The following is a 115,343-nucleotide window of genomic DNA, read 5'->3' as shown; positions in this document are numbered from 1 at the left end:
CCCCATCATCCCGGCGCGGCCCAGCGCGCATTGCGACGTATCGCCTGTGGCGGTTGTCCAAACGCTCGAGTGAACGCATCGCGCATGCGGCGCGGGTCGGAAAATCCGGTCTGCTGGGCGATCTGTTCGACCGTATGGCGGCTCCTTTCCAGCATGAGTCGCGCGGCTTCGAGACGCAGTCTCTCGACGGCCTTGGCGGGCGATTGCCCCGTCTCCGCCCGGAACGCGCGGCTGAACTGACGCGGGCTGAGCCGCGCCACTTCGGCCAGTTGTTCCACCAGCAGCGGTTGCGCGAGATTCTTCCGCGCGTACGTCAGCGCGGACTGAATGCGATCCGATTTCGCATCGAGTTCCAGCAACGCCGAATGCTGGGACTGACCACCGGCGCGTCGATGAGAAACGACGAGCGTTTGCGCGACCGATCTCGCAACGTCCACCCCCAGATCGGCCTCGACCAGCGCCAACGCGAGATCGATTCCCGCCGTCATGCCCGCCGACGTCCAAATCGAACCGTCGACCGCGTAAATCCGGTCTTCCTCCACACGGATGCGCGGAAACTGCTTCCGCAGCGCGGACGCATAGACCCAGTGCGTGGTGGCGCGCTTGCCGTCGAGAAGGCCCGCTTCGGCCAGCACGAAGGCGCCCGTGCAAATAGCGGCGACGCGCCGGGCCGTCGCCGCGCTGTGACGTGCGTAGGCGAGCAGCCCATGGGACGGCCGCGCCGCGCCCGGATCGCCGCCCGTGAAAAGGACCGTGTCGAACGTTCGCTCTTCGAAGGGTTCGGTCATCACCGTGGGACCACCGATCGGTCTGACCGGCGCGCCATGTTCCGACAGCGTGAGTACTTCGTAGAACGATTCACCGAATTTCTGATTGGCAAACGAAAACACCGGCTGCGCGGCGAGCGACATGGCGTGAAACCCGTCGAACACGACGAACGCGACTGACGGCACGGCGATTCCTTTGAGTGGTGTCCTGAAACCGTAGTTTCTACGTCCTTTGCGATCTCGGCGGCCGCCCATATAAATGCGCTATGGATGCGCGGATTTGATTGAACGCGAATAAGCGGCCCTCGACGATCCTTCCGCACCAGCGGTTCGTCCGCGACGATCCGCAACGCTCAGCAGTCGGTGCTCGCTGTCGACGTCATCGCGCTGATGGACGCGTTAAAGATCCAGCACGCGATTCTCGGCGGCTTCGACTGGGGAGCGCGCACGGCAAATATCGTCGCGGCGCTGTGGCCGCAACGGTGCACGGCGCTGGTGTCGGTGAGCGGGTATCTGATCGGCAGCCAGGGCGTCGGCACCCAGCCGTTGGCGCCGAAGGCGGAGCTCGCGTGGTGGTATCAGTTCTACTTCGCCACCGAGCGCGGCAGGAAAGGCTATGAAGCGAACCGGAATGACTTTGCGAAGCTGATCTGGCAACTCGCGTCGCCGAAATGGAGCTTCGACAATGCAACGTTCGAGCGCTCGGCGAGCGCGTTCGACAACCCGGACCACGTTGCCGTCGTGATCGACAATTACCGTTGGTGTCTAGGTCTGTCGAATGGGGAGCCCCAATACGAGGCGCTGGAGAAGCGTCTCGCGGCAGCGCCTGTCATCAATGTGCCGACGATCGCGCTGGAAGGCGACGCGAACGGCGCCCCTCATCCGGATCCCGCGTCGTATGCGAAGAAATTCGTCGGCAGATACACGCAACGTACGATCGGAAGCGGGATCGGTCACAATTTGCCGCAAGAAGCACCGCAGGCGTTTGCGGAGGCGATAATCGAAGTGGCGCGCTACTAGCGTCGAAGCCAATGTGCATGTTCGCGCACCTCAGTATGCGGCGCACGAACATGCACTCGATCGAACTCATTTTCCCAGGGACTTGCACCCGGCGACGCCGAGCGAGCATGAACAAGCAAAGCCCATTCGCCGCAAGGATGTCTACCGCCGGATAAAGCCGCAGCCACGCTCCATTTCGCCACCGCATGAAGCCAATGGCTCCCAGGGCGCGCTGCGTGGCGGGTGAGTCGTGCAGGGCAAGCAGATCTGCACCGCTTCCTGGTCGTTGTCGGCGTCAAGCGCGCGGGGCAATCCAACCGCAGCCCGCATGATTTTCGCCCGCCTCCTTTCGAAGTGCCGACATGCCTGATATGCACTAAGGTATCAGTTGAGCGGCGAGCTGGTGCCTGCGTGGCCCGAGCATGTGTGAGGCAGGCGTTTGAGCCTCGGCGGTAGCGCCGCGAGTCGCACGAACCGATGGAACTGCATTCCGACGCGCCGCTAACCGCCTTCTTGCACGTTACGGCTGGCCACAGCCCGGCTTGGCGGGTGCCGGCATTCCTTTTTCAGTGAGGAGTTGACCATGGCAAAGCAGACGATCGCTGAATATCTGGCAAAAACGCTCGAGGCCGCAGCGGTCGAGCGCATCTGGGGCGTGACGGGCGACAGTCTGAATGGACTGGCGTTTAGCCTGAGCCGACTCGGCTCGATCCGCTGGATGCACACACGTCATGAGGAGAGTGCCGCTTTTGCGGCCGGTGCCGATGCTGCATCGACAGGGCGGCTCGCCGTGTGCGCGGGCAGCTGCGGTCCGGGCAATCTTCACCTGATTAATGGACTGTTCGACTGTCATCGCAATCACCAGCCCGTGCTCGCGATTGCAGCGCATATTCCGTCGACGGAAATCGGCCTCGGCTACTTTCAGGAGACACATCCTCAGGAGTTGTTCAGGGAATGCAGCTATTTCGCCGAGTTGGTGTCGAACGCGCAGCAGTTTCCTCGCGTCCTCGCGCGCGCAATGCACACTGCCGTCGAGCAGCGCGGAGTCGCCGTCATCGTGTTACCGGGCGACGTAGCGTTGAGCGATGGGCCCGTGGAAACCGCGAGTTGGACCGAATCGGCTCCGCCGTCCATCGTTCCGGCAGATAACGACCTCGACCGACTGGCGGATCTTCTCAACACGTCCGCGGCTGTGACGTTGCTCTGCGGCAGCGGCACGCAAGGCGCCCATGACGAAGTCGTAGCATTGGCGGACACGCTGGCTGCGCCCGTGGTTCACGCTTTGCGCGGCAAGCAGTTTGTCGAATGGGACAATCCTTTCGACGTGGGCATGACGGGCCTGATTGGTTTCAGCTCGGGCTATCACGCGATGCAATCATGCGACACGCTGCTCATGTTGGGCACGGATTTTCCGTATCGCCCGTTTTATCCGAGCAACGCAAAGGTTGTCCAGATCGATTGGAAGGGCTCGCAACTCGGCCATCGTGCGCCGCTTGCACTTGGACTGGTGGGAACGGTCAAGGATACGATCAAGGCAGTACTGCCGCGTTTGCCCAGAAAGACCGATCGTGGGTTTCTCGAGAACGCGCGCAAGCACTACGCTTCGGCAAGAAAAGGGCTGGACGACCTCGCTGTCGCGTCCGCTCCAGGCAGGCCAATTCATCCGCAATACCTGACCAGGCTCATCGACGAAGCGGCCGACGAAGATGCCATTTTTACCGCGGATGTCGGCACGCCGACACTCTGGGCGGCCCGCTATCTGACGATGAACGGCAAGCGGCAGTTGCATGGCTCGTTCAATCACGGATCGATGGCGAATGCCATGCCGCAGGCGCTCGGCGCGCAGGGCGCGAATCCCGGGCGCCAGGTCGTCTCGCTTTCCGGAGACGGCGGATTGTCGATGCTACTCGGCGATCTTCTATCGGCGCGACAATTGGATCTGCCGATCAAGGTTGTCGTGTTCAACAACAGTCTGCTTGGCTTCGTTTCGATGGAGTTGAAGGCTGCCGGATTCGTGGATACCAACGTGGATCTGAGCAAGACCGATTTTGCGGCGATTGCGAAAGGCGCCGAGATTTTCAGTATCAGGGTTGAGGAGTCGGAAAGTCTTCCGGACGCGCTGAAAGCGGCTTTTTCACATTCGGGGCCGGCGCTCGTCGATGTGGTGACATCGAAGTACGAACTTGCGATGCCGCCCAAGGTCGAGCTCGCGCATGCGAAGGGGTTTAGCCTGTTCATGCTGCGCGCGATCCTCAGCGGGCGAGGCGATGAAATCATCGAGCTTGCCAAAACGAACTTGCGCTAGTGCACGCGCATCGCAGAAAGCACGCCGCGGAGATGACCGATCAGAGTGGTCGACCGTTTTTACGGGCAGGTCGAAGGCGCTGCGCGGCGATTCAACAGAATAGGCCAGTTTTGGTCCCTTCCTCGATCGCGCGAATGGCAGCCGACGCGGGACCAACGGCCTCGCGGCATCAGCTAGCGAGGGTCTCTTCACGATCGACATGAACCTGACTCATCCGGCAGCACGCGGCGGCTGGCGCTGCCGTACAGCGCCTCTTCACAGGCGAAGTCGGCCAGATTGAACCATTGCTGCACGAAGTGGATCCGCAGCATGCGCTCAAGACCAATAGGCGGGAGGCCATTGCCGCGCTTCGGATAATGCGGCTCGATCACCGCGCACAGTTGCGCCCATGGCACGATCGCGTTCATGGTGTCGAGAAACTCGTCGCGCCGCGTGCGTTTGCGGTGCGTCTCGAAACCCGTTCCTTGATCGGCTGCCATCGCCAGCGTCTGCTGCTTCATCCTGTTTCGCCTTCCTCGTTCGATCCGATCTCTGACGCCTGACGTACCGGTTCGGTGGACTTAATTAGCGTTGCCCTACACGGGTCTGGCTTGGGTAGTCCCACATAGCATCTCTGCCTTGGCCAACGGACGGACAGCAGCGCGAGGAAGTTCTCGTGCTGCTCGCAGTTACGATGAAGCGTCTGGATGGGCGGGCACCGTGAATTGAAAGATCGCGCCGTGCGGCACGTTCGCGCTTGCCCACAATCGGCCGCCGTGTGCCTCGACGATCGAACGGCAGATCGGCAGCCCCATCCCCAAACCGGTCGGCTTGGTGGTGTAGAAAGGAGCGAAAAGGCGCTCGGCACTGTCCGCGGCAAAGCCAGGCCCCGAATCGAGCACCGTCACGAGTACACAGCCCGAGTCGGCTCTTGCCGTGCTGATGAGCAATTCCCGCACGCCATCGCTGACACCGCTCATCACCTCCATCGCGTTGATGAGCAAGTTAAGGAGGACTTGTTGCAACTGGACTCGATCTCCTTCAACTAGCGGTAACCGGTCCGCGAGATGCGTCTGCACCGAGGCGCCGTGCTTCCACGCTTCGCCACGGGTGAGCTCAATCACCTCGCGGATTGCCTCGTTGATGTCCACCGGTTCCTTCCGTGGCGGCGTCTTCCTGATCAGTTCATGGATGCGGCCGATTACGTTCCCCGCTCGGTTACCGTCGTCGACGATCCGGCCGAGCGCCTGCCGGGCCTTCTCGACTTCGGGAGGCTGGCCGGCGAGCCATCGCAGCGCCGCCTGGGCGTTGGTGACCGTCGCGGCGATCGGCTGGTTGACTTCATGAGCGATCGAGGCCGTGAGTTGGCCCATGGTTGCGACACGATTCGCGTGCGCCAGCTCCCTTTGCACCTCCTGGTAACGCCGATCGCTCTCGTGGGCTTCGGTTTCGGCACGCTTGCGCTCGGTCAGATCCACGACGAATGCCACACCTTCCGTCCCGCTTGCGTCAAACGTGGCCAAACCGACCATAACGGGCACACGGCTACCGTCCCTCCTGATGTACTCCTTCTCGTAAGGCTGGGCGCGCCCCGTCTGCCCGGCCTCCACCAGGGCCCGTTCGCTGCGCGGGAGCCATTCCTGCGGCGTCAGATCCCTCCAGCCTACGCGACCTAAGCCTATATCTTCACGCTCGTATCCCACGATGCGCAGAAATGCGTCATTGGCCTCGAGAATCTCACCATCGAAATTCCAGACGATGATCCCGATGATGTTGGCATCCACGAGGCGCCGGATCTTCGACTCGCGTTCGAGCAGTGTTTGTTCGGTGCGTTTGCGCTCGGTGATATCCATTACCGCGCCCACGAAACGGAAGCGATCCGGACCACAGCCGCTCACGCCATGCGCCACAGCTCGAACATACTTGATAGAAGCATCAGCCATCAGCAGACGATGCTCGACCGTAAATGCCTTCCTTTCGCTTGCGGCGCGGTCAATGATTTGCTGCAGACGGACACGATCGTCTGGATGCGTCCGGTCGATGATGGCCTGCACGGTGGGCTTGATGGCAGCGTCGAGCTCGAATATTCGATAAGTCTCATCTGACCAATAGATCTCGCCGCTCGATAGGTACCAGCCAAAACTCCCTGTGTGGCTCAGTCGTTGGGCTTCCGCCAGATACATCTCGCTCCGGTGTAGCGCCTGCTCGACGTTCTTGCGTTCGGCTCGCTCACCTGCTTCGCGCAGCGCGCGCCGCACTGCGGGCACGAGCCTCGACAGCCGCGTCTTCAGAACAAAATCGGTAGCGCCACTCTTTAGTGTGAATGGCGGTCGGAATCCGACATTGGATGGCGGCGTCGGACAGCCGGGCGACGCGATTGCTGTTCAGCCCGGCGACTCTGGGACGTTTCATGAGGCTCACATTCGGGTGCGTCGGAGGGAGCCCGTAGGGCGAGCGCAGACGCACCGGGGATGTTCGGTTCGGCAGGGGGATGACGCGGGAATCGGGATGCGGTAGAAGAACGACTACAACTGACCGCCGAAGAAACAGGCCCGACACCGGTCCTAACCGCCAAGTTCATTCCAGTGTCGAGCCCCACACGCGCACAACGGGGTACGGGTGCCGGGCCAGTATGGCACGGCTGATCCGCCTCGTCGATTCCGCTTCGGCATTGACGGGGACTGCCGATGCCGGCCACTGGCCGCCTCTTTCTGTGCGCCCGCTGCCGGGCGCAGGTCGTCGTGTGCCGCCGTTGCGATCGCGGCCAGATTTACTGCGGTGGCGACTGCTCACAGGCCTCGCGCCGCGCCCGCCTGCGCGAGGCTGGCCAACGCTATCAACTCAGTCGTCGTGGCCGCTTTGCACATGCCGAACGGATGCGTCGCTATCGTCAGCGCCTCAATAAAGTGACGCATCAGCGTTCCCCGACACCCGTCGCCAATGCTCTACTGCCACTGACTTCGACGACGACGGCCACCGCATCGACATCCACTGTCGCCGCGCCCGGATCGACGCCTTGCTGCTTCTGTCGCCGCATCTGTTCGGGCCTTGTACGCATCGGGCCACTGCGCCGTCGGGTCTTCCGTGATGTTCGTACTACTACTGACAGAACAGGAAACGACCCATGACCATTGGAGCTGAACTCGAGGCGCAGATCCTGCGCTATTACCACGTGGAGAAGTGGCGTTGCGGCACCATCGCGCGCCAGTTGCGCGTGCACCGCGGCACCGTCCAGCGCGTGCTGGCCCAGGCCGGCCTGCCCAGGATTGGCGCCGTGCAGCGAGCCTCACAGATCGATGCTTACCTGCCGTTCATCCACGAGACGCTAAAGAAGTTTCCCTCGCTCACGGCCAGTCGCCTGTATGCGATGGTGTATGAGCGCGGCTACCGGGGCAGTCACCACCACTTCCGGCACCTGATCTCGCTGCACCGGCCACGCCCGGTACCTGAGGCTTACCTGCGCCTGCGCACGCTGCCCGGGGAACAGGCGCAGGTCGATTGGGCCAGCTTCGGTCACCTGCAGATCGGTCGGGCACGACGACCGCTGATGGCCTTCGTGATGGTGCTGTCGTGGTCACGGCAGATCTATCTGCGCTTCTTCCTCGATGCCCGTATGGACAGTTTCCTGGCAGGACATGCCGGCGCCTTCGAAGCATGGTCCGGGGTCCCCAGGGTTCTGCTTTACGATAACCTGCGTAGCGCCGTGCTTGAGCGTCAGGGCGATGCGATCCGCTTCCACCCGACATTGCTCGCGTTCGCCGCGCATCATCGTTATGAGCCTCGTCCGGTGGCTGTCGCACGGGGCAACGAGAAGGGGCGCGTTGAACGGGCAATCCGCTTTGTACGCGAGAGCTTCTTTGCCGCTCGCAGATTCACGGACCTCGACGATCTCAACGCCCAGGCGGCAATCTGGTGCGCGGGACCCGCTGCTGAGCGGCCCTGCCGCGAAGAACCCATGATCACCGTGCGCGAGGCCTTCGGGCGCGAACAGCCCAGCCTGCTCACGTTGCCGGAGAATCCGTACCCGTGTGAGCTGCTTCTCGCCGTGAAGGTCGGCAAGACGCCCTACGTGCGCTTCGACCTGAACGACTATACGATCCCGTATACCCATGTGCGACGCACGCTCACGGTACGAGCTGATCCCCGGCGCGTACGCATTCTCGACGGCGCCGATCTGCTCGCCACCCATGAACGCAGTTACGATCGCGGCGCGCAGATCGAGATTGCCGCACACATCGATGCGCTCGTCGCAAGGAAGCACGAGGCCCGTCACCATCGCGGTCTTGATCATCTGGCCCGGGCTGCGCCGGCCAGCCGGACCCTGATGCTGCACGCCGCTGAGCGTGGCGGCAATCTGGGCAATATCACCACGCACCTGCTGCGACTGCTCGACCGCTATGGCCCGGCCGAACTGCAGGCCGCGATCGAGGAAACCCTTGCCAGCGACGCGGCGCCTCATCCCAATCCGGTACGTCTGGCGCTTGAGCGCCGGCGCGAGGCACGGCAGGCCCCGCCGCCAGTCACCCTCATCCTGCCCGAACACGTGCGCAACAAGGACACGCTGGTGACACCACACCGGCTCGACATCTACGACCAGCTTGCGGGAGGCGCCGATGAACACGCCTGAGAACCTTCATGGGCGCGCGAACGCCCTGCGTCTGTACGGACTGCTCGCGCATTGGACCGATGTGGCCGCCGAACAGTGGGTCGCGCCGCTGTTGCAGTGGGAAGAGGATGAGCGCGCCCGCCGATCACTGGAGCGACGTATCCGCGATGCCCGCCTGGGCAACTTCAAGCCGCTGTGCGACTTCGACTGGAGCTGGCCCACGCGCTGCGACCGGCTTGCCGTTGAAGAGTTGATGTCGCTCGGGTTCGTCAGGGATACCGCCAACGTCGTGTTGATCGGCCCGAATGGTGTCGGCAAGTCAACCCTCGCGCTCAATCTCGCCTATCAGGCGCTCGTGCACGGTCACACCGCGCTGTTCACTACCGCCGGTCAGATGCTCGGCGAACTGGCCGCACTGGACAGCGATTCGGCGCTGCGTCGACGCCTGCGCCGCTATGCATCCCCTGACGTCCTGGTGATTGATGAGGTCGGTTACCTCTCGTACTCAAACCGCCACGCCGATCTGCTGTTCGAACTGGTCAGCCGCAGGTACGGATCGGCAAGTACCGTGGTCACAACCAACAGACCGTTCTCCGAATGGCACGAGGTGTTCCCGAACGCCGCCTGTGTCGTCTCGCTCGTTGACCGGCTGGTCCATCGCGCCGAAGTCATTGCCATCGAGGGCGAGTCCTACCGGGTCAAGGAAGCGCGCGAGAGGGCCGAGCAACGCGCCAGCAGACGCAGTAGCGCGCGTGCGGAGAAGAAATCATGAAGCGCCTGGCACACCTGCCTTCGGGCATCACCCGTGGGCTCGACTTCCTGATACCGGACAACTGGTCGCCGGAACAGGCGCTCGCCGTCGTCGAACTCATCGGGGATCTGCGTGCCCGGATCTGCATGCACTATGACCTCGCCCTGCATGACCTGCTGCACGAACAGCATTCCCCTCCCGAGGATCCCAATCTCAACGACATCGGCGATCCATTCTGATTGGGACCGGCCACCCCGACCGAGGCCGTCAACGGCGCTTCATTGTTGACGGTCCTGGTGAACCTTGTGCCGCCATTTATGTGCGGATTTACGCCGCCGTCAACATTTAGCGCCTCTACCGCCAGTTCTTCGCCAAGCGTGCCGGAAACCAGGATAAAGGGCACCTCGGGACGTTCGCGCAGAGTGACCTCCAATGCCGAGAGGCCGTCGAACGCCGGAAGTTTGTAATCCGCGAGAATCAGGTCGATTCCAACGGCTTTCAACGCGGCCTCGAACTCCGCACGCGATTGCACGCGAACGATTTCGCAGCAGAGATGATCGGCTTGAAGGAGCTCTTGAATGAGTTCGGCGTCATTCGCGTTATCTTCCAGCAACACAATGCGAAGCCCCGACATTATTGCCCCTTCCTCATGCTGCCTGGTGGCGGCTCATTGACCAGTGCCCAGAATACGCCTAGCTCCTTGATGGCATTTATAAATTCATGAAAGTCGATCGGTTTTACTACGTACGCGTTTACCCCGAGTTTATAGCTTCGCATCATATCTTTCTCTTCGTGCGACGATGTGAGCACCACCACGGGAATGAGCTTCAAACGTTCGTCCGACTTCACTGTGTCCAGGACTTCCAAGCCATCTACCTTGGGGAGTTTCAGATCCAGTAACATGACTGAAGGGTTCTCGTCGTAGCGATCGACAAATTCCTCCCTGCAATAGAGGTAATCCAAGGCTTGCTGTCCGTCTCTGGCAACCACTACCTCGTTTGCCAAGTTACAGTCTGACAGCGCGGCCAGAGTGAGTTCGACGTCTCTCGGGTCATCCTCGACGAGCAGAATACGTCCTAGTTGGTCCATGGTGTCCTCGGAGTCTTTGCCGTTGCACCGTGTGCCTTAGGCACTGAGAAATAGAAAGTAGCGCCCTGATCCACCCCCCCCTCTGCACGGACCTTGCCTCCGTGGCGGACGATGATGCGTTGAACGATAGCCAGTCCGATGCCGGTACCTTCAAACTGCTCCGGGAGATGCAGACGTTGAAAAACGCCGAACAGTTTATGCGCATACCGCATGTCAAAGCCTGCACCATTATCTTTCACAAACACCTCCACCACGTCTTTATTCGGGTCCACGCAACCAATCTCGATTTCGGCCCGCGTTCGCATGCGTGTGAATTTGACCGCATTGGCGACGAGGTTGGCGATAACCAGTCGGAGCATGGGACGATCCCCGTAGCAGACCGGAAGAGCGTTGATTGTCCATACAATGTCTCGCCCGCTCGTTTCTTGCCCGATCTCCGCGACGACCTCCTTGACGAGCTGATCGAGGCTCACCGGCGTCTTTGTGGTTTCCACCTGTCCGACCCTGGAAAAGGCCAGCAAATCGTCGATCAGGTTACTCATTCTTTTTGCCGCGTCGACAATCGTTTGTATGTAGCGACGACTTTTATCATCGAGCGAAGAAGCCGCCTGTTTTTGTAGTAGCTCGGAGTATCCGATCACATGGCGAAGTGGCGCGCGTAGATCGTGCGAGACGGAATAGGCGAAGGATTGCAGTTCCTTGTTACTCGTTTCAAGCTGCTCGGCCCGCGCGGTGACTTCCTGATTGAGCCTGTGAATCTCGCTTTCTTTATGCTGACTCTGTTGCAATTCGGCCTGAAGGCGATCGCTGGTGTGACGAAGCTCAGTTTCGATTCGCCGTCGAGCAGCGACGAAACCGGCAAAGATCAAGCCCCATGCCGTGAAAACTAAAAAACGCGGAAAATCTTTGCTTTGAAGACCGAGGGTGTACAGCGGCGCAGAAAGAAAATAATCGTAGGATGCCGCCGATAGCACGACTGCCAGCACGGAAGGTCCTACCCCTCCGTACCAGCAAGCAACCCCGATGGCGAAGTTAAAAGGGGACCCGTAGATGTCGTGGATCCCGAAAAACCGGAACACGAGCGCCAGCCCAAGTGCAGCCCCAACGCAGACGACGGATAAGCCGTAGCGCAGAATCGGTGAGCGACTTTGCAAGTCCAGGTGCAAGTGCGCCAAGCTTCGCCTCGTTGCCAATGGTGCGGATCCCCTGAACTAAAAATTATAGTCGTCCCAGTTCCGATCGTTGAGCAGGCGGGGACGCCCCAACGCGGATGCGTTGGCGAGCCGGCTCATGCTTGTGCCCGTTTGTCCGCCTCGATCATCGCGATGGTGCGGGTGTAGTCCACCAACGATTCGTCTGTCCAATAGACCGCCAGAAGTCTTCCGTTAAACCGATCAACACCGCTTGACAAACTTGGGTGAGCAAATCGGCGAACGGCAGGTCAGGGGTTCAATAGCTGCCGCAGATGGGATGCCGGGTTCAATGGGTCGGAGGTCCCCATTCGGCTCTCTGGAGAAGCGCTCATTGGCAGGCTCCCAGCCTGACTTCGGCGCCGAAGAGGCGTGGCAGGCAGGAAGCCTTGCACCCTGGGGGTACGGACGTCGCACGTCAAGACGGGCTGCAGACCACCGCGGTCAGCAACAACGGAATCACCACGCGCACGGTAGCGTTGCTGCCAGCATCGCGCACGCGCGATTCGACCGCGTCGCTGGGAGCGGACAGCACAGCGCCGTACAGCGGGCCCGCGAACGCATTGCCGCGGCCCTTCTTGAACGTCCCGTCGTCCTGCTCGTACCCAAGCACGGCGTAGACACGAAAGCCGAAGGCCGTTATGTCGCTGCCTTGCGCTGGGCGAAACGCGTTGACCGAATTCGCCTCAACGTGCATCGGATTCGGGTCGATGTACTGGTTGTTGATGAGCTGCCCGATAAACGCGTGTGGACTCGCCCTGCAGTCGAATTGCCCATCAAGCGCGTACGCGTGCGCCGCGACTGGGCAGAAGCCTGCGCCTGACACCAGCAGCATGACGAATACTTTTAGAAGACGGATTGCCATGGTGAACTTGCCCGAACCGCGAGGGTCGACAGGCAAAACACGAGCCAGCCTGTAGTCTCGCGGATTTTCGCCGTCCGCGTGTGCGTGTAGCAGCCCGGTGCCATGCATCCCTTTCAGGCTCGCACCGCAGCGCGAACAGCTGGCAACCTGCCCTTTCAGACGCGTAGGTTTGCGAAATAGCAGATCGCATTCGTGGCAGGCAATCAGTTTCTGATGCTCCATACGGACCGACCAGGATGAATTTTCTGGTGTCATTCGACGCGGCAGAAATGCCGGCTCATTTATGTTGTGGGTGCCTAACTAGCGCCTGGCACCACAGCTACTCTCGATGGATGGCGACCCGGTCAAGGGCCGCTCATCCCGAACTCATCGAGGGACGATCATTCTCTTGACGCGGCTACCGACTGACCGGCCGGCAGTTCGCCCATCGACTGGAACAGCGCCGCAGTATCGCTCATACGCTGGCTTGCTGCGCGAATCGAGGTGAGCTGTGCACTTAGAAACCGCTGCTCACTGGCATACTGTGCCGTAGAAGGCAGGGAGCCCATGCGATGGCGCGACGCCGTATCATCGAATGCCGCCCTCGCGGCCTCCGCCGCCGCTTCCGTCGACGCGAGTGTCTGTGCGTCGTTATCCATCGCGGCAAGCGAATCCGCGACATTCTGGAACGCCGACAGAACGGTGGACTTGTAGTTCAGCACGGCCGCATCGTAAGCATCGATCGACGCCTTGCGGTGCGCGAACAGCGCGCCGCCATGGAAAATCGGTTGCGTCAGGCTCGCACCAATGGCCCAGAGTCCGCCCGCTCCCGAGAGAAGCGCGGGCCAGCTAAAGCCGCCACGGCCCATCGAGCCCGTCAGTGACAGGCTCGGAAAGAGCTGCGCGGTCGCAGCGCCGACATCGGCGGCTGCGGCCTTCAGGGCGGCGTCGGCTGCCTGAACGTCGGGGCGCGAACGCAGCAGGACCGACGGCACCTCGACAGGCACGTGTTCGGGCAACACCAGGCTGTCGAGATCGGGAACGGCCGGGGCGTTGTCCGGCGTGCGGCCCATCAGCACCGCGAGCGCATGGATGGCTGTGGCGCGCTGCTGGCGCAATGCAGGAAGACTCGCCGCAGCCGTAGCCGCATCCTGCGTCGATGCGAGCGCCTGCGCACGGGAAACTGACCCGAGTGCGTACCGCTGCTGGTCCTCGTTCGCGACCGTCCTGGCCACGGCGACGAGCCGTTCGGTGAGCGCGATCTGGCGATCGAGTGCCGCCACGCTGATCGTCGTACCGACGATGTTTGCCGCCAGCGCGCGCCGCGCCGCCTCCAGTTGATACGCCTGCACGTCTACGCGAGCGGCGCTGGCCGCGTTCGCCGAACGCGTCGCACCGAACAGGTCAAAGGTGTAGGACGCGAGAACCTGTCCGGCAAAAAAGTTATAGCGAACCTCGCTGGGGCCAATGCCGGGCACAAGCGGTGAACGCCCGCGATCGACTTGTGCGGCAGCATCGATTGAAGGCAGCGTCGATGCGCCGACCTGGGCGCGCAGCTCCTGCTGCGCGGCTGCGAGCGTCCGCTGCGCAGCCCCGAGCGTGGGGCTGTTGCGCAAGCCTTCCTCGACCAGTGCACTCAGCGCGTCCGACCGATAAAGGTGCCACCATTGCGGAACGCCCACTGCGCCGATATCGAACTGCTGCGCCACGCCGCCCGCTGCGACGGTCTTCGCCGGCTGTGCCTCGGCACCGTAGTGCACGGGCGAAGGCATCGCCGGGGGTGCGCCGTTCGGGCCGAACGTGCAGGCCGTCAGTGCGATGGCCACAGCCACGGCCATCACGGATGTCTTGTAGGCGACGCTCATCATCAAACCTCCGTCTGCTCGTCCACGACCTGTTGCATCCCGCGGTCGTCGTGCCGGACCCTGAAGCACGCCGCGTACAGCGCGGGCAGGAAGAACACGGTCAGTACTGTGGCGATCGTGATGCCGCCCATCAGTGCGGTCGCCATCGGGCCGAAGAAGCCCGAGCGCAGCAGCGGAATCAGCGCAAGGACGGCGGCGGCGGCCGTCAGCATGATCGGCCTGAAACGCCTCACCGTTGCACCGATAATCGCGTCGAAGCGTCCATGCCCCGCCGCGATGTCCTGATCGATCTGGTCGACCAGAATCACGGAGTTGCGCATGATGATGCCGAACATGGCAATCACGCCCAGCAACGCGACGAAGCCGAAGGGCTTGCCGAACAGCAGCAGCGCGGCCACGACGCCAATCAGGCCGAGCGGCGCCGTCAGCACGACGATGAAGGTCCGCGCGAAGTTCTTGAGCTGGATCATCAACAACAGCAGCACGGCGATGATCATCAACGGCATTTCGGCATTGATCGAAGTCTGGCCTTTCACGCTTTCTTCGACCGCGCCGCCCACCTCAATGCGATAGCCGACCGGCAGCTTGGCGCGTTGCGTGGCAAGCGCATGTTCGATGTCGTGGGTCACGTCCATCCCCTGCGCGTCGCCGCGCACGTCCGCCTGCACCGTGATGGTCGGCTGACGGTCGCGTTGCCAGATGACGCCGTACTCTTGCGTATCGCGCACGTGTCCGAGCGAACCGAGCGGCACCGGGCCGTGGGGCGTCGGAATCGCGAGGCTCATAAGCTGCGCCGGATTGACACGTTCGCTCTTTGGCGCACGCAGATCGACGTTGATCAGCTTGTCGCGCTCGCGGTACTGCGTCACCGTGTAGCCCGATAGCGTCATCGCGAGGAAGTTCGACACGTCCTCCGAGGTGACACCAAGCTGGCGCGCCCTGTTTTGATCGATCTCGAACGAGATCGAGCGCTCCGCCGGCTCGTCCCAGTTGAACTGGACGTTGCGCGTGCGGGGATCGGCGCGGACCTTGTCCGACACTTCTTGAGCAAGCGATCGCACGGTCGCGATATCGTCGCCGCTCACGCGGAACTGGATCGGGAACCCGACAGGCGGACCATTCTCGAGCCGGGAGACACGCGTGCGCATGCCGGAGAAGTCCTTCTCGAGCATGCCGTCGAGCCAACGCATCAGTTCCTCGCGCTTCTCAACGCTTTTAGCCGCAATCACGAACTGCGCGAAATTCGGCTGTTGAAGCTGCTGGTCGAGCGTCAGGTAAAAACGCGGCGCGCCGGTGCCGACGAAGTCGACGAAGTGGTCGATCCCGGCTTTGCCGTCGAGCACCTTTTCAAGGCGCTTCGCTTCACGCAGCGTCGCTTCGAACGAGGCGCCTTCCGGCAACCGCAGATCGACCAGCAGTTCCGGCCGTTCCGAGTTCGGGAAGAACTGCTGCGGCACGCGCGTGAAGGCCAGCATGGAAATCGCGAAAAGCACGACGGTGACGCCGAGCACGACCCATCGACGCTCGACGCACCACGCAACCCATCCCGACAGGTGCCGGTAGAAGCCGGTGTTGCCGATTTCATGCGGATCATGGTGTGCACCGCCGGGTTGAGGCTTGCGTTCCGGCAGCAGGTGATAACCCAGCAACGGCACCAGCACGACGGCCGCGAACCACGAAACGATCAGCGCGATGGCCGACACTTCGAAGATCGAACGCGTGTATTCGCCCGTGCTCGATTTGGCGAGCGCAATCGGCAGGAAGCCGCATACGGTGACGAGCGTGCCCGTCAGCATCGGGAATGCCGTGCTGGTATACGCGAACGCTGCCGAGCGCGCCCGGCTCCAGCCTTGCTCCAGCTTCACCGCCATCATTTCGACGGCGATGATCGCGTCGTCGACGAGCAGACCCAGCGCGAGCACGAGTGTGCCGAGCGAGACCTTGTCCAGGCCGATATTGAAGATGTGCATGCACAGCGCGGTTGCCGCCAGCACGATCGGAATCGTGATCACGACGACCATGCCGGTGCGCAGACCGAGCGAGACGAGGCTCACGACCAGCACGATCGCCACCGCTTCGCCAACCGATTTCACGAACTCATCCACCGATTGCTTGACCGCGTGCGGCATGCTCAAAACCGGAGCGAGTTTCAGACCCGCCGGCAGCGTGGCCTGCAGTTCGGCGGCTTTTGCATCGAGCGCCTTGCCGAGGTCGATCACGTCGCCGCCCTTTTGCATCGTCACGCCGATGCCGAGCACCGCCTGGCCGCCGACGCGCATCTGGGTCACCGGTGGATCGTCATAACCGCGTGTGATCTTCGCGATGTCGCCCAGCCGGAACGTGCGCTTGTTGATGGTGATCATCATGTCCGCGAGTGCCTGCACGTCCTTGAACGCGCCGCTCGGACGCACGAACACGCGGTCGTCCGCGGTCGTGATGGTGCCGACGGGCGCCACGGCATTCTGTGCGTCGATCGCCTGAGCGAGCTGTTGCGGCGTGATCGAAAGCCGCGTGAGCTGCGCATTCGATATCTCGACGAAGATGTGCTGATCGGGGTCGCCAAAATAGTCGACCTTCGCCACACCGGGTATGCGCAGCAGGACTGTGCGCAGCTTGTCAGCGTAGTCGTGCAGTTGCGCCGGCGAAAAGCCGTCGCCTTCGAGCGCATAGATGTTGGTGTAGACGTCGCCGAATTCATCGTTGAAAAACGGGCCGACGGTGCCCTTCGGCAGCGTCGCGGCAATGTCGCCGACCTTCTTGCGCACCTGATACCAGGTTTCCGGCACTTCCTTGACGGGCGCGGAGTCCTTCATGGCGAAGAAGATCATCGACTCGCCGGGGCGCGAGTAGCTCTTGATGTAGTCGATATACGGCGCCGCTTGCAGCTGGCGGCCGATCCGGTCCGTGATCTGTTCCTGCACCTCGCGCGCAGTCGCACCAGGCCAGTAGGTCTTGATCACCATCGTCCGGAAGGTGAACGGCGGATCTTCCGACTGCGCGAGTTGCGTATAACCGATCACGCCGAAAAGCGTGGCGAGCCCGATCAGAAAGATCACGAGCTGCTGATGACGTAGCGCCCAGGCGGAAAGATTGAAGCCGCCTTCGCCAGATTTGTCTGCCCCGGAAGACGGGACGGGCGCGCTGTTGCCTGCGGATTCACTGTCGCGCGCCCTCATGACGGGAAGTCCTCGGGATGAAGCGGGGGCACCACCTGCACATGCTGGCCCGCGCTCACGGCGTGTGCGCCCTGGAGCATGACGCGGTCGCCGTCGCGTAGGCCCGATCTGATCGAGACGGTGCGCTCGTCATATCGCTGGATAGTGACCGGGCGCAGTTCGAGTGTGTCGCTGCCGGCGCGCACCACCCAGACAGCGGGGTGCTCACCCTCGTGAAAGAGCGCCGTCACAGGCAGCGTAAAAATCTGCCCCACGGGCGCGTCGCCGACGACATCGAACCCCACAATCGCCGTCATGCCGAGGCGCACGTCGCGGCTCGGGGCGGCCAGCGTCAGCTTGACGCGCCAGGTGCGGCTTTCTCGATCGGCAGCAGCCGATACCTCGCGCACGCGCGCCTCGAAGGTCTTGCCGGGTAGCGCCGGCAGCGTTACGCGCGCCATGCTGCCGACTGTCAGCGAGCTCAGCGTGCGCTCGGGCGCGTCGCAGACGATGTCTACGTCGCCCGTCCAGTCGAGGTGATAGATCGATTGGGTTCCCTGAACGTTCTGGCCCGTGTCGGCGTCCTCCGAGGCAATCACGCCGTCGTGGTCCGCTGTCAGCGTCGCATAGCGCAGATTGTCCGAGGCGAGCGCCATCTGGGCGAGCGCCGAGTCGCGCTGGGCGAGCGCGGAGGCGTAGGCGTCCTGCGTCTGTTCAAGTTGCGCCGGCGCGATCAGGTTCGCCTGCGCCTGCGCCTGATCGCGGTCGAGCTGCTGCTTCGCGTAGACAAGTCGATGTTCGGCGGCATCGAGCTGGGCTCGTGCGTTGGCCAGGTTATTGCGCAGGTCGGTCGGGTCGAGCAGTGCAACAACCTGTCCCGCCTTGACGGCATCGCCGAGATGAACCCGCCGTTCGATGATTTTGCCGCCCACCCGGAACGAAAGCACCGTCGAGTAGCGCGCCTGCACCTGAGCCGGCAGCGACGCACCTACCGCGCGCCCGTCGGCGTGAACGGCCAGGGCGACCACGGGCTTCGGCTCAGGAGCGGCGGCTTCGCGCGACTGGCATGCCGACAGCAGGATTGCGCTGCAAGCCGCGACCATCACGTGCGTCCGCTTGGGCGATCGTATGAACAAAGATAAGAAGATACGTGCAATTTTAGGCGCGACAGGAACGGAATGTTTCACGATGTTCACAAGGCAGAGGATTGATCCAGGTAAAAAATTTCCCGATGCTGTAGACCCGCCATGCAATGAAGCACGGTTCGCCGTCAGCATGGGTTCGCAAACAATCTCTATCAATACGCTGGACTCCTACGTATTGCCATGGCATGCCGGTGACATGTGCCCTCCCGATGGGACGCGCGCACTCAGCGTCTGATTCGCGCGCTTACATGCACACTTGCCTCACGGGTCTTTTGCTCTCACCCCGGCATCGACAAAACTACCGATAAATCGCCTGCGCCAGCGCGCAGGGCCCGGTCGAGTTCCTCCTCGGCTATCAGCTGCCGGTGCAGCACCGCCTCTCTTAGCATGCTGTATCTGGAATGCGCACCGGGTATGCGAGCACTCTTGCCGCCAATATAGGAATTTGCCGCAGGCGCCATCGCGCGACGACACTCGGGCATCTCCCGGATCTGTTCAGAATTGGCCGCGATCTCCCTGATGCAATGCTCGGCCAGCGTCTTGCATGGATGCACCTGAACCGATTCAGCCGCGAACGTGACCGCGACGTCGCTCGCCAAAATCCGGAGTGCCATCTGACGGACGACATCGGAAATCACCGCATTCGGTCTGCCAGGCGTGACAAAGGAGTCGGTCCGCATCCACGCGAGATCGATTTCGGGCACGTCGAATAGTGCCCGGATGGATATCAGATGGAGGTCACTGCACGCGTTTGAAAGCTCGACGGCGATGTCGGTCAAAATGCCGGAAATCCGCAAATACGCGGCACACTCTTGGGTTCTTTCAATCGGAGTTGACGCCATAGGCAAACCGAGCGCGGTCATTGCGTTTACCGCATCAACCGCTTCAACTTCAACCGCTTCGACTTCATATCCGGAATGGGCCGTAGCGCCCACGTCAATCGTCGCGCGAAGATAGATTTCACGAAGCTGCGCGGATGACTCTCGCAACCTGACCATCTGTTCGTCCAGCATAAGCGCATGCGTCAAAAACTTGAAACCCAGCGTGGAGTGAACTGCATCGTATAACTGGGTGGTTCGGTCGAGTTGCAGCAAATCGCGGAATTCCTCCGCCTTTCTGACGAAGGCGGACCGCAACGCATCGCACCCGTCACATAGGTGTTCAATCGCAACGCAGATCGAGATCCTAAGTGCGGTCGAATAGACATTGCCGCCTCCGGGACACATGCGCGCACCTGGATCCAGATGAACATAGTCGCCGCGCGGACGACCCAGAAGTTCAAGAGCGCGGTTGCATATCACCTCGTTGGCGTTCATGTCGTTCTCAGTGTCAGCGCGGCCCTGAGTCACATCGACGAAGCACTGGTCACACAAGCGTCCTTTCTGCGCCTCCACGCAAGAGGCGACGATTGCGTCACCAAGTGGGGGTTCGAGTCGATGCAACTCGGCATTCACTTCTGCGACAGCCTGCTTGACTGCCGCCAGCGCATTCCGCAGGTTTGGGTATGCGCCTACCGGCGTCCCCGATATGGGACAGTTCTCGACGGCGCCAGGCGTGTGAATGCCATATCGCGCTTCCTCGGGTATTTCCCGCTCGCCCAGCGAATCGTATTCGACCCGGAAACCTGGTCTGCCGATCTCCATATTCACTCCTGCCAAGGATGAGTGCTTGCATAACACACGCAATAGCCAATAGCGGCCGCTCTGCTTATCAAAGGCAGAGCTGGTTCGGACGGGGTTCGTCGGTATGCATTCCGGTCGAACGAGGCGAGAAGTTATGTTCGCGGTAGGCATTGGTGCCTACATGGAGCCCGTTACGCAAAATGTTTGACATGTCACTTCCTTAGCAGCCGTTGGTGAGACCACGATCTCGTGAAGCCGGTGTATAGCCGCATGTTGATTTCCGGCGCCCAATGCGGGTAATTTCTGACGGCTAATCGGAGTGCACCGACTCGGCGCAGAAACGGGCCGAGGAAATACCCCGGTTTCGCAGTCGATGACTATCGCGAAGCCAAGGCGCGCGGACGCTAAAGCGCCATTGGGGTCGATAGGGCAACGCAAAAAAGACTCATCGCGCACAGGAACGAGAAAACTTTAGCGGCATGGCGAGCGCCGAGTAGCGCTGCAATGCCTGGGCCAACAACACCGGTCTTGTCGACACCGCCGAGGTGAACGCAGCGTCACCGATGTTCAACAGGAAGTCAGATACTGTCTGGATGAGCGTTCGCCAGGAGACGACATGCGTCGCAGCGGTGACAGCGAATCCGGTATTTCGCCGTTTGACGTCCCGACGCCAAGGATGTGCTTGCGCAACTGCAATGCCTTCACTCGTGCTCGTTCGTCAAACATGGATTACTTCTCCAGGAGGGTGTGACGGGATCTCCATTATCAGTATGCGTATCGAGGTCTGGCTCGCACGCTACCGTGCATCCGAGCCGCGCGAATGCCACTGGACGATCACGTTTCGGACGCCGCCGGATGAATCAGACTCCGTCGATCGCCCCTGTGCAAAGGCGCTGTCCACATTTCCCACGATAGACGCTAGCGACCCAGGAAGATATCGTACCGTCGGTTATCGCGCTTCTACCTGCCCGTCTAAAGCCTATACGGCGGTATAGCGCAGGCGGCGACAGGGATAAGACCAATCCGCTCAGGTGTAGGGTCCAATACCGTCGTTCAGCAGCGTGCGGAAAGCCGGCGTGTACCCATGCGTGTTGTTCCGGTGGCCGCGATAAAGCGATTCGTTTTTTCGCCATCTCATCGCTCGCGCCTGCACCGCAGCAGCTATCGTTTTACCGAGATATCGGTGACGAGCCAAACGTTTGTCGCGTCCGTCGAGGTATCAACATATACCGTCACCAATACACTGGAGCGAAGCGGCCGCGACTGCCTCCTGGAAGTGCGCGACGACGGTCGTGGCGAAAACGGACGTCGGTTTTCCTCGCAAACGACGGAACCTGGTCGCGACGCACGCTTCACTATCCTGTGGCTGATCAATCAGCATGCCACCGGCCGCTACGACTCGCGAACCCTCGCATCAGACGAACCCGTACCGCTTACCGAGAGCGGCGAGAAGATCTGGCCACTGATCGACGCTGGCGCCGTCGTGAATCTCCTCAAGTTCGCACAGCAGATCGACAATGCCCGGATCGTAGGCATCGACGTTGGATGCATACAGCGCCTGCAGTAGCTTGCCGTCCCGGGCGTGCCGATAGTACGAAATGCCGATCCCTTCGATGTCCGGGTGATAAAACTCGTCGCTAACGAGCGATCCGACTGCGCACTCGCGGTCGTTGTCGCCGCGCAGCCGGCATGAGCCGTTCTCGTCCTCCGAGACGGCCCCCTGGTTAAGCAGATGAGCGCTGACGCGCTCGTATATCTTTCTTGCGCACTGCATCGCGACACCTGCGACCCTCAAGCAGCGGCTTTCAGAAACGTGGCCGACAGGGCAAATTGTCGAGCAATTGATGCCAGCCGCTCACTCCATTCCCATGTGCCAAATACATCGTGGACGTTCTGCAGACAACTAAGCAATTCGACAGTCACCGGATCGGACACATCGATGCGCGAGCGAAGCAGCGCGCGCTTGAGCGCCGCGACACCGATATCCATATAAGCCGGCACGTCCTTTGGCGGTTTTGCGACGTAGCGGATGGGCACGCCTTCCATTGCCGTCATATAGTCGCGCGGCTTAATGAAGCTGCCGACCGGACAGCTGCCGCAGTAGCCTCGATAGGCGCCGCCGCCGCGAGGCAGCAGGGAGGCTCGCGCCTGGCCGAATAAATGCTCTACAGCGTCGTTGAAAATCTCCTGACGTGTCAGGAAGCTCCGGCTTTTCATGTCCACCTCTTTGCGTCTTTCGCATCGGTCAGTCGTTGACAACGGGCAGCCTGCGCTCTAAGTATCAAACGTCGCCGCCGGGGCAAAGGGGCTGCTGCGAATACAAGCGACGCGAAGTTTTGACGAAACCTCGATTTGGCTCGAAGCTGCCTGCGCTAGTCAGACCGGAGGCCGTTGTAGGCGCAAAGCGCGGCTGCATCGGGCATGGGTTTACGGTACAGCCGCGACCGAAATTGGGCTATCACACGGAAGGAAGGAACGCCTCTACGTTGGGATGCACCGGCACAGTGCTCAGTGTTGCGTGAACATACGGGCGTATAGGCTCTGCCTCCGAGATTTCGATAACGATTGCGTACGCGACGCGAGTGGGCGACTGTGGGGCCGTAGCCGAATGCTGCTCGAGCAGCTCTTCCGGGTCACCGCGCCAAAGCGGGGGCTCTACGCCGCGATATGGTGAGCGTGATCGTTGCCCGCGAGCGCCGGATACCATCGCTCGAAGCATGAGACACCGGCGTGGGGCTGTGCGACGGAGAGCTGGAACACCTTTTTGAATCGTTTTATACGACGAAAGCGGGAGGCAAGGGCATGGGCCTTGCCATTTGCAGGTCCATTGCCGAGAGTCATGGCGAGCGCATCGACGCAGGCGCCGAACAAGCCTGGCAGTGCGGTGTTTCGCTTCGCCATCCCTGTCGAACGGCACGATTGTCCGCGTGCAGCAACTCAGCGCGCCTAAGACCGCAGGTTTAAAGCCCGCGGCGGCAGGGGCGGTTTGCGGCTGCGTTTGTGCTGCCGGGGCGTGCAGCGGCCAACAGCAGCTGTTTTCCGGTATCTCCTGCTTTTGTGCGGCCCCCGCGTCAAGCGGGGCCGGGTGGCTGCGCTTGCCAAGGCGCGCAGAGGTAAATCTGCAGCACGCCTCTGGCATCGACGACATAGTAAGCTCCGAACAGAGGGTGTATCCCTCGCCCCATGCCGCGGTTCATGTTCTAGCCGCTTCGTGCGACGCATTGCAGACGTAGATGCAAGGGTAGCGGGCCGCTTGGGCGGCGGCAAACCTCCATTCGGACATTTACCCTACTCCCGTTTTACCGTGTCATACTTGAAACGCGTCTTACGGGCGCAAAACGGCGCGGATGCGTCTCTGTCAAGCGGGCGAAATGTCTCGTCAGTCCGCCGCATTCTGGCGTGTTGAGGACTCGTTTATGGCTACCGATCGGCATGTACCGTCGTCTACGGGTGGAATCCGCGGCTCGACAGTCTTCGTCGTCGACGACGAAGAGTCCATCCGCCTCGCGCTGTGCGATCTACTGGAGTCCGTCGGGTATTCCGTCGAGACGTTCTGTTCCGTGCAGGAATTCGTGACGTTTCGCAAACCCGCCGGCCCGAGCTGTCTCATCCTCGATGTCAGGCTCAAAGGCGAAAGCGGTCTGGCGTTCCAGCAGGCGATGGCACGCGAGGGACTGCAAATGCCGGTTCTCTTCATGACGGGACACGGCGACATGGAAATGTCGGTGCGAGCAATGAGAGCTGGTGCATTCCATTTTTTCCCGAAGCCGTTTCGTGACCAGGATATGCTCGACGCGATTTCCGAGGCAATTTCGAAAGACTCGCAACGCCTCGAAAAGGAACACAGCCTCGCGGCTGTACGCGCCGCGTACGCCTCGCTGACGCCGCGCGAACGCGAGATCCTGGCGCTGGTGGTCAGCGGAATGCTGAACAAGCAGATCGCCGCGCAACTCAACCTGAGCGAAATCACGGTGAAAATCCATCGCGGCCAGTTGATGAAAAAAATGGGCGCGCGCTCACTCCCGGATCTCGTCTTCAAGGCCGCCGCACTCGAAATTGGGCGGCAACAAACAAAGCCGCGCCCTTAGGCTCGCGCCAGCCGCCATTGACGGAAAGAGGTCCGAACACGCTGTTTTGAGCGCCCCTGCCTAAATCCCGACGTTGCCGAGTGCTCGTTTCAGGAGCGCCGCATCCACGGGCTTGTCGAGCAGCGTGATGGCTGTGCTGGACTGCACCTGCATTCGCAGCGCGTCGCTGGGAAACGCGCTCACGAAGATCGTCGGCGGCGCGGCGCCCAGTGCGACAAGACGGTCAAGCAACTCCAGTCCTGACATGCCGGGCATGCGGACGTCGGAAAGCAGGACTCCGTTTTCGGTGCGAAGGTGCGACGCCCGCGCCGCCAGATAGTCGGAAGGCAGCGAGTAAGTTTCGGTCGAATAGCCAAGCGATTGCACCAGGCTTTCGAGCGCCAGGCGGGATGATTCGTCGTCGTCGACAATCCAGACGATCCCGGAAACGGAAGCCCGCGGCTGTCGTTGCGAGGGGCTTCGGGAGGACATAAGGTCGCTTGCCAATGATTGCTAATTCAATCTAGACCCTTGAGCGTCGACTTGTCCATCATACCGGCGTATGTCTGACTATCCCTTCCGGAATGATGAGACGCAGTGCGTCGGCCCCCGCATCGAGACTTGCCGGGCGCGCCCTCGCTCAAGGTTTCATCGTACGAACGCCGTCCAAGGAACCTTGAGTACGCCTCTCGTGGCTAATCTTACCGCCGCGGTGCTGCCTCGGAATGTTGCCCCCGAACCTCTTCTGACTGTCCCCATATCTTTTCCTTACGGTTGCTAGAGTCTTCTGCAGAGCGAGACGCGCAGTCCGGCAAGTTCCATTACCGATTATCGCGACTGAACTGCTCCACGGCGGCCCGCGTCGACGTTGTCTTCAAACGCAAAAACCTACGCTTCGGATCTTTCAGAGCGACGGTAAGCCGAGCCATACCGACGTATGAGCTCGACAAACAACGGTGGGCGAAAGTCCAAACGCTCGCAGAATGGATTCGATACCACCCGGCCGTCTATCTTGGCAATCATAGGCGGTGCTGCTTACAAGTCGACTCCCTTTAAAGGCACGACAGGTCCCGCCCCCGCCTATCGGTGAGCGTTGACCTGCAAGTCGTTCTGTGCGTCGACAGGCTCAGATGCGTTACGTGTTGGAGACACACGTTTTCGTCTCGGCATGCCCGTCAAAGGTTAACCATGTTTAGCAAACGCACAGGTCATCGCTGTTTTCCGCGGGCGGAAACAAAGGTGTCCAACGGCAACAGCATCGGCGGATCGGCCGGGCTCGCAGTCACCATTTCGGCGCTTGTTGTCTGCTGGTGGGAATTGATCAAGATATCTTTGGACTTCGCATTGACCGACAGCGACGCGGCACTCGGCGCGACAGTAGGCACAAGACTGATCGTGGTGGTGTCTGGACTCGCGGTCGTAGGCGACGCCCCCTTCGCGCGGCCCGTTTTCTGTTTTCTGTGCGCGATGAGCGTGCTTGCAGTCGGTCCGGCCATCCCGCTTGAGCTCACAGACTCGCTCCTGATACCAGCCGTCTCGTTCGTCGACTGCGTAACGAAAACATTGTTTCTCGCTTGCGCGTTCTCCTCGTCTGGCAGGAATGGTCGTGACAAGCGCAACCACAGTCACGTTTTTGAAGTAGCCGTACTGCCGCCACGCGACTGACGCGCCGACAACGCTTTTTCCCCAACCTTCATTTTGAGGTGACTTTCATGTCCAACTGTTTGCATAACTGGATCTACGTCGGCGCAAACGCTTACGACGAATACACCTATGTCCCGTGGCTTAAGCGGAACGTCTACCGGAGAACCGTCGACCTTTGCAGAGTTTGTATCCAATAGTAGTCAATACACTTCTATCCGACTTCCCTCATTTCACCGGTAGCACTCGACGTCAAGTCGGCGTTTCTGAGGTCCGAGGGCTCGTCTTGTTCAGTTTGCGCAGGAGTGTTTAGTTCCCAATAAACGACCTGGTGGGAACTAAAGTGGACGAGATATTGAGTCGTAGCCCGAAGAGCAAACAACCGAACTTTCCTGTCGAAACGACGCGGCACCTGGTCGAGCAGACCTTATAACGGGGAGCTTCGGTATCGCTGATTGCCCGCCCGAACAGCACAAATCTGCTATTCAGGTGACGACGCCCGCATCTTCAAGGCATATTCGACACACCACGTCCTGAGCATGGGGCTGCAGCCTCAAATCCCGAGACCGGTGCGCCGGTACTACTGCCGTTGAGCATTGTGGCCGAAGTGTAGACGTCTGAGCGCCCGGTCAATGTCCGCGGGAAGTGTTTTGCGGGGCGGTTTCTGCGTCGTGGCCATCGTGTCCGGCATCGGCGTCGGGCCGCAGAATTTACCGGAGCGCCTTATTGCGACACAGCATCGCCAAGGGGCAGATGAAAGACGCAGGCAAACCAAGCCATCGGTATGGCGGACGATTGTCGGCAAGCGCGAACCCGCCCCGCGGAGCCATGTGCTTCGATGATCGAACGGGAGATCGACAGCCCCATCCCCAAGCCGGTGGATTTCGTCGTGTAGAAGGGGGCGAAAAGGCGCTCGGCGCTTTCCGGGGAAAAGCCTGGCCCCGAATCGCACACTGCCACAAGCACGCAGCCAGCGTCGGCCTTCTCCGTGCTGACCAGCACTTCCCGCGCGCCGTCGCTAGCGCCGCTGATGGCCTCGATCGCGTTGATCACCAGGTGAAGGAGGACCTGTTGCAATTCGATACGGTTTCCCTCGATGAAGGGCAAGCCGTCGGCCAGTTGTGTCTTTACCAGAGCGATTCCTCGCCGTCGTGGTCAGTTGCGCGGCGCGTTGGTACTATCGACTCCAGTTAAGCCTGCGCGACATCGAGGAGTTGCGGTTCTGTTGCAATAGCAGAGGCCGGTATGCTACGGGACCCCGTTTTACCAAAGTTATCCCCCTTCATTGCCGGCCTGCGATAAGCATCATCGTTGCGTCACGTGTGTGGCAGACTTGTCTTCATGACTGGCGGCCTTTGCGCCGGACAGCGCCAGCGACTCGGCTATCCCGGCATCGGCAGATGGTCCGCGGTCGTCAATGCACTGCACAAGTGGTGATACGCCACCGCGCGGGGTCCTTGCGGCGATCCGCAAGTCCGCTGCCCCAGCGCGACGATGACTTGCGGCGGCTTGGGCTGTATCTTGTTTGGATGGCACTCCGAGCGGCATTTGGGTACGCCTCCAATTGGGTCGATCGACCCCGAGCGGACCGTTAGGGAGCAGCATGAGGGCGTTGATTCTGGCATGCGTATGCATACCGTCGGTTATCGCGGCGCAGGGTTTGTTGACTCCCCCCGTGTCCACCGCCTCTTCCGCCACGGTCACCGCGATTGTCGCCGCCGCGAGTAACTACCTGGCCGAAGCGAAGCGTGTGGTCGATGCCGCGGCGCAACCCGCTCCACCCTGGAACGGGCCGCGCAACGGGCCGCGCGCGCAACCCGGGAAACGCGTCGCCATCGTCGCCGAAGATTTGCGCAACGGCGGCATCGTCGGCGTGGTCGACGGTGTGCTGGAGGCGGCCAAGGTCATCGGCTGGAGCGTACAGATATTCGACTCCGGCGGCTCGCCGGACCTGCGGCTGAAGATGCTTGCGAATGCGCTGGCAAGTCGTCCAGACGGTCTGATCATCGTCGGAGGCGACGCACGCGCGCTGCTGCCCGGGCTGCGGCCGTTTGCCGAGCGGAGCATTCCGATCGTCGGCTGGCATGTCGCGGCCCGGGCCGGACCGGTGCCTGGCACGCCCGTGGCGATGAACGTAGCGACGGATCCGCTCGAGGTCGCGCGCGTGACCGCGCTGGCGGCCATCGTGCAGTCCGGCGGGCATGCGGGAGTCGTCATCTTCACCGACTCCAATTTCCGGATTGCGCAAGGCAAGGCGGATGAAATGGCTGCCGTCGTGCGCTCGTGCAGCGGCTGCACCTTGCTCGATGTGCGCGACGTGCCGATCTCGCGCAGCCAGGAACTGATGCCGGGCGTGACACGCGCCTTGCTCGCGCGGTATGGCAAGCGCTGGACGTATGCGCTGGCCGTCAACGACATCTACTTCGACTACGCCGCCCCGGTGCTGACCCAGGCCGGAATGCCGAACGCCGCGATGGCCATGCTGTCGGCTGGCGACGGCAGCGAGTCCGCCTTCCTGCGTATCCGGACGGGCACCTTCCAGACGGGCACTGTGGCCGAACCCTTGAATCTGCACGGCTGGCAGTTGGTCGACGAGATGAACCGGCTTTTCGCCGGCGGAGGCGTCACGGGTTACGTGTTTCCGGTGCATCTCGTGACGGCGGACAACATCGCCGCGGACGGCGGCGATCGTCTGATCTACGACCCCGCCAACGGCTACCGCGATATTTATCGCCGCATCTGGCAACGCCCATGAAACTACCGCTCCCCCAGTCGCTCACCGCGCAGTTTGCGCTCGTCGCTTCGTGCCTGGCCGCCCTGGTGGTCGCGGTCGGTGTCACGACCATTTACTCGTTGGCCGGTTCGGCCCACGCGATCCGCCAGTTGGCCGAAGAGCGGCTGGCGCGCCAGGAAGATGCACACGACCTGGCGCAGCGCACGCTGATGATCGAACGCCTGGCATTGCAGTTGTCCAGTGACGATACGGTGGACGCTGTGCGCGAGACGCATCGGCATGTCATCGAACAGCTGGCCTCCTTTGACCGCCTGGTAGACCGTCTGGCATCCGCGGCGAGCGACGCCGTCACTGTCGATGCGCTGGCGCTGCATCGGTCCAGCCAGCGCTTCCGCAACACGGTCAACATCGAGGCGCAGGTGCGCGAAACCGCGCTGCGCGCCGCAGCCGCGCCGGCGTCCGCGCCGCGGCCCGGCGCGTCATTGGCCAGCCTGGACGACGATCTGCGCCGCCAGGCCGACGCCTTGGCGGCCGCGGCGCGCCAGCAGTCGGATTATTTCACGCGCGACTACCGCAAAGCGGTCCAGTCTCTGGCCGAAGACTCGGACCGCACGCGCAGGTGGGTCATCGGCGAAGTTGCGGTGAGCCTGCTGCTTGCCTGGCTGATCGCCCGCGCATTCCTCGGTCGCCACGTCGTGGCACGGCTGCGCCGAGTCAGCCACTTCCTGCGGCACGGTGACGTCGACAGCGTGCAAGCCGGCGTCCCTGTTCACGGCGGCGACGAGATCGCCGATATGGCGCGCGCAGTCGAGCAGTTCCTCGAAGACCGGCGCCAGCGCAGCCGGGCCGAGGACGCGCTGAAGGAGCTCAACGCCGAACTGGAGACCCGCGTCACGCAGCGCACGGCCGAACTCAGCACGGCGCTTGCGGGCCAGACGGCCGAGATCGCCGAACGACAGCGCGCCGAAGAGACAGCGCGAGCGAGTGAACATTTCCTGGACAGCATCATCGAAAACATCCCGGATGTAGTCTTCGTCAAGGATGCAGTGACCCTGCAGTTCGTGCGCTTTAACAAGGCAGGAGAGCAACTGCTCGGCTACCGGCGCGAGGAACTCATCGGCAAATCCGTCCATGACCTGTTTCCGGTCCAGGAGGCCGATTTCTTTGCGCTGAAGGATCGTGCCGTGCTGGAGTCGCGGCGGATGGTCGAGGTGCCGGAGGAACGGGTTCTAACGCGTAATGGGCCGCGCCTTGTACACACGATGAAGATCCCGATCTTCGATGCGCGCGGCGAGCCGCAGTTCCTGCTCGGCATCTCACGCGACATCACGGAGCAAAAGCGCGCGGAAGCCGAGCTACGGGAGAGCGAGCGGCGCTACCGCGAAGTTCAGACGGCGCTGGCGCACGCGAATCGCGTGACGACGATGGAGCACCTCGCGGCCTCGATCAGCCATGAAATCAAGCAGCCGGTCGCGGCGACCGTCGCCAATGCTCAGGCCGGGCTGCTTTGGTTAGGTGCCAATCCGCCGGTTCTCGAGCAAGCCCGGCAAGCGTTCGATCGAATCATCAAGGACGCGAAGCGCGCCAGCGAGGTCACGAACCGGGTTCACGGTCTCGTCCGGAACGTCCCGCCGTTCAAGCAAAGCCTGCAGATGAACGAGGTGATCCATGAGGTCATTGCCCTCACGTCCAGTGAGGTTGCGAAAAACGGCGTATCCACGCGGATGCAGCTTGCGAAGGACTTGCCGCCCGTTGAAGGCGATCGCGTCGAACTCCAACAGGTCATGCTGAACCTCATCATCAACGCCGTGGAGGCGATGAGCGTCGTTGAAGACGGCCGGCGGGAACTGATCATCAGCACCGCCAACGACAAATCGGGCCGCGTCCTCGTTTCCGTGCGCGATTCGGGACCGGGGTTGGCGGTCGACAACGTGGAGCGTCTCTTTGAGCCGTTTTACACGACGAAGGCTGGCGGCATGGGGATGGGGCTCTCGATTTGTCGTTCGATTATAGAAGCGCACGGAGGACGTCTGTCGGCGAGCTCGAACGAGCCCCGCGGCGCCGTGTTTCAGTTCACCCTGGCCGTGGCGCCATGCCCGTCCGGTGTCACGACGGGTGCAGACGTTCGTTCAAGCGGTGCAATCGACTGAAATGGGTGTGCGCCGTGAAAAGGCGGCGCTTTCTAGCGGGTGCAAGCGCCGCCCGACAACCGCTCCCGCCGGAAGCAAACGGCGCAGCTATGGAGGCAACGAAGTCCTTCGCGACCATCACCCACAGCATGCGGGCATGCTTGTTGGCAATGGCGGTCAGCGTTTTGTGATAGCCGTTGCGTTCACGGATCTGCCTGATCCACCGTTGCCGGCTAGAGGCTGATCGACTCACGGTGCGCATCGAAGAATGCGCTGAGCGCGGCGCGGCGTTCTGCGACGCAGAGGCCGTCGTACAGCCGCGACGCGACGTGCTGCATCGGCGCGAACCAGAACGTCGCGGGCTCGAAGCTGAGACGCGATGTGACCGTATCGAGCGGCGCCGCGAACGCCGTTGCCACTTGATCGTCGCCGAAGAATTCGAGCGCATCCGGAAGCGCGACGCGCAACCGTTCAGGTGGCCACCCTCGCGGCGCAACGTACGCGGCGTATCCGTCGAGCGCGTCGAACGCGGCCATCGGTTCGAGCACCCGCCAGGCGTCGACCACGTCGTGTGCGAAGATCGACAGGCGATCCAGACTCGGGCATGCAGGCACCACGCCGCGCTTGCTGCAAGCCCAACAAAGGCTAGAGTCCGCCGAGTTCGTTGAAGCCAGCCGGCACGCGGCCTGAACCCGCTGTATCGGTGCCTTAGCTGGTAGCTAACGACCTACCGCGGTGCACAAGTCACCAACAGGTGCAGCCATCGCGACGTGCACCAGGTCGCGGTCTTTTGGCCACTGTGGACGACCAGACTACTGCCGACGGATTAATTATGCGCCTCGTTACAAGCTGCCATTACCGGCAGATGCGATGTTCTCCGCGCTGTCGGCGACCGTTGTCTTTGCGGCGCAAAGCGATCCGCGGAAACACGGAGCGAGCGACCGTGACCTATCCGGTCACATGCCGCGCGATCTATACTGTCGCGACAAGACAGATTCATTCGTGCGCCCTCCTGAACCGTCGATTGAGCGGTGAACTAACGCGGCTTTACGTCCGTCGGTGCTTCGCGCGTCCATCAGAGACCAGACGAAAATGAATGTCCTTCGTTTCCCTAACGGACGGGCGATGATCGCGATGTCGATACTGGCGTTGCTGATCTTCTTCGCCGATACCGTCACGGTTCTCGACATCGCCGTCGCCACGTTGTACGTGCTTGTTGTGCTGCTGTCGGCGAGATTCGGATCGACGCGCACGGTCATGCTGGTGGGCGCAGGGTGCATCGCGCTCGCGGTGATCAGTTGGGGGCTCACGCGCCCTGCCGGCCCCATCCTGGAGGGCATCGTAAATGAGGTGATCAGCAATCTCACGATTGCACTGGTGACCGTTCTCACTATCCGCAGCCTTCGCACAGAACAGCGGCACCGATATCAGGCCAGCCTGCTCGAACTGACGCGCGATGCTTTCTTTACGTGGGACATGAGCGGGAAGGTCCTCTACTGGAACCGTGGCGCCGAAGCACTGAACGGCTTCGACCGGGCAGCGGCCATAGGCAAGGTCGTGCACACATTGCTCAACACTCAATTCGTCGTACCGCTCGAGCAGATCGTTGACCGGCTTCATCAGCACGATAGCTGGGAAGGCCAGTTCGCCAGGCGTCGCGCCGACGGCGCCCCGCGCATCGTGAGTTGCCGTCTCACTTTGCAGCGGGATGCGGCCGGGCGCGCTTCCATGGTCCTCGAGACCAACAATGACATCACCGAGCGCGTACGGCTCGAGGACGCGCTGGAGCAGGCGCGGTCCGACCTGGTTCGAATGAATCGGGTGCTCGTCCTGGGCGAGTTGACGGCGTCGATCGCGCATATGGCTTGCCCCCCCACGCGGTCAAGGGTTTCCCCCAAACACTTCTACTGCCGAATCCATCGTACGCAAGCCGCGGACACGCTATCCACGCCGCGCGGCCAAAATTGCAGCAGGCATCGTTCGCTGCGGCAAAAAACGATGTGCGCGGTTCAGAGAGTCGCCGCGTCGTGCACCACGCAGGCCAGGATCATCGCTTCCGCATTGATGGGCGTTGGGCGTGAGATCGGCTTGTAGACGGCGTCGCCGGGATTGATCGCTTGCCCGCTCATCGCGCAGAAGCCCGGCATGCGGGCGCGCGCCATGCGCCAGGCCTGGTCGCCGAAACAGCCGCGCGTCGCATCGCGCCAGGCAATCGTGGCCGTCGACGACGTCGGCCGGTCGATCAGCGTCACTGCGGCGGTAAAGCATCCATCGGCACAGTGCGCCTTCTGACGGCGCTGCTCGGCCCCTTCCACAGCGGCCAACCGGCGCGAAGGCGTCCCCAGCAGACAGATGGTCTGCTCCCACGGATCCATCACGTTTGCGTTTGCCAGCATGTCGAAACTCCTTGCGAAAGCGATCGGGTTAGCATTGCTTCTGGACTTTGGGACGCGGCGAAGGGCAGCGCGCCGTTCTCCTCCCGCGACGGGCATGCTGGCGACTTATCCACCATTCACAGTCCGCGTCTCGTCAGTCGGTAACAGCGGCTGGCCGCGGCCTTCGTGATGCCAAGCATGCATCGGCCAGGCGCGAAGGTTGTTCTGCATCGTCTGCTGCGCGCCATTGCGCGCGCCAGGTCGGGCCGTGCGGGCCGCGCCTGGCCGCGGGCATAGAGATATGGTCTGAAGCACTCCTGCGATGCGAACGACATATTTCTCTCCATATGTTGCAAGCCAGTCCGGTTTTTATGCTCAACCGCTCGTGCGACTCTTCCGACGTCGATTCCAGCATACGGATGCCCGCAGGCGGCTGCAAAGCTGCGTTTGGACATTCACCTCATACCTGGGGCTATGCCGTGTCATACTTCCTGGCGTCTCGTTGCCTGGATCGGCCGCGACGCGTCCCGATCGGGCAAGCGAAGTGTCTGAACCTTCGGGCGCGCTCTTCAAGGAATCTGTTATGGCTATCGATAGGCATGCGCCGCCGTCCACGAGCGGAATCCCCGGCTCCACAGTTTTCGTTGTGGACGACGAAGAGTCCATGCGTCTGGCGTTGCGTGACTTGCTGGAATCAGGGGGGTATTGCGTCGAGCCGTTCGGTTCCGTCCGCGAATTCCTGGAGTTTCGCAAACCCGGCGGTCCTAGCTGTCTCATCCTCGATGTCAGGCTGAAAGGCGAGAGCGGGCTGGCCTTCCAGCAGGCGATGGCGCGCGAGGCATTACATATGCCGGTGCTTTTTATGACCGGTCACGGGGACATGGAAATGTCGGTGCGTGCAATGAAAGCCGGCGCGTTCCATTTTTTCCCGAAGCCTTTCCGCGACCAGGACATGCTCAATGCGATCTCCGAGGCAATATCGAAAGACGCGCAGCGCCTCGAAAAGGAACTCCGCCTGAATGTTCTACGCGAGGCCCATAAGTCGCTCACGCCGCGCGAGCGCGACATCCTGGCGCTAGTCGTCAGCGGAATGCTGAACAAGCAGATTGCCGTCCAGCTCAACGTAAGCGAAATCACCGTCAAGATCCATCGCGGTCAGTTGATGAAGAAGATGGGCGCGCACTCACTCGCGGACCTCGTGTTCAAGGCCGCCGCACTCGACATCGGCCCCCAGCAGGGAGGTCCGCGCCCCTGAGCACTATCTGGAGACCGTGACCGAAGAGTTCGGCACAGCTCCGGCCTTGCGCGTCACCATTCAGATCCGGATATTGGCGAGCTCGCGCTTCAAGGCTGCCGCGTCCACCGGTTTGTCGAGGAGCGCGACAGCCGGGCTCGCCTGCCCCCGCAAATGCAACCGTCGCTGGGGAACGCGCTCACAAAGATTGTCGGCGGCGCCGCGCCCAGCGCGACAAGACGATCGAGCAACTCCAGGCCCGACATCCCGGGCATGCGGATGTCGGAAATCAGAACTCCGTTCTGAGTGCGCAGGTGAGAGGTGCGCGCCGCCAGGTAGTCGGTCGCCAGCGGAAAAACCTGCGTCGAATAGCCAATCGACTGCACAAGGCTTTCGATTGCGAGGCGCGACGATTCATCGTCGTCGATGATCCAGACCGTCCCAAAGACGGGAGTCGGCAGCTGCTGTCTGGATGGACTTCGTGAGGGCAAGCATCGACCTGTCCATGTACCGGCGTATGTTCCGCTATCCCTTCCGGAATGTATAGCCCGAAGCTCGGCACGACATTGCGGCTTGTGGTGCGCGCCATCGCTCGAAACGCTGCCCATGTCCGTTCGAGGTTGTAGCCGCCCTATGCCGGGCGGCCCGCGTCGTCCTCAATCCCGAAACGCCACCGTTGCTGACCAACAAGCAGTCATGTCGTGGACATGCCATCGGGCCGTATGACGCCACCCCACGTCTGTAGCGACTGGGAAAGAACCCTGCACCTGCGGCACCTCTCCTCGAGACCGCCGGTAGCGCGAGCAATACCGGCGTATAGCTGCGGCAAACAACGGTTGGCAGAAGTCGAAACATTCGGAGAATGGATTCGATACCAATCTTCGTCCTATCTTGGCAACCATAGGCGGTGCGGCTGGAACAGTGACTACTTCGAAGTTATGACAGGTCCCCCGTCCCGTCTGTCGGAAGCAATGCGTCGCAAGCTGTTCACGCGTCGACAGCAATTCGCAAATTGCTTTCGAACGCGCATTCTCGTCTCAGCATGCCCGCGCGAAGGTTGAACCATGCTCAGCAAACATACAGGTCATCGCTTTTCTCCGCAGGCGGAACCGCACGCGAGCGCCTGCAGTCAGCCGACCGGGCGCGCGGTGATCATTGCAGCGCTCGTCGTCTGCTGGTGGGCACTGATCGAGACAGCTCTGGACTTCGCAATGACAGACGGCGACACCGCGCTCGCCACGACGATAGGCACACGGTTGATCGTGACCGTGTCCGGGCTCGCGGTCGTACTCGAAGCACGAATCGCACGTCCCTTTTTCTGCTTTCTCTGCGCGATGAGCATACTGGCGGTCGCACCGACGATTGCCCTCCAGTTCAACGACTCGCTGCTCCAACCGGCCGTGTCTTTCATCGGCTGCGCAACAAAAGCGCTCTTTCTCACCTGCGCCTTTGTGTCCGCGGAGAGAAGCCATGGCCGCGGCCACCGCACCGGTAATCACGCGTGCCCCACTATCCGTGCTGTCACCGCGCATCCCAAGCGTAGACAACACTTTTCGCCAGACTTCATGCCAAGGTGACTGACATGGCCAACTCCTTACACCACTGGATCTACATCGGCGCAAACGCATATGACGAATATACGTTTGTCCCTTGGCTTAACCGCAACGTTTACCGGAGAACGGTCGACCTGTGTCGAGTCTGCATCCAGTAACCGCTTATCTGTTTTCTCTCCGGCTGTCTGATCTCACTAGCTGCACATGGTTCGGAGATCGTCGTGCCGCATGTCCGGCCGCCTGTCTTTGCCATGTTGCGACGGAAACTGCTGTTCATCTGTTCAAGCAGTCCTCCACCCACCGTGGATCGGTACCGCCGCGGCGCCAGGTCGCAGGCTGCAGAAGCAGCGATGGCTTCTTTGGCCGGTAGCCTGGAGTTTCCCGCTTGGCTTCATTGAGATCCTGGCAGGCTGGTTTACTGCTGAGGTTGGCCGGCAACCGTGGGCCGTATGGGGCGTTCTGCGTACCGCGAACGCATTGACGCCCGGCCTCTCCGCGCACTTCGCAGCTGCGACGCTGACGCTTTATGTTGCGGTCTACGGGTTTATCTTCTGCTTCGGCATCTACTACATCCTTCGGATCGTGATGAGCGGTGTGACGACAGGTGAGGTGATCGGCTTCTGACTAGGGGAACAATCATGCTTGAATGGCTCTGGTTACTAGCATTCATCTTCGCGCTTGTCGCCTATGTCTCACTTGACGGCTTCGATCTCGGGGTCGGCGTATTGAGCGGGTTCGCAAAAAAACGGGCGTTGAGAGACCAGATGCTCGCGTCCATCGCCCCGGTATGGGACGGCAATGGGACGTGGCTCGTTATTGCCGGCACGACCCTGTTCGGCGCGTTTCCAGCCGTGTATTCCATCATGCTACCGGCGCTGTATGGTCCTCTGGCCGGCATGCTCACTGGCCTGATCATGCGCGGCGTGGCGATCGAGTTCAGTCACAAAGCAGAACGATCGCGATGGGTCTGTGATGTGATGCTGTTTGCGGGTTCGCTACTTGCGGCGTTCATGCAGGGCGTCTCTGTCGGAACGTACGCTCAGGGTATTCCTGTTATGAACCTGCGATACACAGGCAGTAGTTTGGAGTGGTGCGATGCGTTCCCGTTGTGGTGCGGTGTGGCGCTCAGCCTTGGATATGCCACGCTCGGCGCGGGTTGGCTCGTGCTCAAGGGTGACCGCACGTTGCAGGAGTTCGGCCGCGCTGCGGCGCGTCGGCTCATGCCGCTTGTTATCGTCGCGGCCACTTCGGTGGTCGTGCTGACGCTTGTAATGCACGGCGGTGTGCGCGCACGGTGGTTTGCTCACCCGGTGCTTTTCTTCTTGCCAGTACTCGCATTGCTGGCTTTCTGTGCGGCGGGTTGGGCTGCGCGGCATGGCTCACCGAAGCTTCCTTATCTTTACACAGCAGCAAGCTTCGTACTGCTGCTTCTCGCTTTGGTGGGGTCCTACCTGCCCTACATCATTCCTTTTCAGGTCACGTTGTCTGATGCCGCTGCGCCGCCGGCGTCGCAGGCATTCATGTTCTGGGGCGCAGGGCTCTTCGTGCTACCGCTCATCGTGCTGTACACGTGTGTCGCGTATTCGGTGTTCCGGGGCGAGGTCTCGAAAGACCAGGCCTATCACTGACGTGCCCGCTCCCCACTCAACTTGTTCAAGGGCTGACCATGAAAGTCGCACTCTTCATTCCCTGTTTCATTGACGCGTTCTTTCCTGATGTGGGCATTGCGACACTGCAATTGCTGGAACGCCTCGGCTGCGACGTCGACTATCCACTGGATCAGACGTGCTGCGGGCAGCCGATGGGCAACAGCGGCTGCGAGAAGGAAGCCGTCGCCACCGAAAACCTCTTCGTGCGCAACTTCACCGGCTACGACTACATCGTCGCGCCCAGCGGCAGTTGCGTGCACCACGTGCGTGACCATTTGAGCGCGGCAGACCAGACGCCCGATGCGCTGGCAGTGCGGTCCAACACCTACGAACTGGTGGAGTTCCTGCACGACGTGCTGCAGGTACGAGAGTTCCCGTGGGCCGAATTTCCGCACAAGGTCGGCCTGCACAACAGTTGCGGCACGCTGCGTTCGCTGCGCACCGCGAAGATGTCAGAGATCGATGAGCCGTTTTTCTCGAAGCCATTGACCCTGCTCAGGGGTGTCAGGGGCATCGAGTTCATCCAGCCTGACCGTCCCGACGAGTGCTGCGGGTTCGGCGGCACGTTCTGCGTGTCGGAGGAGCCGGTGTCGGCGCGCATGGGCGCCGACAAGGTCCGCGATCACAAGCGCAATGGCGCCGAGTACATCGTGTCGGCCGATTCGTCGTGCCTCATGCACCAGAAAGGTTGCTCGGACCGTCTCGAGCTGGGCCTGAAGTTCATCCATATCGCGCAGATTCTCAATGGAGCACAAGCATGACAGGTGTTGACCATGTCGGCTTTTCGGAGAAGTTCATCGCTGACGAAAAGCACATCCAGTTCCACGACAAACGCCTGTGGGAGCTGCGCACCGGACGCGACGCAGAGGTGCATGGCATCGCCGAGTGGGAGGAGTTGCGCTCGCTCGCCTCGGGGATCAAGGAGCATACGCTCACGCACCTCGCGGACTATCTGGAGCAGTTCGAGCGTAATGCGACGGCCAACGGCGTGACTGTGCACTGGGCCAAAGATGCCGAAGAGCACAACCGCATCGTCTACGAGATCCTGAGTCAGCGTCACGCGAGGCTGCTCGTCAAGAGCAAGTCGATGCTGACCGAAGAGTGCGACATGCGCCCGTACCTTGAGGAGCGCGGCATCACCGTCGTGGAAACGGATCTGGGTGAACAAATCCAGCAGTTCGATGACGAGCTTCCCTCGCATATCGTGGTCCCGGCCGTGCACAAGCTCGCCACGGACGTAGCGAAGATCTTCTCGGAGAAGATTGGCACCGACCCGAACGAGAGCAACATCCCTAAGCTTGCCGAAGCGCAGAGAAAAGCCACGCGTCCGCTTATCCTCAACGCCGATGCGGGCATGACCGGCTGCAACTTCGCGGTTGCGGAAACGGGCGGCATTACCGTCTGTACCAACGAGGGCACCGCAGACCTGAGCGCGAACGTGCCGCCGCTGCATATAGCGTCGATCGGCATCGAGAAGCTGATTCCGAAGCTCGAACATCTCGGCGTCTTTATCCGCATGCTCTCGCGCAACGCCATCGGCTCGCCGATCACCCAGTACACGTCGCACTTTCGCGGTCCACGCAAGGATAGCGAAATGCATTTCGTGCTGGTCGACAACGGCCGTTCAGAACGGCTCGGCATGGACGACTTCTGGTATTCGCTCAAGTGCATCCGCTGCGGAGCGTGCATGAACACATGCCCTGTCTACCGGCGCAGCAGCGGCCTGAGCTATGGCGGTGTCTATTCGGGTCCGATCGGCGCGATCATCAATCCGACTTTCAACCTGAAGAAGTACAGCTCGTTGCCCTTTGCCTCGACGATGAACGGCAGCTGCACGAGCGTGTGCCCCGTCAGGATCAACATACACGAGCAGATCTACAAGTGGCGGCAGATCGTCGCCGAGCAGCACGAGCTTCCGTTCGTCAAGCAGGAGGCCATGAAGGTGGCCGGCCAGGTGCTGTCGCACCCGGCGCTGTACCGGGCGGCCGTCAAGACAGCCGGGACGGCCGTTTCCGTGTTGCCGCGCGCCGTGCTCTACAACCCGCTTAATGCGTGGGGCAGGCACCGTGAGGTGCCTGATGCGCCCAAGGAAACATTTCGCGATTGGTATCTCAAGAGGAGCAGTAAATGAACAGCCGCAATATGATTTTGTCCCGTTTGCGCGAGGTCTCACCCGTGCCGCGCCGCTTGCCGGAGGTGCCGATGTTCGATAGCGCATTGCCACCGGTGGTGACGAGCTTCCGCAAATCGCTCGACCGGCTTGGCGGCGTCTGGTGCCTACTGCCCGAGGACACCAGCCTCGAGCAATTTGTCCGCTCGCGTTTCCGCGATGCCACGGTGTTCTGTTCAGCGACGCCCGAGTTCACGGGCACGCGTGACATCGCGTTGGTTGACGATCCCCGTGCGCTCAATGACGTGGATGTCGGGATCGTGCGCCCGGCGTTTGCTGTCGCCGAGACAGGGTCCATCTGGCTGAGCGAAGCGCAATACAACGTCAATGCACTCGGCTACCTGTCGCAGCATCTGATCGCGTTGCTGGATCCCGCGGATATCGTGGGCAATCTGCATCAGGCGTATCACCGCAAGGAGTTCTTCGAGGCCAACTACGCGGTGCTGATGAGCGGCCCGTCGGCGACCGCGGACATCGAGGGCGTACTGGTTCGCGGTGCGCAGGGTATCCGGTCGCTGACGGTCATACCGGTCGCGAGGCCGGCTACCGCGCGCTAGGGCCGGAGACCTCCACGAACGGTTTAGCCGCCAGCCGCAACGCGATGATACGGTTCCTGGGCCATGGACGGCATCGCCTGCCCTGTCCGAGGCCTTCAAGGCCGGCCTCCGTTGCTGGTGGACGATGGCATTGCGATGAACCACGGCATCACGTCGAGCGATTCGGATAGCGGCGAAACCGCGCTCGGCGGGGGCGAGTTTATCGACCGCTATGTGTTCCCGGACGGCGAGTTGCCCACGTCGGCCTCGGGCTCGAAGCGATGCAGCGCGGCGGGCTCGAAGCGGTTGACGTCGAAAGCCTGCGCCGTCACTATGCGCACACGCTGGATCTTTGGGCGGAAAATTTCGAGGCGCGCGCGCACGAAGCCCAATGGATTCGCTCTCCCTTGCAACACGGGCCCGAGAGGGGATAGAAAAGTCCGTAACTTTAGGAATTTGAAGGAAGTCTGCTACGCTGCGCGCTTCACCACCCTCGCATTGAAACGATGGAAAGCCCTTTCAACGATCGCGGCGTGTCGGTCACGCGCAACGCCCTCTCATCCGCAGGTCAGGTCTTCCCGCTGCGCGATATCGTCGACGTGCAGGTCGTGACCGTGCAGAAGAACAAGGTCGTGCCGCTCGTGATCTCGGTGGCCGGGCTGATCGGCGCAATCGTCGGGGGCGTGCTCCACTCGGCGTCGGGACTCGTATGCGGGGTGATGCTGATCGTGGTCGGTTGGCTTACCTGGGTGACCCAGGACATCACGCATCGGCTGATGGTCAAGACGGCCGACGGCGAGCGCGAAGCGCTGATGAGTACGGATCGCGAGTTCGTCGAACGCGTCGGCGAGGCAGTGCATCGGGCGAAGGCCGCGGCTGCCGCGCCGAAGGCTTGACGCGGGGCGACGATCGAACATGACGAAGCCGTGCGCGACGGATCAGCACCAGCCTCGCACGGCTTTCGATCTGCTTGCCCGCAAGCAACGACTACGTTGCCGTCATCTCGCGCTCAGTCGAGACTGAGCGGACTCACGCGCCAGATATTGCGCGCATACTCGCCGATCGTTCGATCCGACGAGAACTGCCCCATCCCCGCGACGTTCTCGATCGCGCTTTCGGCCCACGCGTGCTTGTCGACGAAACGCGCATCCACTTCGTTCTGCGCCTTCGCGAACGCGTCGAAATCGGCGAGCACCATATAGTGATCGCCCCAGTCGACCAGCGTGTGAAAGATATCCGAGAAGCGCAGCGGATCGTCCGGCGAAAAGAAGCCCGTGCGAATCTGATCGAGCGCGGTGCGCAGTGCTTCGTTTTCCTCGTAAATCTGCCGCGGCCGATAGCCGCTTGCGCGCAAGTCGTCCACCTCGTCGGCGGAGTGACCGAAGATGAAGATGTTCTCGCGCCCCACCGCGTCGCAGATCTCGATGTTCGCGCCGTCCATCGTGCCGATCGTCAATGCGCCATTGAGCGCGAGCTTCATGTTGCCGGTGCCCGACGCCTCGGTGCCGGCCATCGAGATCTGCTCCGACAGATCGGCCGCCGGAATGATCAGCTCGGCCACGCTGACGCCGTAGTTCGGCACGAACACGACCTTCAGCCTGTCGCCGATCAGCGGATCATGATTGACCTTCTCGCTGACGTCGCCGATCAGCTTGATGATCGTCTTGGCCATCCGGTACGCGGACGCGGCTTTGCCCGCGAACAGCACGACGCGCGGCACCCAGTCGCGCTCCGGATTCGCGCGAATCTCGTTGTAGCGTACGATCACGTGCAGCAAGTTCAGCAACTGGCGCTTATATTCGTGAATGCGCTTGACCTGCAGATCGAACAGCGCGTCCGGATCGAAGTGCAGCTTCGTGTGATGTGCGAGCCGGTGCACGAGCCGCAGCTTGCTCTGTCGTTTGGCCTCGCGGAACGCTTCGACGAACTCGTCGTCCTTGCGCAGATTACGCAGCTGCTCGAGCTCGAACAGATTGCTGCGCCAGTGTGTGCCGATGCGCGCGTCGATCAGCGACGACAGCGACGGACTCGCCTGCGCGAGCCAGCGGCGCGGCGTGATGCCGTTGGTCACGTTGGTGAAGCGGTCCGGATAGATGCGCGCGAAGTCGGCGAAGATGTCGCGCGTCATCAGCTGCGAATGCAGCTTCGACACGCCGTTCACCTTGTGACTCGCGACAATCGCCAGATACGCCATGCGCACGCGCCGCTGCCCATATTCGTCGACGAGCGAAATGCGGCGGATCATCTCGGCGTCGTGGCCCGAGTGCTCGCTGACGTGCTTCAGAAACTGTGCGTTGATTTCGAAGATGATCTCGAGATGCCGCGGCAGCAGGCGTGACAACATTTCGACATCCCATGTTTCGAGCGCCTCGGGCATCAGCGTGTGATTCGTGTACGAGAAGATCTGCGTCAAGTGTTTCCACGCCTTGTCCCACGGCACATGATGCTCGTCGACGAGCAGGCGCATCAGCTCGGGAATCGCGAGCACCGGGTGCGTGTCGTTCAGATGCACCGCGACCTTCTCCGAGAAGCGTCCGAACGTGCTGTGCGTGCGCTGATAGCGGCGGATCAGATCCTGCATCGTCGCCGACACGAAGAAGTACTCCTGGCGCAGCCGCAACTCGCGGCCGGCCGGCGTCGAATCGTCCGGATAGAGCAGCCGCGACACGTTCTCCGACATGTTCTTGGTGTCGACCGCGTTGCGGTAGTCGCCACGATTGAATGCGCCGAGGTCGAGTTCCTCGGTCGCGCGCGCGGACCATAGGCGCAGCGTGTTGGTCGCGTCGGTCGCGTAGCCGGGGATCACGGTGTCGTACGCGGTCGCGTTCACATGCTCGGTGTCGATCCATTCGGTCTTGTCGCCACGCTGCACGGTGCGGCCGCCGAAGTGCACCATGTACTTGATTTCGGGTCGCGGAAATTCCCATGGGTTGCCGGCGCGCAGCCAATAGTCGGGCGCCTCGACCTGCTCGCCGTTGACGATTTCCTGACGGAACATGCCGTACTGGTAACGGATGCCGTAGCCGAAGCCCGGAATGCCGAGCGTCGCCATCGAGTCGAGAAAGCACGCCGCGAGCCGGCCGAGACCGCCGTTGCCGAGCGCTGCGTCGGGTTCGAGATCGATCAGTGCGTCCATGTCGACGCCGAGGCTCGCGAGCGCCTCTTTCATCTGATCGTGAATGCCGAGCGCGAGTAGCGCGTTGGTAAAGGTCCTGCCGATCAGAAACTCCATCGACAGGTAGTAGACCCGCTTCACGTCCTGCTCGTATTGCAGGCGGGTGGTCTTCATCCAGCGCGCGACGAGCCTGTCGCGCACGGCCAGCGCGGCCGCGTGCAGCCAGTCGTGCGGGTGAGCGGTGACAGCGTCCTTGCCGACGCCGTACATCATGCGATTCGAAATTGAGCGCCGTAGCGCGTCGACGGTACTGTTGAGCTGGTCGAATTCCAGATCGACGGCTGTCATCGAAGCCTCCGGGAAGGTCAACATGGCAAACGCGAACCGCACGAGAGACGGACGGGAGGCGCGTGCCTGTCGGAGCGGTTTAAAAAAACAGAGTAGGACATTTTAGGGATCGCGCATACTGGCGCGCGAGCGGACGGTGGCGCATACGGCGTGCCCGGCGAACTCGCCCGCTGCCACGCGACCGAGCCGCGGCGGGCGCCCCGACGCGGTGCAAACCGCGTGGCAGCGGCACTCGGGGTGGGCATCGGCGCGCGTGAGTCGGGTGACGAAAGCGGGTTGGGGAAGGCAAACGCCCGAAGCATCTGCGAGCCGCACATCGATTATTTTTCCGATGCGTGACGAGCGGATGAAGCTCCGAATAGCCTGATTTTGTGATCGAATCGGGCGGCCCGTTCTGCCGGGCGGTTTTGTCGTATGTGTGTTGGATTTGACGCGGGGCGCGCGCCGATTTGGAAATGGCGGGCGGGATTGGCGGTTAGTTGCGTTTCATTGAGATCAAAGCGCCTCATCTTCTAGCCGCCTTCCGGTCCCTGCCCGCCTCCCGGCACGATCGTGCCGTCTCTGCAACAATCGCGACGTTGCGCCGCACAAGCCGCCACGCCGATCCGCCGTGGACCGACAGCGCGCGCCACACCCTCGACGAAACCGCCGCCCGAGCGCGTCGCCTCTCCGGAAGCGACCGACACCGGCATGCCCAACCCCGCGAGCCACACCTTGTCCGATAAGCTCAGCCCCGCCGTCGGCGTCCCCACGCCGACTCTCCCCGCCGACGGCCCGATGTCGGCCGCCAACCGCCGCGCGATGGCCGCGATCATGCTCGCCGTCGCGCTCGCCACGCTGGATACCGCGATCGCCAACACCGCGCTGCCCGCGATCGCCGCCGACCTGCACGCGGCGCCGGCCGCCTCGGTCTGGATCATCAACGCATATCAGCTCGCGATGGTCGCGACGCTGCTGCCGCTCGCCGCGCTCGGCGATATCGTCGGGCATCGGCGCATCTATATCGGCGGCATCGCGCTGTTCACGCTGAGTTCGCTCGGCTGCGCGATGGCGCCGACGCTGCCGCTGCTCGCCGCCGCGCGCATCGTGCAGGGCTTGGGCGCCAGCGCGATCATGAGCGTCAACACCGCGCTGATCCGCTATCTGTACCCGCCGCATCGGCTCGGTCGCGGGCTTGGCACCAATGCGCTGATCGTCGGCGTGTCGTTCGCGGTCGGGCCGACGGTGGCGTCGTTGATTCTGTCGGTCGCGACCTGGCCGTGGCTGTTCGCGGTCAACGTGCCGCTCGGCGTACTCGCGCTGAGCTTCGCGATGCCGGCGCTGCCGCATACCGCGCAGAGCCGGCACCCGCTCGATCCAGTGGCGGCGCTGCTCAACGTGGTCACGTTCGCCGCGCTGATCTTCGCGCTCGGCGAGGCGGCGCAACGCGCGTCGCTGCAGATCGTGCTCAGCGCCGCGGCGCTCGCCGGCGTGTTCGGGCTGCTGCTGATCCGCCGCGAGGCGGGCCACCCCGCGCCGATGCTGCCTGTCGATCTGTTCAAGCGGCCGGTGTTCGCGCTGTCGGCGGTGACGGCCGTGTGCTCGTTCGCCGCGCAGGGCCTCGCGTTCGTGTCGCTGCCGTTCTATTTCGAGGACGTGCTGCTGCGCAGCCAGGTCGAAACCGGCTTCCTGATGACGCCGTGGCCCGTCGTGGTCGCGCTCGCCGCGCCGCTCGCGGGCGGCCTGTCGGACCGCTACCCGCCGGGGCTGCTCGGCGCGATCGGGCTCGCGGTGCTGTCGGCGGGGATGGCCTCGCTGGCGATGCTGCCCGCCCATCCGCACGTGCTCGACATCGGCATCCGTATGGCGATCTGCGGCGCGGGTTTCGGCTTTTTCCAGTCGCCGAACCTGAAGGCGCTGATGGCGAGCGCGCCGCCGGAGCGCAGCGGCGGCGCGAGCGGCATCGTGGCGACCGCGCGGCTGCTCGGACAGGCGACCGGCGCGGCGCTGGTCGCGCTCTGCTTCGGCATTGCCGGCCGCCAGCATGGGCCGACGCTCGCGCTCGGCCTCGGCGCGTTCTTCGCCGGCGCGGCGAGCCTGGCGAGCGGCTTGCGGCTGCTCGCGCCGTCGCATCGCGCGGGCGTGCAGGCGAAGGCGGCGGTCAAGTGAGATATGCGCCGGACGGCGCGTGAGGCGGGGATGAAGCCTGAATGAAGCGCGCCTCGAACGAGCGCGCACGAGTCGGGGCCAGTGCGGGAAGACGAGGCGGCAACCACGCGAGCCGCCTCGCTTGCGACCCATGCGGCGCGATCAACGTGCCGCGAAATACCCCTTCACCGCGGCAATGAACGTGTCGATATCGTCGCGCGACACATCCATGTGCGTGACGAAGCGCGACGCATACAGCATCTGCGTGAGGATGCCGCGCTCCTTGAGCCACGCCTCGAGCGGCGCGCAATGCTGCTGCGGAAACTGCGCGAACACCATGTTCGTCGCGACCGACTGCACCTTCACCTGCTCGATCGTCTCCAGCCCCGCCGCCAGATGCGCGGCATTTGCGTGGTCGTCGGCGAGCCGCTCGACGTTGTGATCGAGCGCGTACAGGCACGCCGCCGCGAGCACGCCAGCCTGGCGCATGCCGCCGCCGAGCACCTTGCGCCAGCGATGCGCGACGTCGATCAGCGCGCGGCTGCCGACCAGCACCGAGCCGACCGGCGCGCCCAGTCCCTTCGAAAAACAGATCGACACCGAATCGAACGGCTCGGCGAGCGCCGCGACCGGCTTGCCCGCCGCGACCGCCGCGTTGAACACGCGCGCGCCGTCGAGGTGGGTCGCGAGGCCGCGCTCGCGCGCGAGCCGCGTCGCATCGGCGACGTACTGCACCGGCAGCACCTTGCCGCCGATCGTGTTTTCCAGCGCGAGCAACCGCGTGCGCGCGAAGTGATCGTCGATCGGCTTGATTGCGGCGGCGATCTTGTCGAGCGGGATCGAGCCGTCGGCGGCGTTTTCGAGCGGTTGGGGCTGGATGCTGCCGAGCACGGCCGCGCCGCCGCCCTCGTATTTATAGGTGTGCGCGAGCTGGCCGACGATGTATTCGTCGCCGCGCGCGCAGTGCGCCATCAACGCGGCGAGGTTGCTTTGCGTGCCGCTCGGGAAGAACAGCCCCGCTTCCTTGCCGGTGCGCTCGGCCAGCGTGGCCTGCAGACGCAGGACGGTGGGGTCGTCGCCCCAGACGTCGTCGCCGACTTCGGCCGCCGACATCGCCGCGAGCATCGGCGGAGTCGGACGGGTAACGGTATCGCTGCGTAAATCGATCATTGTGTGTCCCTGTGCGTCCATGAATGACAGCCTACGGCAACCGGCCGCCCGTGCATTCCGGAAGGAACGCGCGCGCCGGCAAACGAGCCATACAGTGTATTCAATTCAGACGACGCTGAAAATCGGCGCATCCCCGAGAAGCGCGCCGATCCGGCTGCGATGAGCCAACAGTCGCGACGGGGACGCTCAGCCGCCAGGCTTCGGCAACCACTGGAGCGGATCGACCGGCTGGCCGTTCTCGCGCACTTCGAACTGGATCGACGCGACGCCGCGGCTATCGACACCGACCTCGCCGATCGTCTGCCCTTGCGCCACCGCATCGCCTTCCTTGACGAGTAGCTGGCTGTTCTGGCCGTACGCGGTGATCAGCGAATCGTTGTGCTTGATGATGATGAGCGGGCCGTAGGCTTCGATGCCGGTGCCCGCGTAAACCACGCGGCCGGTCGCCGCGGCCTTGACCGGATCACCGGGTTGGCCGCCGATCACGATGCCGTTGGATTTGCCCGGCGCGAACGCGCGCAGGATCGGTCCGCGCAACGGCCATTGCAGCACGCCCTGCTGGGGCACGGCGGCAGGGGCCGGCGCACCGGGTACGGCGCCCGGCGGCACGTTCGCCGTCGCGCCCGGCGCGGCTGGCGCACCCGGCGCCACCGCGACCGGCGGCGTGACCACGCTGCCCGAGGCCATCGGCGGTGAAACGCGCAGCACCTGGCCGGGCGCGACCGCCGCGTTGACCGGCAAGCCGTTCCAGGCCGCGATTTCCTGCGGCCTTCGTCCATAGGCCGAAGCGATGCCGGACAGCGTATCGCCCGGATTGACGCGATAGTAGCCGGCGGGCACCGGGACGGTCGCGAGGCTGGTCGTGCTCGACGGCGCGTTGCTGTAGAACGGCGTACTTTCCCACGGCATCGTCGTGCAGCCGGCGATCGCCACGCCGAGCGCCGCCGCCATCAGCAGGCGGATCGCCGTCGGTTGCCATTGTCGTGTCATCTGATTTTCCTCGACGTGTGTCTCAATCCAATTCAATCGACGCCGTAGCAATTGCCGTGCCGTCACGCTTGCACACGGTCGCGGCTGTCCGCTGCCGCCTCGATATTGTGCGCGACCGCCACACGCGGGCCGCGCTAGCGCGCACCGTCAAACTGCCGTGTTCTTCAGACGCTGCCCTGCTTTTCGACGACGAGCACGCATGCCGCGCCGAGCGGATGCGCGACATGCTCGGTGCCGACCGACGCATGGAACACGTCGCCGGTTTCGAGCACTGTCGTGCGTTCGACGCCGTCTTCGCGATAGCGCATTTCGACGCGGCCGTCGAGCACGGCGAATACCTCCTCGCCGTCGTTCACGTGCCACTTGTACGGCTGGTCGGTCCAATGCAGACGCGTGGTGACGCCGTTCATGTTCGCGATGTCGAGCGCGCCCCAGGCACGCGACGCGGTGAAGCTTCTGCTGCGGATGATCTTCATGGTCGATGAGCAATTGGCAAGCGCGCAAGCCCGGCGGGCGGCGCCGTGCGCCCACGGCGTCGGCGCTCGCGCGGCTGGCCCTATTATAGGTCGCGTGGCCCGCGCGTCTGGGCGAGCAAGCCGCCACGGTCGTTCCGTCCGATCATTGCAGGTGATCGACCATCGCCTATACTCAGTCAAGCCGCGCGGAGCAGCTCACGACAACGTTGGGATTCTGGGAGGAATCGAGGATGAACAAAGCCACCTTTCTGGCCGTGCAACTCAACGTCGACGATGTGGCGGCGTCTGCCGGCCTCGTCGAACTGCTGAACACGCATCTGATCTTCGCCGCCGACGTCGCCGAGGCCGCCGATGCGCTCGTGCAACTGGCGAGCATCGCGGGACTGTCGAGCGGGGTCGAGGCGAGCGTCGAGCTGCCTGCGGTGGCGCTCGAACGGCTGCGCGAGGCGCTCGACAACCTGAGCGACTACGACGAATCGTGGCTGCTCGCGCTGGAGCCGAGCCGCGCGCTGTTCGATGACATCGGCCGGCGGCAGCGAACGCTGCATTGACGGGAACCGTCGCAGCACGGCGCCGTAAACGACAAAACGCCATCCGATCGAACTGGATGGCGTTTTTTCTTGCCCGCCGCGTTCGCGCTATTCCACGAAGCGGCGTCTACAGCGCACTACAACTACCCACTACATCTGCGGACTTCTACTGCGATCAGTTGCCGAAGTACACCGAGTCACGGTTGGCCTTCGCCGGGATGACAGCGTGGCCAGCTTGCGACGTGCCGGGAGCCGGAGCGCCGTAGCCGCTGGTGTCTGCGGAGTTGGCCGCGATGGCCGTGCCGCGTTGCGCATCGACGCGTGCTTGCGCTGCCTGGATGTCGGCCGGGTAGTTCACGTCGCTGGCGCTCGGGTTGTAGCCGGCCTTTTCGAGTTGAATCAGTTCAGCGCGAACCTGAGCACGGGTCGCCGGCTGACTCGCTTGAGCGAACGACGCGACCGGAACAAAGAGGGCGGTGGCGATAGCAACAGCGGAAATCAGGGTCTTCATGATTAACCTCCAAAGGACTTGTTGTGTGGTGCGCTTCGGGTTTCTGCTTATCCCTCAGCGATTGAAAACAAGTCTAGAGGTGTCTCGATCTAGGGCAAACCCTTAAACCAGTGAAACTCTATTGCTGCCGTCGCAATAATCATTTGGGCATTCTTTGAGTCCGCGTTTAACCCGCAAGACATTTGGTAATAATGCGGCGTTTCCTTGCCGATCCAAACGGAGCAACGGCCCCGCGCGCCCTGTCACCATGGCGCGTCGGGCCGTTTTTTCAACCGCTCAGCTCCACTGCGCGTGGAAGCTGCCCGGCTTGTCGATGCGTTCGAACGTATGCGCGCCGAAGAAGTCGCGCTGCGCTTGCACGAGGTTCGCGGGCAGACGCTCCGAGCGGTAGGCGTCGAAATACGCGATCGCCGACGCGAAGGCCGGCACCGGCACACCCGCGTTGACCGCGGCCACCACGACTTCGCGCAGCCCCGCCTGGTAGTTCTTCGCGATGTCGCGGAAGTACGGGTCGAGCAGCAGGTTCGCGAGCGCCTTGTCCTTCGAATAGGCGTCGGTGATCTTCTGCAGGAAGCGCGCGCGGATGATGCAGCCCGCGCGGAAAATCTTCGCGATCGTCCCGTAGTCGAGATCCCAGTTGTACTCTTCCGACGCGGCGCGCAACTGCGCGAAGCCCTGCGCGTACGAGATCACCTTGCTGAAGTACAACGCGCGACGCACCGATTCGATGAACGCGTCCTTCGCGCCTTCGAGCGGCCTCGCCTGCGGACCTTCCAGCACCTTGCTCGCGGCCACGCGCTGCGTCTTCAGCGACGACAGCACGCGCGCGAACACCGCCTCGGTGATCAGCGGCAACGGCGCGCCGAGATCGAGCGCGTTCTGGCTGGTCCACTTGCCGGTGCCCTTCTGCGCGGCACGGTCGAGAATCACGTCGACGAGGTCCTTGCCGGTTTCGTCGTCCTTCTTGCCGAAGATCTTCGACGTGATTTCGATCAGATAGCTGTCGAGCTCGCCCTGGTTCCACTCGGTGTAGACCTTGCCGAGTTCCTCGTTCGACAATCCGACGACCTGCTTCAACACCGCGTAGCTTTCGGCGATCAGCTGCATGTCGCCGTACTCGATGCCGTTGTGCACCATCTTCACGAAGTGGCCCGCGCCGTCCGGTCCCATGTACGCGACGCAGGGCTCGCCGTCCGGCGCCTTCGCGGCGATCTCGGTGAGGATCGGCGCGACGAGGTCGTACGCGTCGCGCGGACCGCCCGGCATGATCGACGGGCCTTTCAGCGCGCCTTCCTCGCCGCCCGACACGCCGGTGCCGATGAAATGCAGACCCGCCTTCGCGAGTTCCTGGTTGCGGCGGATCGTGTCGGTGAAAGGCGTGTTGCCGCCGTCGATCAGGATGTCGCCTTTTTCGAGCAGCGGCTTGAGCGAGGCAATGGTCGCGTCGGTCGGCTCGCCGGCCTTGACCATCATCAGAATGCGGCGCGGCTTTTCGAGCGAGTCGACGAACTCTTCCAGCGTGAAAGCCGGCACCAGTTTGCGGTCCGGAAATTCGGCGATGAGTTCGTCGGTTTTCGCGCGGCTACGGTTGTAGACCGACACCGCGTGGCCGCGGCTCTCGATGTTGAGCGCCAGATTGCGGCCCATGACCGCCAGCCCCACCACGCCGATTGCCTGTTTGCCCATTTGAATTCTCCAGAGTCCAAAAAAATGTCGTGGCGCCGCGCCATGAGAACGGCGGCGCGGCGTCGAGGGTAAAAGGATAAAAGAAATGCGCGCTTGCCGCTTGGGAGGGGGCAAGCACGCCAGTTGCTCGTGCTCCTGTCGTGCTCATGTTTGCGCGTGACGACAGGTATTGTGCGCGCGTCGGCGTTTGCGCGGCGGGTTCGGTTTGGGATCGGACCGAGGTTTGGCGCAAGGCGTGGACGAATGCCCGGCCCGTCGGTGCACCCGCTACCCTGCCCGCTTCGTGAACACCAGGCTGAAGTTGTTCGCGGGCATCGCGACCACCCGTTCGCAGGTGAGCCCCGCCGTGTCGCCGAGCGCGACGACCGCTTCCATATCGCGCACGCCCCATTCGGGATCGCGGCTCTTCAACCATTGATCGAACGCTGCGTTGCTCGGCGCCGTGTGCGCGCCGCCGCGCCGGTAAGGACCATATAGATAGAGCACGCCGCCGTCGACGAGGCGCCGCCCCGCGCCGTCGAAAAGTGCCTGCGCCGCGCTCCACGGCGAGATGTGGATCATGTTGATGCAGACGACGGCGTCGAGCGCATCGACGCCCCAGTCCGGCTGATGCACGTCGAGCGCAAGCGGCGCGCGCACGTTCGCGAGCCCCGCGTGCGCGGTCCACGCCGCAATCGACTCGCGCGCCTCCTCATCGGCATCGCTCGGCTGCCAGTCGAGACCGGGCAGCGCGCCGGCGAAGCAGATCGCGTGCTCACCGGTGCCGCTCGCGATTTCGAGCACGCGGCCGCTCGCCGGCAGCGCCTCGCGCAGCACGGCGAGGATTGGTGCGCGATTGCGTTCGGCGGATGGCGAATGTTGCCGGGAGTCGGTCATGGTCGGCTCTGGGTGTTCCTCAGGTTTTGACGGTGATCCACGGGATCCATTCATTCTCAATCGCCAGCCAGCAGACCGGCGAGCGCGCTCAAGGTATCGCCGCACGGCGCGGCCACCTTCAGCGACAGCAGCGGATCGGCGCGCGTGCGGCCGAGGTTGATCGCCGCGATCGGCTTGCCCTGGCGCTGCGCCCACACGCAGAAGCGGTAGCCGGAATACACCATCAGCGACGAGCCGGCCACGAGCACGGCGTCGGCCGCATCGAGCGCATGCGACGCCGCTTCGACGCGCGCCTTCGGCACGTTCTCGCCGAAGAACACCACCGACGGCTTCAGCAACCCGCCGCAGTTCACGCATGCCGGCACGCGAAAACCGCCGAGATCGTGCCACTCGAGATGCGCGTCGCCATCGGCGGCGGCTTCGGCCGTGACGTCGAGCAGAGCGGGGTTGTCGGCTTCGAGCGTCTGCTGGATCGCCGCGCGCGAGTGCTGCATGCCGCAGTCGAGACAACTGACGCCGTCGATGCCGCCATGCAGCTCGATCACGTCGCGGCTGCCCGCGCGCTGATGCAAGCCGTCGACGTTCTGCGTGACCAGCGTCGGCACGTGACCGGCCGCTTCGAGCCGCGCGAGCGCGACATGCGCGGCATTCGGCTGCGCGCGCGCGACGAGCGGCCAGCCGACCATGCTGCGCGCCCAGTAGCGCTGACGCATCGCCGGCGTGCCAAGGAACTCCTGCAGCGTGATCGGCGGCGAGCGCTTCCATGCGCCGTTGTCGTCCCGGTAGCCGGGGATGCCGGAGTCAGTGCTGATGCCCGCGCCGGTCAGCACGAACAGGCGCGGATGACGCTGCACGAAGCGATGCAGATCGTCGAGCGTGTGCGGATCGGTGAGAGATTCGGTCGGCGTGAGCTGAAGGTCGGTCATAACGGAGACGGTGGACGATCGGGCGCGAATTCGTGCGCGAATCAGCGGCGAGGGCTCGGTTTGCCGCGCGTGGGTGTCGAGCGACGCGCGTCGGCTTGCGGTTTCGACTTCGCGCCCTGCGTGTCCGGTCGCCGCGCTGGCCGCGCCTTCTGCGCCTGCCGCTTGTGCCACGCAGCCAGCGCGAGCTCGTAGCGCTCCAGCGCTTCATCGTAGAGATCGAACACACACTGCGTGCAGCCGCTATGACAGCAGTCGTCGAGATCGGGCCGCACGGGCGGCTGCGGCGGCGGGTCGTCGCTGGGTGTGGCGCGGGGCACGGCGGCTTGCTTTGCGTGGAAAGACGGCTAAGCGCCCAGTATAAGTTGAACGCGCGCGCCCCGCTCCCCGCCCCGGCGTTGTGAGCCGGTGCTGCGCGCCGCTCAGCCGCGCCCGACGAACGGCATCTTGCTCGCCATGATCGTCATGAACTGCACGTTCGCCGACAGCGGCAGGCTCGCCATATGCAGCACCGCGTCGGCGACGTGCTGCACGTCCATCAGCGGCTCGACCGCGATCTCGCCGTTCGCTTGCGGCACGCCGCGCGCCATTCGCGCGGCCATCTCGGTCCCCGCGTTGCCGATGTCGATCTGCCCGCACACGATGTCGTATTTGCGGCCGTCGAGCGACACCGCCTTCGTGAGTCCGGTAATCGCGTGCTTGGTCGCCGTGTACGCGGCGCTGTTCGGGCGCGGCGCATGCGCGGAGATCGAGCCGTTGTTGATGATGCGGCCACCGCGCGGATTCTGCGTCTTCATCAGGCCGAACGCCGCGCGCGTGCACAGGAACACGCCGTTCAGATTGGTATCGACGATGGAACGCCATTCGTCGATGCTCACTTCGTCGAGATCGACGGGCGAGCCGTTGCGTCCCGCGTTGTTGAACAGCACGTCGAGCCGGCCGAAGCGCGCGCGGATCGTGTCGAAAAGCGCGGCGACGCTGTCGGCGTCGGTCACGTCACACGCAACCGCGAGCGCGTCGCCGCGCAGCGCCCGCGCTTCCTGCGCGACCGCATCGAGCGCGGCCTGGCGGCGGCCGGCGAGCACCACGCTATAGCCGTGCTGCGCGAGCGTCAGTGCGCACGCGCTGCCGATGCCGCTGCCCGCGCCCGTCACCAGCGCCACTTTTCCGTTTCCTGTTTCCGACATCACGCATCTCCTGTTGTATTGGGTAGCGACGCGAGCTTGTTGCGGCGATCGGTCCGATCGCCATCGACACGCGCGACTCTTTTCGCCCCGCACCATACAACAGCGAATCCGCGATCGCAAACCGCGCGACGTCTTTCAGGGCGCTTTCACCGGGGTACGTGGCCGCCGAACGCGGCACGTCGACGAGCGCAACAGTGGTATCGTTCGCGGTTGCGCAGCGCGCAAGATTCACGGCCTTCCCGGGACGGAGGAAGGCGTACTGGAAGCACGTTCGATGAATGAATGCCCGAACCCGCCGCGCCGCTGGCCGCGTAGCCGCAACTCCGCACTGCTGAACGGCACGATCGGCTGGCACGTGATCGTGCTGATCGGCGTGGCTGTCGCACCGGCCGCGTGGCCATGGTGGCTCGCCACGATCGTCGCGAACCACGCGCTGTTCACGATCGCCGGACTATTGCCGCGCACCACCCTGCTCGGGCCCAACTGGACCCGCCTGCCGGCGAACCCGCGCAACGCGGATGCAATCGCGCTGACCATCGACGACGGTCCCGATCCCGCCGTCACGCCGCAAGTGCTCGATCTGCTCGACGCGTTCGACGTGCGCGCGACGTTCTTCTGCATCGGCGCGAAGGTCGAGCGCTATCCGCAACTCGCGCGCGAGATCGTCGCGCGTGGGCATGGGCTCGAAAATCACTCGCAGGTGCACGTGCATACGTTTTCGGTCACGTTTCCGCGCGCGTTGACGCGCGAGATCGCCGCCGCGCAACGCACGCTCGAAACCGTCAGCGGCGCGCGGCCGATGTTTTTCCGCGCGCCCGCCGGCCTGCGCAACCTCTTCCTGGAGCCGGTGCTGCGCAAGCTCGACCTGCGTCTCGCGGCCTGGACACGGCGCGGCTACGATACGCGCGAGCGTGATCCTCACGTGGTTGCGCGGCGGCTGCTCGATGGTCTCGCCGCGCGCGACATCCTGTTGCTGCACGATGGCAACGCCGCGCTGACGATCGAAGGCCAGCCGCTGATTCTCGCGGTGCTGCCGAGCGTGATCGAAGCGGCGCGCGAGCGCCATCTGCGTTTCGTCACGCTGCGCGAAGCGCGCGCCGATGCGTGACGGTGCGCGTGAAGTGACACCACGCGCACGCAGCGCTACACACGGAAATCCGCCGCCATGTCCTCGTCGGTGCGCGCTTCGAGCTTGCCGTCGCGGCACGCTTTGATGAACACGTCGTAGTCGCGCTCGACCTGATCCGCGTAGGCGCTCGCGTAACCGCTCAGCGCTTCGCCGAACTGATCGCCGCGGCCGATGTACGCGCTGATCTCGATCGCCTCGCCGCTCGCCTTCGCATGCGCGCGCGCCATGATCCAGCCGCATAGCCGCGCATAGCCGTCGAGCAGATCGCTGTCGAACAGCTCGATATTCGCGGACAGCTTCATGTCGCGCAGTTGGCGGAAATAGAAATGCCGCCCGAGCGGCCCGGTCCCCCAGCCGAGGAAGACGTCGCTCGCGGCCTGCAGCAGCCGCTGTCCTTGCACGACGCGCTCGCCCTGATGCTTGACCGCCGGCGACCTGTAGAACTGCGCGATGACCGACGGCCGCGCCTGCTTCAATTGCAGGAACAACGGCTTGCCCATGTGATCGACGAGCAGCACGACCAGACAACGCGTGCCGACGCTGCCGACGCCGACCGCCTTGAACACGACGTCGTGCCTCGTGAACTGATCCAGCAGTTCGCGCCGATCGTGCGACATCGTCTTGCGGTACTCGTCCCACACTTGCTCGACCATCTTGTCGACGTTGCCGGTCCGGTAGGTTTCGGTTTCCTCGGCCGTCAACAACGTGTTCGCACCGTGCACGTGAAACAGCGCGGGCGGCGCATCGTGGATGGTCCAACGATTGCCGTCGAACGAGGCCATTTTTTCGAGCAGGCTTTCATGCGTGCGGCTCGCGGCCTTCTCCATGCCGCGCCGCACCGCGCGCCGACGCTCGGGCGTCAGTGCGATCTCGGCCATGCGGTCGAACGTGATGCGGTCGTACCACAGGTCGAGCGCGCCGAACTGCGCATATTGCGCGACACGATCGCGATACGAGCCGACCGCGGTCATCACCAGACTCTCGGCGGTGCCGCGGCTCAGGCGCATCTGGCGCGCGGCCACGACGAGGCTCGCGCACAGGCGTTTCAGGTCCCATTCGAACGGGCCGATCGAGACTTCGTCGAAGTCGCTCAGGTCGAAGACCAGTTGCCGCTCGGGCGTTGCGAAGCCGCCGAAATTCATCAGATGGCCGTCGCCGCAGATCGGCATGGTGAGGCCGGTGTCGTGCACCTTGCTCAGATCGTGCGCCTGCAGAATCGCGCTGCCTCGAAAGAACGAGAACGGCGAGGCAGCCATGCGCCCATAGCGCAGCGGCACCAGATTCTCGACGCGCTCCGCGCTGCTCTGTTTCAGCAGCTCGATCGGATCGCGGTGCAACTCGCCGACCGCCCGGTGACTCGAGCGTTTCGAATGCTCGCGCGCGGCGCGGCCGCGCGCTTCCCGTTCGGCAATGGGGCTGGCTTTCATGCTTTCTCTCCGTTTGGCGAGTCTTGAGCCGGCGCTGACAGAGACTGCTTGCCGCGCACGGCGTCGTTAACATCGAGGGCTGCAGCCGCGATCATAACGGGTCGAAACACACGATGAATCGCCGCCAGTGAGCGCGGCGCTTGCAGCCGTGGCGGCGAGCTTGCAACCGGCTTTACAGCCAGCCAGTAGCTCGCGTAGTACGCCGTAGTATTTTGCCAACGCCGGCGCGCGTGGGCGCGAAAGCCCATGCAGCCGCGCGCGCACCGCGCGTAGAATCGAGCGCATGCGCCCTACCCTCGCTCCGCAGCGCGAGCCCGAGCTGCCGCTGCATACGCCCAGTGTGTCGTCGCTGACGTTGGCGGCGGTCATTGCGCTGATCGCGTGGATGGCGATCCTCGCGCAAGCCGACCTCACGATCGATCGCTCGCTCGCGCGCGGGCTCACCGTGTTCGACGCGCTCGCGCGCATGAGCAGCTACCTGACCAATCTGACGGTGCTCGCCAGTGCGCTCTGCTTCACCTGCATCGTGCTGTGGAAGCATCGCTCGCCACTCGTGCGCTTTTTCCGGCAGCCCACGGTCGTGACCGCGGTGGTCGCGTACATCGTGTTCGTCGGCCTCGCGTACAACCTGCTGTTGCGCGGACTGTGGCCGCTGTCGCCGTACCGGCGCCTGCTCAACGAGTCGCTGCACAGCGTGCTGCCGATGCTCGCCGCGCTCTACTGGGTGCTGTTCGTGCCGCGTTTTCATCTGCGGTTGCGCCACGCTCCGCTGTGGCTCGTCTATCCGCTCGCCTATCTCGGCATCACGTTCTGGCGCGGCAGCCTGTCGGATTTTTATCCGTATCCGTTCATCGACGTCGAAACGCTCGGGCTGCGCCAGGTGCTCGTCAATGCCGCGCTGCTGTTCGGCGGTTTTCTGATGCTGCTGGCCGTGTTCGTCGGCATCAATTTCGGGCGTCGACGATGATGTTCGAGCACGTCCCGTTTGGCCGGATGCATGGCGTCCCGTCGCCGGGCGCACTTCTTGCGCGCCTTTCGTCACTGACGCAGGCTCACGCCGCACTGGCACGGCTTGCGCGGCGCCCTTGTGCGAGCGCGTTGCAATTGCAGCGGGTCCGCACGTAAATATGACAACAGGAGCGATGCATATGGATACGAATTCAGCGGCAGGCGCGGTAAAGGAAGTCGCGGGCAAGGTGCAAAGCGCGGTCGGCGATGCCGTCGGCGACACCAGCGCGCAGGTGGCGGGCAAGGCGCGCGAATTGAGCGGCAAGGCGCAGCAGTTATGCGCGAATACGACGAGCCTCGTGCGCGATACGACGGCCGAAAACCCGTTCACGACGCTGGCCGTGGTTGCTCTCGCCGGGTTCGTGATGGGCGCGCTGTGGTCGCGCGGCGGTCGCGACTACGACTGAAGCAGGCACGGCGCCGGATCATAGGCGCCGATCAACAGGGCGCAGCAGTCGCGCCAAAGCGGGCGATCCGCCGCAAGCGGATCGCCCGCCGCTTCACTAGCCGCTCTTCTTCTTGCGGCCGGCGCCCATTTCCAGTTCGATCCACGTCGGCGCGTGGTCGCTGGCATGCGGTTCGCCGCGCACCCAACGGTCGACGCCCGCATCGCGCAGGCGCGGCGCGAGGTCGGCGCTCAGCAGCAGATGATCGATGCGCAGCCCCGAATTCGTATCCCAATGACGGCGGAAATAATCCCAGAACGTGTACACGCGTTCGTCGCCGAAATGCGTGCGCAGCGCATCGGTCCAGCCTTGCGCGAGCAGCCTGCGATAACGCTCGCGGCTCTCCGGCTGCAGCAGCGCGTCCTTTAGCCACGAGCGCGGGTTGTAGATGTCTTCGTCGGTCGGCACGACGTTGAAGTCCCCAGCGATCACGACCGGGTGGCCGCTCTGGTAGAGCTGCGCCGCATGCGCGATCAGATGATCGAACCACGCGAGCTTGTAGTCGAACTTGGGGCCGGGCTGCGGATTGCCGTTCGGCAGGTACAAACACACGATCAGCACGCCGCCGACCGCGGCCTCGATGTAACGGCTATGCGTGTCGTCTTCGAAACCGGGCAGACCGCGCCGACGTTCGAGCGGTGCGTCGCCTTTGGCCAGAATCGCCACACCGTTCCATGCGCTCTGGCCTTGCCACACGGCGCCATAACCGGCGTCGCGCAATGCGTCGACTGGAAATGCGCTATCCACCGCCTTCAGTTCCTGCAGGCACACGACGTCCGGCGCCTCGCGCTCGAGCCAGTGCAATAGCGCCGCCTGCCGCGAGCGGATACCGTTGATGTTGAACGTCGCAATGCGCAGCTTCGTCATGATCATCCCTCCCTCGCCTATTGCTCCGCGACGTCGCGATACTCGGTCGCCCGCGAACGCGCGCGGCAATCAGGGTGTTATCCCCGATCGGTTTTGCTCATAGCACCGACTCCATTTCGGCCCGGTTGGCCAGTTCCAAATTTATCACCCGCAAAGCGGACATTTTCCGTCCAGTTCAAACCTGTCGACATCCGCGGCGAAGCTGCCCGTAAGTCTGACGATCCCCGGATGTCCGCCGCCGCCGATCGATTTGCTGCGAGGCATCCTCGCAGCCTGCCGGGCGCGTTGAGCCCGGAGGTCGATTTCGCATTTTCCCCGTTGCAACGTGCAACTGTTGCCCGTGTTTGCGTGGCTCCAGCCGGGCTCCATCGCGGTCATTGCGCATATTGGCCTGCCTTTATTGCGCAGATCGGCTTTGCGCTTGCAGCGAGTTTTTAATACCGTGTTAGCTGCAACGGCATTCAAATTGCTGCGCAATAGTTTTGTTTCAACGCGATGCGTTGGACATCGACGCGTCGTCGGCCTGCATTGACCTTTCAGTGGAGTCAACAGTCGTCATGACCACGCCTGCAGAATGTCAGCATTGCGGGGACGCCCCCGCATCAGAGTCCACCGCCGAGCCCACCACCACGCCTTCCCAACCGTCACGACGTCGCTTCCTGCAATCGGCGGCGGCCGCCGCGACGATCGGTGCGGCGCCGCATCTGCGCGCGCAAACGCAAGCGCCGGCGCCCGCCTCACCCGCGCCGCCAGGCAACCCCGTGGTGCCGCCGCGCCCCGTCACGTTGACCGTCAACGGCCGCGCGTACACGCTGCAGCTCGAACCGCGCGTGACGCTGCTCGACGCGTTGCGCGAATACGCGGGTCTGATGGGCATGAAGAAAGGCTGCGACCGCGGTCAATGCGGCGCCTGCACGGTGCTCGTCGACGGCCGCCGCATCAACTCGTGTCTGACGCTCGCGGTCATGCACGAAGGCGAGAACATCACGACCGTCGAAGGACTCGCGAGCAACGGCGCGTTGAGTCCGGTGCAGGCCGCGTTCATCGAACACGATGCGTTCCAGTGCGGCTACTGTACGCCCGGGCAGTTGTGCTCGGCGACCGCCCTGCTCGGCGAATTCCGCAACGGCACGGCGAGCACCGTGACCGCCGACGTGCGCGCGCGTCCCGCCGCGCTCACCGACGACGAAATCCGCGAACGCATGAGCGGCAACATCTGCCGCTGCGGGGCGTACGTGAACATCGTCGCCGCGGTCCGCGCCGCGCACGACAACGCCTGACGGAGACCGACATGGATGCGATCTCCTACGAACGCGCCGGCGACATCGCCAGCGCGGTGCGCGCCGTGCAACAGCCGGGCGCGGTATTCATCGGCGGCGGCACGAATCTGCTTGATCTGATGAAGGGCGGCGTCGCGCGGCCGGTGCGGCTCATCGATATCACGCACATCGGCGGCCTCGACTCGGTGACGACGCTGCCCGGCGGCGGCATCCGCATCGGCGCGCTGGTGCGCAACAGCGACGCGGCCAATCACGCGCTGGTGCGCGAGCAGTACCCGCTGCTGTCGCAAGCGCTGCTCGCGGGCGCGTCGGCGCAGTTGCGCAACATGGCGACGGTCGGCGGCAATCTGCTGCAACGCACCCGCTGCGGCTACTTCTACGACACCGCGTTCACGCAGTGCAACAAGCGCCTGCCCGGCAGCGGCTGCGCGGCGCTCGACGGCCATAACCGCGCGCATGCGATCCTCGGCGCGAGCCCGCAATGCATTGCGGTCAACCCGTCGGATATGAGCGTCGCGCTGGCCGCGCTCGATGCGCTGGTGCGCGTGAGCGGTCCCAAGGGCGAGCGCACGATCGCGTTCGCCGATTTCCATCGGCTGCCGGGCGACCGGCCCGATGTCGATACCACCTTGCAGCCCGGCGAGCTGATCACCGCGGTCGATCTGCCGCCGCCGCTCTTCAGCGCGCATTCGCACTATCTGAAGGTGCGTGACCGCGCCAGCTACGCGTTCGCGCTCGTATCGGTCGCGGCCGCGTTGCAGATGGACGGCGAGCGTGTTCAGAGCGCGCGCATCGCGCTCGGCGGCGTCGCGCACAAACCATGGCGCGTGAACGTGGCCGAGCAGATGCTGAACGGCCAGCCGCTCAGCCGGGCCACGCTGAAGAACGCCGCCGCGGCCGCGTTGAGCGGCGCGCAGCCGCGCCACGACAACGCCTTCAAGGTGCAGCTCGCGCAGCGCGCGATCGTGCGTGCGGTCAATCAGGCAGCCGGCAACGCCGGAGGTATCGCATGAATCTGATCGGACAACCGCTCGATCGCGTCGACGGACTGCTGAAGGTGACCGGCGACGCGCGTTATGCAGCCGAATTCCCCGGGGCGCGCCTCGCGCATGCGGTGCTCGTGACGAGCACGATCGCGGCCGGCACGATCGCGTCGATCGATGCCAGCCGCGCCGAGGCCGTGCCCGGCGTGCTGCTCGTGATGACCTACCAGAACGCGCCGCGCCTGCCGAATGGCGGCCGGCCCGCGCTCGCGCCGCCGGCCGGCCGGCATCTGTCGCTTCTGCAGGATAACAAAGTGCACTACAGCAACGAGCCGGTCGCGGTGGTCGTCGCCGATACGCTCGAACATGCGGCCGATGCCGCTCGCCAGCTGCGCATCGCCTATCAGCCGGGCGCCGCGGCGCTCGACTTCGAGCAGGCGAAGGCGCACGCGCATGCGCCGGACAAGCCGCAGGGCCGCCAGACCGACACGCAGCGCGGCAGCTTCGAGGACGGCATGCAAAGCGGCGACGTGCATATCGAAGCGACCTATACGACGCCGATCGAGCACCACAACCCGATGGAGCCCCACGCGACGATGGCGCAATGGGACGGCCCGCAGTTGACGGTCTACGACTCGACGCAGGGCGTGAGCGGCGCCGCGCAGGTGCTCGCGAAGACGTTCGCCATCCCTGTGTCCGACGTGCGCGTGATCTCGCCGCTGATCGGCGGCGGCTTCGGCTGCAAGGGCTCGTCGTGGTCGCACGTGTCGCTGTGCGCGATGGCCGCGCGGCAAACCGGGCGGCCCGTGCGGCTCGCGCTCGAACGCCCGCAGATGTTCGGCCCGGTCGGCGCGCGGCCGCGCACCGAGCAGCACTTCGTGATCGCCGCGCGACATGACGGCACGCTGAGCGCGATGCGTCACGACAGCATCTCGAACACGTCGATGATCGAAGACTGGACCGAGACCTGCTGCATGGTCACGCGCATGCTGTACGCGGTGCCCAACCAGATAACGACGCACCGGCTCGTGCAACTCAATGTCGGCACGCCGACCTTCATGCGCGCACCCGGAGAAACCACCGGCTCGTTCGCGCTCGAATCGGCGATGGACGAACTCGCCGTCGCGCTGAAGATGGACCCGCTCGCGCTGCGCCTGAAGAACTACGCGGACAGCGATCCGCAGGAGCACAAGCCGTGGTCGGGCAAGTCGCTGCGCGAGTGCTACCAGGTCGGCGCCGAGAAGTTCGGCTGGTCGCGCCGCCCGCACGCGCCATGTTCGAGACGCGACGGCAACACGCTGATCGGCATGGGCATGGCGACCGCGACCTATCCGGCCAACCGCAGCGAGGCGTCGGCGCTTGCGCAGATTCTGCCGGACGGCACCGCGGTGGTCGCATCGGGCACGCAGGACATCGGCACCGGCACCTACACGGTGATGACCCAGGTCGCCGCCGATGCGCTCGGCTTCACGCCCGAGCAGATCCGCTTCGCGCTCGGCGATTCGTCGCTGCCGCGCGCGCCGGGCTCGGGCGGTTCGCAGTCGGCGGCGAGCGTATCGCCTGCGGTGCGCGACGCGGCGAGCCAGGCGCGCAGCCAGCTGATCGCGCTGGCGCTTGCCGATGCGGCGTCGCCCGTGCATGCCCTGCCGCTCGATGACGTCACCGTCGCAAGCGGCTGGGTCGTGAGCCGCTCGCAACCGGGCAAGCGCGATCCGGCCGCGGCGATCATCGCGCGCGCGGGTGGCAAGCCGATCGAGGCGAGCGCGACCGTGAAGCCCGGCGACGAGAAGCAGAAGTACTCGTTCCACTCGTTCGGCGCGGTGTTCGTCGAGGTCCACGTCGATGCCGAGCTCGGCACGATCCGCGTGCCGCGCGTGGTCGCGGTGTACGACGTCGGCCGCGTGCTGAACCAGAAGACCGCGCGCAGCCAGATGATGGGCGGCATCGTATGGGGCATCGGCGCGGCGCTGCAGGAGGAAAGCACGCTCGATGCGCGCTTCGGACGCTTCACGAACGCGAACCTCGCCGAGTATCACGTGCCGGTGAATGCCGATATCGGCACGCTCGACATCACCTTCATCGACCGGCCCGATCCTTATATCAACTCGCTCGGCGTGCGCGGTATCGGCGAGATCGGCATCACGGCCGTGGTGGCCGCGATCGCGAACGCGGTGTACAACGCGACCGGCGTGCGGGTGCGCGATCTGCCGATCACGCTGGACAAGGTGGTGCGGACCTGAACCGGCGGCAGTGCCGGAATTGGAGTGAAAGCGAAAGCGGCGGGCGGCTTGCATCGGGCGTGCCTTGCCGCTTGCTTCGCGCCCCGTTGCATCGCACAATCGGGGGCATTCCTGTCTACCGGTATCCGCCGATGGCCTACGCCTCGCTCGCCACTGGTGTGTTGCTCGCCGCCGGTTTCGGCTCGCGCTTCGATCCGCACGGGCTGCACAACAAACTGCTCGCACGTATGCCCGACGGCAAGCCGGTTGCGCATGAAGCCGCGCATCGGCTGCTGCGGGTCGTGACGCGGGTGCTCGCTGTCGTGCGGCCGGGCTCCGACGCGCTCGCCCGCGCGCTGAACGATGCCGGCTGTGATGTCGTGTTTGCGGCGAGCGCCGAGCGCGGCATGGGCGCGAGCCTCGCCGCCGGTATCGAAGCGAGCGACGACGCCGAGGGCTGGATCGTCGCGCTCGCCGATATGCCGCGCATTGCGGTTCCGACGATCGAAGCGGTAGCCCGCGCGCTCGACAACGGCGCGCTGCTCGTCGCGCCGTTCTACGACGGCCAGCGCGGCCATCCGGTCGGCTTCGGCAGCGAGCATCGCGACGCGCTACTCGCGCTGGACGGCGACACCGGCGCGAAAGCGCTGCTCAGGTCACACGCGCTGACGCGCATCGACGTCGACGATCCCGGCATTCTGCGCGACGTGGACACGCCGGACGATTTGCGCACGCTCTAGCCGCCAACATCAGCCTCGCCGAGACTGGCTGCCCGCAGCCGGTCGACATCGAGAATCTTGCCGGACAAGGAAAGGAACACTGATACGGCATGAAGCCCCTGGATCTGACGCGTTTCGATCTCAATCTTCTGGTTGTACTTGAGGCACTTTGGACCGAAAGGCACGTCGGCCGCGCCGCCGAACGACTGCATTTGTCCCAGTCCGCCACCAGCCACGCCTTATCGAGGCTGCGTACTGCCTTTGCTGATCAGCTGTTCATTCGTCACCCCCGCGGGATCGAGCCGACGCCGCTGGCCATCGAATTAATGCCGCGAGTGGCGGCGGTGCTCGAGTCGGTCAGGCTCGTCGCCAGTCCACGTGGCCCGTTCGATCCAGCTCGCGTGCAGGCGATGCTCTCGGTGGCGGCCACTGATCACGCCATATTGACCGTCATCGCCCCCGTTCTGGCCGGAATCCAGGCCGCTGCGCCGGGTGTCGTGCTGAGGCTCAGGCCGGCCGATAGCGAATCCGCGCTGCGCATGTTGGACGCCGGCGATCTCGACATCGTGCTAGGGTCCGGCTCCTTTGCCCAGATCCCGCAGCGTTTCGATTGCCAGCTTGTCCACAAGGAGCGTTTCGTCGGCATTGCGCGCAAGGGGCACCCGGCTCTGGTCAAGCGAGGCAAGAAGCTGCACATGGAACTGGATGACTTCGCCCGGCTGCCGCACATTCTGGTCTCGCCGCGCGGCGATACGCGAGGCGCTGTCGACGATGCGCTGGAGGCCGTCGGTCGTACCCGCAAGGTGAGCGCGACCTGCCCCAGCTTTCTGGCTGCTCCTTTCATGGTCGGCGCTTCGCAATCGATTGCGGTTATCGCCGAGCGGGTCGCACTCCGGATGCAGGATCCCGCGCAACTGAGTCTTTTCGAGCTCCCCCTGGCGTTACCGAGCTGGGAGGTGCTTGTGATTCGAGCCCGAGGGCGCGCCAACGAACCCGCCGTTCAGTGGATTACCAACATGATGATCGCCCACTGAACATCGGCAGGGGCTTGCCGCGGTTGCAGCGACATGGAGGCCATGAATCTCGTGCATCGACATGCTGTGTAAATGCCATTGGATCGAATACCTCGGGCCACATAGAGTTCGGTTATCGATTGTTCAACCCGCTCGGAGTACCCCATGAGAACAGACCCCACCCTGGTCATGATCCCTTGCTTCGCAGGAGCTCCGTGGCAGCTCAACCAGTTGACCTGCTTGCAGGGTCGCCCGATGCGTACACTTCGTTTGCCGGACGACGTGTGCGAGCTGGAAACGTTGGCTGACTTCATCGCTGACCAGGTGAAGGACCTCGATAGCTATGTGTTGGTTGGCGATTCGTATGGCGCGGTCTGCTCGATCGCGGTTGCGACGCGGCAGCCGAAGGGCCTGAAAGGCCTCGTGCTCTCTGGTGGTTTTGCCAGGAGCCCGATCGCTTCGCCCTTGCTCAAGACGCTGGCGGCGCTTGCACCGTTCTTCCCCGGGCCCTTTTATCGACAGCTAACTCTTTCGTTCCACGCAGCGCAGTTGGCTTCGTCGTTTGACGCGGAGGGAGAGATACCCTGGTCAACCAGAAAGAGCCGCGACTTCTTCATCAGGGAGACGTCGCATAAGGCCTACGTCAATCGCATCCGCTCGATCGAGAAGACGGACTATACGGCCTTGCTGAAGAGGATCGACGTCCCCACGCTGATCCTGACTCCCGAGGAAGACAAGCTGATCGGCAAAGAAGCCGCGGGGGTCCTGCTGAACGGCATCAAGGGTTCGCAGGAAGTCGTCATGCCGCGCACCGGTCACATGTTCAGGTTTTCGCACCCTGGCGCCTACTCTCTCGAGATCAGAAAGTTTCTGGAGCGAGCGTCGCTATAAGGACTCGTGTTCGGAGAATTCGCGAAGTACACAAAAAACGTGCGCTTCAAGGGCTCCTGACGGCGGCGCGCGACGAGCCGGAAAGCCACGACCGTCACTGGATGGACGGATCGAAAGTTCGATCCGCGGTCTTTCAGGCACGCGCTTTGCGCCCCGCAAGTTTCGCGCGCAAGCCGCGCCAATTGCGCCTAAGCTGAGGTGACGTCACGTTTTTTGCGCACGCGGCGCCTTGACGACCGGCAGCTCGATGCCTCATCCGTCACGCCTCGAATCCCCACACGCAAGCCCATGAGCGAAACCACTCCACGCCTTTTCATCGTCTCGCCCCATTTCGACGACGCCGTCTTCAGTTGCGGCGCCTTGCTCGCCGCCCATCCCGATGCCGCTGTCTGCACCGTGTTCGCCGCGCCGCCCGAACACGACATGCACACGGAGTGGGACGAAAAAGCGGGCTTCGCGAACGCCCATGAAGCGGTCCGCGAACGCACGATCGAAGACAACCGTGCGCTCGAAGTGCTCGACGCGATCCCGCTGCGCATGCCGTTTCGCGACAGCCAGTACGCCGACTCGCCGTCGATCAGCCAGATGGCCGCGGCGCTGGAGGAAACGATTTACCGCACGACCGTGAACACGCTGCTGATGCCGCTTGGCCTGCATCACGACGATCACGCGCGGGTATTCGAAGCGTGCTGCGAGATCCTGCCGCGGCTCACGCATCTGGACTGGTTCGGTTACGAAGAAGCGATTCACCGGCTCACGCCGGGCGCGGTGCAGGCGCGGCTCGCCGATCTCGTGCAGCGCGGCATCGTCGCGACGCCGGCAACGCCGAGCGCGGGCCACACGATCGACATGCAGCGCCGCGCGCATCTGAAACGCGAAGCGGTCAACGCGTACGCGAGCCAGTTGCGGGCGTTCGGCGCCGGCAACTACGACGACGTGTTCGCGACCGAGCGCTACTGGCAGCTCAGCGTCGGCCGCAAACGCGCGAAGAAATAGCAAAAAGGAGCGAGCAGGAAGCGCGGCGAGCGCCTACGCTTGAAGACAGATAGCCGACGCGGCGGCACACATCGGCGGTATCAAGCCGCTTGCGCCGGACCCGCGCATTTCAACCGCAAGGGTGACGCAATGAGCGACGACATGCACACCAGCCCGATTCCCGACCCGAACGCCGATCCGAACCGCGACCCGGAAGCCGACCCGCTCGTGCCGCCGTCGCCGGGGCATCATGTCGAGGAGCCGCAGCGGCCTGACGGGCCGCCGGACAAGGATCCGGTGTAAGGGAGCCGCGAGCGGCGCGGTCGCGGCGCGCCGCTCGGCGCAGCGTCAGCGCATCAAGTCGCTGAAGCCCTGCAGCAGGCGGTCGATATCGGCCGCGTGAATGTTGCCCATCGTCGAGATGCGGAACAGCTCCGCCGACAGCCCGCCCTGCCCCGCATAGATCACGAAGCCGCGCGCCTTCAGCGCGTCGTGCAGTTGCGGATACGCGATACCGTTGGGCAAGCGGTACGCGCGCAACACCACCGACGACTGCCCGGCCGGCAACACACTGTCGATGCCGCGCGCCGCCAGCCCGGCGCGCACCTGCTCGGCAAGCGCCGCATAGCGCGCGTGACGCGCGCGCCAGCCGCCTTCGTCGGCGAGCTCACGCAGCGCCTCGACCAGCGCGTAATACGCGTGCACCGACGGCGTAAACGGCGTGTTGCGCTGATCCTGCAAACGCGCGAGCCGCGCGAGATCGAGGTAGTAGGTGCGGCTCGCCGCGCGTGCGAGCGCCGCGCGCCGCACCAGCACGAACGACGCGCCCGGCACGCCATGCAGGCACTTGTTGGCGGTCGCGGCGAGCGCGTCGAGGCTCGCGTCCGCGAAATCGATCGTTTCGGCGCCGAAGCTGCTGACACCGTCCACCAGCAGACGCAGGCCGCGCTCGTGACACAAGGCGCCGAGCGCCGCGATGTCGTTCAGGCGGCCCGTGGTCGTTTCATGATGAATCACCGCGACGTGCGTGAACGACTTGTCGGCGTCGAGCCGTTCGGCGATCTTCGCCAGATCGGGCGCGTCCATCCAGTCGTGCTTCAGCGCTTCGTGCGCGATGCCGTATTGCGCGGCGATCTGCGCGATACGCTCGCCGTACACACCGTTTTCGACGACCAGCAGTTTGCCGTTGTGCGGCACCAGCGCGGCCGTCATGCTTTCGACGGCGGCCGTGCCGGAGCCGGTCATCAGTACTGCCTGCCATTCGTTCGGGTCGAGCCCGTACACGTCGACGAGACGCGTGCGCGCCTCTTCCTGGAGATCGAAAAACTCGCTCTCGCGATGGCACAGATCCGTCTGCAACAGGCTGTTGCGGACACGTTCGGTGAGCGTCACCGGGCCGGGGTTGAGCAGCAGCATGGGCGCTCCTGTTGGCGTTGGGTTCAGATCGCGCCGATGTGGCGCATCAGGCGCGTCTTCACATCGGGCGGCGTAATGGTCGGGCGCGGCAGGCCGTCGGGCGTGCCGCGGCGGATCGTCAGGCGCGCGAAGCGCGGCCCGTCGAGCGGCGGCGCCGCGAACAGCTCGTCGATGATCGCAGGATCGTCGCTCTCGAGCGCCGACGCGTAACCGCACGCGGCCGCCACGCCCGCGAACGACACCTGCGACGATACCGTCGCCTGACCGCCGGTCGAGTCGTGCGCGCCGTTATCGAGCAGCACGTGCGTGAGGTTCGACGGGCCGTACGCGCCGAGCGTCGCGAACACGCCCATGCGCATCAGTGCGGCGCCGTCGCCGTCGAGCGCGACCACGCGCAGATCGGGGCGCGCGAGCGCGAGGCCGAGCGCGAACGGCGTCACGCAGCCCATCGAGCCGACCATGTATAGCTGGTTCGCGCGATCGTCGATCGCATAGAGTTCGCGGCCGCAAAAGCCGGTCGACGCGAGCACCACCGTGGAGTCGAGCGGCGTATGCGCGATCACCTTTTGCAGCGCGTCGTGGCGCGTCGCGAGTTCGTTCGCGGCGCTGTCGCGAAACCGCGCGCGAGGCTCGACCGGCGTGCGCCGCCTGGGCGCGCCGCCGTCCCTCAGTTCATACGGCGCAACGCTGCCCTTCTGCATCACGAGCGCGTACGGGCGGCCGGTTGCGTCCATGTGCGCGATCGCGCGATCGAGCGCCGGACCGATCGCGTCGGCCTCGGTCGGGAACGTCTCCCACGGAATTTCCATCGTGTCGAGCATCGCCGGCGTGATCGGGCCCATCAGCGCGTGCTGCGGCTCGTCGGCGACGCCGGGCTGGCCGCGCCACGTGACGATCAGCAGTTGCGGCAGGCGGAAGGTCCACGTCAGCGACGTCAGCGGGCTTACCGCGTTGCCGAGCCCGGAGTTCTGCATCATCGTGATGCCGCGCCGGCCGTTTTTCGCGCCGAGCGTAACGCCGGCGATCAGCGCGACCGCGTCGCCCTCGTTGGCCGCCGACACGTAGTGCAGCGATTCGTCCTGCAGCACGTAGTTGATGAACGGCGTCAGATACGAGCACGGCACGCCCGCGTACCAGTCGAAACCGCGCTCGCGCGCCGCCTCGACGAACTGTGCTGCTTCGATCATTGCGCGCCTCCGTGTGCATCGTTCGTCGTCGCCCCGCCGCCGACGGCCGTCGCGAACGGCGCCTGCGCGTGCGCGAAGTCGCCCGCGAGGCGGAAATCGTCGAGATCGTTGACGCCGCGCCAGTGGCCGTGCACGTATTGCACCTCGATCGACTCGCCCGCTTCGATCAACGCGTTCAGCAGCGCGGGCATGTCGAGCGACGCGAAATCGTCGCGCGTGCGCAACTCGCGCATGACCGCCCGCAGGCGCTCGCGACCCGCGCCGCGCACGTTCAGCAGACCCACCCAGCGGCCATGCGGCACTGGGGCGACGCCCGCCGCCGACGACTGCTCCCGCCCGCTCGCGACATGCCGCAGCACGATCTTGTTGCCGAACAGACCGCGGTCGTCGGCGGCCGAGCACCACGCGAAATCGCGCACGCTCGCGTTCTCCGCATCGGTCAGCGACGAATCGACGACCACGCTGAACGCGGCCTCGCTTTCCACCAGATCGCGCAGGATGTAGCTGCGAAACAGCAGGTCGCCGTACGAAATGACCGTGTCGCCGGTCAGGTGGTCGAGTGCGCACGCGAGCGAGGCAAGCTCGCCGGTCTGCGCGTGCTGCTGGTTGACCACGAGGCGGATGCCCGCGGTATCGATCGCGTCGGCGCGATAGCCGCCGACCACGGTGATGTCGTTGACGCCCTGCTTCTTGAACGCGTCGACGAGCCAGCGCAGCAGCGGTTTGCCGGCGATCGGCAGCATCACCTTCGGACGGTCCCCGGTCACCGCTTCAAGGCCTTTGCCGCGGCTCGCGGCGAGCACGACAGCCGAGCCGGCCGCGCGGCCGCTCGACAGATAGCGGTCTTCGGCTTCCGAATATTCGTCGGCGTTCTGCAAACGGAAGATTTCGTTGACGGCCGCGATGCTGTCCTCGACGTTGACGAGCGTCTCGCTCGAATGGATTTCCTTCGCGACGGCCTGCATCGCCGAGGTCGCCGCGCGGATCAGATGGTTCGCCCAGATCACGGTGCTGATGCCCGCTTCGCGGAACACCTCGGTCGGCGTGCTGTAGTACTTGGTCGGCACGATCACGAGCGGCGCGCGCCCGGCCCATGCGCGCGAGAATTCGAGAATCTCGTCGGGGCGCGACAGCTTGCTGTGAATCAGGATCGCATCGGCACCAGCTTGGGCGTACGCTTGCGCGCGGCACAGCGCTTCGTCCATGCCCCAGCCCGCGATCAGCGCCTCGACGCGCGCGACGATCGAGAAATGCTCGTCGTTCTGCGAGTCCTTGCCCGCCTTGATCTTGCCGCAGAATTCGTCGATATCGGCAAGCGGCTGCGCCTCGCCGTTGATGAAGCTGTTGGTCTTCGGAAACTGCTTGTCCTCGATGCACACGCCGGCGATGCCGCGCTGTTCGAGCTTGCGCACGAGGCGGCGCACGTTGTTGAAGTTGCCGTAGCCGGTGTCGCCGTCGAGCAGGATCGGCAGATCGCTCGCGTCGGCCATGAATTCGAGCGTATCGACCACCTGCGTCCAGCTCGCCTCGTTGTTGTCGCGCACGCCGAACTGCGCGGAGATCGCGAGGCCCGAGCCCCAGATCGCCTTGAACCCAGCTTCGCGAACGATGCGCGCGGACAGGCCGTTATGCGCCTCCATCATGAATTCGAGTTCGCTGCTGACGAGCATCTGGCGCAGGCGCGCGCTGCGGGACTGGGAAACGAAAGCGGGATCGCGTGCATTCACTCTTCGGGACTCCTGGTGGCGGGCTTATTGGCGTTCTTCGATGCCGGGCTGGCAATCGGAAAACGGCGACTATAGCGGAATTTTTTATGACGAGTCTTTGAAGGTCTCAGCGGTCTTTCGTGGTTGCGCTTAAGTGGAAAAATGTGTTGTTTTTTGCATGTGTGATCATTTAACGGGATTTTTGGATTTGATTGGCGTTTTGTGGGATGTTGGTGCGAGCCTTCCTGGATTGGGCTCAGCAGGTTTTACGCAGACCAGCGCCGGCATTTTTTCATGTCGATTTTCTCGCGCATTCTTCAATCGCTGCGATTTACGATAATCGTCGGTTAATTCAGATTCGCGAATGATGCACAAAAGTCTTTTTCGAATTGCACGTATGAACGCCGCTTAAAACGATCAATAAATTCGCCTATTAATCGGACGAATAGCGATGTCGAACAGCGGGTTTTCCCTGTCTCGATCAATGCCATTTCGCGCCGTAAACACAGCGAGCGGCATCCGACCGCAATTCAATGGACCTTACTGGCCAAAACGCCCATTCCCATCGCTATGACTCTGAACCGAAAACTGGCGTCCATGATCGCCGTTCTGTGGGTCGGCCTGATCCTGATCGGCGCGTTCGGCGCGTGGCAGAACCGCGCATCGATGATCTCGGACCGACGCGAGCAATTGCGCTCGTTGATCGAAGAGGCAAACCACGTCGTCGGCCACTACTACTCGCTCGCCCAGCAGCATGCGCTGTCCGAGGACGACGCGAAAAAGCAGGCGCTCGCGACGCTCGGCGCGATGCGCTACGGCAAGGACGGCTATTTGTCGATCAACGACTCGCAGCCGGTCATGCTGATGCATCCGATCAAGCCCGAACTGATCGGCAAGAACCTCGCGCAGTTCACCGATCCGGCCGGCAATCATCTGTTCGTCGATATCGTCAACTCGGGCAATCACGACGGCGGCGGCTTCGTCGATTATTTGTGGGCCAAGCCCGGCAGCGAGCAGCCCGTCGCGAAGACCAGCTACTCGATGCACTTCGCGCCGTGGGACTGGTACCTCGTGACCGGCATGTACATGGACGACGTGCAAAGCGCGTTCTACCGCAGCCTGCTGCGCTGGCTCGCGATCACGGTCACGCTCGGTGCGCTCTCAACGGCCGTGATGCTGATCGTGCTGCGCAGCATCCGCCGCTCGCTCGGCGGCGAACTCGAAGTGGCCGTCGAGCACGCACGGTTGATGGCGCAAGGCAACCTCGCGACGCCGGTGCCGATCGAGCCGCACGACAGCGGCAGCCTGCTGCATGCGCTGCGCACGATGCAGGCGGGACTCGTCGACACGGTCTCGCGCGTGCGCCAGGGCATCGAGAACATCAACGTCGGCGCGAACGAAATCGCAGCGGGCAACACCGACCTGTCGCAGCGCACCGAGGAGCAGGCGGCGGCGCTCGTGCAAACCGCGTCGAGCATGGATCAGATGACGGTGAACGTGAAGCAGAACGCGGACAGCGCGACCCAGGCCGCGCAACTCGCGAGCGACGCAGCGAACGTCGCGACGCGCGGCAGCCGCGTGGTCGACGACGTGGTGCGCACGATGGGCGAGATCACCGCGAGCTCGCGGCAGATCGGCGACATCATCGGCGTGATCGACGGCATCGCGTTCCAAACCAATATCCTCGCGCTGAATGCCGCCGTCGAGGCGGCTCGCGCCGGCGAACAGGGCCGTGGCTTCGCGGTGGTCGCGGCCGAAGTGCGCAGCCTCGCGCAGCGCTCGGCGACGGCCGCCAAGGAGATCAAGGCGCTGATCGAAACCTCGACCGATACCGTCGAGACCGGCTCGTCACTGGTCGCCAACGCGGGCGCGACGATGGGCGAGATCGTGCAGTCGGTGCGGCGGGTCAACGAGATCCTCGAAGAAATCAGCCACGCGTCGCGCGAGCAGAGCGCGGGCATCGAACAGGTCAATCGCGCGGTCGGCGAGATGGATCAGGTCACGCAGCAGAATGCGGCACTGGTCGAACAGGCCGCGGCCGCCGCGCATTCGCTGAAGGACCAGGTCGGCGTGTTGCGCGACGCGATTGCGAGTTTCGCGTTGCCGGCTTGAGCTTGCCCCGCCGCGCCCGCAACGGGCGCGAAAAAAGAAGGCGCCCCACAGGCAGGGAGCGCCTATTCAACACGCCGCGTCGGAGTCGACGCATCAATCGAACGAATCAGCCGCGCGGATTTTGCAAGTTCGCGCGGCTTTTCGTTATCAAGCTTCGGCTCGGCTCGCCTTTGCTCCAGCTCGAACACGTCTCCTTTCACACTCCTCGCATTTAAATTACGTTTTATTTACAATCGGCCCGGCGACAGTCCTTGCCGCCAAGCCTCATGGCTTTGGCGGCCTCGTTCAATCGAAAGTACGTGAGGTCCGCTGCCCGCCGCCATGAACCGCCAGAAAAAACCACCGTCGCCCGATCCCTATGCCTTAGCCGCGAAGAACCCGCTGCTCGATGCGCGACTACCCGCGTGGCGCTCGAAGTTCGTCGTGCTGCTCGTGTCCGGCGCGTTCGCGACGCTCGCGCTCCGCGCGTTCTGGGTGCAGGTCGTGAATCAGGACTTCTACGTCGACCAAGGGCAGAAGCGCTATCAGCGCCTGCTCGAACTCGACGCGACGCGCGGCCGGATCGTCGATCGCAATGGTTCGATGCTCGCGGTCAGTCTCGCGACCTACGAAATCTGGGCCACGCCGAAGCTCGTCGACGAAAGCGCGTTCGCGCCGCTGGCAAAGCTGCTCGATCTGCCGCTCGCGGTACTGCGTCGGCGTCTGAACGGCGAGCGCAGCTTCGTGCTGCTCAAGCGCCAGGTCGATGCCGACACTGCCGGGCATCTGTCGCGCCTCGGGCTCGCCGGGATCACGCAGATCGCCGACACCAAACGCTTTTATCCCGAGGGCGAGTCGGCCGCGCACGTGGTCGGCTTCACCGACATCGAGGACAACGGCCAGGAAGGCGTCGAACTCGCCGCCAATGCGCAGTTGCAAGGCGTGCCCGGCCACCGCGAGGTGATCCGCGACCGGCTCGGCCGCGTGATCTCGGAGACGCGGCCGCTCGTGCCCGCGCGCAACGGCGCCACGATCCAGCTGACGATCGACCGGCGCATCCAGCAACTCGCGTACACACAGCTCAAAGCGGCGATCGCGCAGCACCGCGCCGAAGCGGGCAGCGTGGTCGTGCTCGATGCGCGCAACGGCGAGATCCTCGCGCTCTCCAACTACCCGAGCTTCGATCCGAACGACCGCACGCACCTGTCCGGCCGGCAGTTGCGCAACCGCGCGGTGATCGACACGTTCGAACCGGGTTCGACGATCAAGCCGCTGGTCGTCGCACTGTCGATCGACGAAGGCAAGGTGCGGCCGCAGAGCATCATCGATACCGCGCCCGGCTGGTATCGGATCGGCCCGGCCGTGATTCACGACACGTCGAATCATGGCGCGATGACGGTCGCCGAGGCGGTGCAGAAGTCGAGCAATATCGCGCTGGCAAAGCTCGCGCTGAATCTGCCGGCCGAGACGATCTGGACCAAGTATCGGCAATACGGGCTCGGTCTGAAGCCCGAGCTGCCCTTCCCTGGCGTGGCCGCCGGCAAGCTGCGGCCATATAAGCGCTGGCGCCCGATCGAACAGGCCACGATGGCGTATGGCTACGGGCTGTCGGTATCGCTGCTGCAAATCGCGCAGGTCTACACCGCCTATGCGGGCGACGGCGCGCTGAGGCGCGTGAGCCTGCTGCGCGAGCCGCTCGACGCGGAGGGCCCCGCGTCGTTCGCCGACCGCGGCGAATCGGTCACGACGCCCGGCACCGCGCGCGCGATTCGCAACATGCTCGAAATGGCCACGGGCGACGGCGGCACCGGACGCGCCGCGACCGTGGCGGGTTATCGCATCGGCGGCAAGACCGGCACCGCGCGCAAGCAGATCGGCGCGGGCTACGCGAAGAACCGCTACCGCGCGCTGTTCGTCGGCATGGCGCCGATGAGCGATCCGCGCCTGATCGTCGCCGTGATGATCGACGATCCGGCTGGCAAGGCGTTCTATGGCGGCACGGTCGCTGGACCGGTGTTCAGCGGCGTGATGGGCGGCGCGTTGCAGCTGCTCGGGGTGCCGCCGGATGCGGCAGGAGTGTGACGCGTAGTTAGTGTTAGTTGCGATCGATCAGCCCTGCTCATCGAGCGCATCGACCTGCGCCTCGATACGATTGCGGCCGTTGCGCTTGGCCTGATACATCGCGCGATCGGCCTCGTCCATCAACGCCTGACCGAGCGACATCGCCTCGGCCGGGCTGCCGGCGACCACGCGCCCGGCCACGCCGATCGACACGGTCAATGCAATGAGCTCGCCGTGCTCGTCGCGCACGTCGAGATTCTCGACCGCACGCCGCACGCGTTCCGCGACGGTCAACGCGTCGCTGCGATCGCCTTGCAGCAGCGCGGCGAACTCCTCGCCGCCATAGCGCGCGACGGTGTCGCCAAGCCGTACCTGCTGTCGCACGCAGGCGGCCACCGCCGCGAGCGCGCGGTCGCCGGTCTGATGGCCGTGGCTATCGTTGATGCGCTTGAAACGGTCGATATCGATGAAAAGACACGCGACCGGCACGCGATAACGGGCCGCGCGCATCAACTCCTCGCGCAGCCGTTCGTCGAAATAGCGGCGATTCGCGAGGCCGGTCAGCGAGTCGGTCATGCCGAGCTGCTTGAGCCGCTCGCGATGCGCGACGTTGTCGAGACTCGCGGTGACGATGCTCGCGAAGCGCTCGAGAATGTCGGTGGCCATGCCCGCGCCGAAGCGCGCGGGGTCGTCGCTGCCGAGGCATAGATAGCCGCTGACGCTCGTGCCTGCGGCGAGCGGCAGCAGGATCGCGCTGGCCGGCACGTGAGCTGGCGCGGCACCGAAGAACGCGCGACGCGTGTCGTCGTCGAGTTCGACAGGGCGGCCGAGCCACGGCCGATCGCCTTCGCACAAGGATTGCGCGACGAGACCGCCCTCGCGCGACGTCTTCAGCTGCGCATGATCGAGCGCGCGCAGGTTGCCCGGCTCGAGCAGTTCGAGCAGCATTGGCGCGCGCTCGTCGAGCCACAGCACCACGCTCGCGAGCGAGAACTCCCGCGGCAGATGGCTGAACAACGTATCGAGAAACGATCCGAAATCCTGCGCGCCGATCAACCGCAACTCGACGTTCTGGAAGCGGCGCAACGTGCGCTCGTTGTGCTGCACGGTGTCGACGAGCGAGCGAAGGCGCTCGGAAAGCGGCGTTTGGGCGAGATTCGTCACGGTATCAGTAGGGCGGCCCTGAAGGCGAAGCGGGGTCGACGCCCCAACTCTACTGATAACGGCCGATCCGCCGGGGTCTTGAGGGCAGGCTCGCGACGTGTCGGCCGGCCTGCGGGCGTTCGTGCCCACTGTTGTCAGCTCTGGCTTGCATTCACTTGCATTCGCTTACACGCAGTGAGATCCGTTTGCGTAATGATTGCGGTTCTTAAGTTTCGCTTAATTGTTCCCTGCAAGTATGTGGCACATCCCCTGTTGAGCCGCCAGAACATCGGCGGCGCTTTTTCTTGAGGGGTGCCAGAAGCGCGACCGAAAACGGTTACGCGCACAAGAAGGAGGTAAATCATGGTTGAAGAGATGGTAGTCGAACACCTGCGTGCGATGCCCGGCCATCAATGGACTCGCCAGATTCATTCCTGCAAGGTCTCCGATCCGCTGCAACCGCCCTGGGGCCGTTCATACCGGCTCGTCGAATGGACGATGAAGCACGCGCCCGAACCGAGCCGTCGCGTCGTTCCCGCCGAAAGTACTCCGCTCGAAATCGCCCAGGCCGTGGTCTCTCACGTGCCGGGTCGGCGCTTCTGCCAGCAGGCTGATTAAGCGCTCCCGCTGACGTTCAATGACGCGCCGCGATCGCGTCGCAGTGGTCCAACGCGTCCTCCAGCCTGTCATTGCCCCAGAACATCTCCCCGCCGACAAAAAACGTCGGCGCACCGAAAATCCCCTTATTGATGGCCCGTTCGGTCTGCTCGCGCAAGCGGAGCTTGTTCGCGTCGCTTTGCGCGGCGTCGATCACGCTCTGCGCCGGTAAGCCAAGCGAGTCGAGCGCGTGACTGACGACATCGATTGAACCGATGTCGCGGTCGTCGACGAAATTCAACTGCATGATCTTGCGGCACCAGGCACCGATCCACGGCTCGTTCGCACCCAGCAGCGCAACACGCATCGCGAGAAGCGCCGCGCGCGGAAAACTGCTGGGGCGCGTGAGCGCAATGCCGTATTTGCGGCATTGACGCTCCATGTCTTTCCACACGTACGCGCCTTTTTCTTTCTGCAGTACGAAGGGCGAGTTGTCGAAACCGAGCTGGCGAAATACCGGACCGAGCAGAAACGGCCGCCAGACGATCGTCACGTTGCGCGCGGCCGCCAACGCTTCGATCCGCATCATGCTCAGATAGCTGTAGTTGCTGCCGAAGTCGAACCAGAACTCGATCGCGCGCGCCGTCGAAGTTGCGTCTTCATTCATCGCTGTCTCCTGAATCGCGCGTGCCATGGCATCGTGGCCTTGCAATGCTTAACCGTCGCGTCGTTGGGTGGCTGATCCTGCAGGCGTCGTCCTGAACTCGCGCTTCCGGACTCAGCGTGTTTGCACTGCCACGCGCAGGCCGAGCGAAATGAACAGCACACCGATGAGCTTGTTCCGCCAGCGCGTCAACCACGTCAAACGCTTCACGAGTTTGCCCAGCGGCCGCATCGTCAGGACGATCAGCGTCGTGTAAAGCGCGCTCATGGCAACGAAAATCAGCCCGAGTGTCGCGAACTGCAGAAACGTCGAGCCATGTTCGGGGCGCACGAATTGCGGCAGAAACGCAAGGAAAAACAGCGCGGTCTTCGGGTTCAGCACTTCGGCGGGAATCGCCTGCAAGAACGCCTTCGAACCCGACACCGGCGCGACGACCGGCAGGTGCGCACTCGCCTGCTTTTCGCGCAACGCGCGAATGCCCAGATAGACGAGATACGCGGCACCGACGAATTTCACCGCATTGAAGGCCAGCGCGGACGTCATCAGCAGCGCGGAGAGGCCAACCGCGGCGCCCAGCGTATGCACGAAATCACCAGTTGCGATACCGAGACCGGTCAGAATGCCGGCTTTACGTCCGCCGTGCATGGTGCGCGTCAAAACTAGCAGCACGGCCGGGCCTGGAATCAGAAAGAGCCCGAGCACGACGGCAACGAACGTCCCCAACGTGGATAGGTCAAGCATGTCGTCTCCTTGCGACGCGCGGGGTCGAAATGACGGGCGCGCGTTCAGCGGACCATTGTAGACGAACCCGCGAAGCGGCCCTTGCGCCTCGCTGGCACCGACGATCCGTTACCATGACGGACATCGCGCCGCCTACCGCGTGCTTCATTTCATCCACCGACGTTTCCGCCTTGCCCACCTATACCCTGCCCGCGCCGCTGAGCGCGGAACTCGAGATTCGCAAGAGCCGCTTCATCGCGCATGCGATCCCGGTCGCCGATCGCGATGCCGCGATGGCCGAATTGCAGCGTCTGCGCGACGAACATCCTGCCGCGACGCATGTGTGCTGGGCGCTGCTGGCGGGCGGCCAGTCCGGCATGTCCGACGACGGCGAACCGTCCGGTACCGCCGGTCGGCCGATTCTCGAAGTACTGCGGCATCACGATCTGGATGGCGTGCTTGCGGCGGTCGTGCGCTATTACGGCGGTGTGAAGCTCGGCGCGGGCGGTCTGGTGCGCGCGTACACCGATGCGATCGCGTCCGCGCTGCTCGACGCGCCGCGCGTCGAGAGGATCGCCCAGGTGTTGCTGGGCGTCGAAGTGAGTTATGCCGACGAAGCCAAAGTCCGTCGATGGATGGACGCCGAAGGCTATGCGCTCGTGGACAGCGCCTACGGCATGCTGGTGAAGATGACGATGCGCGTGCCCGCCAACGCACTCGACGACGCCAAGGCAACGCTGATCGATATCACGCAAGGAAAGGCGGGCTTTTTCTGAACGGCTCAGGTCCGGGCCTGACGCGGGCAATTCCGAAAACATCTCGAAAGCGCTTCGGGCGTGGCCTCGACGTCCATCGCTAACGCGGCCCGTTATGATGGGCGGGCTGCCAGCCCCGATGCGAGGCTTGCTGCCCGGATCGGCAAGGAGCGCCCGGAGCCCGTTTTAAGGTTCGACGGTCCGGTTCGCTGCTACCATGCTGTTCTTCACCGGGATGACTCCACTGAAAAGGGCAACTCCTCTGACTTCGATCGCCGCTTTCTCCCGCATGGCTGCTGCGCGTTCGCCGTTGAGAGCCGTCGTGCTCAAGGGCTGCGGCGCCATACTGCTGCCCACGCTGCTGTCCGCGTGCTCGTGGTCATGGTTCGGCCTGAACAGCAGCGCCAGCGCAACGCACACGAAGACCCACGGCACCGGCTCGCTCAGCGTCGCCCCTGCACGCGACTTCGCGTATCAGCCCGCGCACGACGGTCATATCTCGCCGAACCGCATCGAAAATACCGGGATGACCGGGCTCGTGCTGAAGGACGACGTCAGCCTCGTGGTGCGCAATGGCGTAGCGAATAGTCTGCGAGTGGCCGGTTTTCGTATCGACGACAACAAACGCGTGCTCAGCGGCAGCATCGAAACCTTCACGGTGGACGATACGCGCTCGCCGGCGCTGTGGACGCTGAAGATGCACTACGTGGTTATCGATGCGGCGACCAAAAAAGTCATGTACACGACCACGCGCACCGTGAAGCAGAAGTCGCCGAAATTCACCAGCAACACGATCGCGATCGAAGACACGGTCAAGCTCAGCGTCGATACATTGATTGGCGATCCAGGCTTTATCAAGGCGGTGAACTGAGCACGCGGCCAGCCGAGGCGCGGCGCGGTTTCGCTACAATCCCGGTAACGCATCGCGCGCGGTGCATCGTGATCTCCCGTTCGGAATGCAAGCCGTCATGTCCCTTACCGCCTGGCTATTCTTTTTACCCGCCTGCTTCGCCATTAACCTCGCACCCGGGCCCAACAACCTGCTTTCGATCAACGTGGCCGCGCGTCATGGCTTCATGAAAGCGTTCGTCGGCGGTAGCGGCCGGCTGCTCGCCTTCGCGATGATGCTCGCACTCGCCGCGACCGGTCTCGCGGTCGTGCTGCATGCGTCCGAGTGGATCTTTCTGGCGATCAAACTCGCGGGCGCCGCTTATCTGATCTGGCTCGCGATCCAGTTGTGGCGCAGCGACGCACCCGCAATCGATACATCGCAACCCCAGGAGGCCGCGCTCTCGCGCATCGCCCGGCACGAGTTTTTCGTGGCGGCGGGCAATCCGAAGGCGATTCTGGTTTTTACCGCGTTCCTGCCGCAATTCGTCGACGTCGCGCAGCCGATACTGCCGCAATTCGCCGCGCTCGGCGCGAGCTTTCTGGTACTCGAATGGGTGGCGATTGCATTGTATTCGTGGGCCGGCATGTATCTCGGCAAATGGCTGATGCGCGCGCAGATCCGCCGCTGGTTCAATCGCTGCTGCGGCGGATTTCTCGCGGCAATCGGCGTGAGTTTTCTGCTGGTTCGGCGCGGCTGAGGTATCTAGGGCCTGTTCACGCTAATAACGGGCTTGCGCTGGCCGCCAGAAGGTTTTTTTAAAACAGGGGAGCGTGAACAGGCCCTAGGCTCTCCGACAGTCGAAGCAGCATTCACGTCGCGGTCTTTTCATAACGAATAACTAATACATCGACGGAGAAACTTTAACTATCAGCATTCGTCGCGCCACCTTATGCTCGAACCGTGACCGGCCGCGAATGACTGCAATGCGGCATTGGGCGAACGGCTTTTTCATCGTCACGGAGCGACATCATGAAGATCTGCATCTTCGGAGCGGGAGCGATTGGCGGTTTGATGGGCGTGCAATTGGCACGCGCCGGCGCGGACGTCAGCTTCATTGCGCGCGGCCCGCATCTGGCCGCGATGCGTGAACACGGCGCGCGCCTCATCATGGATGGCGAAACGTTCAGCGCGCCGGTGCGCTGCACGTCCGATCCACGCGAACTCGGCGTCCAGGACTTCGTCATCGTGACGCTGAAGGCGCATTCGCTGCCTGGCGTGGTCGATTCCATGCAACCGCTACTCGGCAAGCACACGGCGATCGTTACCGGCGTCAACGGCATTCCATATTGGTACTTCTATCAGCACGGCGGGCGCTTTGCCGGCACTCGGCTGACGAGCGTCGACCCCGACGGTTCGCAATGGACCAGGCTCGGACCCGAGCGCGCGATTGGCTGCGTACTCTATCCGGCGGCGGAGATCGTCGAACCGGGGGTGATCAAACACGTGTACGGGAAGAAGTTTCCCATCGGCGAACCCAGTGGCGAGCGCACCCCGCGCATTCAGCAATTGCACGAGATCATGCAGGCGGCCGGCTTCGAAGCGCCGATTCGCGACAACATTCGTGACGAAATCTGGCTCAAGCTATGGGGTAATCTGTGCTTCAACCCGATTAGCGCATTGACGCATGCAACGCTCGATGTGCTCACGAGTGACCCGGGCACGCGCGCGGTCTCACGCACGATGATGCTCGAAGCGAAGCGAATCGCGGATCAGTTCGGGGTGCACTTTCGCGTCGATGTGGAAAGGCGTATTGATGGCGCGGGTGCGGTCGGTGCGCACAAGACATCAACGCTCGTCGATCTCGAGCACCGCAGGCCGATGGAAATCGATCCTTTATTGACCGTCGTGCAGGAAATGGGGCGACTCGTTGCCGAACCGACACCCACTATCGACGTCGTGCTCGCACTGATCAAATTGCGCGAGAAGATGGCTTTACAGGGCAATTGACCGAGTACTCGTCAATTCCTTTTCGTCTTGCAACACGACCTGAAGGATCGGATGCCATGCATCCGATCCTTTTTCGCATTTGCCGCTATTGATCGATCGCCACCCACACCGCTTTCGGTTCCGTGAAGTTCTCGATCGCGACATCGCCATGCTCGCGACCGAAGCCCGAATCGCCAGCACCGCCCCACGGCAAACGCACGTCCGTATAACCGTAGGTGTTGATCCACACCGTGCCCGCCTTCAGGTCGCGCGCCACGCGATGCACGCGGCTCAAGTCAGCGCTCCACACGCCTGCCGCGAGACTGTACGACGTGCCATTGGCGATTCGGATCGCGTCCGCTTCGTCGTTGAAACGGATCACGCTCGCCACGGGCCCGAAGATTTCTTCCTGCGAAATGCGCATTTCGTGCTCGACATTCGCGAACACGGTTGGCTCGACGAAAAATCCGCGATTGCCGACGCGCGCGCCACCCGTCACGAGCGATGCGCCTTCCGAGCGTCCCGTGTCGACATAGCTCAATACGGTCTTCATCTGCGCGGCCGAAATCAGCGGTCCCATCGACGTTTCGCGCAGCGACGGGTCGCCGACCTTGATCGACTTCGCGCGCGTGGCCAGACGCTCGACCACTTCGTCATACACGTCGCGATGCGCGAGTATCCGCGACCCGGCGGAGCACACTTGCCCCGTATTGAAGAACACGCCCGACGCCGCGGCTCGCACCGCATTGTCGAGATTCGCGTCGGCAAAAATCACGTTGGCCGACTTGCCGCCGAGTTCCAGCGTCACGCGTTTGAAGTTGCCCGCCGCGCCCTGCAGGATGCCTCGTCCGACCGAAGGCGAACCGGTGAACGTGACCTTGTCGATACCGGGATGCGAGACCATCGCGTCGCCCACCACGCTGCCTTTGCCGGTGACGATGTTGAGCACGCCCGGCGGCACGCCCGCTTCGAGCGCCAGCTCGCCGATGCGCAACGCGGTGAGCGGCGTGATCTCGGCGGGCTTGACGATCAGCGTGCAACCGCATGCGAGCGCGGGCGCGATCTTCCACATGCCGATCATCAGCGGAAAATTCCACGGCACGATTGCGGCGACCACGCCGACAGGTTCGCGCAGCGTATAGGTCAATGCATCGGGACGCGTCGGCACCACCTGGCCGTTGATCTTGTCGCACCAGCCTGCGTAGTATTCGACGGTATCGATCGCGGCGGGCACGTCCTGACGCATCACCGCGGCAATCGGCTTGCCGCCGTCGAGACTTTCGAGCGCGGCGAGTTCTTCCATGTTCTCTCGCATCAGGCCCGCGAGACGTTGCAGGATGCGCCCGCGTTCGGCGGCCCGAATCGAATTCCATACTTTCAATGCGCCGCGCGCGGCGCGCACCGCGGCATCGACGTCGGCGGCGCTGCCTTGCGCCACCAGTGCGATCGGCTCTTCGGTCGCGGGGTTGATGTCGACGGAATATTCCCCGCTGCCCGGCGGCATGCGCTTGCCGTCGATGAGCAGATCATGGTGCCTGAGATCGGTCTGGATTTCCATCATGAAGCTCCTTGAGTAGGACGTTATGTGGTTGACTGACGGCGCATCGATCGAATGCCGCGCGTCGCGCAAGCTTTTTGGTCGACCCCTGTCTAAGGTTCCGGCAACAGGCTTTGCCGCACAAACCGCCAGTTGAAGCTTTGCGTCGCGGCTGCGGCAGGCGCTTCGTTCGCGATCGGCGAATGATCAGTCGTCGACGCGACAAACTGCGCCCACGCAGCAGCCGCATTGGGACGAAGCGAGCGATTTCTGCGGTGCACGAGTACCGTCGTCAATGCCGTTTCGGGGACCAGCGGACGACTCACCAACGAAGCGCCCGGCGAAGGCCAATGCGCATCGACAGGCAATACGCCGACACCCAGTCCCAATTCGACCATGCGCGCTACCGTCGCAACGTGTCCGAGTTCCTGCAACGGCCGGCGCTTCGATCCGTTCGCGGCGAGAACCGGTGCGAGCGCGGCGCGCACGCCAGTATCGGCATTCAGCGTTATCAGCGGACATTCGCGCAACGCGTGCCATCCGATGCTGTCTTGCCGCGCTAGCGGATGCGCGGATGGAAGCACCGCATGCAGTGGCGTAGTGAAAAGTACCTGCGCGTGCAGTAGAGGACTATCGACAGGTGCAGTCACACAGACCGCGCCGAAATCCACCTCGCCCTGCTCGACACCGGCCAGTACGCTGCTTTGAGGCTGATCCTTGACCGATACGACCAGCTCGGGAAAAACCGACGCGCACTGCGCCAAAGCCTGCGGCACCCAGCCCGATGACAACACCGGATTACTCGCGAATAAGACGACGCCCGTGTGTCCGTCATAAGCAGCGCGCTCTTCGAGCAGCGTCAACTCGATTTCGTCGAGCAGCCGGCCAATTCTTCTCTCGAGACTCGCACCCGCATTCGTCAGTTCGACCTGGCGTGTCGTGCGATCGAACAGCTTCAATTCGACCGCGTCTTCCAGTTCACGGACGCAACGGCTCACGGCCGACTGCGTCAGATCGAACTCGCGCGCCGCCCGCGTGAAACTGCGCTCGCGCGCGACCGCGACGAATACCTTGAGCTGCTGCAGCGAAACATTCATGGCATCGGTTCCGGGCGCGCGACGCTCACGTTATTCGCCAGACTGTTCGGGCCAGTGACTCATTCGCGACGCATTGCCATTGCCATGACCCGCGACGGCCAGCGCGCCCTGAGGTGGTTCGTTGTGCGATTCGATCCAACGCGTGCGCATCGGCTCGAGGATGAACTTCGCGGAAATGCCGGCTGCGATCGTGATGACGGCGGCAAAGACGAAGACAAGGCTCCAGCCGCCCGTCGCCGCGAGTATGGACGCGATCGGCACCAGCAACGAGGCCGTGCCCTTCGCGGTGTACAACGTGCCGGCATTGGCGGCCGCGTACTTGCTGCCGAACGTATCGGCGCAAGTCGCCGGGAAGATCGAGAAGATCTCGCCCCAGAACAGGAAGATCAGCGCGGCAAAGACCATGAACGCATACGGATTGCTGCCGAACTGCATCATGCCGAGCAACGCGAGCCCCTCGCCGATGAAGATCACGAACATCGTGTTTTCACGGCCGATCTTGTCGGAGATGAAGCCGGACAGCGGACGCGTCAAGCCGTTGAAGATATTGTCGATCGACAGCGTGAGGGTCAGCAGCGGCAACGTCGCGCCGAAGACCGTCATCGGAATGCGCGCTATGCCCCAGTCTTTCGCGATCGGGCCGATCTGCGCGGTCGCCATCAAGCCGCCCGCCGCGACCGCGACGAACGACGCGTAGATCACCCAGAACACTGGCGTTCTGATCATCTGGCGCGAGGTGAAATCGACCTTCGACACCGCGAAGCGGCTCTTGCGTACCCCTGGCTGACGCAAGATCGGCCGCGTCAGGAGCATCGCGAGCAGCAGAATGCTGACGCCTTGCACGATGCCGAAGAACAGGAACGTCTCTTCATAGCCGCGGCGCGTAATCATGTTCGCAATCGGAATCACCGTCAGCGCCGCGCCTGCGCCAAAGCCCGCTGCCGTCAAACCCGCGGCGAGACCGCGCCGGTCGGGAAACCATTTGAGCGCATTGCCGACGCATGTTCCATACACACCGCCCGCGCCTATCCCGCCAATCACCGCCGCGAAATACAACATGCCGAGCGTGGTCGCATGCGAATTGAGAATCCACGACAAACCCGCGCATACCGCGCCGGCTGCCACCACCGGGCGCGGCCCGAATCGATCGACGAGCCAACCCTCGAACGGCACGAGCCACGTCTCGGTCAGAATGAAGATCGAGAACGCGAGCTGGATCGACGCCTCGCTCCAGTGATGCCGCGCATGCATAGGGGCCACGAATAACGTCCACGCATATTGCAGATTCGCCACCAGCGCCATGCATACCATGCCGATGACGAGTTGCCACCATCGGTTACGCCAGGACATACGGGTCGTCGCTTGCTGGGTGATATCGTTCATGAGCCTTGTCTCCACTATTTATTTAGTGCAGCCGGCTTACGCGCCGCGCTGGATGTGTCCCGCCTTATCGTTATGGCCCGAGAACTCCGCTATTCGGGAAAAATCTCAATTGACGCTTTTGTGTTTCCGCAGATCCCCGAACTCGTCTTCTATAATTCTTGCTTTATTCCGACCAGAACCACGCTTCACCCGGTAAGCATTACAGCTTATTCCCCGCTATTGAGTCCGCCACACCACATATCTATGCGTTAACCCGCGTATTACAGCGGCTATTCGGCTTGTTATAGATTTCATGCTAGGGTCATTGCTGAATTACTCATAATTAAAGTTTGTTATTATGTTGATTCACGTTTCCTTATACATCGACCATGACGATGCGCAATGCAACTCTGCGGCAACTGAAGGTCTTTGAAACGGTAGCGCGGCACCTGAGTTTTTCCCGCGCCGCGGAAGAATTGCATCTGACTCAGCCGGCCGTTTCCACCCAGGTCCGGCAACTCGAGGAACATGCGGGGCTGCCCCTGTTCGAGCAACTCGGCAAGAAGATCTATCTGACGCCGGCCGGCACGGAAATGCTCCACTACAGCCGCGCGATCATGCAGCAGTTCCATGAAGTCGACGAAGCGATGAGCCAGTTGAAGGGCGTCTCCGGCGGCAAACTGAATGTTGCGGTGATTAGCGCGGGCGACTATTTCTTTCCGCGCCTTCTCGCCGAATTCACGCGTCGCTATTCGGGTGTGGATCTCAATCTCGCGGTACACAACCGCGAAGAACTGCTTCATCAACTGGCGACCAATCAGACCGACCTCGCGGTCATGGTGCGTCCGCCGCACGAAACCGACGCGACCAATGAACCGTTCGCGCCGCACCCGTACGTGATCGTCGCGGCGCCCACTCATCCGCTTGCGCACAAGCGCAATATCCGCTTCAGTCAACTCGCGAACGAAGCGTTCATCGTGCGCGAACGCGGCTCGGACACGTGGAATTCGATGGAAGAAGGTTTTGCCGGCCGGCTGTCCAATCTGAAGATTGCGATGGAGATCAAGAGCACCGAGACGATCAAGCAGGCGGTCATCGCCGGCATGGGCATCGCGTTTCTGTCCGCCCATACGATCAGCCTCGAATTGCAACTGGGTCATCTGGTCGTGCTCGACGTCGAAACCTTTCCGGTCATGCTCAATTGGTATGTCGTGCATCGGAAGAACAAGCGTCTGCCACCGGTTGCCGTCGCCTTCAAACGCTTCCTGATGGAGGAAGGCGCCAATCTGATCGAAAAGATCACCCGCGTGAAGGAACTGAGCGTGCATAAGCCGTAGGCTATGGAAAGCCAATTAAAACTTTAACTATTGCAAATCGATCGCGACTTCTATGCTGCAAGCGAGTTCTTTCACTTGCGAGCCGAGGAGGCCGATCATGAACCACGCTCCGGTTGAATCCCGTATCAGTACACGCAACGCTCGCACAGCGGCGGCGGATCACGAAGACCAACCCGACGATGCGCATCTGAGCGCCTACAATGCCGCGTTCAGCGATCTTGGGCTGCGGTTTCGCTGGGACCGTGCGACGCTCGACATGCTGAAAGAGTTCAATGGCGAGCTGGCGCGAATCACCGCTTATATCGAGCGCTATCACGGCCACCTGCATCGGGCGTACGATGCCGACTTTCTCGCGCAACTGATTCTGCATAGGAAGACGCAGTACTACAGCGAATTCGCCGCGGCCGTGGGCGACTAGAAGCATCGAAAAAGACTCGGGCGGCGGGATCATCGTCCCGCCGTCTTCGCTATTGGCAATCAGGTCTCCTGGCGGCGCATGCATCATTGATCAGCGACGTGTAGTGAAATGAACCGGCCGCTCGTGCACGCATTGGCGTGCACAGTCGCGCTGGCGGCCGTTGCCGCGTCTGCCATCACGCCCATCCCGACTATCTGCACAGGCGCTCACGCGCATCATCGCCGGCGTGACATCGCGAAGCGCCCACGTCTGCTCTTCCCCGCCATGCCACTCGATGTTCGCGAGCAGGCCCGGCTTGCCGATCGCCAGGCCATCGCTGCGCGCGGCGAAGGCATACATGCGCGCTGCGCAACTGACGCGATTCGCCGCGTGAGCGGGATCGGCCGAGTACTCGCGGCTCAGCATCAGATGCACGCCCATTGCCAACGCCAGCGCGCCCGTCGCGAGCAATGCCGCGAGTCCGAATGGCTGTGCCTGTTCAGTGACGAAGCCGTAACCGAGCCATCCGCATAAAAACAGCGCAAACAGATTGACGACGTGATGTCCCGGCCGCGCGACCGCCTCGAGTTGCAATGCGCCGCGCAGCTTGCAGAACGCAATCGCCGAGATCGCAAAGAGCAGCGCGCCGATCAACACGGCTGCAAACAGTTCGATGCGTTCGCTGTTCTCGCGCGCCGCTGCCAACAGGTAGCACGTAAAGCCTGTCGACGCGACCGCCAAACCGATCCCGCTGCCAAGCAATGCAAGCATCCGGGGCCTGCGTGTCAGATCGCGTTCGCGCACGCATGAATGCCGCTGCGCCGAACGTCGGCCGAACTGTCGTCGCGAGAGCGCGGCCAACGCCACCATCAGCACCGCAACCAACGCAGCGATGACAGTCACGGCGAGCAGCAGCAACAGGTCCATCCACACGGCACTTCCACAGGCTTGCGGCATGCGTGATCCTCCGTGATGCGATGAAAAGGCAAGAGCCGCGAGGTCCGGCCCTCGTCAATTGACGTTCGCGGTATCGCCCGATCGCCGTGGCTCGTCGCGCTGCGCCGCGCTCAAGGTATTGGTCAGCGTGCCTATCCCATCGATCGTGATCGAGACCGTTGCGCCGTCCTTGATCGACCCCACGCCCACCGAGGTGCCGCACGCAATCACGTCGCCGGGTTCGAGCGTCAGATCCTGCGATATCAGACTCACCTGCTCGGCCGGCGAAAAGACCATATCGGCGAGCGGATAGTTCTGACGCTCGGCGCCGTCGAGCGTGGTCAGGAGGCGCGCCGCCCGCCAGTCGAAACCGGAGACGATGGCCGGACCCAGGCAACAGAAGGTATCGAAGCTCTTCGCGCGACACCACTGCGGAAAATGCGGATTCTCGTTAAGCAGATCGGCGGCGGTGACGTCGTTGACGAGCGTGTAGCCGAAGATCGCCGCCTCCGCCTGCTGCGCATCCACGTCGCGGCAACGCTGGCCGATCACGATGCCGAGTTCGCCTTCGTAGACGATCTTGCCCGCGTAGTGACGCGGCCGGCGGATCGGCTCGCCCGCGCCGATCACCGACGCCGCCGGCTTCAGCAGAAACAGCGGATGCGTGGGCACGGGTTTGTCGAGCTTCGCCGCGAGCGCGTGATAGTTATTCCACAGCGCGACGATCTTGCCGGGCGAGCACGGCGCCAACGGCGTCAATGCGCGCAGCGACAGTACTGCGCCGGTCGGCACCGGCTGCGCGAGACTTTCGTACTCGTGCAGATAGGCGCCTTCGACACGGCCGAACACGATGCCGCTGTCGCCCGACATGAACCGCATCCACGTCTGCATGCCTCGCTCCTAGATTGCGCCCGCCGTGCGCAGCGCCGTGATCTGCTCGGCCGAATAACCGAGCTCGGCCATCACTTCATCGGTATGTTCGCCAAGCAGCGGCGAGCGTTCGACGTCGGTCGGGCTGTCGGACAGCTTGATGGGATTGCCCACTGTCAGATACTTGCCGCGCTTCGGATGATCGACTTCGACGATCGTGCCGGTTTTGCGCAGCGACGGCTCCTCGGCAATTTCCTTCATCGACAGGATCGGGCCGCACGGAATGTCGTATTCGTTCAGGATCTGCATCGCCTCGAACTTGGTCTTCGTCATCGTCCAGCGTTCGATTTCGGCGAAGATCTCCTTCAAGCGCGGCAGGCGCGCGGGCGCCGTCGCGTAGTCGGGGTCCGTGGCCCACTCCTCCTTGCCGATCACGTTGCAGATCTTCGCCCACACGGGCGCCTGCGTGATGAAGTAGATATAGGCGTTGGGGTCGGTCTCCCACCCTTTGCATTTCAGAATCCAGCCCGGCTGGCCGCCGCCCGACGCATTGCCCGCGCGCGGCACCGCTTCGCCGAACGTGCCGTTCGGATATTGCGGATACTCCTTCATCACGCCGGTACGATCGAGCCGCTGCTGGTCTCGCAGTTTGACGCGGCACAGATTGAGCACGCCGTCCTGCATGGCCGCGAGCACGCGCTGGCCGCGTCCGGTATGCGTGCGTTGATAGAGCGCAGTGACGATGCCGAGCGCGAGATGCAGCCCCGTGCCGCTGTCGCCGATCTGCGCGCCGGTCACGACCGGCGGCCCGTCGTCGAAGCCGGTGGTCGACGCAGCGCCGCCCGCGCATTGCGCGACGTTTTCATAGACTTTGCAGTCCTCGTAAGGACCGGGACCGAAGCCCTTCACCGAGGCGACGATCATGCGCGGATTCAATTCCTGAATCCGCTCCCACGTAAAGCCCATCCGGTCGAGCGCGCCCGGTGCGAAGTTTTCGACCAGTACGTCGCATTTCTGGATCAGCGCTTCGAGCACCTGCTTGCCTTCCGGATGCTTGGTGTCGATCGTGACCGAGCGCTTGTTGTGATTGAGCATCGTGAAGTACAGGCTATCCACGTCGGGAATATCGCGCAGCTGCTCGCGCGTGATGTCGCCCGCGCCTGCCCGTTCCACCTTGATCACGTCCGCGCCGAACCATGCTAGCAATTGCGTGCAGGTCGGCCCCGATTGCACATGCGTGAAATCGAGGATGCGCACACCGTCGAGTGCCTTGGCCATGTCGTATCTCCTGAACGATGAGGGTTATTTGTACATGGTCTGGTTCTTCGTGCCCGGTGCGTACTCGCGCGGGTCGACCCAGATGTTGACCACCGCCGAGCGGCCGGTGCGATGAATCGCTTCGCGCGCACGCTGTAGCGCGCTCGCGATCTGCGCGGGATCGCGCACTTCCTCGCCATAGCCGCCGAGCATTTCGGCGAATTTGCTGAACGGCACGTCGCCGAGCAGATTGCCGACGTTGCCGCGTTCTTCGCCGTATTTGGCAAGCTGGCCGTAGCGGATCTGGTTCATCGCCGAGTTGTTGCCGATCACCGCGAGATACGGTGCGCCGAAGCGGTTCGCGGTTTCCATGTCGAACGCGGTCATGCCGAACGAGCCGTCGCCGTAATAGCAGAGCACTTCCTTGTGCGGGTGCGCGAGCTTCGCCGCGAGCGCGAAGCCGGTGCCGACGCCGAGCGAGCCGAGCGCGCCGGGGTCCATCCACTGGCCGGGGCGGCGCGGGCGCACCGCTTGCGCGGAGATCGTCACGACGTCGCCGCCGTCGCCGATATAGACGGTGTCGTCGGACAGGAACTCGTTGAGTTCGTACGCGACGCGATACGGATGAATCGGCGTGCTGTTCGAGCGGAACAGCGGCATCAGTTTTTCGGTTGCGCTCGCTTCGGCGTCGCGCAACTGCGCCATCCATTTGCGGCGCGCCTGACGCTTGTCGTCCTTGATACGACCGCTCGCGGCCTGCAGCACCGCGGCGAGGATCGCGCCCGGATCGCCGACGAGCCCCAGATCGATATCGCGATTCTTGCCGACGGTTCGATAGTCCATATCGATCTGCACCAGCGTCAATTCCTTGCTGATGCGTCGGCCGTAACCCATGCGGAAATCGAACGGCGTGCCGACCACGATCAGCACGTCGGCATTCGCGAACGCCTGCGAACGCGTGCGATCGAAATGATGCGGATCGCCCGGCGGCAGCAGCCCGCGGCTCGCGCCATTGAAATAGCCGGGAATCTCGATGCCGCGCAGCAGCGCGATCGCTTCCTCGTGACCGCGCGCGGTCCACACCTGCTGGCCGTACAGGATCGCGGGGCGTTCCGCATCGACGAGAATGTCCGCCAGTTTCTCGATGTCGCGCGGGTCACCGATCGATTTCGTCGACGCGCGATAGCGGCCCGGCCGCGGCACGATCGCGCGCGACACGTCGACTTCGCGGTCGAGCACGTCGCGTGGAATTTCCAGGTAGGCGGGACCGGGCGCGCCGTTGAAGCATTCGCGCGCGGCCATCGAGATCATGTCCGCGACGCGCTCGGTGCTCGACACGCTCGCGGCGAACTTCGTGATCGGCGCCATGATGTCGACGTGCGGCAGGTCCTGCAGCGAGCCCATCTTGTGCTGCGTCAGCGCGCCCTGCCCGCCGATGTGCAGGATCGGGCTTTCCGAGCGGAACGCGGTCGCGATGCCGGTCACCGCGTTCGTGCAGCCGGGGCCGGCGGTCGTCACCACGCAGCCGAGCTTGCCGGTCTGGCGCGCGTAGCCGTCGGCCGCGTGTGCGGCGACCTGCTCGTGGCGCACGTCGATGATGCGGATGCCTTCGTCGACGCAGCCGTCGTAGATATCGATGATGTGGCCGCCGCACAGCGTGAAGATCGTGTCGACCCCCTCGTTTTTCAGCGCCTTTGCGACCAGATGGCCGCCCGACACGACGCCCGCGTCGCGGGTCTTCTGCTTGAGCGTGTCGTCGGCGGTCGTGGTGGCCGTGGCCGGACTCAGGGATGAAACAACTGCAGACATGGTCATCTCCTCATCAATCGGATGTGCAACGGTTATCGACGGACGCGTCCGCTTCGATATACGTCCGGTTGCACCGACGTCTCACGGCTTCGAAGATACCGTATGTGATATATCACATTCCTTCAAGGCCAATTTCGAGACATAGACGGCGCGAAGTTTGTGCTGCTCGAGCTTGCCAGCCGCAGCTTTGCGCCGAATCTACAAGGCTCTGCGGCAGTCATTTCAAGGGAAAACACCAGGCCGTGCGTCACACCGGTCATTGTTGATATATCACATACCATATTTTTAAGACCGTCAAGCAAGGTTATCCCGCAGCGCGGCGGCGACCTCGTTTTGTTTGCCGTTCGCCGCCGCGCGACCTGCGCATCGCTCGAAGTGCGCGCACGCAAAAAAGCCCGCGGTGCTTGCACACGCGGGCTTTTCGCAATCAGCAGCCAGGCAGCGTCTAGGCCGCCATCAATCGAGGAAATCGCAATTGGCTTCGACGAACGCCGCGAGATCGAGCGAATGCTGGCGCGTGAGCCGCTCGGCGAGTTCGGTGTCGCGCTTTTCGAGCGCCTCGATGATGCGCAGATGATCGACGATAGAGCGCGCGGCCCGGTCGCTCTGCGAGATGGTCATGCGCCGGATCGCGCGCACGTGGATGAAGATGTTCTTGATCGTGTCGAGAATGATCTGCGACTTCGACAGCTCGACAATCGCCTGATGAAACGCGATGTTCGCGTCCGAATACTCGGCGATATGCTCGGCCGGCGTCGTGTCGCGGAAATTGTCGAACATATGGCGCAAGCGGCCGATTTCCTCGTCGGTCGCATGCAGCGTGGCGAGCCGCGCGGCCATGCTTTCGAGCGCGGCCCACATCTGGATCATCTCGACGATTTCGCGTTTGCTCTTGCGCACGATGTAGATGCCACGCCGCGGCACCATGCGCAGGAAGCCTTCCTGCTCGAGCAGCGTCATCGCTTCGCGCACCGGCGTGCGGCTCACGCCGAGCGATTCGCTGAGCACGCGCTCGTCGAGACGGATTTCTTCGCGATTCTGGTAGATATCCGCGTCGGCGATTGCCTGACGCAGCATCGCATAGGCCTGATCGCGCAAGCTCGCACTCGCGCCGATTGGCTGCAACGACAGGGTCAACGGGGTGGCCACTGTTTCAGTTGGAAGTTCTGACGACATTCATCGCCTCTGCTTGAACACGCGCGCGATTCGGCGCCGCCGTTTTGCCGCGCTGCTCGCCCAGACCCACGAAGCGGCCATGTTGCGATGCAGGTGCAGCGACCGATTCGGGAATCCAGTCGGTCAGCAGAACGGTGGCGGCACAGCCCAACCCCACGACGGCCATGGCGAACAGCGCAAGAGGCACGAATTCCACGTGTAACTCCGGATGATTGAGAAGATTGATCCCTCAATCATATGCTGCAACGCCGCATTTTTCAATATTCGGTATGTAGTATATCAATGACTGTTGTTTTTAAGATTACTTTCACGTTAGCACGCCGCGCGCTGCGTGGGTTCGCCCACATCGTTCCCCGCGACGGTTCTCCGTGGCGCTTGGTGTAAACACGCAAAACGCGCGCTATTCGCGCAGCCGCGAGCGATGATCGCGCATTTTCTCCCTCACGCGGATTGTGAATTCCGGGTCGCGTCATTAACCTTCCGGACATTCCCTGCGCGGATCGATCGCGTCGAAAGCCTTGCCCGGGCGGCGCGATCGATTAAAGCACATATCACATTGAAGGAGACTCGATGAGCACCGCCCACCCGCAGGCCACAGTGGCCACTCACCGCAATGCGCGCAGTCAGGCTCGCAAGGCCGCGCTCGGCAGCTTTATCGGCGCCGTGGTCGACTGGTACGACTTCCTGTTGTACGGCATCGTCGCCGCGCTCGTGTTCAACGCTGAGTTCTTCCCGAACGTCGCCCCGGCGATGGGCACGCTTGCCGCGTTCGCGACCTTCGGCGTCGGCTTTCTGTTCCGGCCGCTCGGCGGCTTCGTGTTCGGCCATTACGGCGACCGGCTCGGACGCAAGCGCATGCTCGTGCTCACCGTGATGATGATGGGTCTGTCGACGGCCGCGATCGGTCTGCTGCCGGGGTTCTCGACGATCGGCTGGTTGGCGCCGGTGCTGCTCGTCACGCTGCGCGCAATCCAGGGCTTTGCGGTCGGCGGCGAATGGGGCGGCGCGGCGTTGATGGCCGTCGAAAGCGCGCCCGAGAAAAAGAAGGCCTTCTACAGTAGCGGCGTGCAGGTCGGCTACGGCGTCGGGCTCGTGCTGTCGACGGGACTCGTCGCGCTGATCAGCCGCTCGATGGACAACGCCGCATTCCTCAACTGGGGCTGGCGTCTGCCGTTTCTGTTCAGCGTCGTACTGGTGCTGATCGCGCTGTGGATCCGCTCGAGCATGGAGGAATCTCAGGAGTTCGTCGAGAAAGTCGGCCAGCATGGCGAGCGCCGTGTGCGCCTGCCGATCGTCGAAGCGCTGCTGCGCCATCCGAAAGCCTTCCTGCTGATCATCGCGCTGCGGCTCGCCGAGCTGTTCACGATGTACATCGTGACCGCGTTCGCGCTGAGCTACTCGACCACGAACCTGCACATGCCGCGCGAGTTTTTCCTGACGATCGGCTTCGTCGTCGGCGCGCTCAGCTGCGTGACGATTCCGTGCTTCGCCTGGCTCGCGGATCGCTTCGGCCGCCGTCGCATCTATATGATCGGCGCGCTGGTCGGCGTGTTCAGCGCGGTGCCGTTCTTCCTCGCGCTCGAAGCGCGTTCGACAGTATGGATTGTCGTGTTCGCGGTGATGCTTGCCAACATCGCGCACGACATGGTCGTCAGCGTCCAGCAGCCGATGTTCACCGAGCTGTTCGGCACCGAGTACCGCTATAGCGGCGCGGGTGTCGGCTATCAGGTGGCGAGCGTGGTCGGCGGCGGATTCACGCCGTTCATCGCGGTCGCGCTGGTCAGCTTCGCGGGCGGCTCGTGGCATCCGGTGGCCGCGTATCTGGCGATCGGCTGTCTGATCTCGGTACTCGTTGCAGCACGCATGAAGACCGGGCGCAAGATCGACTGACACCGGCGGAACTCGCTCTCGATACACGACGGGCCGGCGCGGCGAAGAAGCCGCGCCGGCCCGTTTCTTTTTGTGCCGCGCGTCGTGCGCGGCTCGCTTATTGGCGAATTTGCATAATGGCTCTAGTCGGAAATACCAAGGAACCCGCTCGGAGCGTCCCACGATTTGCACGATCGCGTGAAGAATACCCGCGTTTCACCAGGTTCACACCTTATGTCCGCGCGCTTCATATTGCGAAGCCATCGACCACGTCCTATTGTCGAGCCAAACACGATTTTGGGTACGTGGATCCAGGTCATATGAAATAAAAGTACATATAGCGATGACGCGACGGCGTGCGCAAGTTACACTCCGCCGCCTCAAGGTATATGCACGAAGCGCCGATAAACAGAACAACTGTAAGGAGACCCACTTATGAGTAGCATCAGCGAGCCGGGCGGCCAACGAGGCTCAGCCCCATTTTTTTCCAAACAGGCCACCGTCGCACAGCCCGGCTTTTCGCGCTGGATGGTGCCCCCCGCGGCGCTCGCCGTGCATCTGTGCATCGGTCAGGCCTATGCGTTCTCGGTATTCAACGGACCGCTGACCAAAGTGATCGGCATCACGCAGTCCGCGCCCGATGACTGGTCGCTGACCGCGCTCGGCTGGATCTTTTCGCTCGCGATCGTGTTCCTCGGTTTGTCGGCCGCATTCGCGGGCAAATGGCTCGAACACGTCGGTCCGCGCCGCACCATGTTCACGGCAGCATGCTGTTTCGGCGGCGGGTTCCTGGTGTCCGCGCTCGGCGTCTATCTGCATCAGATCGTGCTGCTATATCTCGGTTACGGCGTGATCGGCGGGATCGGGCTGGGGCTCGGTTATGTGTCGCCGGTGTCGACGCTGATCCGCTGGTTCCCGGACCGCCGCGGCATGGCGACCGGCATGGCGATCATGGGCTTCGGTGGCGGCGCGATGATCGCGGCGCCGTTGTCGGTCGCGCTGATGAACCACTTTCATAGCGCAACGAGCGTGGGCGTCGCGCAGACCTTCGTCGTGCTCGGCATCGTCTACTTCATCTCGATGACGATCGGCGCGCTCGCGATCCGCGTGCCGCCCGCCGACTGGAAGCCGGCCGGCTGGACGCCGTCCGAAGTCACGCAGCACCGGCTGATCTCGCGCAACCACGTGCATATCGATCAGGCGTTTAAAACACCGCAGTTCTATCTGATCTGGTTCGTGCTGTTCCTGAACGTGACGGCCGGGATCGGCGTTCTCGGCCAGGCCTCGGTGATGATCCAGGAGAGCTTCAAGAACACCGTGACGGCGTCCGCTGCGGCCGGCTTCGTCGGATTGCTGTCGCTGTTCAACATGGGTGGACGTTTCGTGTGGTCGTCGGCATCGGATTGGATCGGTCGCAAGAACACCTACGCCATCTTCTTCGTGCTCGGCGCGGTGCTCTACTACTTCGTGCCCAGCTTTGCCGCGAACGGACAGATCGCGCTGTTCGTGCTGACGTACTGCATCATCCTGTCCATGTACGGCGGCGGCTTCGCGACGGTGCCGGCCTATCTCGCCGACATGTTCGGTACGGCGTTCGTCGGCGGCATTCATGGACGGCTCCTGACCGCGTGGGCGGCGGCGGGTGTAGCGGGTCCGGTGCTCGTCAATTACATCCGCGCATATGAAGTCGCGAACGGTGTCGCCAAAGCAGACGCGTACACGATGACCGTGCACATCATGGCCGTGCTGCTCGTGATCGGCTTTATCTGCAACCTGCTGGTCAAGCGTGTGGATGAGAAGCACCACATGACCGATGCACAAGTCGCCAAGGGCGCGTGAGGAGATCCGTATGTCGACCGTTCAAACCGTACACCCGACCAACAAGGTGATGCTCGCGGTGTTCTGGCTGTATGCGATGATTCCGCTTGCCTGGGGAGTGATCAATACGCTGACGCAGGCGATGAAGTTGTTCAAGTGATGACCACCTGATGGGGTGCGCACCCCGGCCTGGTTGAGGGGCCGGGTGCCGATAGCGCGCCCCGCCGCAGTATCCCCCCTCACCGCCCCAACCCACTATGCGCGATCTGCTGCTCGACGAACTGCGCAAACAACGCATGCATGTGCGTCGTCGGATGCAAATCATCGGCGAACATGTAAGTCTGATCCGCATTGGCGCTCACATAGGTTGCCGGCGAACATAGCAGCGCGGTGTCATCGGGCGTTTTCTTCGGATCGCAGGCCTGCCCCGTATTCGACACGGTAAAGCCGTTCGCCTGAAAGCTTCCGATGAGCTGATTCGTCCACGTGTACGAATCGACCTCGATCACCTTCGACTGCAGCCCGTCGGTTTGCAACGCGGTGTTCAACGTATCGTTGAAAAGCTGCGACAACTGCGTGAGGTTCGCGCCACCATCGGCCGAAGCGAGCCCCTTCGGCGACAGCCCGATATTCGGCAGATTGATCACCACCACATGCGCGCCGCCGTTCTGCACGATCTGCCCGACGAGCTGGGCGAGCGTCGTGGCCGCCGCCTGCACGATCGGCGCCGCGGCGGGCAGGTTGCCGGCGCGGAGCACATCGTTCGCGCCCGCCCACACGAGCACGAGCTGATTGGCGTTGAAGCTGCCGTGAGCGCTCAGATAACTCGACAGTTGCTGATTGACAGGCATTTCGATGTTGCCGATGACGTCGCTCAGATAGTCGTACTGGTTCGCCGGCGTCGCCACCGTCGAGCCGCCTTCCGCATAACCGAGGCCGCTCTGCGCACTCAGCTTATGCGTGAAATCGATCGTGAACGCGGCGCTGAGCGTATCGCCGTAGTATTGCGCGACGTCCTGGGCCCACACCTGGCCGGGATTGGTCGTGAAACGCCCGCCTCCCACCGCGCTCGCGAGCGGCGCATAAGTCCCGACGTCCGACAGGCTGTCGCCGAACGACACGACCTGCAGCTTGACGCCGCCAGCCGGCTCGGCCGCCGTGCTGCCGCCGCTACTCGACCCGCTGCTGCCGTTACCGCCCCCGCCGCAAGCCGAGAGCAGCACGATCGACATGGCAAAAACTACAGCGCGGACCTTGTCATTTATGCCTCGCATTTGCTCCTCCTCGCCGGGCGGGCCAGCGGTGTCGAGTACCTCACGTGCGTGGTCGGTGCCGGAACGGTACCTGACCGCACGCGGCTCTTCAAACAAGCATCGCGTATGCCCAGCGAGGAAATGCGGCCCGCTCAAAGCCTCTCGAACACCGCCTCCTGCGCGCCTTCCCACAGCACCTTCGTGCCGAGCTCGCGCAGCTTTTCCTTGCCTTCGACGATCGTCAGAAAATGATTGCCCGCGAGTTGCCCCATCTTGCTCGCGAAGCAGCATGAGCCATATGCGAGGATGATCTCGGTCTCGCTATAGCCGCCCGGATAGAACAGGATGTCGCCGACCGATGGATGGCTCGTGTGATTCTCGAAGCCGACCGCGACGCCGTCGTTCTCGAGCTTGAATTCGCCGAGCGGCACCCAGCAGCCCTCACCGCTCCAGCGCACATGGATCAGCTTCTGCCGGTACGGCAGAAGCTTCAGGAACGCGGCCACGGTCTGCGGCGCATCGGGATGGGTTTCGGCGATGAAGGCGTGGCCGCATGCAGTCATCTTGAGTCGGGTCGTGGCGCGTTATCCGGTATGTGGGGTTCAAAAGCGGTTCGATTCTGTCGTCCTATGCAAGGTTTCGACAGATACAGTTGTCGGCGCCGCGGTCAGTCCAGTTAGACCACGTCCGATCGCGGGCGGCCGGCCGAACCGCGAAGCCTTGCGCCACGTGCCATGCCAGTTTGCACCGCGCGCCGCCACGAAAGTTCGTAGTTTGCAAGCCGCGCAATGCAAAGCACACTGCGCAAGTGCGTGATTCCTACTGTAGAAAGGCGAGCCGTTACGGCGTGCGCAGGCAAGCATCGGCCGGCGTGCATCTCAAGCGCGCAGCCGGTAGGCGAGCGGCGTCGCACCATAGCCACGCTTGAACTGCACGGAGAAATGACTGGCATTCTCGAAGCCAACTTCGAGCGCGATTTGCAGCACGGTTCGATCCGTGGCGCGCAGCAGCCTCGCCGCTTCCTCGAGCCGCAAGCGCGTCACGAACTGATGCGGCGTCTCCCCGGTCTCGCGGCGAAACACCCGGGCAAAATGAAAACTGCTTAGGCCGGCCTGCTCGGCCAGTTCGGCGATCGCCAGATCTTCGGCGAGATTGGTGCGGATGTACTCGGTCACTCGGCGAATCCGGCGCGGCACCAGCCGTTCGGGCCGCGTCGCGCCGCCGCGTCGCGCGTCGTTGCCGCTCGAATAGTGCTGCAGCAGGTGCGCGGCGAGCGCGTGAGCCAGCGTATCGACATACAGACGCGAATCGGCCGGATCGCGGGCGGCGCGATGCAGCGCGGCAAGCATCGCGGCGATCAGCGGATCGTTGAAGCGCATCGCATCGCCGAGCGACAGTTCACGCGACGCGTCGAGCCCCATCTGTTGCGCGACGCTGTCGATCAAATCGCGCTCGATGTGCACGTGCAACGTAGACAACGGCTCGTCGCTGATCGAATGCCAGCGCCACGAGATCGGCGTGGGCGGCACGAACCACAGGTCGTTCACGCGCATATCGGCGCTTTCCCAAGCTCCGCCGAGGTTGCGTTCGAGATGCTCGGCGCCGCTCGCGAGCGTCATCAGCGTGAAGTCGCGCAAACCGGGCGCTTCGAGCAGGTCTTGCCGCACCGGCTCGAGATACGAGCGCAGCACCAGATGCCGCCACTCGCGATCCACGCTCGACACGAGTCGCTGGCCGGCCATGTAGCGGTCGTAGGCGAGCGTCGTCGTGAGCTTGGGAATTCGTGCCATCACATCCCCTCGAAGGAGGTGCCGTATGGAAGGAGAAACGCCGCCGTACCCGTATTGCCGGTCCACTGTCAGCGCAAGATCACGAAAATGATAGCAAGGAACCGGCTACCGACATTTCACGAAATCGCTAATCATTGAGGTTGTCGTCTTTCACGCGTTTAGAACGCCGGAGCTACCGTTTCATGGAACATGAATGCGATACGCTGCCGCAATGGCTGACCGGCTCGCCGCAAGGCGAAGCCGGGCACGCGTCGGCAGCACACCCGAGAGCGGCATCCGCCCAACCGGCTTACCCGGCCGGCGCGCGGCACGCCGTGCAATCAGCCCACGCGGCTGAAGCAGTGAAGATGTCTCCCCGCGCCGCGAATGGTGCGGGTCGCAGTGGCTTTCTGACTCTGTTCACCGAGGAAGAAATCGGCACGCCGTCGCCCGCGGCGCGGCGGGCCGCGCCGCTGATCGGTCCGCTCGGACGGTTCGGCAGCGCGCAGGACCGCATGGAGTTCGTGCGTCAGCGCATCAGGCAATTGGGCTTCGACTCGTTCAGCTATACCGCCACGCGCACGTCTTCGCATCACAAGACGATGTTCGTGTTGACGAGCTACGAGTCGCAGGCCTGGCTCACGCGCTATTTCCGCGAGCGCTATTTCGAGCTCGATCCGCGCGTCGCGCTCGCGTCGCCGACCGGCATGCCATTTCTGTGGAATATCGCCGACCTGCGCGCCGATCTGCCGCGCGCGCAGCTGCGCAGCGAGCGGCTCGGCGCGCTGATCGACATGCTGGAGGCGACCGGCCGCAAGAGCGGCATTCTCACGCAGATGCCGCTGCCGGAGCCGGAGCTGAGCGCGAGCCTGTGCTTCAATTCGGAGATCGGCAACCCGCGCTGGATGACCGAATCGATCGTCGCGGAAACGCTGATGTTCGCGCACTCGATTCATGAGTTCATCTGGATGCACGCGAAAAGCGTGATCGGCATCGCGCCCGCGCAGCAGCAGCGCGTCGCGCTGAGCAAGCTGCAGCACGCGGTGCTGAAGGCGGTCGTGCAGGGGCAGCGCGACAAGGAAATCGCGTATTTCCTCGGGCTGTCGCCGCATAACGTCGACTATCATCTGCGGCGCTTGCGGCAGCTGTTCAACGTGCGCAACCGCGTGCAGTTGATCAATGTCGCGCAGGCGTATCTGTTGTAGTTGTAGTCGGCGTCTGCGCGTATCGATGAAGAGGGCGCGACGGCTTTTCGCTGTCGCGCCCTCTGCCAATCGCGCGGTCCTATCAGCTTTTCAAGCGATAGCCGGTCCTGAAGATCCAGCCGACGATCACGAGGAACACCGCGAGGAACAGCAGTGTCATGCCGAGACTCAGGCCGACGCCGACGTCGCCCAACTCGTAGAAGCTCCAGCGAAATCCGCTGACCAGATAAACGATCGGATTGAACAGCGTGACGGCGCGCCAGAACGGCGGCAGCATGTCCACCGAATAGAAGGCGCCGCCGAGAAACGTGAGCGGCGTGACGATCAGGAGCGGCACCAGTTGCAGCTTCTCGAAGTTGTCCGCCCAGATGCCGATGATGAAGCCGAGCAGACTGAACGTGACGGCCGTCAGCACGAGAAACAGCACCATCCAGAATGGATGCATGATCTGCAACGGTACGAACAGCGCGGCGGTCGCGAGAATGATGAGCCCGAGCAGGATCGACTTGGTGGCCGCCGCGCCCACATAGCTGACGACGATCTCCAGATACGATACGGGCGCCGACAGCAGCTCGTAGATCGTGCCCGTGAAACGCGGGAAGTAAATCCCGAACGACGCGTTCGCGATGCTTTGCGACAGCAGCGACAACATGATCAGACCCGGCACGATGAACGCGCCGTAGCTGATGCCCTCCACTTCCTTGATACGCGAGCCGATCGCCGAGCCGAACACGACGAAGTACAGCGACGTGGAAATCACCGGCGCGATGATGCTTTGCATCAGCGTGCGCCACGTGCGCGCCATTTCGAACTTGTAGATCGCGCGCATTGCGTAGATGTTCATGGGTTCCCCCGCAGCAGACTGACGAAAATGTCTTCGAGCGAACTCTGCGTGGTGTGCAGATCCTTGAAGCGGATACCGGCGTCGTCGAGCGATTTCAGCAGCGCGATGATGTCGGTGCGCCCGCCCTCGCCTTCATAGGTGTAGGTCAGTTCGTTGCCGCCGTTCGCGACCGCGAGCCCGTAGCCGGCGAGCGAAGCCGGCACCGTGTCGAGGGGGCTCTCCAGTTGCAGCGTCAACTGCTTCGTGCCGAGCTTGCGCATCAGCTCGGTCTTCTCTTCGACCAGCATGATTTCGCCCGCGTTGATCACGCCGATGCGGTCGGCCATCTCCTCGGCTTCGTCGATGTAATGCGTGGTCAGGATGATCGTCACGCCGCTCGCCGCGAGCGAGCGCACGAGCTTCCACATGTCGCGCCGCAGCTCGACGTCGACACCGGCGGTCGGCTCGTCGAGAAACAGCACGCGCGGCTCGTGCGACAGCGCCTTCGCGATCAACACGCGCCGCTTCATGCCGCCCGACAGCGTGATGATCTTGTTGTCGCGCTTCTCCCAGAGCGACAGGTCGCGCAGCACTTTCTCGATGTAAGCGGGGTTCTTCGGCTTGCCGAACAGGCCGCGGCTGAACGACACGGTGGCCCAGACGGTTTCGAACGCGTCCGTGGTCAACTCCTGCGGCACGAGGCCGATCAGCGAGCGAGCCGCGCGATAGTTGGAGCCGATGTCGTGGCCGTCCACCGTCACGCCGCCTTCGCTCGCGTTGACGATGCCGCAGACGATGCTGATCAGCGTGGTCTTGCCCGCGCCGTTCGGCCCGAGCAGCGCGAAGATTTCTCCACGGTGGATCGCCAGATTGATGTTCTTCAGTGCCTGAAAACCGCTGGCATAGGTTTTCGACAGATTCTTGACCGAAACGATTGGCTGCATGGACTCGATGATGGCCGACACCGCTGTTGAATGACAGGAAACGGCGCGAAGGAACGCGCCGCATCCGCAATGTAATGGAAAGTGCGAAAGCGTGCAGCGCACGCGAGCGGACGAACAGATCGTGCGGTTGCGGCGCTACGTGCGCGAAAAGGCGGTGGCGCTCGGGCTGTCGGCTCGTCGGGCGTGGGCCCCGGCTCGGTCCGCACGCTTTGTTGCGCGGCTCGCCGGTCAAACAGGTGCTGCGACGACTCAGACCTCAGGGCTGCGCACAGACAAAACTACTCGCCAGATTTACATTGCCTCGGCCGAGATAGCGCGGAAACCCGGGATAGCGGCACAGCGGCCGCGAGCGTCCATTCGTCGCCGCGGCGAGATCTGTGGCCATCAGCGTTTCGGGTGCGACGCCGCGCGTGACCCACGCGTCGAGCGCGCCGAGCAGATCGACCGATGGAATGAACACGCCGTTGCCATGCTGAAACCCCGGCACCATGTACAGCCGCATGAAGCGATCGACCTCGTCCTTGCCGAAACGCGCGACTAGCGCGTCGTGATACGCGATCGTCTGGTTCGGGCTGATCACTTCGTCGGCGAGACCCTGCAGCGTGATCAGCTTGCCGCCGTGCGCGATGTAACGCGACAGGTCGGGGTTCATCGCGCCGATCGTGGCCGACAGCGCGATCAGTTGCGCGCGATATTTGCCGGGGCGTTGCGGATCAAACGTCAACGAATCGAAGTCCGCATCGCGCGCGACGAAGTAGCGCAGATAGCCGTCGCCTTGCGCGAACAGATAACCGTTTGCATAGAACGTCGGTACCGGTTGACGCCGCGGCTGATGCGCGAGCCCGAGCGCGCCGGTCAGTTGCGTGCCCTGGAACACGTTGTAGCCGCGATAGCCGCTCACGTCCCACGCGAGCCGAAACGGCAGCGACAGCCCGTCGCGCATCGCCAGCAAGGTGGCCAGTTGCGCGTCGGTCAGACACGCATCGTCAGATGAAGGGCGCAGCGCGCAACGCAGCGAATCGACAATTTGCGCTTCGTGCGCGCGACATGCTTCGACGTCGCTGACGATGCCGTCCGCCATGCCGTCGAGCCGGTCGCATACCTCGAGCGTGCGTTGATAGACGCGTTCGAGCAGCGCCGGCGGCACGAAGCCGCCCGGCGTACCGTACTCGGCCTGGCCGAGCTTCACGCCGATCAGCCGCACGCCGGAAAAATTCAGCGCGGGCGCATTGGCGATCACGCCGTCGTAGTCGTCGGGGAAGCGCTGCATCACCGTGTAGCCTTCGCGGCCCCCCGTCGAGCCGCCGGCAAAATACATGCGCTGCGGCGGCCTGCCGTAAGCGTACGCGATCAACGCGAGCGCGACGTCATGGGTTTTCTTCAGATGCGCGTAGCCGAAGTTCGTCACCGCTTCATCGACGAGACCAAACTCCGCGAGCGACGAATCGCCGACATGCCCCGAGTCGTCACCGAACGTCGCGTAGCCTTGCGCGAGCGGCGCGCGATCCGGCCAGAACGGCATCACGCCGGTGCCGCTGACAACCACGCCGTTGTACCCGCCGCCGCCGATCTGCAACGCACGGCCATTCCAGCGACTCGGCAGATTCAGATCGAAGCGGATGTCGGGCGTCGTCCGAATCAGCGCCTTGATGCGGCCCGTGATGCGGCAATACTCGCCGCCTTGCTGATTGCCCGGCGCGGTCGCACCGATCATCGCCGCGCTTTCGATCAGCGCGCCGGCCGTCGGCATCTCGATCAATTCGGGCGACAGCACCGCACCCGCGAACTCCGAGCAGTGCATCGCGAACGGTGTCTCTTTGGCCTGCGCGGCCGTGCGATGCATCGCGAGCCACGCGAGCACGACGACGCTCATCACGGTCGCGAGTCCAACGAGCTTGCGCGTAGTGCGCATCGTGGTCGTGATGCGCCCGCGGCGCTCGCGTCGTGTCATTCGCAACCCGCGCCATTCGCCTGTACGCCCGACTGCTGCCCTTTCCAGCCGCTCCAGCCGCGCGCGATCATCAGCAGCGCGCCGATCGCCGCGAAGTCGCCGCCGAGCCCGACCAGCACCGCGCGAAAGCCGTGAAACGTGTGCGGTGTCGCCGTGTCGATGAGCAACGACACCAGCGTGCCGGTGACGAAGCACACGAGTCCGGTGCGCCCCACCGTCACGACGGCGGGCAGCCGCCTCGCGAGCCACGCGATACTGCCCATCCGCACGAACTGGGCGGCGAGCCACGCGATGACGATGAAATTGATCACACGTTCCACTGAAAGATTCTGCTTGTGCGTGCCGGACAAAGGCTGCGTCAGCACGAAAAGTTTGACCATCGCGAAGCCAAGCACCGCGACCACCGCGACGCGCGTGAGCCACTGTGCGGTATAGCTCGCATGAAAACGTTCGCTGATCGGCTGCACGCGGCACAGCATACCGAGCACGAACATCAGTTGCCACGCAAACGGATTAAAAGCCCAGTCGGCGACAGCGTCAATGCTGAATAACGCGGCGAGCGGCCGCGCGACGGCCCACACCGCGACGCTCACCGCGAGCGCGAGCGATGCAGAGCGGCGCGCGAGCGGCACCATCACGGGCACGCATAGCGCGAACAGCACGTACATCGGCAGCACGCTGGACAGATACGGTTGCCGGCGCAACAGCGCGATATCGAATGCCTGACGCCATGGCTGCAACGCGAACGGCGGCCAGCCGGTCATTTCTACCATCGGCCGATTCAGATCGAGCAGCGCGAGAATCGCGCCGGACACGAGCGTCAGCATCGCCGTCAACAGATACGCGCGATAGATCTCCCCGCAGCGTTTGAGGAAGCGCAGCTGCGCCGCGTGTTCGCCGCGATGCGCAAGCACCGCCGTATACGCCGCCGCCGATGCGTAGCCGCCGAGAAACACGAACACCTCGGCCGAATCGCACAACGCGTACGCGTGCAGCATCAGATGCGATAGCGTGCTGCCGGGAATGTGATCGAGCACGATGACGATCAGCACGATACCGCGAAAAAAATCGACTTCGACCGATCGTCCAAGGCCACGGCCTGGGGTTTCCATTCGTCTTCTCGAAGAATGCGCGCTGGCGGCACGCAAGAACGTCAATGGCCACGCATCAGCGGGTGCGATCCTGAACGCACGCAGGCTTTCTTATCGAGCTTCGGTCCGATCCGTCAGCACTTCGCGCTCAAGCGAAGGCCGGCATGACCAGCCGGATGGCGGGCCGTTCGCTAAAGGGATCGGTGGCTGGCGGAAACCATGTCGCACTCCTGTCCTCACCTAACCGCTTGACCACAGTTGGGGCTCTGCGGCGTGCACGGCAGAAGTATTTGTGACGTTGCGCGGCGAGCCTTACCTGCTGTGGCGCGCTGTTGATCAACACGAGACTGAACTCGATATCTTCATGGAGGATGGCGACTCTCAGCGTTCTTTCCCGCTCGAGAAACTCCAGCTGCAGGCGAGTCTGCCGGAGAGCGAATCGGTATAGCGATCCTCGACGTAGTCCGTGACCGTCGATTTCAGCACAACGCCGGTCAACAGCACCAGGACAAACGAGACCGCGACGCCCGCGCCCATGACGAGCGTCCGCTGATAGCGGTTCAGCCTGCTCGGCTCATCAACGCGTGAGTCGCCGTTGAGCGTGTGAACCACGCGTTCATGCCCACTGGAGCTTGTGCTCGGTGATGGCATGGCGGACCTGAATCAGTGACGCAAGACTTGAATCAGTGACGCAAGGATTGGTTTCAGCATCATACGGCGATTCCGACTCGTTGCGTGATTGATATCGATCGAGGCGCCTGCATCGGCGACGGATTTCGCTGAACCGCCGACGCTTGCTCAAGCATATAAACCGGCTCTTTCCGCTATCCGTCGCCGGTCACGATTGCTGACGGTGCCACGCTTTCCGCAATAGCCGACAGTACCGTCATCCCAAGGCGCTTCAGCGCTCGAATTCGGGGCAGAGCCGATTCGGACAGGTCCTATTTTCGTTCAATCTCAAAAATATAGACTGAACCCAGCTAGAGAGATTTAGCGCAAGCCAGTCCCCAAGTGCCTCAGCAAAATCCGGCCGATTCTTACGGCGGCCATGAGATCACGGGAATCTGATCGCCCCAGTTTTTGCATCTGAAATTCAACAGCAAAAAATGGCAATGGCGATTTGGAATTAGTTCGCATAACTCAATTCTTTTCATAGCCTTTAAAAGGAATCATGTCATGAACAAGTCCTATCGCACCATCTGGAATGAAGCCCTTGGGTCGTGGGTGGCAGCCTCCGAAAACGCGGTTGCGCGCGGCAAGCGCAACAAGGCTAAGGTTTGTGCAGTTGTGGCGACTGCGGTTGTGGCCGCAGCCTCGTGGGCGCCGGCAGCGCACGCCCAGTACAACGCGGGCGGAGGTGTCGCCAAGGGATTACATTCGATTGCAATTGGCTCAGGGGCAAAGACTGATGGTACGAATATCAACAGCATAGCTATGGGGTATAACGCTTTCGCAACTTCTGGTACGTCGGCAGGTGCATATAGTGCTACGGCTATCGGCACGAATGCGAACGCAGTCGGCGATGGTGCTGCGGCACTCGGTGATAACGCCAGGGCCACTGCGGACAAGACGACTGCAATTGGTCGCGATGCAATCGCCAACGCGGTACAGTCAAGCGCAATCGGCGCAGGCGCCGCGGCTAGTGGGGAGGGCTCCACAGCAGTCGGCGCAGAATCCAATGCGAGCGGGGACGGGGCGACAGCACTCGGCCTTCAGGCGAGCGCATCGGCTAGGAACTCAGTCGCTTTGGGGTTTGGCGCACTTAGCACAGGCGACGCTGGCATTGCAATTGGTCAGCTAGCTACTTCGGAAGGGACTGCCTCCATGGCGATGGGTGCATACGCCACTTCGACAGGGAACTACTCAGTTGCGATGGGTCTGCTCGCTGATTCGGCAGGGGATAACTCAGTGGCACTGGGTTATGGCGCCTCTGCATCGGCGGCTAACTCGGTGGCCTTGGGTGCGGGTTCGACCACGACGGCCGACCTTGGCGCAGCAGCTTACAACCCGGGTACGACTGCACTGTCGGGCACGACCAGCGGCGAAGTGTCGATGGGTTCGTCGGGCAAGGAACGTCGCCTGACGAATGTGGCGGCCGGTTCGGCTGCGACGGATGCGGTGAACGTCGGCCAGTTGCAGTCGGAGGCGGCGAAGTCGAACCAGATCGGTGCGGATACCGCGACAGCACTCGGTGGTGGCTCGACCTACAACCCGACCAACGGTGCGATCAGTGCGCCGAGCTACAGCGTGGGGGGCACGGCGGTGAGCAATGTGGGTGATGCAATTACCAACATCGACGGGCGTACGGCGCTGAACGCGACGAACATCGCGACCAACACGACGAACATCGCGGCCAACCAGACGGCGATCACCGGCATCGACGGCCGCGTGAGCAACGTGGAAGGCTCGGTCACGAACCTGACGCAGCAACTGGACGGCGGCAGCGTCGGCCTGGTGCAGCAGGACGTCGCCAGCAAGGCCATCACGGTGGCCAAAGACCTGGACGGCACGATGGTGGACTTCAGCGGCATCGACGGCGCGCGCACGCTGGGCGGCGTGAAGGCCGGTGCGCTGAGCGACACCAGCACCGAAGCGGTGAACGGTTCGCAGCTGCACGCGACCAACCAGAACGTGACGGCCAACGCGACCAACATCGCGGCCAACACGACGAACATTGCCGACAACGCGACGAACGTTGCGGCCAACAAGACGGCGATCACCGGCATCGACGGCCGCGTGACCAACGTGGAAGGCTCGGTCACGAACCTGACGCAGCAACTGGACGGCGGCAGCGTCGGCCTGGTGCAGCAGGACGCGACCAGCAAGGCCATCACGGTGGCCAGGGACCTGGACGGCACGACAGTGGACTTCGGTGGCACCGATGGCGCGCGCACGCTGGGCGGCGTGAAGGCCGGTGCGCTGGGCGACACCAGCACCGAAGCGGTGAATGGTTCGCAACTGCACGCGACCAACCAGAACGTGACGGCCAACACGGCCGGCATCGCCGACAACGCGACGAACGTTGCGGCCAACACGACGGCGATCACCAGCATCGACGGCCGCGTGACCAACGTGGAAGGCTCGGTCACGAACCTGACGCAGCAACTGGACGGCGGCAGCGTCGGCCTGGTGCAGCAGGACGCGACCAGCAAGGCCATCACGGTGGCCAGGGACCTGGACGGCACGACAGTGGACTTCGGTGGCACCGATGGCGCGCGCACGCTGGGCGGCGTGAAGGCCGGTGCGCTGGGCGACACCAGCACCGAAGCGGTGAATGGTTCGCAACTGCACGCGACCAACCAGAACGTGACGGCCAACACGGCCGGCATCGCCGACAACGCGACGAACATCGCGGCCAACACGACGAACATCGCCGACAACGCGACGAACGTTGCGGCCAACACGACGGCGATCACCAGCATCGACGGCCGCGTGACCAACGTGGAAGGCTCGGTCACGAACCTGACGCAGCAACTGGACGGCGGCAGCGTCGGCCTGGTGCAGCAGGACGCGACCAGCAAGGCCATCACGGTGGCCAGGGACCTGGACGGCACGACAGTGGACTTCGGTGGCACCGATGGCGCGCGCACGCTGGGCGGCGTGAAGGCCGGTGCGCTGGGCGACACCAGCAACGAAGCGGTGAACGGCTCGCAGCTGCACGCGACCAACCAGAACGTGACGACCAACACGGCCGGCATCGCGGCCAACGCGACGAACATCGCGGCCAACACGACGAACATCGCCGCCAACGCGACGGACGTTGCGGCCAACAAGACGGCGATCACCAGCATCGACGGCCGCGTGACCAATGTGGAAGGTTCGGTCACGAATCTGACGCAGCAACTGGACGGCGGCAGCGTCGGCCTGGTGCAGCAGGACGCGACCAGCAAGGCCATCACGGTGGCCAGGGACCTGGACGGCACGACGGTGGACTTCAGTGGCACCGATGGCGCGCGCACGCTGGGCGGCGTGAAGGCCGGTGCGCTGGGCGACACCAGCACCGAAGCGGTGAACGGTTCGCAGCTGCACGCGACCAACCAGAACGTGACGACCAACACGGCCGGCATCGCCGACAACGCGACGAACGTTGCGGCCAACAAGACGGCGATCACCAGCATCGACGGCCGCGTGACCAACGTGGAAGGCTCGGTCACGAACCTGACGCAGCAACTGGACGGCGGCAGCGTCGGCCTGGTGCAGCAGGACGCGACCAGCAAGGCCATCACGGTGGCCAGGGACCTGGACGGCACGACAGTGGACTTCAGCGGCACCGATGGCGCGCGCACGCTGGGCGGCGTGAAGGCCGGTGCGCTGGGCGACACCAGCACCGAAGCGGTGAATGGTTCGCAACTGCACGCGACCAACCAGAACGTGACGACCAACACGGCCGGCATTGCGGCCAACACGACGAACATTGCCGACAACGCGACGAACGTTGCGGCCAACAAGACGGCGATCACCAGCATCGACGGCCGCGTGACCAACGTGGAAGGCTCGGTCACGAACCTGACGCAGCAACTGGACGGCGGCAGCGTCGGCCTGGTGCAGCAGGACGTCGCCAGCAAGGCCATCACGGTGGCCAGGGACCTGGACGGCACGACAGTGGACTTCGGTGGCACCGATGGCGCGCGCACGCTGGGCGGCGTGAAGGCCGGTGCGCTGAGCGACACCAGCAACGAAGCGGTGAACGGCTCGCAGCTGCACGCGACCAACCAGAACGTGACGACCAACACGGCCGGCATCGCGGCCAACGCGACGAACATCGCGGCCAACACGACGAACATCGCCGCCAACGCGACGGACGTTGCGGCCAACAAGACGGCGATCACCAGCATCGACGGCCGCGTGACCAATGTGGAAGGTTCGGTCACGAATCTGACGCAGCAACTGGACGGCGGCAGCGTCGGCCTGGTGCAGCAGGACGCGACCAGCAAGGCCATCACGGTGGCCAGGGACCTGGACGGCACGACGGTGGACTTCAGTGGCACCGACGGCGCGCGCACGCTGGGCGGCGTGAAGGCCGGTGCGCTGGGCGACACCAGCACCGAAGCGGTGAACGGTTCGCAGCTGCACGCGACCAACCAGAACGTGACGACCAACACGGCCGGCATCGCCGACAACGCGACGAACGTTGCGGCCAACAAGACGGCGATCACCAGCATCGACGGCCGCGTGACCAACGTGGAAGGCTCGGTCACGAACCTGACGCAGCAACTGGACGGCGGCAGCGTCGGCCTGGTGCAGCAGGACGTCGCCAGCAAGGCCATCACGGTGGCCAAAGACCTGGACGGCACGATGGTGGACTTCAGCGGCATCGACGGCGCGCGCACGCTGGGCGGCGTGAAGGCCGGTGCGCTGGGCGACACCAGCACCGAAGCGGTGAACGGTTCGCAGCTGCACGCGACCAACCAGAACGTGACGACCAACACGGCCGGCATTGCGGCCAACACGACGAACATTGCCGACAACGCGACGAACGTTGCGGCCAACAAGACGGCGATCACCAGCATCGACGGCCGCGTGACCAACGTGGAAGGCTCGGTCACGAACCTGACGCAGCAACTGGACGGCGGCAGCGTCGGCCTGGTGCAGCAGGACGTCGCCAGCAAGGCCATCACGGTGGCCAGGGACCTGGACGGCACGACAGTGGACTTCGGTGGCACCGATGGCGCGCGCACGCTGGGCGGCGTTGCCGACGGTGCGATTGCAGCGGGCAGCAAGGAAGCCGTCAACGGCAGCCAGCTGTATGCGAACTCGGCGAGCGTGGCCGCTGGTCTGGGTGGCGGTTCGACTGTGAACGCGGACGGCACGATCAGCGCGCCGAGCTACAGCGTGGGTGGTACGACCGTGCATAGCGTAGGCGATGCCGTCACCAACCTGGATGACCGGGTCACGCAGAACACCACGGACATCACGAAGCTGCAGAACCAGGTGGGCGATGTCGGCACGCAACTGTCGGGCGCGGTGCAGTACGACCGTAACGTTGACGGTTCGGTGAACTTCGGTTCCGTGACGCTGGGTGGAGGCCAGAGCGCAGGTCCGGTGATCCTGACCAATGTGGCGAACGGCACGAGCCAGTATGACGCGGTGAACTACGGCCAGCTGTCGGCGTTGCAGGACCGGGTGACGGATCTCAACGGCCAGGTGATGGATCTCGGTTCCCAGGTGTCGAACATCCAGCCGGTCACCGCGGATGTTTCGTCGTCGGACCGCAACAGTGAAGCAGTGGCTAACGCGGCGATGCCGGGTACCGGTGCGGGCAGCACGGTGGTTGGGGCAAACGCCAGCGCCGCAGCGGAGAACGCGGTGGCAGTGGGCACCAATGCGGCGGCGACCGGCGTCAACTCGACGGCGATCGGCACGGGCTCGCAGGCTGGCAATGCGAACTCGGTGGCGTTGGGTCAGGGCTCGGTGACGGATCGCGATAACTCGGTATCGGTGGGTTCAGCGGGTCACGAACGCCAGATCACCAACGTCGCAGCGGGTACGGCGGACACGGATGCAGTCAATGTCGGTCAGATGAACAGCTCGGTCGCACAAGGCGTTCAGCAGGCCAACAACTACACCGATCAGCGTATCAACGCGACCAACCAGGCGGTCAACAATCTCGCCAGGAACGCCTACTCGGGAATCGCCGCCGCTACCGCGCTGACGATGATTCCAGAAGTCGATCAAGGCAAGAAACTGTCGTTCGGTATCGCGGCAGCGACTTACAACGGTTATCAGGCGATCGCACTGGGCGGTACGGCTCGTATCAAGGACAACATCAAGGTGAAAGCGGGTGTTGGGATGTCCGCGGGTGGCACGACTGCCGGGATTGGTGCCTCGTATCAGTGGTAAGCGGTCGGCGGGAAAGGGTGCGTGTGCCCTCTCCCGCTTTTTCACGATCCCCAGACTTCTGCCTCTTTTGAAACCCGAGTGGGTGATTTGGCGGGTCAAGGGCGGGCGTGAGCCCGGCGCAGCGAACCCTTGAGGCGCCCTGAACCGACAAGCTGGTGCATGGCTGGTTGCGGCAGAATGCGGCAACCAGCCATGCGAGACGAAGCGAACATGACGAATCAACTCTTTGAAGCCGCCTTGGGAATCAAGGCCCCGTGGTACGTGCAAGGCGTCGACTTCGACACGGCCAAACGGCAGCTCACGATTGCCGTGGACTTTGTCGCTGGCAGCCGCTTCGCCTACCCCGGGGTCGCCGGTGAGCACCCAGTGCATGACACGCAAATCAAGCGACTGCGCCACCTGAATTTCTTCCAGCACGAGTGCTATCTGGAAGTGCGGGTACCGCGAGTGCGCTTGCCGGATGGCGCGGTACGGCTGGTGGAACCCGACTGGGTCGGCCAACTCGACGGCTTCACGTTGCTGTTCGAAGCGCTGGTGCTGATGCTGGCGCAGCAGATGCCGTTTGCCGCGGTGGCACGCATCGTCAATCTGTCGTGGCACCGCGTGCACGCCATCTGTTCGCGCTATGTGGAACTCGCGCTCGCGTCGGCGAACCTGTCGGACGTGAGCACGGTAGCTATTGACGAAACCTCGTACCGGCGCGGCCACGAGTATCTGACGCTGGTCGCCGACATGCAGGCGCGACGGGTCGTGTTCGTCACGCCCGGGCGTGACGCGAAGACGATTGAAGGCTTCGCGGCATATCTGAGCCGACACCACGGCACGCCCGAGCAGGTCACCTCGGTGAGCATCGACATGTCGCCCGCCTTCATCAAAGGCGTGGGCGAACATCTGCCCAATGCGCGGCTGACGTTCGACAAGTTTCACGTCGTCGCCCACGCGTCCAAGGCGCTTGATACGGTGCGCCGCCAACAACAGAAAGCCGACCCACAACTTAAAGGGATGCGCTGGACGCTGCTCAAGGACGCCAACAAACTGAATCTGGCGCAATTGACCGACCTCGAGGCGCTGCTCAGGCAGTACGCCACCAAGCGCACCGCGCGCGCATGGCTGTATCGCGAGCAACTGCGCGAGATTCTCGAGCGCAAGCAAATCCATGTCGTCTCCGAGATGTTGCGGCAGTGGTGCACCAACGTCATGCGCTCGAAAGTCGAGCCGATGAAGGACGTCGCGCGTCTGATTCGTCGGCACTTCGACGGCATCGTCGCCTGGACTCAGACGCGCCAGACCAACGGCTTCATCGAAGCAATCAACGGCTTGTTTCAAGCGGCCAAGCGAAAGGCTCGCGGCTACACGCGCTTCGCGACGATGCGCACGGTCCTCTTTCTCGTTGCTGGCAAGCTCGATTTCTCCGGCTTCAACCCGCATGCCTCGTGAGCCCCGTTACCCACTGCATTTTCAAAAGAGCCAGACTTCTTTCGTGGGAACAAAGTGGCAGTTGAACTGCCCTTCTAGTCTTACCGTGTCACATAATTAGTTGCAC

100 protein-coding genes and 6 pseudogenes are annotated in these 115,343 nt (G+C 63.4%); 52 read left to right on the top strand and 54 right to left on the bottom strand.

What is annotated here, in order from left to right; genetic code table 11:
- Positions 1-5 precede the first annotated feature (5 nt).
- Positions 6-953 carry a GlxA family transcriptional regulator gene (locus tag OKW30_RS27640; protein ID WP_429348173.1) on the bottom strand — a complete coding sequence of 316 codons (948 nt, stop codon included), beginning with the start codon at positions 951-953 and terminating at the stop codon, positions 6-8.
- Positions 954-1,097: 144 nt separating this feature from the next.
- On the opposite strand from OKW30_RS27640, the pseudogene OKW30_RS27635 reads away from it, so the two are divergent.
- Positions 1,098-1,787, top strand: a pseudogene (locus OKW30_RS27635) (alpha/beta fold hydrolase); the annotation flags it as partial.
- 562 nt (positions 1,788-2,349) lie between these two features.
- Positions 2,350-4,071, top strand: a complete 1,722-nt coding sequence (gene poxB / locus OKW30_RS27630; protein ID WP_429348172.1) for a ubiquinone-dependent pyruvate dehydrogenase — start codon at positions 2,350-2,352, stop codon at positions 4,069-4,071.
- A gap of 230 nt (positions 4,072-4,301) precedes the next feature.
- Here poxB and OKW30_RS27625 read toward each other — a convergent pair.
- The 4 genes and pseudogenes from OKW30_RS27625 to OKW30_RS27610 form a co-directional block, all read right to left on the bottom strand.
- Positions 4,302-4,571, bottom strand: a pseudogene (locus OKW30_RS27625) (transposase); the annotation flags it as partial.
- A 168-nt stretch (positions 4,572-4,739) separates the two neighbouring features.
- A complete protein-coding gene (locus OKW30_RS27620) occupies positions 4,740-6,308 on the bottom strand; it encodes a PAS domain-containing sensor histidine kinase (RefSeq protein WP_429348171.1) in 1,569 nt (522 codons plus the stop codon).
- Between the two features lie 531 nt (positions 6,309-6,839).
- Positions 6,840-6,965 (bottom strand): hypothetical protein, encoded by a 126-nt coding sequence (locus OKW30_RS27615; protein ID WP_256211476.1) that lies wholly within the window; start codon positions 6,963-6,965, stop codon positions 6,840-6,842.
- Positions 6,965-7,108 carry a hypothetical protein gene (locus OKW30_RS27610; RefSeq protein ID WP_176133875.1) on the bottom strand — a complete coding sequence of 48 codons (144 nt, stop codon included), beginning with the start codon at positions 7,106-7,108 and terminating at the stop codon, positions 6,965-6,967. Before OKW30_RS27610 ends, OKW30_RS27615 begins: the two co-directional genes overlap by 1 nt.
- A 66-nt stretch (positions 7,109-7,174) precedes the next feature.
- On the opposite strand from OKW30_RS27610, the gene istA reads away from it, so the two are divergent.
- Genes istA through OKW30_RS27595 form a run of 3 tightly spaced genes read left to right on the top strand, consistent with a single transcriptional unit; the run spans position 7,175 to position 9,646 of the window.
- Positions 7,175-8,677 carry an IS21 family transposase gene (gene istA / locus OKW30_RS27605; protein ID WP_429345680.1) on the top strand — a complete coding sequence of 501 codons (1,503 nt, stop codon included), beginning with the start codon at positions 7,175-7,177 and terminating at the stop codon, positions 8,675-8,677.
- Positions 8,664-9,428 carry an IS21-like element helper ATPase IstB gene (gene istB / locus OKW30_RS27600; protein ID WP_429345679.1) on the top strand — a complete coding sequence of 255 codons (765 nt, stop codon included), beginning with the start codon at positions 8,664-8,666 and terminating at the stop codon, positions 9,426-9,428. The genes istA and istB overlap by 14 nt, the downstream gene beginning before the upstream one ends.
- Positions 9,425-9,646 (top strand): hypothetical protein, encoded by a 222-nt coding sequence (locus OKW30_RS27595; RefSeq protein WP_429345678.1) that lies wholly within the window; start codon positions 9,425-9,427, stop codon positions 9,644-9,646. Before istB ends, OKW30_RS27595 begins: the two co-directional genes overlap by 4 nt.
- On the opposite strand, the gene OKW30_RS27590 is transcribed toward OKW30_RS27595, so the two are convergent.
- The 8 genes from OKW30_RS27590 to OKW30_RS27555 all read right to left on the bottom strand — a co-directional run bounded on the left by OKW30_RS27590 (position 9,559) and on the right by OKW30_RS27555 (position 20,338).
- Complete coding sequence (locus OKW30_RS27590) at positions 9,559-10,041, bottom strand: response regulator (protein WP_429348170.1); 483 nt, start codon at positions 10,039-10,041, stop codon at positions 9,559-9,561. The two genes, OKW30_RS27595 and OKW30_RS27590, sit on opposite strands and share 88 nt — an antisense overlap.
- Entirely contained in the window at positions 10,041-10,496 is a 456-nt protein-coding gene (locus OKW30_RS27585; RefSeq protein WP_429348169.1) for a response regulator, read from the bottom strand. The genes OKW30_RS27590 and OKW30_RS27585 overlap by 1 nt, the downstream gene beginning before the upstream one ends.
- Positions 10,484-11,671: an ATP-binding protein gene (locus OKW30_RS27580; RefSeq protein ID WP_429348168.1), complete on the bottom strand. Its 1,188-nt coding sequence runs from the start codon at positions 11,669-11,671 to the stop codon at positions 10,484-10,486. Before OKW30_RS27580 ends, OKW30_RS27585 begins: the two co-directional genes overlap by 13 nt.
- Positions 11,672-12,104: 433 nt before the next feature.
- Positions 12,105-12,551: a hypothetical protein gene (locus tag OKW30_RS27575; RefSeq protein ID WP_429348167.1), complete on the bottom strand. Its 447-nt coding sequence runs from the start codon at positions 12,549-12,551 to the stop codon at positions 12,105-12,107.
- Positions 12,552-12,931: 380 nt separating this feature from the next.
- Positions 12,932-14,395 (bottom strand): efflux transporter outer membrane subunit, encoded by a 1,464-nt coding sequence (locus tag OKW30_RS27570; RefSeq protein ID WP_429348166.1) that lies wholly within the window; start codon positions 14,393-14,395, stop codon positions 12,932-12,934.
- Between the two features lie 2 nt (positions 14,396-14,397).
- Positions 14,398-17,571: an efflux RND transporter permease subunit gene (locus tag OKW30_RS27565; RefSeq protein ID WP_429348165.1), complete on the bottom strand. Its 3,174-nt coding sequence runs from the start codon at positions 17,569-17,571 to the stop codon at positions 14,398-14,400.
- On the bottom strand, positions 17,568-18,746 hold the full coding sequence (locus tag OKW30_RS27560) for an efflux RND transporter periplasmic adaptor subunit (RefSeq protein WP_429348164.1): 1,179 nt from the start codon (positions 18,744-18,746) through the stop codon (positions 17,568-17,570). The genes OKW30_RS27565 and OKW30_RS27560 overlap by 4 nt, the downstream gene beginning before the upstream one ends.
- 227 nt (positions 18,747-18,973) lie before the next feature.
- The gene (locus OKW30_RS27555) at positions 18,974-20,338 is read right to left on the bottom strand and encodes a lyase family protein (RefSeq protein WP_429348163.1); all 1,365 of its coding nucleotides are present in this window, start codon (positions 20,336-20,338) and stop codon (positions 18,974-18,976) included.
- A 1,063-nt stretch (positions 20,339-21,401) separates the two neighbouring features.
- Here OKW30_RS27555 and OKW30_RS27550 point away from each other — a divergent pair.
- Positions 21,402-21,884 carry a hypothetical protein gene (locus OKW30_RS27550; protein ID WP_429348162.1) on the top strand — a complete coding sequence of 161 codons (483 nt, stop codon included), beginning with the start codon at positions 21,402-21,404 and terminating at the stop codon, positions 21,882-21,884.
- Positions 21,885-22,108: 224 nt separating this feature from the next.
- Here the strand turns inward: OKW30_RS27550 and OKW30_RS27545 are convergent, their stop codons facing one another.
- Positions 22,109-22,534 (bottom strand): hypothetical protein, encoded by a 426-nt coding sequence (locus OKW30_RS27545; protein WP_187628424.1) that lies wholly within the window; start codon positions 22,532-22,534, stop codon positions 22,109-22,111.
- 513 nt (positions 22,535-23,047) lie between these two features.
- Here OKW30_RS27545 and OKW30_RS27540 point away from each other — a divergent pair.
- Together OKW30_RS27540 and OKW30_RS27535 are read left to right on the top strand one after the other, a co-directional pair.
- The gene (locus OKW30_RS27540) at positions 23,048-23,281 is read left to right on the top strand and encodes an ATP-binding protein (protein WP_187628425.1); all 234 of its coding nucleotides are present in this window, start codon (positions 23,048-23,050) and stop codon (positions 23,279-23,281) included.
- Positions 23,282-23,733: 452 nt separating this feature from the next.
- Positions 23,734-24,405: a response regulator transcription factor gene (locus tag OKW30_RS27535; protein WP_187628426.1), complete on the top strand. Its 672-nt coding sequence runs from the start codon at positions 23,734-23,736 to the stop codon at positions 24,403-24,405.
- Between the two features lie 60 nt (positions 24,406-24,465).
- Here the strand turns inward: OKW30_RS27535 and OKW30_RS27530 are convergent, their stop codons facing one another.
- On the bottom strand, positions 24,466-24,876 hold the full coding sequence (locus OKW30_RS27530) for a response regulator transcription factor (protein ID WP_429348161.1): 411 nt from the start codon (positions 24,874-24,876) through the stop codon (positions 24,466-24,468).
- A 747-nt stretch (positions 24,877-25,623) separates the two neighbouring features.
- On the opposite strand from OKW30_RS27530, the gene OKW30_RS27525 reads away from it, so the two are divergent.
- Entirely contained in the window at positions 25,624-26,049 is a 426-nt protein-coding gene (locus OKW30_RS27525) for a hypothetical protein (RefSeq protein WP_429348160.1), read from the top strand.
- Positions 26,050-26,748: 699 nt separating this feature from the next.
- Here the strand turns inward: OKW30_RS27525 and OKW30_RS27520 are convergent.
- A complete protein-coding gene (locus OKW30_RS27520; RefSeq protein WP_429348159.1) occupies positions 26,749-27,132 on the bottom strand; it encodes an ATP-binding protein in 384 nt (127 codons plus the stop codon).
- Positions 27,133-27,628: 496 nt separating this feature from the next.
- Between OKW30_RS27520 and OKW30_RS27515 the strand changes: the two genes are divergently transcribed.
- Both OKW30_RS27515 and OKW30_RS27510 read left to right on the top strand, forming a co-directional pair.
- Complete coding sequence (locus OKW30_RS27515; RefSeq protein WP_187628494.1) at positions 27,629-28,780, top strand: substrate-binding domain-containing protein; 1,152 nt, start codon at positions 27,629-27,631, stop codon at positions 28,778-28,780.
- A complete protein-coding gene (locus OKW30_RS27510) occupies positions 28,777-30,909 on the top strand; it encodes an ATP-binding protein (protein ID WP_429348158.1) in 2,133 nt (710 codons plus the stop codon). The genes OKW30_RS27515 and OKW30_RS27510 overlap by 4 nt, the downstream gene beginning before the upstream one ends.
- A gap of 212 nt (positions 30,910-31,121) precedes the next feature.
- Here the strand turns inward: OKW30_RS27510 and OKW30_RS27505 are convergent, their stop codons facing one another.
- On the bottom strand, positions 31,122-31,502 hold the full coding sequence (locus OKW30_RS27505) for a hypothetical protein (RefSeq protein ID WP_184072452.1): 381 nt from the start codon (positions 31,500-31,502) through the stop codon (positions 31,122-31,124).
- A gap of 511 nt (positions 31,503-32,013) precedes the next feature.
- On the opposite strand from OKW30_RS27505, the gene OKW30_RS27500 reads away from it, so the two are divergent.
- Positions 32,014-32,982 carry a PAS domain S-box protein gene (locus OKW30_RS27500; protein WP_184072454.1) on the top strand — a complete coding sequence of 323 codons (969 nt, stop codon included), beginning with the start codon at positions 32,014-32,016 and terminating at the stop codon, positions 32,980-32,982.
- Here OKW30_RS27500 and OKW30_RS27495 read toward each other — a convergent pair.
- Complete coding sequence (locus tag OKW30_RS27495; RefSeq protein ID WP_184072456.1) at positions 32,898-33,284, bottom strand: DUF3331 domain-containing protein; 387 nt, start codon at positions 33,282-33,284, stop codon at positions 32,898-32,900. The genes OKW30_RS27500 and OKW30_RS27495 overlap by 85 nt on opposite strands.
- Before the next feature lie 562 nt (positions 33,285-33,846).
- Between OKW30_RS27495 and OKW30_RS27490 the strand changes: the two genes are divergently transcribed.
- On the top strand, positions 33,847-34,518 hold the full coding sequence (locus OKW30_RS27490; RefSeq protein ID WP_429348157.1) for a response regulator transcription factor: 672 nt from the start codon (positions 33,847-33,849) through the stop codon (positions 34,516-34,518).
- Between the two features lie 89 nt (positions 34,519-34,607).
- Here the strand turns inward: OKW30_RS27490 and OKW30_RS27485 are convergent, their stop codons facing one another.
- Entirely contained in the window at positions 34,608-34,988 is a 381-nt protein-coding gene (locus OKW30_RS27485; RefSeq protein ID WP_429348156.1) for a response regulator, read from the bottom strand.
- Positions 34,989-35,561: 573 nt separating this feature from the next.
- On the opposite strand from OKW30_RS27485, the gene OKW30_RS27480 reads away from it, so the two are divergent.
- From OKW30_RS27480 to OKW30_RS27445, 8 genes and pseudogenes are all read left to right on the top strand, one after another.
- Positions 35,562-36,074 carry a hypothetical protein gene (locus OKW30_RS27480; RefSeq protein WP_429348155.1) on the top strand — a complete coding sequence of 171 codons (513 nt, stop codon included), beginning with the start codon at positions 35,562-35,564 and terminating at the stop codon, positions 36,072-36,074.
- Between the two features lie 204 nt (positions 36,075-36,278).
- Positions 36,279-36,674: a cytochrome ubiquinol oxidase subunit I gene (locus OKW30_RS27475; RefSeq protein ID WP_429348154.1), complete on the top strand. Its 396-nt coding sequence runs from the start codon at positions 36,279-36,281 to the stop codon at positions 36,672-36,674.
- A gap of 14 nt (positions 36,675-36,688) precedes the next feature.
- Positions 36,689-37,678: a cytochrome d ubiquinol oxidase subunit II gene (gene cydB, locus OKW30_RS27470; protein ID WP_429348153.1), complete on the top strand. Its 990-nt coding sequence runs from the start codon at positions 36,689-36,691 to the stop codon at positions 37,676-37,678.
- Between the two features lie 38 nt (positions 37,679-37,716).
- Positions 37,717-38,460, top strand: a complete 744-nt coding sequence (locus tag OKW30_RS27465; RefSeq protein ID WP_429290811.1) for a (Fe-S)-binding protein — start codon at positions 37,717-37,719, stop codon at positions 38,458-38,460.
- The gene (locus OKW30_RS27460) at positions 38,457-39,830 is read left to right on the top strand and encodes a lactate utilization protein B (RefSeq protein ID WP_429348152.1); all 1,374 of its coding nucleotides are present in this window, start codon (positions 38,457-38,459) and stop codon (positions 39,828-39,830) included. The genes OKW30_RS27465 and OKW30_RS27460 overlap by 4 nt, the downstream gene beginning before the upstream one ends.
- The gene (locus OKW30_RS27455; RefSeq protein WP_184072470.1) at positions 39,827-40,426 is read left to right on the top strand and encodes a LutC/YkgG family protein; all 600 of its coding nucleotides are present in this window, start codon (positions 39,827-39,829) and stop codon (positions 40,424-40,426) included. Before OKW30_RS27460 ends, OKW30_RS27455 begins: the two co-directional genes overlap by 4 nt.
- 63 nt (positions 40,427-40,489) lie before the next feature.
- A pseudogene (locus OKW30_RS27450) lies at positions 40,490-40,839 on the top strand (class I SAM-dependent methyltransferase).
- Between the two features lie 72 nt (positions 40,840-40,911).
- Complete coding sequence (locus tag OKW30_RS27445; RefSeq protein ID WP_184072498.1) at positions 40,912-41,301, top strand: DUF6232 family protein; 390 nt, start codon at positions 40,912-40,914, stop codon at positions 41,299-41,301.
- 113 nt (positions 41,302-41,414) lie between these two features.
- On the opposite strand, the gene OKW30_RS27440 is transcribed toward OKW30_RS27445, so the two are convergent.
- Entirely contained in the window at positions 41,415-43,868 is a 2,454-nt protein-coding gene (locus tag OKW30_RS27440; RefSeq protein WP_187628453.1) for a glycogen/starch/alpha-glucan phosphorylase, read from the bottom strand.
- Between the two features lie 777 nt (positions 43,869-44,645).
- Here OKW30_RS27440 and OKW30_RS27435 point away from each other — a divergent pair.
- Positions 44,646-46,016: an MFS transporter gene (locus OKW30_RS27435; RefSeq protein WP_429349176.1), complete on the top strand. Its 1,371-nt coding sequence runs from the start codon at positions 44,646-44,648 to the stop codon at positions 46,014-46,016.
- A 141-nt stretch (positions 46,017-46,157) separates the two neighbouring features.
- On the opposite strand, the gene ltaE is transcribed toward OKW30_RS27435, so the two are convergent.
- The 3 genes from ltaE to OKW30_RS27420 all read right to left on the bottom strand — a co-directional run bounded on the left by ltaE (position 46,158) and on the right by OKW30_RS27420 (position 48,631).
- Entirely contained in the window at positions 46,158-47,165 is a 1,008-nt protein-coding gene (gene ltaE, locus OKW30_RS27430; protein WP_429348151.1) for a low-specificity L-threonine aldolase, read from the bottom strand.
- Between the two features lie 186 nt (positions 47,166-47,351).
- Positions 47,352-48,155, bottom strand: coding sequence for a peptidoglycan DD-metalloendopeptidase family protein (locus OKW30_RS27425; protein WP_187628454.1), 804 nt, complete (start codon positions 48,153-48,155; stop codon positions 47,352-47,354).
- Between the two features lie 164 nt (positions 48,156-48,319).
- Complete coding sequence (locus tag OKW30_RS27420) at positions 48,320-48,631, bottom strand: cupin domain-containing protein (protein WP_429348150.1); 312 nt, start codon at positions 48,629-48,631, stop codon at positions 48,320-48,322.
- A gap of 230 nt (positions 48,632-48,861) precedes the next feature.
- Between OKW30_RS27420 and OKW30_RS27415 the strand changes: the two genes are divergently transcribed.
- Complete coding sequence (locus OKW30_RS27415) at positions 48,862-49,182, top strand: hypothetical protein (RefSeq protein ID WP_184037119.1); 321 nt, start codon at positions 48,862-48,864, stop codon at positions 49,180-49,182.
- 154 nt (positions 49,183-49,336) lie between these two features.
- Here OKW30_RS27415 and OKW30_RS27410 read toward each other — a convergent pair whose 3' ends face one another.
- The 6 genes from OKW30_RS27410 to OKW30_RS27385 form a co-directional block, all read right to left on the bottom strand.
- Positions 49,337-49,672, bottom strand: a complete 336-nt coding sequence (locus OKW30_RS27410) for a DUF4148 domain-containing protein (RefSeq protein ID WP_429348149.1) — start codon at positions 49,670-49,672, stop codon at positions 49,337-49,339.
- A gap of 276 nt (positions 49,673-49,948) precedes the next feature.
- A complete protein-coding gene (gene gndA, locus OKW30_RS27405) occupies positions 49,949-51,358 on the bottom strand; it encodes an NADP-dependent phosphogluconate dehydrogenase (RefSeq protein ID WP_184072506.1) in 1,410 nt (469 codons plus the stop codon).
- A gap of 267 nt (positions 51,359-51,625) precedes the next feature.
- A complete protein-coding gene (locus OKW30_RS27400) occupies positions 51,626-52,234 on the bottom strand; it encodes a DUF938 domain-containing protein (RefSeq protein WP_429348148.1) in 609 nt (202 codons plus the stop codon).
- Positions 52,235-52,290: 56 nt separating this feature from the next.
- Positions 52,291-53,160, bottom strand: a complete 870-nt coding sequence (locus OKW30_RS27395) for an NAD-dependent protein deacetylase (protein ID WP_184072509.1) — start codon at positions 53,158-53,160, stop codon at positions 52,291-52,293.
- Positions 53,161-53,201: 41 nt separating this feature from the next.
- Positions 53,202-53,477: an oxidoreductase-like domain-containing protein gene (locus OKW30_RS27390; protein WP_090809369.1), complete on the bottom strand. Its 276-nt coding sequence runs from the start codon at positions 53,475-53,477 to the stop codon at positions 53,202-53,204.
- A 102-nt stretch (positions 53,478-53,579) separates the two neighbouring features.
- Positions 53,580-54,344 carry an SDR family oxidoreductase gene (locus tag OKW30_RS27385; RefSeq protein WP_429348147.1) on the bottom strand — a complete coding sequence of 255 codons (765 nt, stop codon included), beginning with the start codon at positions 54,342-54,344 and terminating at the stop codon, positions 53,580-53,582.
- Between the two features lie 274 nt (positions 54,345-54,618).
- On the opposite strand from OKW30_RS27385, the gene OKW30_RS27380 reads away from it, so the two are divergent.
- Positions 54,619-55,452, top strand: a complete 834-nt coding sequence (locus tag OKW30_RS27380; protein ID WP_184072513.1) for a polysaccharide deacetylase family protein — start codon at positions 54,619-54,621, stop codon at positions 55,450-55,452.
- Positions 55,453-55,487: 35 nt separating this feature from the next.
- On the opposite strand, the gene OKW30_RS27375 is transcribed toward OKW30_RS27380, so the two are convergent.
- The gene (locus OKW30_RS27375; RefSeq protein ID WP_429348146.1) at positions 55,488-56,900 is read right to left on the bottom strand and encodes a DUF2252 domain-containing protein; all 1,413 of its coding nucleotides are present in this window, start codon (positions 56,898-56,900) and stop codon (positions 55,488-55,490) included.
- A 283-nt stretch (positions 56,901-57,183) separates the two neighbouring features.
- Here OKW30_RS27375 and OKW30_RS27370 point away from each other — a divergent pair, with 283 nt between their 5' ends.
- Positions 57,184-57,867 (top strand): Pr6Pr family membrane protein, encoded by a 684-nt coding sequence (locus OKW30_RS27370; RefSeq protein ID WP_184072517.1) that lies wholly within the window; start codon positions 57,184-57,186, stop codon positions 57,865-57,867.
- Positions 57,868-58,048: 181 nt separating this feature from the next.
- Positions 58,049-58,315 carry a CsbD family protein gene (locus OKW30_RS27365; RefSeq protein ID WP_013091250.1) on the top strand — a complete coding sequence of 89 codons (267 nt, stop codon included), beginning with the start codon at positions 58,049-58,051 and terminating at the stop codon, positions 58,313-58,315.
- Positions 58,316-58,411: 96 nt separating this feature from the next.
- Here OKW30_RS27365 and xth read toward each other — a convergent pair whose 3' ends face one another.
- Positions 58,412-59,221, bottom strand: coding sequence for an exodeoxyribonuclease III (gene xth, locus OKW30_RS27360; protein ID WP_429348145.1), 810 nt, complete (start codon positions 59,219-59,221; stop codon positions 58,412-58,414).
- A gap of 202 nt (positions 59,222-59,423) precedes the next feature.
- On the opposite strand from xth, the pseudogene OKW30_RS27355 reads away from it, so the two are divergent.
- From OKW30_RS27355 to OKW30_RS27315, 9 genes and pseudogenes are all read left to right on the top strand, one after another.
- Positions 59,424-59,510, top strand: a pseudogene (locus OKW30_RS27355) (formate hydrogenlyase); the annotation flags it as partial.
- A gap of 268 nt (positions 59,511-59,778) precedes the next feature.
- On the top strand, positions 59,779-60,501 hold the full coding sequence (locus OKW30_RS27350; protein ID WP_429348144.1) for a (2Fe-2S)-binding protein: 723 nt from the start codon (positions 59,779-59,781) through the stop codon (positions 60,499-60,501).
- A gap of 11 nt (positions 60,502-60,512) precedes the next feature.
- Positions 60,513-61,514, top strand: coding sequence for an FAD binding domain-containing protein (locus tag OKW30_RS27345; RefSeq protein WP_429348143.1), 1,002 nt, complete (start codon positions 60,513-60,515; stop codon positions 61,512-61,514).
- The gene (locus OKW30_RS27340; RefSeq protein ID WP_429348142.1) at positions 61,511-63,724 is read left to right on the top strand and encodes a xanthine dehydrogenase family protein molybdopterin-binding subunit; all 2,214 of its coding nucleotides are present in this window, start codon (positions 61,511-61,513) and stop codon (positions 63,722-63,724) included. Before OKW30_RS27345 ends, OKW30_RS27340 begins: the two co-directional genes overlap by 4 nt.
- 131 nt (positions 63,725-63,855) lie before the next feature.
- Positions 63,856-64,443, top strand: a complete 588-nt coding sequence (locus OKW30_RS27335) for a nucleotidyltransferase family protein (RefSeq protein WP_429348141.1) — start codon at positions 63,856-63,858, stop codon at positions 64,441-64,443.
- 89 nt (positions 64,444-64,532) lie between these two features.
- A complete protein-coding gene (locus OKW30_RS27330; protein ID WP_184037187.1) occupies positions 64,533-65,456 on the top strand; it encodes a LysR family transcriptional regulator in 924 nt (307 codons plus the stop codon).
- A 144-nt stretch (positions 65,457-65,600) separates the two neighbouring features.
- A complete protein-coding gene (locus tag OKW30_RS27325; RefSeq protein WP_429292403.1) occupies positions 65,601-66,326 on the top strand; it encodes an alpha/beta fold hydrolase in 726 nt (241 codons plus the stop codon).
- Between the two features lie 288 nt (positions 66,327-66,614).
- Entirely contained in the window at positions 66,615-67,322 is a 708-nt protein-coding gene (locus OKW30_RS27320) for a PIG-L deacetylase family protein (RefSeq protein ID WP_429348140.1), read from the top strand.
- A 129-nt stretch (positions 67,323-67,451) separates the two neighbouring features.
- Positions 67,452-67,604, top strand: coding sequence for a hypothetical protein (locus OKW30_RS27315; RefSeq protein ID WP_184072533.1), 153 nt, complete (start codon positions 67,452-67,454; stop codon positions 67,602-67,604).
- A 45-nt stretch (positions 67,605-67,649) separates the two neighbouring features.
- Here OKW30_RS27315 and OKW30_RS27310 read toward each other — a convergent pair whose 3' ends face one another.
- From OKW30_RS27310 to aepX, 3 genes are read right to left on the bottom strand one after another with little or no spacing between them, the layout of a single operon-like run.
- A complete protein-coding gene (locus OKW30_RS27310) occupies positions 67,650-68,717 on the bottom strand; it encodes a 2-aminoethylphosphonate aminotransferase (protein WP_429348139.1) in 1,068 nt (355 codons plus the stop codon).
- A gap of 23 nt (positions 68,718-68,740) precedes the next feature.
- The gene (aepY, locus tag OKW30_RS27305; protein ID WP_429348138.1) at positions 68,741-69,904 is read right to left on the bottom strand and encodes a phosphonopyruvate decarboxylase; all 1,164 of its coding nucleotides are present in this window, start codon (positions 69,902-69,904) and stop codon (positions 68,741-68,743) included.
- Positions 69,901-71,631: a phosphoenolpyruvate mutase gene (aepX, locus tag OKW30_RS27300; RefSeq protein WP_429348137.1), complete on the bottom strand. Its 1,731-nt coding sequence runs from the start codon at positions 71,629-71,631 to the stop codon at positions 69,901-69,903. Before aepX ends, aepY begins: the two co-directional genes overlap by 4 nt.
- A 549-nt stretch (positions 71,632-72,180) precedes the next feature.
- Here aepX and OKW30_RS27295 point away from each other — a divergent pair.
- Complete coding sequence (locus tag OKW30_RS27295; RefSeq protein WP_429348136.1) at positions 72,181-73,722, top strand: methyl-accepting chemotaxis protein; 1,542 nt, start codon at positions 72,181-72,183, stop codon at positions 73,720-73,722.
- 321 nt (positions 73,723-74,043) lie between these two features.
- Entirely contained in the window at positions 74,044-75,783 is a 1,740-nt protein-coding gene (locus OKW30_RS27290) for a peptidoglycan D,D-transpeptidase FtsI family protein (RefSeq protein WP_429348135.1), read from the top strand.
- A gap of 27 nt (positions 75,784-75,810) precedes the next feature.
- On the opposite strand, the gene OKW30_RS27285 is transcribed toward OKW30_RS27290, so the two are convergent.
- Positions 75,811-76,926: a diguanylate cyclase gene (locus OKW30_RS27285; protein ID WP_429348134.1), complete on the bottom strand. Its 1,116-nt coding sequence runs from the start codon at positions 76,924-76,926 to the stop codon at positions 75,811-75,813.
- 342 nt (positions 76,927-77,268) lie between these two features.
- Between OKW30_RS27285 and OKW30_RS27280 the strand changes: the two genes are divergently transcribed.
- Positions 77,269-77,523, top strand: coding sequence for a DUF2866 domain-containing protein (locus OKW30_RS27280; RefSeq protein ID WP_184072548.1), 255 nt, complete (start codon positions 77,269-77,271; stop codon positions 77,521-77,523).
- 16 nt (positions 77,524-77,539) lie between these two features.
- Here the strand turns inward: OKW30_RS27280 and OKW30_RS27275 are convergent, their stop codons facing one another.
- Together OKW30_RS27275 and OKW30_RS27270 are read right to left on the bottom strand one after the other, a co-directional pair.
- Positions 77,540-78,169, bottom strand: a complete 630-nt coding sequence (locus OKW30_RS27275; protein ID WP_184037244.1) for a 2-hydroxychromene-2-carboxylate isomerase — start codon at positions 78,167-78,169, stop codon at positions 77,540-77,542.
- 111 nt (positions 78,170-78,280) lie between these two features.
- The gene (locus OKW30_RS27270) at positions 78,281-78,907 is read right to left on the bottom strand and encodes a LysE family translocator (protein WP_429348133.1); all 627 of its coding nucleotides are present in this window, start codon (positions 78,905-78,907) and stop codon (positions 78,281-78,283) included.
- A gap of 113 nt (positions 78,908-79,020) precedes the next feature.
- On the opposite strand from OKW30_RS27270, the gene OKW30_RS27265 reads away from it, so the two are divergent.
- The 4 genes from OKW30_RS27265 to OKW30_RS27250 all read left to right on the top strand — a co-directional run bounded on the left by OKW30_RS27265 (position 79,021) and on the right by OKW30_RS27250 (position 82,480).
- Entirely contained in the window at positions 79,021-79,662 is a 642-nt protein-coding gene (locus OKW30_RS27265) for an IMPACT family protein (RefSeq protein ID WP_184072552.1), read from the top strand.
- A gap of 268 nt (positions 79,663-79,930) precedes the next feature.
- Positions 79,931-80,512, top strand: a complete 582-nt coding sequence (locus OKW30_RS27260; protein WP_429348132.1) for a hypothetical protein — start codon at positions 79,931-79,933, stop codon at positions 80,510-80,512.
- A gap of 97 nt (positions 80,513-80,609) precedes the next feature.
- Positions 80,610-81,230, top strand: coding sequence for a LysE family translocator (locus OKW30_RS27255; protein ID WP_026226576.1), 621 nt, complete (start codon positions 80,610-80,612; stop codon positions 81,228-81,230).
- A gap of 272 nt (positions 81,231-81,502) precedes the next feature.
- Positions 81,503-82,480 carry a 2-dehydropantoate 2-reductase gene (locus OKW30_RS27250; RefSeq protein WP_184037253.1) on the top strand — a complete coding sequence of 326 codons (978 nt, stop codon included), beginning with the start codon at positions 81,503-81,505 and terminating at the stop codon, positions 82,478-82,480.
- Between the two features lie 85 nt (positions 82,481-82,565).
- On the opposite strand, the gene OKW30_RS27245 is transcribed toward OKW30_RS27250, so the two are convergent.
- The 3 genes from OKW30_RS27245 to oxlT form a co-directional block, all read right to left on the bottom strand.
- On the bottom strand, positions 82,566-84,017 hold the full coding sequence (locus OKW30_RS27245) for an aldehyde dehydrogenase family protein (protein ID WP_429348131.1): 1,452 nt from the start codon (positions 84,015-84,017) through the stop codon (positions 82,566-82,568).
- Positions 84,018-84,109: 92 nt separating this feature from the next.
- Positions 84,110-85,093: a LysR family transcriptional regulator gene (locus OKW30_RS27240; RefSeq protein ID WP_429348130.1), complete on the bottom strand. Its 984-nt coding sequence runs from the start codon at positions 85,091-85,093 to the stop codon at positions 84,110-84,112.
- Positions 85,094-85,123: 30 nt separating this feature from the next.
- Complete coding sequence (gene oxlT / locus OKW30_RS27235) at positions 85,124-86,476, bottom strand: oxalate/formate MFS antiporter (RefSeq protein ID WP_429348129.1); 1,353 nt, start codon at positions 86,474-86,476, stop codon at positions 85,124-85,126.
- Positions 86,477-86,844: 368 nt separating this feature from the next.
- On the opposite strand from oxlT, the gene OKW30_RS27230 reads away from it, so the two are divergent.
- Positions 86,845-87,792 carry a LysR family transcriptional regulator gene (locus OKW30_RS27230; protein ID WP_018424728.1) on the top strand — a complete coding sequence of 316 codons (948 nt, stop codon included), beginning with the start codon at positions 86,845-86,847 and terminating at the stop codon, positions 87,790-87,792.
- 97 nt (positions 87,793-87,889) lie between these two features.
- Entirely contained in the window at positions 87,890-88,210 is a 321-nt protein-coding gene (locus OKW30_RS27225; RefSeq protein ID WP_429348128.1) for a hypothetical protein, read from the top strand.
- A 90-nt stretch (positions 88,211-88,300) separates the two neighbouring features.
- Here OKW30_RS27225 and OKW30_RS27220 read toward each other — a convergent pair whose 3' ends face one another.
- The 6 genes from OKW30_RS27220 to OKW30_RS27195 form a co-directional block, all read right to left on the bottom strand.
- Positions 88,301-89,146 carry an NAD(P)(+) transhydrogenase (Re/Si-specific) subunit beta gene (locus tag OKW30_RS27220; protein ID WP_429348127.1) on the bottom strand — a complete coding sequence of 282 codons (846 nt, stop codon included), beginning with the start codon at positions 89,144-89,146 and terminating at the stop codon, positions 88,301-88,303.
- A gap of 54 nt (positions 89,147-89,200) precedes the next feature.
- Positions 89,201-90,016 (bottom strand): fumarylacetoacetate hydrolase family protein, encoded by an 816-nt coding sequence (locus tag OKW30_RS27215; protein WP_429348126.1) that lies wholly within the window; start codon positions 90,014-90,016, stop codon positions 89,201-89,203.
- Between the two features lie 9 nt (positions 90,017-90,025).
- Entirely contained in the window at positions 90,026-91,273 is a 1,248-nt protein-coding gene (gene frc / locus OKW30_RS27210; RefSeq protein WP_184072562.1) for a formyl-CoA transferase, read from the bottom strand.
- A 24-nt stretch (positions 91,274-91,297) separates the two neighbouring features.
- A complete protein-coding gene (locus tag OKW30_RS27205; RefSeq protein WP_429292371.1) occupies positions 91,298-93,061 on the bottom strand; it encodes a thiamine pyrophosphate-binding protein in 1,764 nt (587 codons plus the stop codon).
- A gap of 456 nt (positions 93,062-93,517) precedes the next feature.
- The gene (locus tag OKW30_RS27200) at positions 93,518-94,237 is read right to left on the bottom strand and encodes a GntR family transcriptional regulator (protein ID WP_013091210.1); all 720 of its coding nucleotides are present in this window, start codon (positions 94,235-94,237) and stop codon (positions 93,518-93,520) included.
- Entirely contained in the window at positions 94,215-94,433 is a 219-nt protein-coding gene (locus tag OKW30_RS27195; protein WP_184010619.1) for a hypothetical protein, read from the bottom strand. The genes OKW30_RS27200 and OKW30_RS27195 overlap by 23 nt, the downstream gene beginning before the upstream one ends.
- 374 nt (positions 94,434-94,807) lie before the next feature.
- Between OKW30_RS27195 and shiA the strand changes: the two genes are divergently transcribed.
- The 3 genes from shiA to OKW30_RS27180 all read left to right on the top strand — a co-directional run bounded on the left by shiA (position 94,808) and on the right by OKW30_RS27180 (position 98,084).
- Complete coding sequence (gene shiA, locus OKW30_RS27190) at positions 94,808-96,127, top strand: shikimate transporter (RefSeq protein WP_429348125.1); 1,320 nt, start codon at positions 94,808-94,810, stop codon at positions 96,125-96,127.
- Positions 96,128-96,541: 414 nt separating this feature from the next.
- A complete protein-coding gene (locus OKW30_RS27185) occupies positions 96,542-97,945 on the top strand; it encodes an L-lactate MFS transporter (protein ID WP_429348124.1) in 1,404 nt (467 codons plus the stop codon).
- Positions 97,946-97,955: 10 nt separating this feature from the next.
- Positions 97,956-98,084, top strand: a complete 129-nt coding sequence (locus OKW30_RS27180) for an MFS transporter small subunit (RefSeq protein WP_184037284.1) — start codon at positions 97,956-97,958, stop codon at positions 98,082-98,084.
- A gap of 79 nt (positions 98,085-98,163) precedes the next feature.
- On the opposite strand, the gene OKW30_RS27175 is transcribed toward OKW30_RS27180, so the two are convergent.
- The 3 genes from OKW30_RS27175 to OKW30_RS27165 all read right to left on the bottom strand — a co-directional run bounded on the left by OKW30_RS27175 (position 98,164) and on the right by OKW30_RS27165 (position 100,967).
- Positions 98,164-99,198 (bottom strand): SGNH/GDSL hydrolase family protein, encoded by a 1,035-nt coding sequence (locus tag OKW30_RS27175; RefSeq protein ID WP_429348123.1) that lies wholly within the window; start codon positions 99,196-99,198, stop codon positions 98,164-98,166.
- Between the two features lie 131 nt (positions 99,199-99,329).
- Positions 99,330-99,740, bottom strand: a complete 411-nt coding sequence (locus tag OKW30_RS27170; RefSeq protein WP_429348122.1) for a DUF3830 family protein — start codon at positions 99,738-99,740, stop codon at positions 99,330-99,332.
- 315 nt (positions 99,741-100,055) lie between these two features.
- Positions 100,056-100,967, bottom strand: a complete 912-nt coding sequence (locus OKW30_RS27165; protein WP_184037292.1) for an AraC family transcriptional regulator — start codon at positions 100,965-100,967, stop codon at positions 100,056-100,058.
- A 182-nt stretch (positions 100,968-101,149) separates the two neighbouring features.
- Here OKW30_RS27165 and OKW30_RS27160 point away from each other — a divergent pair, with 182 nt between their 5' ends.
- Entirely contained in the window at positions 101,150-102,151 is a 1,002-nt protein-coding gene (locus OKW30_RS27160; protein WP_429348121.1) for an autoinducer binding domain-containing protein, read from the top strand.
- A gap of 82 nt (positions 102,152-102,233) precedes the next feature.
- On the opposite strand, the gene OKW30_RS27155 is transcribed toward OKW30_RS27160, so the two are convergent.
- From OKW30_RS27155 to OKW30_RS27140, 4 genes are all read right to left on the bottom strand, one after another.
- On the bottom strand, positions 102,234-102,995 hold the full coding sequence (locus OKW30_RS27155) for an ABC transporter permease (protein WP_184072573.1): 762 nt from the start codon (positions 102,993-102,995) through the stop codon (positions 102,234-102,236).
- Entirely contained in the window at positions 102,992-103,918 is a 927-nt protein-coding gene (locus OKW30_RS27150; RefSeq protein ID WP_184037299.1) for an ABC transporter ATP-binding protein, read from the bottom strand. The genes OKW30_RS27155 and OKW30_RS27150 overlap by 4 nt, the downstream gene beginning before the upstream one ends.
- Before the next feature lie 256 nt (positions 103,919-104,174).
- Positions 104,175-105,869 carry a tannase/feruloyl esterase family alpha/beta hydrolase gene (locus OKW30_RS27145; RefSeq protein ID WP_429348120.1) on the bottom strand — a complete coding sequence of 565 codons (1,695 nt, stop codon included), beginning with the start codon at positions 105,867-105,869 and terminating at the stop codon, positions 104,175-104,177.
- Entirely contained in the window at positions 105,866-106,981 is a 1,116-nt protein-coding gene (locus OKW30_RS27140; protein WP_429348119.1) for an OpgC domain-containing protein, read from the bottom strand. Before OKW30_RS27140 ends, OKW30_RS27145 begins: the two co-directional genes overlap by 4 nt.
- A 66-nt stretch (positions 106,982-107,047) precedes the next feature.
- On the opposite strand from OKW30_RS27140, the pseudogene OKW30_RS27135 reads away from it, so the two are divergent.
- Both OKW30_RS27135 and OKW30_RS27130 read left to right on the top strand, forming a co-directional pair.
- Positions 107,048-107,116: pseudogene (locus OKW30_RS27135) on the top strand (transposase); the annotation flags it as partial.
- Positions 107,117-107,243: 127 nt separating this feature from the next.
- Positions 107,244-107,330: pseudogene (locus OKW30_RS27130) on the top strand (IS6 family transposase); the annotation flags it as partial.
- Between the two features lie 11 nt (positions 107,331-107,341).
- Here the strand turns inward: OKW30_RS27130 and OKW30_RS27125 are convergent.
- A complete protein-coding gene (locus OKW30_RS27125) occupies positions 107,342-107,572 on the bottom strand; it encodes a hypothetical protein (protein ID WP_429348118.1) in 231 nt (76 codons plus the stop codon).
- 564 nt (positions 107,573-108,136) lie between these two features.
- Here OKW30_RS27125 and OKW30_RS27120 point away from each other — a divergent pair.
- Entirely contained in the window at positions 108,137-113,800 is a 5,664-nt protein-coding gene (locus OKW30_RS27120; RefSeq protein ID WP_429348117.1) for a YadA-like family protein, read from the top strand.
- Positions 113,801-114,010: 210 nt separating this feature from the next.
- Complete coding sequence (locus OKW30_RS27115; protein ID WP_429348116.1) at positions 114,011-115,237, top strand: ISL3 family transposase; 1,227 nt, start codon at positions 114,011-114,013, stop codon at positions 115,235-115,237.
- The last annotated feature ends 106 nt before the right edge of the window (positions 115,238-115,343 follow it).

The sequence above is a fragment of the Paraburkholderia sp. Clong3 genome, from assembly GCF_050436485.1.
Lineage (GTDB): Bacteria > Pseudomonadota > Gammaproteobacteria > Burkholderiales > Burkholderiaceae > Paraburkholderia > Paraburkholderia tuberum.
This window is presented reverse-complemented; position numbering and strand designations above follow the sequence as displayed.

Coding starts and splice junctions, on each gene's coding strand:
- OKW30_RS27510 (WP_429348158.1), top strand. CDS start 28,777: ATGAAACTACCGCTCCCCCAGTCGCTCACCGCGCAGTTTGCGCTCGTC.
- OKW30_RS27465 (WP_429290811.1), top strand. CDS start 37,717: ATGAAAGTCGCACTCTTCATTCCCTGTTTCATTGACGCGTTCTTTCCT.
- OKW30_RS27445 (WP_184072498.1), top strand. CDS start 40,912: ATGGAAAGCCCTTTCAACGATCGCGGCGTGTCGGTCACGCGCAACGCC.
- OKW30_RS27345 (WP_429348143.1), top strand. CDS start 60,513: ATGGATGCGATCTCCTACGAACGCGCCGGCGACATCGCCAGCGCGGTG.
- OKW30_RS27365 (WP_013091250.1), top strand. CDS start 58,049: ATGGATACGAATTCAGCGGCAGGCGCGGTAAAGGAAGTCGCGGGCAAG.
- OKW30_RS27330 (WP_184037187.1), top strand. CDS start 64,533: ATGAAGCCCCTGGATCTGACGCGTTTCGATCTCAATCTTCTGGTTGTA.
- OKW30_RS27590 (WP_429348170.1), bottom strand. CDS start 10,041: ATGTCGGGGCTTCGCATTGTGTTGCTGGAAGATAACGCGAATGACGCC.
- OKW30_RS27220 (WP_429348127.1), bottom strand. CDS start 89,146: ATGCCGCAAGCCTGTGGAAGTGCCGTGTGGATGGACCTGTTGCTGCTG.
- OKW30_RS27570 (WP_429348166.1), bottom strand. CDS start 14,395: ATGAGCGTCGCCTACAAGACATCCGTGATGGCCGTGGCTGTGGCCATC.
- OKW30_RS27170 (WP_429348122.1), bottom strand. CDS start 99,740: ATGACTGCATGCGGCCACGCCTTCATCGCCGAAACCCATCCCGATGCG.
- OKW30_RS27180 (WP_184037284.1), top strand. CDS start 97,956: ATGTCGACCGTTCAAACCGTACACCCGACCAACAAGGTGATGCTCGCG.
- OKW30_RS27575 (WP_429348167.1), bottom strand. CDS start 12,551: ATGGCAATCCGTCTTCTAAAAGTATTCGTCATGCTGCTGGTGTCAGGC.
- OKW30_RS27530 (WP_429348161.1), bottom strand. CDS start 24,876: ATGTCCTCCCGAAGCCCCTCGCAACGACAGCCGCGGGCTTCCGTTTCC.
- OKW30_RS27320 (WP_429348140.1), top strand. CDS start 66,615: ATGAGCGAAACCACTCCACGCCTTTTCATCGTCTCGCCCCATTTCGAC.
- shiA (WP_429348125.1), top strand. CDS start 94,808: ATGAGCACCGCCCACCCGCAGGCCACAGTGGCCACTCACCGCAATGCG.
- OKW30_RS27290 (WP_429348135.1), top strand. CDS start 74,044: ATGAACCGCCAGAAAAAACCACCGTCGCCCGATCCCTATGCCTTAGCC.
- istB (WP_429345679.1), top strand. CDS start 8,664: ATGAACACGCCTGAGAACCTTCATGGGCGCGCGAACGCCCTGCGTCTG.
- OKW30_RS27455 (WP_184072470.1), top strand. CDS start 39,827: ATGAACAGCCGCAATATGATTTTGTCCCGTTTGCGCGAGGTCTCACCC.
- OKW30_RS27435 (WP_429349176.1), top strand. CDS start 44,646: ATGTCGGCCGCCAACCGCCGCGCGATGGCCGCGATCATGCTCGCCGTC.
- OKW30_RS27495 (WP_184072456.1), bottom strand. CDS start 33,284: ATGCTGGCAAACGCAAACGTGATGGATCCGTGGGAGCAGACCATCTGT.
- OKW30_RS27480 (WP_429348155.1), top strand. CDS start 35,562: ATGCTCAGCAAACATACAGGTCATCGCTTTTCTCCGCAGGCGGAACCG.
- istA (WP_429345680.1), top strand. CDS start 7,175: ATGACCATTGGAGCTGAACTCGAGGCGCAGATCCTGCGCTATTACCAC.
- OKW30_RS27255 (WP_026226576.1), top strand. CDS start 80,610: ATGTCCCTTACCGCCTGGCTATTCTTTTTACCCGCCTGCTTCGCCATT.
- OKW30_RS27205 (WP_429292371.1), bottom strand. CDS start 93,061: ATGTCTGCAGTTGTTTCATCCCTGAGTCCGGCCACGGCCACCACGACC.
- OKW30_RS27165 (WP_184037292.1), bottom strand. CDS start 100,967: ATGGCACGAATTCCCAAGCTCACGACGACGCTCGCCTACGACCGCTAC.
- OKW30_RS27280 (WP_184072548.1), top strand. CDS start 77,269: ATGGTTGAAGAGATGGTAGTCGAACACCTGCGTGCGATGCCCGGCCAT.
- ltaE (WP_429348151.1), bottom strand. CDS start 47,165: ATGATCGATTTACGCAGCGATACCGTTACCCGTCCGACTCCGCCGATG.
- OKW30_RS27420 (WP_429348150.1), bottom strand. CDS start 48,631: ATGAAGATCATCCGCAGCAGAAGCTTCACCGCGTCGCGTGCCTGGGGC.
- OKW30_RS27565 (WP_429348165.1), bottom strand. CDS start 17,571: ATGAGGGCGCGCGACAGTGAATCCGCAGGCAACAGCGCGCCCGTCCCG.
- aepY (WP_429348138.1), bottom strand. CDS start 69,904: ATGATCGAAGCAGCACAGTTCGTCGAGGCGGCGCGCGAGCGCGGTTTC.
- frc (WP_184072562.1), bottom strand. CDS start 91,273: ATGGCCAAGGCACTCGACGGTGTGCGCATCCTCGATTTCACGCATGTG.
- OKW30_RS27555 (WP_429348163.1), bottom strand. CDS start 20,338: ATGGAGATCGGCAGACCAGGTTTCCGGGTCGAATACGATTCGCTGGGC.
- OKW30_RS27200 (WP_013091210.1), bottom strand. CDS start 94,237: ATGTCGTCAGAACTTCCAACTGAAACAGTGGCCACCCCGTTGACCCTG.
- OKW30_RS27310 (WP_429348139.1), bottom strand. CDS start 68,717: ATGCTGCTGCTCAACCCCGGCCCGGTGACGCTCACCGAACGTGTCCGC.
- OKW30_RS27610 (WP_176133875.1), bottom strand. CDS start 7,108: ATGCGTACAAGGCCCGAACAGATGCGGCGACAGAAGCAGCAAGGCGTC.
- OKW30_RS27230 (WP_018424728.1), top strand. CDS start 86,845: ATGACGATGCGCAATGCAACTCTGCGGCAACTGAAGGTCTTTGAAACG.
- OKW30_RS27440 (WP_187628453.1), bottom strand. CDS start 43,868: ATGACAGCCGTCGATCTGGAATTCGACCAGCTCAACAGTACCGTCGAC.
- OKW30_RS27295 (WP_429348136.1), top strand. CDS start 72,181: ATGACTCTGAACCGAAAACTGGCGTCCATGATCGCCGTTCTGTGGGTC.
- OKW30_RS27315 (WP_184072533.1), top strand. CDS start 67,452: ATGAGCGACGACATGCACACCAGCCCGATTCCCGACCCGAACGCCGAT.
- OKW30_RS27380 (WP_184072513.1), top strand. CDS start 54,619: ATGAATGAATGCCCGAACCCGCCGCGCCGCTGGCCGCGTAGCCGCAAC.
- poxB (WP_429348172.1), top strand. CDS start 2,350: ATGGCAAAGCAGACGATCGCTGAATATCTGGCAAAAACGCTCGAGGCC.
- cydB (WP_429348153.1), top strand. CDS start 36,689: ATGCTTGAATGGCTCTGGTTACTAGCATTCATCTTCGCGCTTGTCGCC.
- OKW30_RS27250 (WP_184037253.1), top strand. CDS start 81,503: ATGAAGATCTGCATCTTCGGAGCGGGAGCGATTGGCGGTTTGATGGGC.
- OKW30_RS27155 (WP_184072573.1), bottom strand. CDS start 102,995: ATGAACATCTACGCAATGCGCGCGATCTACAAGTTCGAAATGGCGCGC.
- OKW30_RS27460 (WP_429348152.1), top strand. CDS start 38,457: ATGACAGGTGTTGACCATGTCGGCTTTTCGGAGAAGTTCATCGCTGAC.
- OKW30_RS27545 (WP_187628424.1), bottom strand. CDS start 22,534: ATGAAAAGCCGGAGCTTCCTGACACGTCAGGAGATTTTCAACGACGCT.
- OKW30_RS27260 (WP_429348132.1), top strand. CDS start 79,931: ATGGCTGCTGCGCGTTCGCCGTTGAGAGCCGTCGTGCTCAAGGGCTGC.
- oxlT (WP_429348129.1), bottom strand. CDS start 86,476: ATGAACGATATCACCCAGCAAGCGACGACCCGTATGTCCTGGCGTAAC.
- OKW30_RS27425 (WP_187628454.1), bottom strand. CDS start 48,155: ATGACACGACAATGGCAACCGACGGCGATCCGCCTGCTGATGGCGGCG.
- OKW30_RS27515 (WP_187628494.1), top strand. CDS start 27,629: ATGAGGGCGTTGATTCTGGCATGCGTATGCATACCGTCGGTTATCGCG.
- OKW30_RS27270 (WP_429348133.1), bottom strand. CDS start 78,907: ATGCTTGACCTATCCACGTTGGGGACGTTCGTTGCCGTCGTGCTCGGG.
- OKW30_RS27160 (WP_429348121.1), top strand. CDS start 101,150: ATGGAACATGAATGCGATACGCTGCCGCAATGGCTGACCGGCTCGCCG.
- OKW30_RS27550 (WP_429348162.1), top strand. CDS start 21,402: ATGCGTGTTGTTCCGGTGGCCGCGATAAAGCGATTCGTTTTTTCGCCA.
- OKW30_RS27120 (WP_429348117.1), top strand. CDS start 108,137: ATGAACAAGTCCTATCGCACCATCTGGAATGAAGCCCTTGGGTCGTGG.
- OKW30_RS27490 (WP_429348157.1), top strand. CDS start 33,847: ATGGCTATCGATAGGCATGCGCCGCCGTCCACGAGCGGAATCCCCGGC.
- OKW30_RS27385 (WP_429348147.1), bottom strand. CDS start 54,344: ATGTCGGAAACAGGAAACGGAAAAGTGGCGCTGGTGACGGGCGCGGGC.
- OKW30_RS27595 (WP_429345678.1), top strand. CDS start 9,425: ATGAAGCGCCTGGCACACCTGCCTTCGGGCATCACCCGTGGGCTCGAC.
- OKW30_RS27175 (WP_429348123.1), bottom strand. CDS start 99,198: ATGCGAGGCATAAATGACAAGGTCCGCGCTGTAGTTTTTGCCATGTCG.
- OKW30_RS27275 (WP_184037244.1), bottom strand. CDS start 78,169: ATGAATGAAGACGCAACTTCGACGGCGCGCGCGATCGAGTTCTGGTTC.
- OKW30_RS27400 (WP_429348148.1), bottom strand. CDS start 52,234: ATGACCGACTCCCGGCAACATTCGCCATCCGCCGAACGCAATCGCGCA.
- gndA (WP_184072506.1), bottom strand. CDS start 51,358: ATGGGCAAACAGGCAATCGGCGTGGTGGGGCTGGCGGTCATGGGCCGC.
- OKW30_RS27225 (WP_429348128.1), top strand. CDS start 87,890: ATGAACCACGCTCCGGTTGAATCCCGTATCAGTACACGCAACGCTCGC.
- OKW30_RS27535 (WP_187628426.1), top strand. CDS start 23,734: ATGGCTACCGATCGGCATGTACCGTCGTCTACGGGTGGAATCCGCGGC.
- OKW30_RS27395 (WP_184072509.1), bottom strand. CDS start 53,160: ATGACCGACCTTCAGCTCACGCCGACCGAATCTCTCACCGATCCGCAC.
- OKW30_RS27140 (WP_429348119.1), bottom strand. CDS start 106,981: ATGGAAACCCCAGGCCGTGGCCTTGGACGATCGGTCGAAGTCGATTTT.
- OKW30_RS27240 (WP_429348130.1), bottom strand. CDS start 85,093: ATGAATGTTTCGCTGCAGCAGCTCAAGGTATTCGTCGCGGTCGCGCGC.
- OKW30_RS27325 (WP_429292403.1), top strand. CDS start 65,601: ATGAGAACAGACCCCACCCTGGTCATGATCCCTTGCTTCGCAGGAGCT.
- OKW30_RS27145 (WP_429348120.1), bottom strand. CDS start 105,869: ATGACACGACGCGAGCGCCGCGGGCGCATCACGACCACGATGCGCACT.
- OKW30_RS27265 (WP_184072552.1), top strand. CDS start 79,021: ATGACGGACATCGCGCCGCCTACCGCGTGCTTCATTTCATCCACCGAC.
- OKW30_RS27115 (WP_429348116.1), top strand. CDS start 114,011: ATGACGAATCAACTCTTTGAAGCCGCCTTGGGAATCAAGGCCCCGTGG.
- OKW30_RS27375 (WP_429348146.1), bottom strand. CDS start 56,900: ATGAAAGCCAGCCCCATTGCCGAACGGGAAGCGCGCGGCCGCGCCGCG.
- OKW30_RS27475 (WP_429348154.1), top strand. CDS start 36,279: ATGTCCGGCCGCCTGTCTTTGCCATGTTGCGACGGAAACTGCTGTTCA.
- OKW30_RS27350 (WP_429348144.1), top strand. CDS start 59,779: ATGACCACGCCTGCAGAATGTCAGCATTGCGGGGACGCCCCCGCATCA.
- OKW30_RS27415 (WP_184037119.1), top strand. CDS start 48,862: ATGAACAAAGCCACCTTTCTGGCCGTGCAACTCAACGTCGACGATGTG.
- OKW30_RS27215 (WP_429348126.1), bottom strand. CDS start 90,016: ATGCAGACGTGGATGCGGTTCATGTCGGGCGACAGCGGCATCGTGTTC.
- OKW30_RS27150 (WP_184037299.1), bottom strand. CDS start 103,918: ATGCAGCCAATCGTTTCGGTCAAGAATCTGTCGAAAACCTATGCCAGC.
- OKW30_RS27370 (WP_184072517.1), top strand. CDS start 57,184: ATGCGCCCTACCCTCGCTCCGCAGCGCGAGCCCGAGCTGCCGCTGCAT.
- OKW30_RS27185 (WP_429348124.1), top strand. CDS start 96,542: ATGAGTAGCATCAGCGAGCCGGGCGGCCAACGAGGCTCAGCCCCATTT.
- xth (WP_429348145.1), bottom strand. CDS start 59,221: ATGACGAAGCTGCGCATTGCGACGTTCAACATCAACGGTATCCGCTCG.
- OKW30_RS27410 (WP_429348149.1), bottom strand. CDS start 49,672: ATGAAGACCCTGATTTCCGCTGTTGCTATCGCCACCGCCCTCTTTGTT.
- OKW30_RS27245 (WP_429348131.1), bottom strand. CDS start 84,017: ATGGAAATCCAGACCGATCTCAGGCACCATGATCTGCTCATCGACGGC.
- OKW30_RS27335 (WP_429348141.1), top strand. CDS start 63,856: ATGGCCTACGCCTCGCTCGCCACTGGTGTGTTGCTCGCCGCCGGTTTC.
- OKW30_RS27500 (WP_184072454.1), top strand. CDS start 32,014: ATGATCGCGATGTCGATACTGGCGTTGCTGATCTTCTTCGCCGATACC.
- OKW30_RS27585 (WP_429348169.1), bottom strand. CDS start 10,496: ATGGACCAACTAGGACGTATTCTGCTCGTCGAGGATGACCCGAGAGAC.
- OKW30_RS27615 (WP_256211476.1), bottom strand. CDS start 6,965: ATGCGTCACTTTATTGAGGCGCTGACGATAGCGACGCATCCGTTCGGC.
- OKW30_RS27340 (WP_429348142.1), top strand. CDS start 61,511: ATGAATCTGATCGGACAACCGCTCGATCGCGTCGACGGACTGCTGAAG.